The sequence below is a fragment of the Nocardiopsis terrae genome, assembly GCF_014651695.1.
GTDB lineage: Bacteria > Actinomycetota > Actinomycetes > Streptosporangiales > Streptosporangiaceae > Nocardiopsis > Nocardiopsis terrae.
In genome coordinates this window covers 1-115,343 of the sequence record NZ_BMXJ01000010.1, presented here as the reverse complement: position 1 = coordinate 115,343, position 115,343 = coordinate 1, and the positions used below count along the sequence as shown (strand labels likewise).

The 115,343-nt window shown below is 71.7% G+C and carries 92 protein-coding genes and 3 pseudogenes; 46 read left to right on the top strand and 49 right to left on the bottom strand.

What is annotated here, in order from left to right:
* Window positions 1-2 precede the first annotated feature (2 nt).
* Together ald and IE195_RS24795 are read right to left on the bottom strand one after the other, a co-directional pair.
* A complete protein-coding gene (gene ald, locus IE195_RS24800; protein ID WP_191275947.1) occupies window positions 3-1,121 on the bottom strand; it encodes an alanine dehydrogenase in 1,119 nt (372 codons plus the stop codon).
* Between the two features lie 156 nt (window positions 1,122-1,277).
* Window positions 1,278-2,546: a dihydroorotase gene (locus IE195_RS24795; protein ID WP_191275910.1), complete on the bottom strand. Its 1,269-nt coding sequence runs from the start codon at window positions 2,544-2,546 to the stop codon at window positions 1,278-1,280.
* Window positions 2,547-2,955: 409 nt separating this feature from the next.
* Here IE195_RS24795 and IE195_RS24790 point away from each other — a divergent pair, with 409 nt between their 5' ends.
* Complete coding sequence (locus IE195_RS24790) at window positions 2,956-5,148, top strand: bifunctional copper resistance protein CopD/cytochrome c oxidase assembly protein (protein WP_191275908.1); 2,193 nt, start codon at window positions 2,956-2,958, stop codon at window positions 5,146-5,148.
* A gap of 213 nt (window positions 5,149-5,361) precedes the next feature.
* On the opposite strand, the gene IE195_RS24785 is transcribed toward IE195_RS24790, so the two are convergent.
* The 5 genes from IE195_RS24785 to IE195_RS24765 form a co-directional block, all read right to left on the bottom strand.
* Window positions 5,362-5,790, bottom strand: a complete 429-nt coding sequence (locus tag IE195_RS24785; RefSeq protein ID WP_191275906.1) for a hypothetical protein — start codon at window positions 5,788-5,790, stop codon at window positions 5,362-5,364.
* Between the two features lie 78 nt (window positions 5,791-5,868).
* Window positions 5,869-8,859: an AAA family ATPase gene (locus IE195_RS24780; protein WP_191275904.1), complete on the bottom strand. Its 2,991-nt coding sequence runs from the start codon at window positions 8,857-8,859 to the stop codon at window positions 5,869-5,871.
* Window positions 8,859-10,013 (bottom strand): exonuclease SbcCD subunit D, encoded by a 1,155-nt coding sequence (locus IE195_RS24775; RefSeq protein WP_191275902.1) that lies wholly within the window; start codon window positions 10,011-10,013, stop codon window positions 8,859-8,861. The genes IE195_RS24780 and IE195_RS24775 overlap by 1 nt, the downstream gene beginning before the upstream one ends.
* A 99-nt stretch (window positions 10,014-10,112) precedes the next feature.
* A complete protein-coding gene (locus tag IE195_RS24770; protein WP_191275900.1) occupies window positions 10,113-10,772 on the bottom strand; it encodes an O-methyltransferase in 660 nt (219 codons plus the stop codon).
* Window positions 10,773-10,845: 73 nt separating this feature from the next.
* Window positions 10,846-11,559 carry a metal-dependent hydrolase gene (locus tag IE195_RS24765; protein WP_191275944.1) on the bottom strand — a complete coding sequence of 238 codons (714 nt, stop codon included), beginning with the start codon at window positions 11,557-11,559 and terminating at the stop codon, window positions 10,846-10,848.
* Between the two features lie 235 nt (window positions 11,560-11,794).
* On the opposite strand from IE195_RS24765, the gene IE195_RS24760 reads away from it, so the two are divergent.
* The 10 genes from IE195_RS24760 to egtD all read left to right on the top strand — a co-directional run bounded on the left by IE195_RS24760 (window position 11,795) and on the right by egtD (window position 23,771).
* Window positions 11,795-13,645 carry an ABC transporter substrate-binding protein gene (locus IE195_RS24760; protein ID WP_191275898.1) on the top strand — a complete coding sequence of 617 codons (1,851 nt, stop codon included), beginning with the start codon at window positions 11,795-11,797 and terminating at the stop codon, window positions 13,643-13,645.
* Window positions 13,642-14,712: an ABC transporter permease gene (locus IE195_RS24755; RefSeq protein ID WP_191275896.1), complete on the top strand. Its 1,071-nt coding sequence runs from the start codon at window positions 13,642-13,644 to the stop codon at window positions 14,710-14,712. The genes IE195_RS24760 and IE195_RS24755 overlap by 4 nt, the downstream gene beginning before the upstream one ends.
* Window positions 14,709-15,686, top strand: coding sequence for an ABC transporter permease (locus tag IE195_RS24750; protein WP_191275894.1), 978 nt, complete (start codon window positions 14,709-14,711; stop codon window positions 15,684-15,686). The genes IE195_RS24755 and IE195_RS24750 overlap by 4 nt, the downstream gene beginning before the upstream one ends.
* Window positions 15,683-16,774, top strand: coding sequence for an ABC transporter ATP-binding protein (locus tag IE195_RS24745; RefSeq protein ID WP_191275892.1), 1,092 nt, complete (start codon window positions 15,683-15,685; stop codon window positions 16,772-16,774). The genes IE195_RS24750 and IE195_RS24745 overlap by 4 nt, the downstream gene beginning before the upstream one ends.
* Window positions 16,771-17,859: an ABC transporter ATP-binding protein gene (locus IE195_RS24740; protein ID WP_191275890.1), complete on the top strand. Its 1,089-nt coding sequence runs from the start codon at window positions 16,771-16,773 to the stop codon at window positions 17,857-17,859. Before IE195_RS24745 ends, IE195_RS24740 begins: the two co-directional genes overlap by 4 nt.
* A 197-nt stretch (window positions 17,860-18,056) precedes the next feature.
* Window positions 18,057-19,010 (top strand): arylamine N-acetyltransferase family protein, encoded by a 954-nt coding sequence (locus IE195_RS24735; RefSeq protein ID WP_191275888.1) that lies wholly within the window; start codon window positions 18,057-18,059, stop codon window positions 19,008-19,010.
* Window positions 19,011-19,209: 199 nt separating this feature from the next.
* On the top strand, window positions 19,210-20,568 hold the full coding sequence (gene egtA / locus IE195_RS24730; protein WP_191275886.1) for an ergothioneine biosynthesis glutamate--cysteine ligase EgtA: 1,359 nt from the start codon (window positions 19,210-19,212) through the stop codon (window positions 20,566-20,568).
* Window positions 20,565-21,938: an ergothioneine biosynthesis protein EgtB gene (gene egtB, locus IE195_RS24725; protein WP_191275885.1), complete on the top strand. Its 1,374-nt coding sequence runs from the start codon at window positions 20,565-20,567 to the stop codon at window positions 21,936-21,938. The genes egtA and egtB overlap by 4 nt, the downstream gene beginning before the upstream one ends.
* Window positions 21,938-22,729: an ergothioneine biosynthesis protein EgtC gene (egtC, locus tag IE195_RS24720; RefSeq protein ID WP_191275884.1), complete on the top strand. Its 792-nt coding sequence runs from the start codon at window positions 21,938-21,940 to the stop codon at window positions 22,727-22,729. Before egtB ends, egtC begins: the two co-directional genes overlap by 1 nt.
* A 70-nt stretch (window positions 22,730-22,799) precedes the next feature.
* Entirely contained in the window at window positions 22,800-23,771 is a 972-nt protein-coding gene (gene egtD, locus IE195_RS24715; RefSeq protein WP_191275883.1) for an L-histidine N(alpha)-methyltransferase, read from the top strand.
* Window positions 23,772-23,813: 42 nt separating this feature from the next.
* Here egtD and IE195_RS24710 read toward each other — a convergent pair whose 3' ends face one another.
* On the bottom strand, window positions 23,814-24,548 hold the full coding sequence (locus IE195_RS24710; protein WP_191275881.1) for a CPBP family intramembrane glutamic endopeptidase: 735 nt from the start codon (window positions 24,546-24,548) through the stop codon (window positions 23,814-23,816).
* Window positions 24,549-24,832: 284 nt separating this feature from the next.
* Here IE195_RS24710 and dapB point away from each other — a divergent pair, with 284 nt between their 5' ends.
* Entirely contained in the window at window positions 24,833-25,576 is a 744-nt protein-coding gene (dapB, locus tag IE195_RS24705; protein ID WP_191275878.1) for a 4-hydroxy-tetrahydrodipicolinate reductase, read from the top strand.
* Window positions 25,577-25,663: 87 nt separating this feature from the next.
* Here dapB and IE195_RS24700 read toward each other — a convergent pair whose 3' ends face one another.
* The 5 genes from IE195_RS24700 to IE195_RS24680 all read right to left on the bottom strand — a co-directional run bounded on the left by IE195_RS24700 (window position 25,664) and on the right by IE195_RS24680 (window position 30,082).
* Window positions 25,664-26,350: a class I SAM-dependent DNA methyltransferase gene (locus tag IE195_RS24700; protein WP_191275876.1), complete on the bottom strand. Its 687-nt coding sequence runs from the start codon at window positions 26,348-26,350 to the stop codon at window positions 25,664-25,666.
* A 73-nt stretch (window positions 26,351-26,423) separates the two neighbouring features.
* Entirely contained in the window at window positions 26,424-26,918 is a 495-nt protein-coding gene (locus IE195_RS24695; RefSeq protein WP_191275874.1) for an NUDIX domain-containing protein, read from the bottom strand.
* Window positions 26,919-26,942: 24 nt separating this feature from the next.
* Window positions 26,943-28,472: a serine/threonine-protein kinase gene (locus IE195_RS24690; protein ID WP_225942499.1), complete on the bottom strand. Its 1,530-nt coding sequence runs from the start codon at window positions 28,470-28,472 to the stop codon at window positions 26,943-26,945.
* Between the two features lie 54 nt (window positions 28,473-28,526).
* Window positions 28,527-29,399, bottom strand: a complete 873-nt coding sequence (locus IE195_RS24685; protein ID WP_191275942.1) for a 1,4-dihydroxy-2-naphthoate polyprenyltransferase — start codon at window positions 29,397-29,399, stop codon at window positions 28,527-28,529.
* Window positions 29,400-29,527: 128 nt separating this feature from the next.
* Window positions 29,528-30,082 carry a GNAT family N-acetyltransferase gene (locus IE195_RS24680; protein ID WP_191275870.1) on the bottom strand — a complete coding sequence of 185 codons (555 nt, stop codon included), beginning with the start codon at window positions 30,080-30,082 and terminating at the stop codon, window positions 29,528-29,530.
* Between the two features lie 92 nt (window positions 30,083-30,174).
* Here IE195_RS24680 and IE195_RS24675 point away from each other — a divergent pair, with 92 nt between their 5' ends.
* The 9 genes from IE195_RS24675 to IE195_RS24635 all read left to right on the top strand — a co-directional run bounded on the left by IE195_RS24675 (window position 30,175) and on the right by IE195_RS24635 (window position 40,857).
* A complete protein-coding gene (locus IE195_RS24675; protein WP_191275868.1) occupies window positions 30,175-30,555 on the top strand; it encodes a phage holin family protein in 381 nt (126 codons plus the stop codon).
* A 401-nt stretch (window positions 30,556-30,956) separates the two neighbouring features.
* Window positions 30,957-31,928, top strand: a complete 972-nt coding sequence (dapA, locus tag IE195_RS24670; protein WP_191275866.1) for a 4-hydroxy-tetrahydrodipicolinate synthase — start codon at window positions 30,957-30,959, stop codon at window positions 31,926-31,928.
* Complete coding sequence (locus IE195_RS24665; RefSeq protein ID WP_191275864.1) at window positions 31,925-33,610, top strand: ribonuclease J; 1,686 nt, start codon at window positions 31,925-31,927, stop codon at window positions 33,608-33,610. The genes dapA and IE195_RS24665 overlap by 4 nt, the downstream gene beginning before the upstream one ends.
* Window positions 33,611-33,810: 200 nt before the next feature.
* Window positions 33,811-36,303: an FtsK/SpoIIIE family DNA translocase gene (locus IE195_RS24660; RefSeq protein WP_191275862.1), complete on the top strand. Its 2,493-nt coding sequence runs from the start codon at window positions 33,811-33,813 to the stop codon at window positions 36,301-36,303.
* 133 nt (window positions 36,304-36,436) lie between these two features.
* The gene (locus IE195_RS24655; protein ID WP_191275860.1) at window positions 36,437-37,546 is read left to right on the top strand and encodes a RodZ domain-containing protein; all 1,110 of its coding nucleotides are present in this window, start codon (window positions 36,437-36,439) and stop codon (window positions 37,544-37,546) included.
* 209 nt (window positions 37,547-37,755) lie between these two features.
* The gene (gene rimO, locus IE195_RS24650; protein ID WP_191275858.1) at window positions 37,756-39,189 is read left to right on the top strand and encodes a 30S ribosomal protein S12 methylthiotransferase RimO; all 1,434 of its coding nucleotides are present in this window, start codon (window positions 37,756-37,758) and stop codon (window positions 39,187-39,189) included.
* The gene (gene pgsA, locus IE195_RS24645; protein WP_191275856.1) at window positions 39,186-39,806 is read left to right on the top strand and encodes a CDP-diacylglycerol--glycerol-3-phosphate 3-phosphatidyltransferase; all 621 of its coding nucleotides are present in this window, start codon (window positions 39,186-39,188) and stop codon (window positions 39,804-39,806) included. Before rimO ends, pgsA begins: the two co-directional genes overlap by 4 nt.
* Entirely contained in the window at window positions 39,806-40,342 is a 537-nt protein-coding gene (locus IE195_RS24640; RefSeq protein ID WP_191275854.1) for a CinA family protein, read from the top strand. Before pgsA ends, IE195_RS24640 begins: the two co-directional genes overlap by 1 nt.
* A gap of 158 nt (window positions 40,343-40,500) precedes the next feature.
* On the top strand, window positions 40,501-40,857 hold the full coding sequence (locus tag IE195_RS24635) for a helix-turn-helix domain-containing protein (RefSeq protein WP_191275846.1): 357 nt from the start codon (window positions 40,501-40,503) through the stop codon (window positions 40,855-40,857).
* Between the two features lie 119 nt (window positions 40,858-40,976).
* On the opposite strand, the gene IE195_RS24630 is transcribed toward IE195_RS24635, so the two are convergent.
* From IE195_RS24630 to IE195_RS24610, 5 genes are all read right to left on the bottom strand, one after another.
* Entirely contained in the window at window positions 40,977-41,441 is a 465-nt protein-coding gene (locus tag IE195_RS24630; RefSeq protein ID WP_191275843.1) for an RrF2 family transcriptional regulator, read from the bottom strand.
* A 191-nt stretch (window positions 41,442-41,632) separates the two neighbouring features.
* The gene (locus IE195_RS24625; RefSeq protein ID WP_191275841.1) at window positions 41,633-43,111 is read right to left on the bottom strand and encodes a glycoside hydrolase family 3 protein; all 1,479 of its coding nucleotides are present in this window, start codon (window positions 43,109-43,111) and stop codon (window positions 41,633-41,635) included.
* A 140-nt stretch (window positions 43,112-43,251) separates the two neighbouring features.
* Window positions 43,252-44,133, bottom strand: coding sequence for a carbohydrate ABC transporter permease (locus IE195_RS24620; protein WP_191275839.1), 882 nt, complete (start codon window positions 44,131-44,133; stop codon window positions 43,252-43,254).
* Window positions 44,133-45,113 carry a carbohydrate ABC transporter permease gene (locus tag IE195_RS24615; RefSeq protein ID WP_191275837.1) on the bottom strand — a complete coding sequence of 327 codons (981 nt, stop codon included), beginning with the start codon at window positions 45,111-45,113 and terminating at the stop codon, window positions 44,133-44,135. The genes IE195_RS24620 and IE195_RS24615 overlap by 1 nt, the downstream gene beginning before the upstream one ends.
* 129 nt (window positions 45,114-45,242) lie before the next feature.
* Window positions 45,243-46,529 (bottom strand): extracellular solute-binding protein, encoded by a 1,287-nt coding sequence (locus tag IE195_RS24610; RefSeq protein WP_191275835.1) that lies wholly within the window; start codon window positions 46,527-46,529, stop codon window positions 45,243-45,245.
* Window positions 46,530-46,803: 274 nt separating this feature from the next.
* Here IE195_RS24610 and IE195_RS24605 point away from each other — a divergent pair, with 274 nt between their 5' ends.
* The gene (locus tag IE195_RS24605) at window positions 46,804-48,018 is read left to right on the top strand and encodes an ROK family transcriptional regulator (protein WP_191275824.1); all 1,215 of its coding nucleotides are present in this window, start codon (window positions 46,804-46,806) and stop codon (window positions 48,016-48,018) included.
* Window positions 48,019-48,111: 93 nt separating this feature from the next.
* Here the strand turns inward: IE195_RS24605 and IE195_RS24600 are convergent, their stop codons facing one another.
* The 3 genes from IE195_RS24600 to IE195_RS24590 all read right to left on the bottom strand — a co-directional run bounded on the left by IE195_RS24600 (window position 48,112) and on the right by IE195_RS24590 (window position 55,042).
* A complete protein-coding gene (locus IE195_RS24600; protein ID WP_191275822.1) occupies window positions 48,112-49,821 on the bottom strand; it encodes a serine/threonine-protein kinase in 1,710 nt (569 codons plus the stop codon).
* A 51-nt stretch (window positions 49,822-49,872) separates the two neighbouring features.
* Window positions 49,873-50,355, bottom strand: a complete 483-nt coding sequence (locus IE195_RS24595) for a GNAT family N-acetyltransferase (protein WP_191275820.1) — start codon at window positions 50,353-50,355, stop codon at window positions 49,873-49,875.
* A gap of 139 nt (window positions 50,356-50,494) precedes the next feature.
* The gene (locus IE195_RS24590; RefSeq protein WP_191275818.1) at window positions 50,495-55,042 is read right to left on the bottom strand and encodes a DEAD/DEAH box helicase; all 4,548 of its coding nucleotides are present in this window, start codon (window positions 55,040-55,042) and stop codon (window positions 50,495-50,497) included.
* A 143-nt stretch (window positions 55,043-55,185) separates the two neighbouring features.
* On the opposite strand from IE195_RS24590, the gene IE195_RS24585 reads away from it, so the two are divergent.
* The 3 genes from IE195_RS24585 (at window position 55,186) to IE195_RS24575 (ending at window position 57,309) form a co-directional block, all read left to right on the top strand.
* On the top strand, window positions 55,186-55,380 hold the full coding sequence (locus IE195_RS24585) for a DUF3046 domain-containing protein (RefSeq protein ID WP_191275816.1): 195 nt from the start codon (window positions 55,186-55,188) through the stop codon (window positions 55,378-55,380).
* A gap of 182 nt (window positions 55,381-55,562) precedes the next feature.
* Complete coding sequence (gene recA, locus IE195_RS24580) at window positions 55,563-56,696, top strand: recombinase RecA (RefSeq protein ID WP_191275814.1); 1,134 nt, start codon at window positions 55,563-55,565, stop codon at window positions 56,694-56,696.
* Entirely contained in the window at window positions 56,689-57,309 is a 621-nt protein-coding gene (locus IE195_RS24575; RefSeq protein WP_191275812.1) for a regulatory protein RecX, read from the top strand. The genes recA and IE195_RS24575 overlap by 8 nt, the downstream gene beginning before the upstream one ends.
* Before the next feature lie 154 nt (window positions 57,310-57,463).
* On the opposite strand, the gene IE195_RS24570 is transcribed toward IE195_RS24575, so the two are convergent.
* The 5 genes from IE195_RS24570 to IE195_RS24550 form a co-directional block, all read right to left on the bottom strand.
* Window positions 57,464-59,557 (bottom strand): S9 family peptidase, encoded by a 2,094-nt coding sequence (locus tag IE195_RS24570; RefSeq protein WP_191275810.1) that lies wholly within the window; start codon window positions 59,555-59,557, stop codon window positions 57,464-57,466.
* 227 nt (window positions 59,558-59,784) lie between these two features.
* Window positions 59,785-60,870, bottom strand: a complete 1,086-nt coding sequence (locus IE195_RS24565; RefSeq protein WP_191275808.1) for an amino acid ABC transporter permease — start codon at window positions 60,868-60,870, stop codon at window positions 59,785-59,787.
* Window positions 60,867-61,541: an amino acid ABC transporter permease gene (locus IE195_RS24560; RefSeq protein ID WP_191275805.1), complete on the bottom strand. Its 675-nt coding sequence runs from the start codon at window positions 61,539-61,541 to the stop codon at window positions 60,867-60,869. The genes IE195_RS24565 and IE195_RS24560 overlap by 4 nt, the downstream gene beginning before the upstream one ends.
* An 81-nt stretch (window positions 61,542-61,622) precedes the next feature.
* Complete coding sequence (locus IE195_RS24555) at window positions 61,623-62,468, bottom strand: glutamate ABC transporter substrate-binding protein (protein WP_191275803.1); 846 nt, start codon at window positions 62,466-62,468, stop codon at window positions 61,623-61,625.
* 51 nt (window positions 62,469-62,519) lie between these two features.
* A complete protein-coding gene (locus tag IE195_RS24550) occupies window positions 62,520-63,263 on the bottom strand; it encodes an amino acid ABC transporter ATP-binding protein (RefSeq protein ID WP_191275801.1) in 744 nt (247 codons plus the stop codon).
* 268 nt (window positions 63,264-63,531) lie between these two features.
* Between IE195_RS24550 and miaB the strand changes: the two genes are divergently transcribed.
* The gene (miaB, locus tag IE195_RS24545; protein ID WP_268249195.1) at window positions 63,532-64,998 is read left to right on the top strand and encodes a tRNA (N6-isopentenyl adenosine(37)-C2)-methylthiotransferase MiaB; all 1,467 of its coding nucleotides are present in this window, start codon (window positions 63,532-63,534) and stop codon (window positions 64,996-64,998) included.
* 46 nt (window positions 64,999-65,044) lie between these two features.
* Here miaB and IE195_RS24540 read toward each other — a convergent pair whose 3' ends face one another.
* Both IE195_RS24540 and IE195_RS24535 read right to left on the bottom strand, forming a co-directional pair.
* On the bottom strand, window positions 65,045-66,304 hold the full coding sequence (locus IE195_RS24540) for a cytochrome P450 family protein (protein ID WP_191275797.1): 1,260 nt from the start codon (window positions 66,302-66,304) through the stop codon (window positions 65,045-65,047).
* 18 nt (window positions 66,305-66,322) lie between these two features.
* Complete coding sequence (locus tag IE195_RS24535) at window positions 66,323-67,063, bottom strand: TetR/AcrR family transcriptional regulator (protein WP_229826435.1); 741 nt, start codon at window positions 67,061-67,063, stop codon at window positions 66,323-66,325.
* 222 nt (window positions 67,064-67,285) lie between these two features.
* On the opposite strand from IE195_RS24535, the gene IE195_RS24530 reads away from it, so the two are divergent.
* A complete protein-coding gene (locus IE195_RS24530; RefSeq protein WP_191275795.1) occupies window positions 67,286-67,966 on the top strand; it encodes a class III extradiol ring-cleavage dioxygenase family protein in 681 nt (226 codons plus the stop codon).
* 36 nt (window positions 67,967-68,002) lie between these two features.
* On the opposite strand, the gene miaA is transcribed toward IE195_RS24530, so the two are convergent.
* Window positions 68,003-68,995, bottom strand: a complete 993-nt coding sequence (miaA, locus tag IE195_RS24525) for a tRNA (adenosine(37)-N6)-dimethylallyltransferase MiaA (protein ID WP_191275793.1) — start codon at window positions 68,993-68,995, stop codon at window positions 68,003-68,005.
* Window positions 68,996-69,154: 159 nt separating this feature from the next.
* Here miaA and dapF point away from each other — a divergent pair, with 159 nt between their 5' ends.
* Window positions 69,155-69,979: a diaminopimelate epimerase gene (gene dapF / locus IE195_RS24520; protein ID WP_191275790.1), complete on the top strand. Its 825-nt coding sequence runs from the start codon at window positions 69,155-69,157 to the stop codon at window positions 69,977-69,979.
* On the opposite strand, the gene IE195_RS24515 is transcribed toward dapF, so the two are convergent.
* From IE195_RS24515 to aceB, 4 genes are all read right to left on the bottom strand, one after another.
* Window positions 69,976-71,328, bottom strand: a complete 1,353-nt coding sequence (locus IE195_RS24515; protein ID WP_191275788.1) for a (Fe-S)-binding protein — start codon at window positions 71,326-71,328, stop codon at window positions 69,976-69,978. The genes dapF and IE195_RS24515 overlap by 4 nt on opposite strands.
* Window positions 71,329-71,360: 32 nt before the next feature.
* Window positions 71,361-72,581 carry an FAD-binding oxidoreductase gene (locus IE195_RS24510; protein WP_191275785.1) on the bottom strand — a complete coding sequence of 407 codons (1,221 nt, stop codon included), beginning with the start codon at window positions 72,579-72,581 and terminating at the stop codon, window positions 71,361-71,363.
* A gap of 83 nt (window positions 72,582-72,664) precedes the next feature.
* Window positions 72,665-74,170 carry an FAD-linked oxidase C-terminal domain-containing protein gene (locus IE195_RS24505; RefSeq protein ID WP_191275782.1) on the bottom strand — a complete coding sequence of 502 codons (1,506 nt, stop codon included), beginning with the start codon at window positions 74,168-74,170 and terminating at the stop codon, window positions 72,665-72,667.
* 169 nt (window positions 74,171-74,339) lie between these two features.
* On the bottom strand, window positions 74,340-75,944 hold the full coding sequence (aceB, locus tag IE195_RS24500; RefSeq protein ID WP_191275780.1) for a malate synthase A: 1,605 nt from the start codon (window positions 75,942-75,944) through the stop codon (window positions 74,340-74,342).
* A gap of 405 nt (window positions 75,945-76,349) precedes the next feature.
* On the opposite strand from aceB, the gene hflX reads away from it, so the two are divergent.
* Both hflX and IE195_RS24490 read left to right on the top strand, forming a co-directional pair.
* Complete coding sequence (gene hflX, locus IE195_RS24495; RefSeq protein ID WP_191275778.1) at window positions 76,350-77,891, top strand: GTPase HflX; 1,542 nt, start codon at window positions 76,350-76,352, stop codon at window positions 77,889-77,891.
* 545 nt (window positions 77,892-78,436) lie between these two features.
* On the top strand, window positions 78,437-79,645 hold the full coding sequence (locus IE195_RS24490; protein WP_191275776.1) for an amidohydrolase family protein: 1,209 nt from the start codon (window positions 78,437-78,439) through the stop codon (window positions 79,643-79,645).
* Window positions 79,646-79,696: 51 nt separating this feature from the next.
* Here IE195_RS24490 and holA read toward each other — a convergent pair whose 3' ends face one another.
* The 5 genes from holA to IE195_RS24465 all read right to left on the bottom strand — a co-directional run bounded on the left by holA (window position 79,697) and on the right by IE195_RS24465 (window position 86,095).
* Complete coding sequence (holA, locus tag IE195_RS24485) at window positions 79,697-80,659, bottom strand: DNA polymerase III subunit delta (RefSeq protein WP_191275774.1); 963 nt, start codon at window positions 80,657-80,659, stop codon at window positions 79,697-79,699.
* A 157-nt stretch (window positions 80,660-80,816) separates the two neighbouring features.
* Window positions 80,817-83,153, bottom strand: coding sequence for a ComEC/Rec2 family competence protein (locus tag IE195_RS24480; protein WP_191275772.1), 2,337 nt, complete (start codon window positions 83,151-83,153; stop codon window positions 80,817-80,819).
* A 6-nt stretch (window positions 83,154-83,159) separates the two neighbouring features.
* Complete coding sequence (locus tag IE195_RS24475; protein ID WP_229826433.1) at window positions 83,160-84,272, bottom strand: ComEA family DNA-binding protein; 1,113 nt, start codon at window positions 84,270-84,272, stop codon at window positions 83,160-83,162.
* Window positions 84,273-84,516: 244 nt separating this feature from the next.
* Window positions 84,517-84,786 carry a 30S ribosomal protein S20 gene (gene rpsT / locus IE195_RS24470; RefSeq protein WP_191275770.1) on the bottom strand — a complete coding sequence of 90 codons (270 nt, stop codon included), beginning with the start codon at window positions 84,784-84,786 and terminating at the stop codon, window positions 84,517-84,519.
* A gap of 334 nt (window positions 84,787-85,120) precedes the next feature.
* Window positions 85,121-86,095, bottom strand: a complete 975-nt coding sequence (locus tag IE195_RS24465; RefSeq protein ID WP_191275768.1) for a hypothetical protein — start codon at window positions 86,093-86,095, stop codon at window positions 85,121-85,123.
* 237 nt (window positions 86,096-86,332) lie between these two features.
* On the opposite strand from IE195_RS24465, the gene lepA reads away from it, so the two are divergent.
* A complete protein-coding gene (gene lepA, locus IE195_RS24460) occupies window positions 86,333-88,174 on the top strand; it encodes a translation elongation factor 4 (protein WP_191275766.1) in 1,842 nt (613 codons plus the stop codon).
* 127 nt (window positions 88,175-88,301) lie between these two features.
* On the opposite strand, the gene IE195_RS24455 is transcribed toward lepA, so the two are convergent.
* The 5 genes from IE195_RS24455 to IE195_RS24435 all read right to left on the bottom strand — a co-directional run bounded on the left by IE195_RS24455 (window position 88,302) and on the right by IE195_RS24435 (window position 95,381).
* The gene (locus IE195_RS24455; protein ID WP_191275764.1) at window positions 88,302-89,204 is read right to left on the bottom strand and encodes a sugar ABC transporter permease; all 903 of its coding nucleotides are present in this window, start codon (window positions 89,202-89,204) and stop codon (window positions 88,302-88,304) included.
* Window positions 89,201-90,820, bottom strand: coding sequence for an ABC transporter permease subunit (locus tag IE195_RS24450; RefSeq protein ID WP_191275761.1), 1,620 nt, complete (start codon window positions 90,818-90,820; stop codon window positions 89,201-89,203). Before IE195_RS24450 ends, IE195_RS24455 begins: the two co-directional genes overlap by 4 nt.
* 2 nt (window positions 90,821-90,822) lie before the next feature.
* Window positions 90,823-92,070, bottom strand: a complete 1,248-nt coding sequence (locus IE195_RS24445; protein WP_225942495.1) for a sugar ABC transporter substrate-binding protein — start codon at window positions 92,068-92,070, stop codon at window positions 90,823-90,825.
* Window positions 92,071-92,351: 281 nt separating this feature from the next.
* Window positions 92,352-93,596 carry a sugar ABC transporter substrate-binding protein gene (locus IE195_RS24440; protein WP_191275757.1) on the bottom strand — a complete coding sequence of 415 codons (1,245 nt, stop codon included), beginning with the start codon at window positions 93,594-93,596 and terminating at the stop codon, window positions 92,352-92,354.
* Window positions 93,597-93,779: 183 nt separating this feature from the next.
* A complete protein-coding gene (locus IE195_RS24435; RefSeq protein ID WP_191275755.1) occupies window positions 93,780-95,381 on the bottom strand; it encodes a glycoside hydrolase family 13 protein in 1,602 nt (533 codons plus the stop codon).
* Window positions 95,382-95,476: 95 nt separating this feature from the next.
* Here IE195_RS24435 and IE195_RS24430 point away from each other — a divergent pair, with 95 nt between their 5' ends.
* The gene (locus IE195_RS24430; protein WP_191275753.1) at window positions 95,477-96,562 is read left to right on the top strand and encodes a LacI family DNA-binding transcriptional regulator; all 1,086 of its coding nucleotides are present in this window, start codon (window positions 95,477-95,479) and stop codon (window positions 96,560-96,562) included.
* A gap of 48 nt (window positions 96,563-96,610) precedes the next feature.
* Window positions 96,611-97,843, top strand: a complete 1,233-nt coding sequence (gene hemW, locus IE195_RS24425; RefSeq protein WP_191275751.1) for a radical SAM family heme chaperone HemW — start codon at window positions 96,611-96,613, stop codon at window positions 97,841-97,843.
* Window positions 97,844-97,927: 84 nt separating this feature from the next.
* Here the strand turns inward: hemW and IE195_RS24420 are convergent, their stop codons facing one another.
* The 3 genes from IE195_RS24420 to IE195_RS24410 form a co-directional block, all read right to left on the bottom strand.
* Window positions 97,928-98,560, bottom strand: a complete 633-nt coding sequence (locus IE195_RS24420) for a DUF4870 domain-containing protein (protein WP_191275749.1) — start codon at window positions 98,558-98,560, stop codon at window positions 97,928-97,930.
* Window positions 98,561-98,590: 30 nt separating this feature from the next.
* Window positions 98,591-98,920, bottom strand: a complete 330-nt coding sequence (locus tag IE195_RS26635; protein WP_191275936.1) for a DUF4870 domain-containing protein — start codon at window positions 98,918-98,920, stop codon at window positions 98,591-98,593.
* 683 nt (window positions 98,921-99,603) lie between these two features.
* Window positions 99,604-100,443: a DUF3097 domain-containing protein gene (locus IE195_RS24410; protein WP_191275747.1), complete on the bottom strand. Its 840-nt coding sequence runs from the start codon at window positions 100,441-100,443 to the stop codon at window positions 99,604-99,606.
* A gap of 178 nt (window positions 100,444-100,621) precedes the next feature.
* Here IE195_RS24410 and hrcA point away from each other — a divergent pair, with 178 nt between their 5' ends.
* Genes hrcA through IE195_RS24395 form a run of 3 tightly spaced genes read left to right on the top strand, consistent with a single transcriptional unit; the run spans window position 100,622 to window position 103,528 of the window.
* Window positions 100,622-101,635, top strand: coding sequence for a heat-inducible transcriptional repressor HrcA (hrcA, locus tag IE195_RS24405; protein WP_191275934.1), 1,014 nt, complete (start codon window positions 100,622-100,624; stop codon window positions 101,633-101,635).
* Window positions 101,636-101,639: 4 nt separating this feature from the next.
* Window positions 101,640-102,788 (top strand): molecular chaperone DnaJ, encoded by a 1,149-nt coding sequence (gene dnaJ, locus IE195_RS24400; RefSeq protein WP_191275745.1) that lies wholly within the window; start codon window positions 101,640-101,642, stop codon window positions 102,786-102,788.
* The gene (locus IE195_RS24395; RefSeq protein WP_191275742.1) at window positions 102,785-103,528 is read left to right on the top strand and encodes a 16S rRNA (uracil(1498)-N(3))-methyltransferase; all 744 of its coding nucleotides are present in this window, start codon (window positions 102,785-102,787) and stop codon (window positions 103,526-103,528) included. Before dnaJ ends, IE195_RS24395 begins: the two co-directional genes overlap by 4 nt.
* Window positions 103,529-103,707: 179 nt before the next feature.
* On the opposite strand, the gene IE195_RS24390 is transcribed toward IE195_RS24395, so the two are convergent.
* Window positions 103,708-104,430 carry a hypothetical protein gene (locus tag IE195_RS24390; protein ID WP_191275740.1) on the bottom strand — a complete coding sequence of 241 codons (723 nt, stop codon included), beginning with the start codon at window positions 104,428-104,430 and terminating at the stop codon, window positions 103,708-103,710.
* Window positions 104,427-104,957, bottom strand: a complete 531-nt coding sequence (locus tag IE195_RS24385; RefSeq protein WP_191275931.1) for a SigE family RNA polymerase sigma factor — start codon at window positions 104,955-104,957, stop codon at window positions 104,427-104,429. The genes IE195_RS24390 and IE195_RS24385 overlap by 4 nt, the downstream gene beginning before the upstream one ends.
* Before the next feature lie 325 nt (window positions 104,958-105,282).
* Here IE195_RS24385 and IE195_RS24380 point away from each other — a divergent pair, with 325 nt between their 5' ends.
* The 8 genes and pseudogenes from IE195_RS24380 (at window position 105,283) to era (ending at window position 111,399) form a co-directional block, all read left to right on the top strand.
* Window positions 105,283-105,633, top strand: coding sequence for a histidine triad nucleotide-binding protein (locus tag IE195_RS24380; RefSeq protein ID WP_191275739.1), 351 nt, complete (start codon window positions 105,283-105,285; stop codon window positions 105,631-105,633).
* Window positions 105,634-105,883: 250 nt separating this feature from the next.
* Window positions 105,884-106,582, top strand: a pseudogene (locus tag IE195_RS26630) (PhoH family protein); the annotation flags it as partial.
* Window positions 106,571-107,392: pseudogene (locus IE195_RS26385) on the top strand (LAGLIDADG family homing endonuclease); the annotation flags it as partial. The pseudogenes IE195_RS26630 and IE195_RS26385, both read left to right, overlap by 12 nt.
* A 270-nt stretch (window positions 107,393-107,662) precedes the next feature.
* Window positions 107,663-108,067 (top strand): annotated as a pseudogene (locus tag IE195_RS26380) (PhoH family protein); the annotation flags it as partial.
* 136 nt (window positions 108,068-108,203) lie between these two features.
* The gene (gene ybeY, locus IE195_RS24370; protein ID WP_191275734.1) at window positions 108,204-108,701 is read left to right on the top strand and encodes an rRNA maturation RNase YbeY; all 498 of its coding nucleotides are present in this window, start codon (window positions 108,204-108,206) and stop codon (window positions 108,699-108,701) included.
* A complete protein-coding gene (locus IE195_RS24365; RefSeq protein ID WP_191275732.1) occupies window positions 108,698-110,080 on the top strand; it encodes a hemolysin family protein in 1,383 nt (460 codons plus the stop codon). Before ybeY ends, IE195_RS24365 begins: the two co-directional genes overlap by 4 nt.
* On the top strand, window positions 110,077-110,421 hold the full coding sequence (locus IE195_RS24360) for a cytidine deaminase-like protein (protein WP_191275730.1): 345 nt from the start codon (window positions 110,077-110,079) through the stop codon (window positions 110,419-110,421). Before IE195_RS24365 ends, IE195_RS24360 begins: the two co-directional genes overlap by 4 nt.
* A gap of 9 nt (window positions 110,422-110,430) precedes the next feature.
* Window positions 110,431-111,399: a GTPase Era gene (era, locus tag IE195_RS24355; protein ID WP_191275728.1), complete on the top strand. Its 969-nt coding sequence runs from the start codon at window positions 110,431-110,433 to the stop codon at window positions 111,397-111,399.
* Window positions 111,400-111,463: 64 nt separating this feature from the next.
* Here era and IE195_RS24350 read toward each other — a convergent pair whose 3' ends face one another.
* Complete coding sequence (locus tag IE195_RS24350) at window positions 111,464-112,198, bottom strand: IclR family transcriptional regulator (RefSeq protein ID WP_191275929.1); 735 nt, start codon at window positions 112,196-112,198, stop codon at window positions 111,464-111,466.
* Between the two features lie 291 nt (window positions 112,199-112,489).
* Between IE195_RS24350 and IE195_RS24345 the strand changes: the two genes are divergently transcribed.
* The gene (locus IE195_RS24345) at window positions 112,490-113,770 is read left to right on the top strand and encodes a DUF6986 family protein (RefSeq protein ID WP_191275726.1); all 1,281 of its coding nucleotides are present in this window, start codon (window positions 112,490-112,492) and stop codon (window positions 113,768-113,770) included.
* A 1-nt stretch (window position 113,771) separates the two neighbouring features.
* Entirely contained in the window at window positions 113,772-115,121 is a 1,350-nt protein-coding gene (gene allB, locus IE195_RS24340) for an allantoinase AllB (RefSeq protein ID WP_191275724.1), read from the top strand.
* The last annotated feature ends 222 nt before the right edge of the window (window positions 115,122-115,343 follow it).

Here is a 115,343-nt window from a genome sequence, read left to right as displayed (position 1 = left end):
ACCTAGGAGGCGAGCACCTCGGAGAGCTCCCGGTGCTTCATGCCGTGGGCCTCGGCGACCGGGGAGTAGACCAGGTCACCGTCGTGGGTGTTGAGGCCCTCCGCCAGGGAGGCGTCGTCCCGCAGGGCCTGCTTCCAGCCCTTCTCCGCCAGGGCCACCGTGTACCGCAGCGTGTCCTTGGTGAGGGCGTGCGTGGAGGTGTTCGGCACGGCCCCCGGCATGTTGGCGACGCAGTAGAACACCGTGTCGTGCACGGTGAAGGTCGGGTCGTCGTGGGTGGTCGGACGCGAGTCCTCGAAGCAGCCGCCCTGGTCGATCGCGATGTCCACGAGCACCGCGCCCGGGCGCATCCGGGAGACGAGTTCGTTCGAGATGAGCTTGGGGGCCTTGGCGCCGGGGACCAGGACCGCGCCGATCACCATGTCCGACTCCAGGACGGACAGCTCCAGCTCGAAGGCGTTCGACACGACCGTCTTGACCTGGCCCCGGTACAGGGAGTCGACGTGGCGGAGCTTGTTGACGTTCAGGTCGAGCACGGTCACGTCCGCGCCCATGCCCACCGCGATCTGGGTCGCGTTCAGCCCGGACACGCCCGCGCCGACCACGGTGACGCGTGCCGGACGCACCCCCGGGACACCGCCCATCAGCACGCCGCGCCCCCCGTTGGGGCGCTGCAGCGTCACCGAACCGACCTGCGTGGCCAGCCGTCCGGCCACTTCGGACATGGGGGCGAGCAGGGGCAGCGAGCCGTCGGGCAGCTGCACCGTCTCGTAGGCGATGCCGGTGACCTTCCGCTCCAACAGGGCGTCCGTGCACTCGCGGGAGGCCGCCAGGTGCAGGTACGTGAACAGGGTCTGGCCTTCGCGCATGCGGTGGTACTCGTCCGGGACGGGCTCCTTGACTTTGAGGACGAGGTCCCCGGCCGCCCACACCTCGTCGGCGGTGTCCAGGATGCCCGCGCCCGCCGCCTCGTACTCCTCGTTCGTGATGGAGGAGCCCAGGCCCGCGTCGCGTTCGACGAAGACCTCATGACCCCGGCGGGTCAGCTCGTGGACACCCGCAGGGGTGATCGCCACCCGGTACTCGTGGTTCTTGATCTCACGGGGCACGCCGATGCGCACGGTTCCTCCAACTGGTATCGCCATCGATACCTTCCACTGTGACCTGCGAAGGCACATCCGCGCCATCGCCAATGTGCATGGCTGTTCGTTGCCATGTTGACAGGGTGTAAGCCCGCAGTGTGCGGTGTGACACGGGGTTGCCCGGGGGGATCCCGATCAGACCCGCGGTCCCCCCGCACCCGCCTGTTCCGCCGCGCCCGCCCGAGCCGCAGGAGCCACCCGCGTCGGCCGTCCCGCCACCCACACCCGCTCCACCCGCCCGGTCAACCGCATCCCGGCGTAGGGGCTGGGATCGTTCTCCGGGACCGTCTGCGCCGCCTGGTCCCCGAAGGCCACCAGGTCGGCGTCGAAACCCTCCCGGATCCGGCCCCGGCCGCCCAACCCCAACAGGTCCGCGGGGGCCTGGGAGGTCCACCGCGCCAGGTCGGACAGGGACAGACCGCGTTTACGCGCCGCCGTCCACAGCGCGGACAGGCTCCACTCCAGGGTGTACAGGCCGATCGCGGGCAGGTGGCCCGAACCGACGGTCAGGATCGCCGAGTCCGGTTCCAGCAGTGCGCTCCACAGCGCCTTCCGGTTGGCGTCGGAGCGCAGCGGCGGACGGCAGGCCCGCGCCGGCGACCCCGGGCCCGGATACTCGGAGGGCAGGCACAGATAGTGCGGACAGGTGTGCGCGGTCAGACCCACCCCCACCGCGCCGGCCGCGGCCAGCAGGGCGGCGCACTCCGCGGCGGTGAAAGGAGCCACGTGGGTGCGCGCACCCACCACGCGCGCCGCCGCGATCACCCGCTCCAGGCCCCTGCGTTCGGCCCGGGGCGGCCGCTGCTCCGCCGCCACCGGCGGGGCCCCCAGCTCCCGGGCGTCCTCGGCGTGTACCACCAGCAGGGCGTTCAGGGCGGCGATCTCGGCCATGGCCTTGCGTAGCTGGGCGTCCTCCAGCGCCGCCATGTCGGGGGCGCCCCCGTCCGACAGCGACCCCTGGAAGGCCACCACCCCTCCGGCGTGCAGGTCGGCCAGGTCCAGCGGCCCCGTACCCCGCGTCACCCCGCCGAGGAAGGCCACCGGGACCGCGGTGCCCGCCGCCGCGCGCTGGTGGAGCTGGAGGGAGTCGGCGCAGATGATGGCGGGCCGCCCCGGGGCGGGGGAGGCCACCACACAGGTCACCCCGCCGCGCAGCGCGGCCTCACCGGTCCGCAGGTAGGACTCCCGGAGTTCCTGACCGGGCACGTGCACACCGGTGCCCAGGTCGATCGCGCCGGGCAGCAGAGCCGTCTCGCCGAGGTCCACGACCTCACGCGCGCTCAGCTCGGCGGCATAGGGCCGGATCGCCTCGATCCGTCCGTCGCGGATCCCCACACAGGCGGGCCTGGTCCCCTCGGGGACCACGGTCCTGCGTGATCGGATGACACTGTCGAACTCGGGCATCGCCCTCCCCCTTCGTGCGCTGTCGTGCGTTCGTGTTGCTGTGCGGCCGTGCGAGGGGACACGGCGACGAGGGGTGACGGCACGAGAGGGCGGTCCGCGGCCTCGGCCGGGAGGTCGAGCGTATCGCGAAGGCCGCGCCGAGAAGGGGGAAACGTCACTTCCCGTCCGGACCCGCCGGGGATCCCCACGGGGGTACGGGCGGGGTCCGCGTGTCCGGGCACGGTTCCGGGGGAGGGAGGGAGAGTGGTCAGGCCCAAGTCCGACACTGTGTAGTAAACGGTTTAACCTTGGTCCAGGTGTTCCTCCGTGCACGGCCCCTGCCGGACCCCGACCGGACAGCAGCGGGATGGCCACCACGGCCGAGGGCGCTGACCTGCCAGTTGACCGAACCTCGACGACGGAGTGGCGCGTGGCTCCTCCCGCACAGAAAAACGCATCCCCCCTCAAGGAGTACCTGGACAAGGCCCCGGGCACGACCGCCTTCGCCGTGCTGGCGGTACTCGCCGGGCTGTTGTGCGTGATCGCCCTGGGCGCCACACTCATCCTGGGCGGATCAGTCTTCGCCCAGGTCATCCCGGGCCTGCCCGACGCGGGCGAGGCGGTCCGCTGGGGCCTGCCCGTCGCCAAGACGGTGATGGACGCCGCCGCGGTCCTGACCATCGGCCTCCTGCTCATGGCGGTCGTCCTCCTCGCCTCGAAGAAGGGGCACCTGTCCCCGCAGGCCGCCGGTTACGTGCGCGGCGCCACCTGGACCGCCCTGGTCTGGGCCCTCGGCGCCGTGGCCACCCTGTACTTCCAGGCCTCGGAGTTCCTCGCCAAGCCCATGGGCGAGGTGTCGGTCGACGAGGTCACCGCCTACGCCGGGTCGGTGTCCAGCGGCATCTCCCTGATGTTCGTCGTCCTCATCACGACGGGCATCGCGCTGTTCGGCCGTACGGCCACCACCGCGACCGGAGGGCTCTGGCTCCTGGTCGCGTCCCTGGTCGCGGTCACGCCCCCCGCGCTGACCGGTCACTCCGCCTCCTCCGGCGCCCACGAACTGGCCGTCACCGGGCTGGCCCTGCACCTGGTCTCCATCTGCGCGTGGGTGGGCGGTCTGGTGGCGCTCACCTATCACGCCATGCGCGCGGACGCCCAGGAACCGCAGACCGCAGCCCACCGCTTCAGCCGTCTGGCCCTGTGGGCCTACGTCGGTGTGGCGGTCAGCGGCGCGGCCAGCGCCCTGGCCCGCCTGTACTCGTTGGACGACCTGTTCGGTACCGAGTACGGCCTCATCATCGTCGTGAAGATCGTCCTCTTCGGGATCCTCGGCGTCTTCGGCTACGCCCACCGCCGGTGGGTCGTGGCCCGGATCGGGCAGACCCCCCGGGGCAGCGCCGGCCACGCCTTCCGCCGCTGGCTCTTCCTGCTGCTGGCCGGAGCCGAGGTCCTCATCATGGCCGCCGTCATCGGCGTCTCCGTGGGCCTGGGCCGCACCGCGCCGCCTCCGCCGCTGGAGAGCACCGTCGATCCGGCCGCCGCCATCCTGGGCTTCCCGATCCCGCCCGCCATGAGCACGCAGAACCTCCTGACCCTGTGGCGTCCGGACCTGTTCTTCATCATGTTCGTGGCGGTCTCGGGAGCCCTGTACCTGGGCGGCGTGTACCGGCTGGTCAAGCGGGGCGACAGCTGGCCGGTCGGCCGCACCGTCGCCTTCCTGCTGGGTCTGCTCACCATCGTCGCGGTCCAGCTCAGCGGGTTCGCGACCTACGCGATGATCATGTTCTCCACGCACATGATCCAGCACATGGTGCTGGCCATGCTCACCCCGATCCTCCTCGTTCTGGGCGCCCCGGCCACGCTGGCCCTGCGTGCGCTCCGGCCCGCCGAGAAGCGCGGCGACCGGGGTCCCCGCGAATGGCTCAACGCGTTCCTGAACAGCCGGTTCTCCCAGATCGTGACCCATCCGGCGGTGGCCGCCCCGATCTTTGTGTTCAGCCCGTACGCGCTGTACTTCACCCCGCTGTTCCCCACGCTCATGAACGACCACCTCGGTCACCTGTTCATGGGTGTGCACTTCCTGATCTCGGGTTTCCTCTTCTACTGGGTCATCGTCGGGATCGACCCGGCCCCGAGGAAGGTCCCCTTCCTGCTGCGCATCCTGCTGCTGCTGGTGGCGATGGGGTTCCACGCCTTCTTCGGCATCGCGATCATGGAGCAGGCCACACCGATGGCCATGCAGTACTACGGCCAGTTCGACATCCCCTGGATGACCGACCAGGCCGCCGACCAGTACGCGGGCGGTGGTGTCGCCTGGGCGCTGGGCGAGATCCCCACGGTCCTGGTGATGCTGGCGCTGGTGGTGCAGTGGTCGCGTGACGACGAGCGCCAGGAGCGCCGCAGGGAACGGCACAGCCGCCGCGGCGGGTCCGACGACGCCGACATGGACGCCTACAACGCCTACCTGGCCGAACTCGACCGCCGCTCGCGCGAGGGTGCCCCGGCCGGGGCCGGGGGCACCGCGACCGCCACGGTCGAGGTACCCCAGGAGGTCGAGGCCCCCGAGGAGACGGACGCGTCCGAGGGGCCCGGGGGAGTCGGCGACCCGTCCGGCAGGGGCTGACCAGCCACCCGGAAGCGCAGGGGGTGCCCCGCCGGGCACCCCCTGCGCCGTCCTGCGGCGGGTTCGTCCGCTGAGCCGGAGCTCCGGACAACTGCCGATGACCGCCTGTACCACCGCCGACCGCGCAGGGGCACCCGCCACGAAACCACCGAGGGTGCTCCGGCGTCCCGGCGCCCGGGGCCGGAAGCGGTCACGGGGACGGGGAGGACGGGATCAGACGACGAACGCCGTCACACCCGTCACAAGCAGCCCCACACCGAGGCAGACGACCAGTCCGCCGAGCAGAACCGAGGCCGAAGGCCTGAGGTCGGTCAGGCCGGGCCGACCGCTCACCATGGCCTGGCGCCGGGCCAGGACCGGTAGCAGGGCGACGTTGACCGCGTACATGAGGGCGGCGACCACGGTCGCGTTGACCAGACCCGCCCAGAAACCGCCGCCGCCGGCCATCACGTTGAGCGCGGCCAGGGCCGGGAGCACCACCAACAGCACCACCGAAGCGCCCCCGAAGGCGGTGAGCAGCCGGGGCGAGCTCCCGTGGGCACTCCCGGAGACCACGAGGAGTAGACCGATGAGGGCCGCCACCAGGATGGCGCCCCCGATTCCGAACACGGCGATGTTGACCAGCGAATTCACGCTGGTCATTGTCGCACCGCCCCGCCGGTGTACCAATCCGGGGTGTCCTTGGCGCTTTCGGGACCGGAGCACGGCCCGCGGCCGAGGTCAGCCGTGGTGCCTCACCCGGGAGCCACCGGAGTCCTTGACCACCTGCAGACGTGTGGTCACACGTTGACGCAGGTCGGCGACGTGACTGACCACACCGACCGCGCGTCCGCCGTCCCGCAGCCGGTCCAGCACGTCCAGCACCTCCTCCAGGGTGTCCTCGTCCAGCGTCCCGAAACCCTCGTCCACGAACAGGGTGTCGATCTCGGTGCCGCCCGCCTCGGCGGTGGCGACGTCGCCCAGGCCCAGGGCCAGCGCCAGCGAACTGAAGAAGGTCTCCCCGCCCGACAGGGTGGCCGGGTCGCGTTCCACCCCCGTCCAGGCGTCCAGCACCCGCATCCCGAGACCGCCGGCGGAACGGGCCCTGCCGTCCCCGGCGGCTTTGTCCACCGTGTACCGCAGCTCGTACCGGCCGTCCGACATCGTCAGCAGCCGCTGGTTGGCAGCTTCCACCACCTGCTCCAGTCGGGCCGCCAGCACGTAGGCGGACAACCGCACGCTGTCGGTGTTGTCCGCGGACGTCCCCGCCGCCAGGGCGCTCAGACCCTGCGCCACCGCGTAACGCCGCAGCACCGGTTCCGACCCCGACAACTGGTCGCCGAGGTCGCCGCGCAGCGCCGTGAGCCTCCGGGCCCGCTCGGCGAGCAGGCTCTGCCAGGCCACCGCGCGGTCCGCGAAGCCCGCGGCCTCCTCCGCCGCGGCCTCCAGAGCCGCCAGGTCCGGGGCCGGTTCGGCCCCGGCTGCCACCAGCTCGGGGTCGGCCAGCTGCGCCTCGGCCGCGGCCAGCCCGTCGTCGAACTCCCGGGCCCGGTTCCGTTTGGTGCGGCGGTCGCGCTCGTCCAGGTACGCCCCGACCACCTCGGCCTCGTCCTCGAAACGCGCCTCGGCCAACTGCCGTTCCACCTCGGCGGCCGCGGTGCGCAGCTCCTCGGCGGCCCGGTCGCGCTGGTCGACCGCTTCCGCGGCTCCGCGCAGCCCCTCGGCCTCCCCGCGCAGCCGGGCGATGCGCTCGTCCAGCCCGGCGTCCCGGCCCCGGGCCCGGTCCAGCAACTCGGTCAGCCGCCGGTGCTCCTTGGCGCCCTCGTCCCGGCGGGCGACCAGCTCGCTCTCCTCACGCGCCAGCTCCCCCTCCTGGTCACGGGCCCGCTCCAGATCCCCGGTGACCTGGGCCAACTCCTCCTCCAGCCGGGGCACCTCCCTGGCGGCGGCGCGGACCTCGGCGAGTTCGCGCTCGCGGGCGTCCACCTCCGCGGCCGCGGAGGCCACCGTGCGGCCCTCGGCGAGCTCCGCGGCGGCCGTGTGCCGTCCCCGCAGCTCCACCAGGGAGTTCTCCGCCTCGGTGCGTCGTGCGGCAGTGCTCTCCTCGGCGCTTCGGGCGGCCCGTTCCTCCTCGTCCGAGACCAGGCCCCCCGCACTGGGCCGGGCGGGGGAGGGGTGCTCGGCGGCCCCGCACACCGCACAGGGCTCCCCGTCGACCAGCTTGTCGGCGAGCTCGGCCGACATCTGCCTGATCCGGCGCTCCCGCAGCTCCTGGGCCCGGTCCCGGGCGGCCTGGGCGGTGTCGACCGCCCGCCGACACCCCTCCTCGGCCCGCTCCAGTTCGGTACCGAGCTGTTCGTGCTCCACGGCCGCGCCGTGCCGTCGCCTGGCCAGCTCCAGGGCGGCCCCGGCGGCGTCGGCCAGCCCGGACTGCTCGCGTGCCCGGCGCAGTTCCCCGGTGACCTTCTCGACCCGGGCCGGCAGCGCGCCCACGCGTTCGCGCGCCCGGACGGCCCCGGTGCGTACCGAGGCGATCCGCCGGTCCAGCCCGCCCAGTTCCCGGTGCAGGGAGCGGCGGCGTTCGGCGTCACCGCGCAGCAGGTCCAGCCGGGCGAGTTCGTCGCGGCGGGACTGCTCGGCCGAGCGCAGCGCGGCGGGGGAACCGGGCCCGCTCAGGGCGGTGGCGCCGACGTCGGGCAGGTCGCCCACCAGGGACAGCCGGTCGGTGACGGCCAGTTCGGCCTTGTCCAGCTCGGTACGGCGATGGTCGCGGGCGCGCAGGAACGGCAGTACGGGGTCGGCTCGCTCCGCGGCGGCCAACTGCTCGTCGATCCTGGCCCGCCACTCGCGGTCCCCGGTCATCAGTGTGCGGCGTTCCCGGGCGGCGGCCAGGCGTTCCTGGCGGCTCCGCAGGTCACGCCCGGCGGTGAGGGCCTCCTGGGCGCGGTCGCGGGCGCCGGTGAACCCCGCGGTGACCGCCTCGGCGTCGCTGGCGGTGGCGGTGAACACCGAGGCCAGTTCGGCGGCCCAGGCGGTGAGTTCCCCGGGGGCCTCCGGGGCGGTGGTCCGGCTGACCTCCGCGATGCGCCCGGCGACGGCGCGCACCCGCTCGTCGGCGGCGCGCACCTCGCGCTCCAGCTTCCTGGTGTGTCCGCCGAACCACTCCTCCACGTCCCGGAAGACCCGGGTGTTGAAGATCCGTTCCAGGGACTTGCGCCGGTCGTCGGACTTGGCCCGCAGGAACCGGGCGAAGTCCCCCTGGGGCAGCATGACGATCTGGCAGAACTGGGTGAGGGTGAGCCCCAGGAGATCGCCGACGAACTGTCCGGCCTCGTCCGGGCGGGTGGTGACCCCTTCCCAGCGGTCCTCCCGCCAGTCGTAGACGCGTACCTTCTGGTTCTCGGTGACCGTCCCGGACCCGCGCTTCTTGGGGCGCTCCCAGCGCGGGTTGCGTTCGATCCGCACGCGGCGGCCCTGGACGGTGAACTCCAGGGTCACCTCGGGTCTGAGTCCGGGCGGTGCGTGGTCGCTCCTGGGTGAGCGGTCCTTGCCGCGAGCCCCGGGGACGTCGCCGTACAGCGCGAAGCAGACCGCGTCCAGCACGGAGGTCTTACCGGCACCGGTAGGGCCGTGGATCAGGAAGAGCCCGCCGGCACCGAGCCGGTCGAAGTCGACCGTCTCGGTTCCGGCGAAGGGCCCCAGGGCCGTCATGGTGAGGGTGTGCAGCCGCATCAGCGTGTCCCTTCCTGGACGCGTACCTCTTCGACCGCACGGTCCACCAGTTCACGCTCGGCGGGGGTGGCGGCGGTGCCCCGTGCCCACTCGACGAAGTCGGCGACCACCTCGCGTTCGGGGCGTTCGGCGACGGCGACGGTGACCGGCCGCCGGTCGGGGGTCCCCTCGGGGTCGAAGTCCAGCATCAGGGTGTGCGGGAAGCGTTCGCGGAGCCGGTCCATGGGCTGGGCCGGGCGGCGCGGGTCGGTGAGGGTGACCTGGAGCCAGTGGCCGGTGTAGCGCGCCCACTCCGGGCCGGTGAGGAGTTGGTCGATCCGGCCCCGGATCCGGGCGAGCGGCCGGGGGACGGGCGCGTCGGCGAACTCGGCTCCGGCGAACCCGTCGGCGTCCAGGTCCACCACCCAGTAGCCCTTGCGGTGGTGCTCCTCGGAGAAGGAGTAGGCCAGCGGGCTGCCCGGGTAGCGCACCGCGGGAGTGATGGTCTGGCGTCCGTGCAGGTGCCCCAGGGCCACGTAGTCCACGCCGTCGTAGACCGAGGCGGGCACGTGGGAGGCGCCGCCCACGGAGATGTCGCGTTCGCTGTCGGAGGCCTCTCCGCCGGTGACGAAGGCGTGGGAGAGCACCACGGACCGGGTGCCCGGGCGCTGGGCCAGGTCGGTCCGGACCAGGTCCATGGCGTGCCCGACCGCCGCGGGGTGGCCGCGTTCGGGCAGCCCCCAGTGGTGGCGGGCGATCTCGGGTTCCAGGTAGGGGATGCCGTAGAAGGCCACCGGGCCGTGCTCGTCGTCGATGACCACGGGGGTGCCGATCCCGTCCAGGGAGCTGCGCAGGTGTACCCCTGAGGCGTCGATGAGGTCGGTGGCGAAGGCCATCCGGGCCATGGAGTCGTGGTTGCCGCTGATCAGGACCGCCCGGGCGCCGGTGGCCCGGATCCGACCGAGAGCACGGTCGAACAGGCGCACCGCGTCGACCGGCGGCAGGGCGCGGTCGTAGAGGTCGCCGGCGACCACCACCACGTCGATCCGTTCGGCGTGGATGGCGTCGACGAGGTGGTCGAGGAACTCGGCCTGGGCGTCGATGAGGTTCTCCCGGTGGAAGGAACGGCCCAGGTGCCAGTCCGATGTGTGCAGCAGGCGCATGGGACTGGACATTACCGAAGACTGCAGTGTCCGCGCCGGGGGTACCGGTGAACCTGTGGACAACTCGCACCGGACCCGCCCCGGGACCCGGTCGCCCGGGGCGGGCGCGGGTCAGAGCCTGCGGGCCAGGGTGAGTCCGTCACCGATCGGCAGCAGGACCTGGGTGACGCGGTCGTCGGCGACGAGGCGGTCGTTGAAGTCCCGGATGCCCTGCACGGACGGGGAGTCCTCCGCCGGGTCCACCACGCGCCCGTGGGAGAGGGTGTTGTCGGCCAGCAGCAGTCCGCCGGGCCGCATACGGGGTACCAGTTCCTCCCAGTAGTCGAGGTAGCCGGTCTTGTCCGCGTCGAGGAAGGCCAGGTCGAACTGCGGCTCCCCGGGCAGGGCGCGCAGCGAGTCCAGGGCCGGGCCGATCCGCAGCGTGATCCTGTCCGCGACCCCGGCCCGCTCCCAGTACCGCCGGGCCACCGAGGTCCACTCCTCGCTGACGTCCAGTGCCAGGAGGGTGCCGTCCTCGGGCAGCCCGCGGGCGAAGCAGATGGCGGAGTACCCGGTGAAGGTGCCGATCTCCACCGCGTTCCGGGCGCCGGACAACTGGGTGAGCAGGGTGGTGAACGCTCCCTGCTCCGGGCCGATCTGCATCCCCTGGTGGTCGGGGAACAGGCGTGCGGTCTCCTCCGCGAGGTCCGCCAGGACCGGGTCCACGGGCAGGCTGTGGTCGACGACGTAGGCGTGCAGTTGCGGGCTGATGCCCTCTGTTGTTCGTGTCACCCGAGCCAGCCTAGACAGCCGCTGCCGTTCCGGGCCAGGCGGCTCACCCGGGCGGGTGCCCCGCCGTACGCCCCTAGTGCTCGGGGAGGAGGGAGGGCCAGTCGAAGAGGTAGATCGAACCGATGATGACGCCGATGGTGAGCAGGGGGGTGACGACCTTCTGCTCGACCGGGCCGTCGGTGGCGAAACCCTGGTTCTGGCCGATGCGCTTCTTCCAGAACGGCCAGAAGATCGGCACGCCCATCTTCGTGATCATGTCGCCGAAGAAGTGCAGGACGACACCGAAGGCGACCGCCAGGCCCAGCCAGGTGTAGTTCACACCGACGGAGTAGAGGGTGAGGGTGATCGCCGCCGTCCCCAGGGCGTTGATGATCCCCGACGCCGTCCGGTTCTTGTCCATGCCGAAACCCAGGCCCTGGAGCGCGATACCGACCAGCAGGAACACGAAGATCTGCACTGCCAGCTCCGACCACAGCGCCAGCGCCTGGACCAGGGCGCCCATCAGGACGGCGAAGAAGAAGGAGTGCGTCCCCATCCGGTGCCCGCCGAAGGCCCAGCTGAGGATGTCGCTGAGGATCTCGGTGGCCTTGCCGTAGGTCTTGGTCACCGTCGCGCTCTTGTGGTCCACGTCGGGCAGCAGGGCGGCGCCCGCGCAGACCAGCGAACCGGCGATGATCTCGCCCGGGCCCAGCTCGAAGCTGAGTCCGAGGAATTCCTTGCCCTGGACGAACGGTACGACCGCCATCCAGCCGACCACGCCACTGAGTGCGTGCGAGTGCCCCATCATGGCGGGAACCGTAGCGGAGTCCGTCATTCGCCGCGAATCCGGGAGCGGTTTCGGTCGGGGAACAAAAGCCACAAGAAACCCACGAAACACCAGTTTCACCAGGCCAGGAGTCGAATGTGTTGCGATACCGCGCCTCACCCCGAAGATCATTGACGCTTGTCGCGGCGGGTTGGTAGACAACCAACAACCCCCGGGTGGCAAGGCCGCCACCCCACGAAACCCGACAGGGGCCGTCATGCAGACCGACCACCCTCCCACCGGCACCCTCCTCCGGCGGACAGCGGCCTCCGGCGGCGCGCTGCTCCTCCTCGGCAGCCTCACGGCGGTCCCGGCCGCAGCGGACGAGGCCGACAGCAGCACCCTGACCGTCGCGGTCGCCCAGCAGGTCGACTCCTTCAACCCCTTCACGGCCCAGCTCGCCGTCACCACGAACATCCTCCGGCACGTCTACGACAGCCTCACCACGGTGAACCCGCAGACCAACGAACCGGAACCCTCGCTCGCGGAGAGCTGGGAGACCTCCGAGGACGGGTTGACCTGGACGTTCAACCTCCGTGACGACGCCTACTTCACCGACGGCGAGCAGCTCACCGCCGAGGACGTCGCCTGGACGTTCGACACCATGATGGAGAACGAGGCCGCGGCGGTCGCCAACGGCAACTACGTCGCCGGGTTCGAGACCGTCACGGCGCAGGACGAGGCGACCGTCGTCATCGAGCTGGACGAGCCCCAGGCCACCATGGAGTCCCTGCGGGTCCCGATCGTTCCCCGGCACGTGTGGGAGCCGATCATCGAGGCGGAGGGCGACGCCTTCTCCGGCTACACCGCGGACGACCTCCCCACGGTGGGCAGCGGTCCCTTCGTCCTCACCGAGCACTCACGGGGTGAGCACATCCGCCTGGAGGCCAACCCCGACCACTGGCGGGGCGCTCCCGGTTTCGACGAGCTCTACTTCCGCTACTACTCGGAGAAGGACGCCGCCGTGGAGGCGCTCCGCAGCGGAGAGGTCTCCTTCGTCTACGAACTCACCGACGCCCAGGTCACGTCCCTGGAGACCGTTGACGACATCGCCGTCAACATCGCCGACGGCAAGCGCTTCCAGGCCTTCACCATCAACCCGGGGGCCGTGACCCGGGACGGTGAGGAGTTCGGTGACGGGCACCCCGCGCTGAGCGACCTGACCCTGCGCCAGGCCATCGTCATGGGCATCGACAACGAGGAGATCGCCCAGCAGGGCTCCAACGGCCAGGCCGTCGCCGCGGGCGGCTACATCCCGCCGCGCTACACGGACTTCCACTGGGCCCCCGAGGGCGACGAGGCCTTCCTCGACTTCGACCCCGGGGCCGCCAACGAGATGCTCGACGACGCGGGCTACGCCAGAGGCGACGACGGCGTGCGCGTCTCACCCGACGGCGACCGCCTCGAACTGCGCATGCACGTCCACGCGGACCGGCCCGACAACGTCCAGGCCGGGCTGGTGATCGCCGAACGCCTCGCCGACATCGGCATCGAGATCGACAACCGGACCGTCGACCCCGGCATCCTCAGCGACGCCCTCTACGACGCCGAGTACGACCTCATCTTCACCGGATGGACGGTCAACCCCGACCCCGACTACGTGTTCAGCATCCACACCTGCGGCGCGCTGCCCGACGAACCGGGCACCATGCAGGGCGACGCCTACTTCTGCGACGAGGAGTACGACGAGCTGTACGAGGCCCAGCTGGCCGAGTACGACCGCCGGGCCCGCGCCGAGATCGTCCACCAGCTCCAGGAGGTCCTCTACCGGGAGGCCGTGGTCAACGTCCTGACCTACCCGAACATCATGGAGGCCTACCGGACCGACCACATCGCCGACATCCAGTTGGAGCCCGCCGAGGGCGGCAACATCTGGGGCCAGGACGGCTACTGGGCCTGGTGGTCGGCCGAACCCGCGGAGGCGGCCCTCTCCGGGGCGGGCGGTGCCAGAGGAACCGGCGTGTCCGGCGGTGTGCTCATCGGGACCGGTGCCGGTGTGCTCGTCCTGCTGGCCGTGGGGGCCCTCGTCCTCATCCGGCGACGCTCCACCGTGGAGGACCGCGAGTGAGGACCACGCGCCCCGAGACGGGCGGGGCCCCCGAGACGGGCGGCGTCCCCGCCCCCGCTCCGGAGTCCCCCGCCGGGCCCGGCCGGACGGCTCGGGTGGCCGCCTACGTGCTCGGCCGCCTGACCACCGCGGCGGTCTCCCTGTTCGCCGTGATCGTCGCCGGGTTCTTCCTGTTCCGGATCCTGCCCGGCGACCCCGTCCGGGCCATGACCGAGGGGCGCGAGGTCACCGCGCAACAGCGCGAGGAGCTGAGCCGCCAGTTCGGCCTCGACCAGCCGCTGTGGCAGCAGTTCCTCGACTACGCCGGCGGGCTCCTCCGGTTCGACCTGGGGGTCTCCTTCCAGTATCGCGAACCCGTCGTCGCCCTCATCCTCGAACGCCTGGGCCCGACCGTCCTGCTCGCCGGGACCGGGACGGTCGTCGCCGCCCTCCTGGGCCTGCTCCTCGGCGCCCGTGCCGGGTGGCGGCCGGGGGGCCGCGGGGACCGGGTCAGCACCGGGGTGGCGCTGTTCTTCTGGTCGGTGCCCACGTTCTGGCTCGGACTGCTGCTGATCGTGCTGCTCGCCTCCGGGCGCGGCTTCATGCCCAACCTGTTCCCCACCGGCGGCATGGTCGACCCCGGTGTCAGCGGGCCGCTGGAGACCGCCCTGAGCACCGCCCGGCACATGGTGCTGCCGGTGACCACCATGGTCGCGGTCATCTACGCCCAGTACCTGATGATCATGCGCTCCTCGCTGATGGACGAGAAGGGCGCCGACTACCTGACCACGGCGCGCGCCAAGGGGCTGCGCGACGCCCTCGTGCGCCGCAGGCACGCCGTCCCCAACGCCCTGCTGCCCACCGTGACGCTCGTCTTCCTCAACCTGGGGCAGGTCGTGTCCGGGGTCATCCTCGTGGAGACCGTGTTCTCCTGGCCCGGCCTCGGCCAGCTCTTCTACTCCGGCCTGCGCGTACCCGACCTGGGCCTCGTCCAAGGCCTGTTCGTGGTCTTCGCGGCCTCGGTGATCCTCATGAACCTCCTGGCCGACCTGGTGTACCCCCTGCTCGACCCGCGGGTGCGCCCATGAGCGCCCCTACCGGACCGGCCCCCGCCGGACCCGCGACCGGGAGCCGCGCGCGGACCCCGGCGGTCACCGCCCGAGCACTGGCCCGTCGGCGGCGCCGCGAGGCCCTGGGCCGGTTCGTCCGCGAGTACGCCCGCAACCGGGCCGGTCTTCTCGGGCTGGCCTCGCTGCTCACCATCGGCGCGCTCGCCCTGACCGCGCCGCTGTTCGTCGACCAGGCCCACCTGACCGTGACCGGCGCACCCGGGGACTCCTACCAGCCGCCCAGCCGGGAGTACCCCCTGGGGACCGACAACTTCGGCCGTTCGGTCCTGGACCTGATCGTCTGGGGCGCCCGGGTGTCGCTGACCGTCGGCCTGCTGGCCACGTTCGTGTCGGTGACCCTGGGGACCCTGGTCGGCGTCACCGCCGGGCACTTCGGCTCCTCCGGCGGCCTCGGCGGCCGGATCGTGTCGACGCTGCTCATGCGCGTCACCGACTGGTTCCTGGTCCTGCCCACCCTGGTCCTGGCCGTGGCCCTGGCCGCCGTCCTGCCGCGCGGCACCGGAACCATCGTCATCGCGATCGGGCTCACCGTCTGGCCGCCCACCGCACGCCTGGTACGCGCCCAGACCCTGGCCGTGGAGGCCCGGCCCTACGTGGAGCGGGCCCGAGCCCTGGGCGGCGGCCACACACACGTCATGGGCTGGCACGTCCTGCCCAACGTGATGCCGGTCGTGCTCGCCCAGACCACGCTGCTGGTGGCCACCTCCATCATCGCCGAGTCCACACTGGCGTTCCTCGGCATGGGGGACCCCACCACCATCTCCTGGGGCGGCATCCTCGAATCGGCCCGCACCGCCGGGGCGATCAGCGCGGGGATCTGGTGGTACATGATCCCGCCGGGTCTGGCGATCGCCGTGGTCGCGCTGTCCTTCACCCTGTGCGGACGCGCGGTCGAGTCCGTCATCAACCCACGGCTCCGGGGGCAGAGTTGACCAGCCTTCTCGACGTCCGCGACCTGCACGTCACCTACTCCGGCGGCGGTGGCGACGTCCCCGCCGTGCGCGGGGTGCACCTGTCCCTGGACCCCGGAGACACCCTCGGGGTCGCGGGGGAGTCCGGCAGCGGCAAGTCCACCGTCGCCCTGGCGCTCCTGCGGCTGCTCCCCGCAGGGACGCGCATCACCGGCGAGATCCTGCTGGAGGGCGAGGACGTCCTCCGGATGAGGTGGGGCCGCCTGCGCGCCGTCCGCTGGGCAGGCGCCTCGGTGGTGTTCCAGGGTGCCATGCACTCGCTCAACCCGGTCCAGCGGATCGGTGAGCAGATCGCCGAACCCCTCCTCGTCCACGCACTCGTGAAGCCGGACCGGGTCGGGGCCCGCGTGGCCGACCTCCTCGAACAGGTGGGACTGCCCGCCTCCCGGCGCCGTGACTACCCCCACCAGCTGTCCGGAGGGCAGCGGCAGCGGGTGATGATCGCGATGGCGCTGGCCTGCGAGCCGCGTCTGATCATCGCGGACGAGGCGACCACCGCCCTGGACGTGATGATCCAGGCCCAGATCCTCGCCCTGCTGGAACGGCTGGTCGACGAGAGCGGCATCGGCATGCTGATGATCAGCCACGACCTGTCCGTCCTGGCCGCCACCTGTGACCGGGTCGCGGTCATGTACGCGGGCCGGATCGTGGAGCAGGGGCCCGCGGGGGAGGTCGTGCACGAACCCGCCCACCCCTACGCGAGCGCGCTCAGCGCAGCCTTCCCCAGGATCGGTGACCCGGCCTCGCGCCTGGCGCCCCGGGGGCTTCCCGGTGATCCGCCGGATCCGGCGCAGGCGCCCTCGGGCTGTGTGTTCCGGCCGCGCTGCGCCGTCGCCGAGACGGTGTGCGCCACGGTGGACCCGCCCCTGTGGCCGGTCCGGCCCGACCGCGACGGCCGCTCCGCCCGGCACGCCGCCTGCGTGCACGTGGGGCCGGGCGGCGGCCCCGAGCGGACGGACTCCGCACGGGACGGTTCCGCGCGGAGCGGTCCGGATCCCGGCGGTCCGGGCCCCGGCAGCGCGGAGGAAGAAGAGGAGACGAGCCGTTGAGCGCCGACACCGACTCACGACAGCCCTCCTCCGCCCCCGGCTCGGAGGGGGTCGGTCAACCGATCCTCAGCGCCGAGGCGGTCGAGGTGGCCTTCACCGCAGGGTTCGCCCCGGGCGGGGGCCGCGGCACCGCCCGCGCGGTGGACGGGGTCAACCTGGACGTGGCGGCCGGGGAGATCGTCGCCCTGGTCGGGGAGTCCGGCTGCGGGAAGACCACCCTGGCCCGGGCGCTGCTCGGCCTGGAGCGCCCCACCGGCGGCCGGGTCGTGTTCGAGGGCTCCCCGCTGGGCTACCGCTCCCGCGACCTGCGCTCCTACCGGCGCCGGGTCCAGTTGGTACAGCAGGACCCCACGGGTTCGCTCAACCCCCGGCGCACCGTCTACGAGTCGGTCGTGGAGGGGTTGCGGGTCCACGAGGGCACCACGGCCGACGAGTCCGAGCGGGTCGCCGGGGCCCTGTCCCGGGCCGGTCTGCGCCCGCCCGAACGGTTCTTCGCCCGATACCCGCACGAGCTCTCCGGCGGCCAGCGCCAACGGGTGGTGATCGCCGGCGCCCTGATCCTGGACCCCGAGGTGCTGGTGGCCGACGAGCCGGTGGCGTCCCTGGACGCCTCGGTGCGCGGCGAGATCCTGCGGCTGCTGCTGGAGCTGCGCGCCGAGCTTGGCCTGTCGGCCCTGGTCGCCACACACGACCTCGGGCTGGCGTGGAACATCGCCGACCGGGTCGCCGTGATGTACCTGGGCCGTGTGGTGGAGCTGGGGACCGTGGAGGAGGTCCTGTCCGCCCCCGCTCACCCGTACACCCGGGCGCTGTTGTCGGTGTTGCCCGACTCGGAAGCGTCCGAGGGGCCCGTGGTGCTCTCCGGCGAGCCGCCGGACCCCAAACAGGTGCCGAGGGGCTGCCGGTTCCACCCGCGCTGCCCGGTCCTGGCCTCCGGCGAGGCCGAACGGGCCGGGGTCGCCGACCTCTGCACGAGCGCGGACCCCGCGGTCCTGGGCGGCGGCGCGCAGCGCCGGGTCGCCTGCCACTGGTCGGCCGCGGACGGGTCCGGGCGCCTGCGCGCGGACGGTCCGGCCGCTCCCTGACCCCTGACCGCGCCGCCACGGGCGTTCTGTCCTCCCCGGCCCCGCCGGGCTCCCGCGGCGGTGCGGCCGGTTGCGTTCCACCGACCGGGCAAGTCTCCAGGAAGTCCCGCCGTACACCCGCCTCCTCCGGCCGATTGCGGACGGGAGGAAACCGCCCATACCGGAACATGCCAGGCATAACCTTCGTTGCCAGGGACATGTCGACCGACGAACACACCACCGCACCGCCCTTCGCGCCGTTCACCGAGCCCGTTCCGGCCCCGCCCGCCGCCCAGGCCCCGCCTCCGGAACGGGTCTTCACCGACCGCGACTTCTGGGGCGGCGGCGACCTCGACCTGGACGCCTACCTGTCCCGTGTCGGCCTGTCCGGCGAGCTGCCGCCCACCCCGGACACCCTTGCGGTCGTGCACCGCGCGCACTTGGCGGCGATTCCGTTCGAGAACCTCAACCTGGTGCTGGGGCGCTCCGTGCGGCTCGACGTCCCCTCCCTGACCGACAAGATGGTCCACCACCGCAGGGGCGGGTACTGCTACGAGCAGAACCTCCTGCTCGCCGCTGTCCTGGACCGGCTCGGCTTCCCCCTGACCGCCTTCAGCGCCCGGGTACTGATGGGCGGGGACGGGCGCCCCCGTCCCTCCACCCACGCCCTGCTGAGGGTGGCGGCGGAGGGCGGGCCCTGGCTGGCCGACGTCGGGTTCGGCGGCGGGGGCCTGGTGGAGCCGTTCCCGTTCGCGGACGGCCACCAGGTCTCCCAGGGCGGCTGGAACCTGCGGCTGGACCGCATCTCGGAGGTCGGCGACGAGGAGTGGCTGCTGCGCGGGTTCAACGGCAGGCGCTGGCAGAACCTGTACTCCTTCAGCACCGCTGGCAACCTGCCACAGGACTACGGCATCTTTAGCCACTACCTCACCACCCACCCGCGCTCGCCCTTCGGCAACCGCCTCATGGCTGCGCGGACCACGGGCGGAACCAGGTACGCGCTGACCAACACGACCCTGACCGTCGACCGGGTCGACGGCACCGGTGAGGTGCGGGAGTTGGCTCTGGGAGAGGTGGGGCCGGTGTTGCGGGAGGTGTTCGACATCGACCTTGACCAGCAGGAACAGTCGATCGTCCAGGAACGGGTCAGGGGCTTCCTGTCCATGGGTTGAGTGTGATCGTAGTCACGTTTCGCCGGGGTGTGCGGAGCGTGCCGACGAGAACACCGACGCCAGCGGGTGTGCCGCCCGGGCGGTGGTACGCCCGCCCGGGCCGGCGGACCCGGACACGAGGATTTGGGTTGATCACACACGTTCACCGCTGCGGGCCTCGGGGCAGGACCTTGGAGGCGTAACTCCGAGGGAGCAGCCCATGGTGCCCATGACCACCGAAGACGTTCACGAGTACATCAACGGGGTCTGTTTCAAGACCGGACCCCCCGGAAAGGTCGGGGCCGAGACCGAATGGCTCGTCACCGACCCCGAACAACCCACCGCGCCCGTCACCATCGACCGTCTCACGGGACTGCTGGAGGCCTGTGGCCCCCCTCCCGCGGGAAGCCGGATCACCTTCGAACCCGGCGGCCAGATCGAGCTCAGCTCCGCCGCACTGCCGGGCCCCGCACGAGCCCACGAGGCTCTGGCCAGGGACCTGGACCACATCAGCAAGACCCTCGCCGACGCCGGACTGAGCCTGTCCGAGACCGCCCTGGACCCCGTGCGGCCCCCCGTCCGCCAGCTCCGGCTGCCCCGGTACACCGCCATGGAGCGCTTCTTCGCCAACCACCGCCACCCCAGCGGCCACACCATGATGTGCAGCACCGCCTCACTCCAGGTGTGCCTGGACACCGGTGCCGACGACGCCGACCTGCGCTCCCGGTGGGAACTCGTCCACCGTCTCGGCCCCGTCCTGGTGGCGGCCTTCGCCAACTCCGCCGTCTGGCGCGGCCGCCCCACCGGCTGGAAGTCCACCCGTTGGGCGATCTGGGCGGCCACCGACGCCACACGGACCAGACCCGTCCTGGAGCCGCACACCCGCACCGACCCCGCGACCGCCTGGGCCGAGTACGCCCTCGAGGCCCGGGTGATGGCCGTCCCCGAGATCCCCGGCGGCGGGGGCGAGTGGACCGCCGACCCGGGGATCAGCCTGGCCGACTGGGCCGACGGCCGGGGACCGCGTCCGCTGACCCTCGCCGACCTGGAGTTCCACCTGTCCACGCTCTTCCCTCCCGTGCGCCCGCGCGGCTGGTGGGAACTGCGCATGATCGACGCCCTCCCGCTGCGCTGGTGGCCGGTCCCGGTGGCGCTCGCCGCCGCCCTGACCGACGACCCCCGCGCCCGTGCCGTCGCGGAGGAGGCCACCGAGCGGATGTGCCGGGGCACCGCCCCCGAACCCGTGCTGTGGCTGGACTCGGCCCGCCTGGGCCCCGCCGCCCCCGAGGTCGACGCCTGCGCCCGGACCTGCTTCGACGCCGCGGTGGAAGCACTGCCGCGGATGGGGGCGGCCGGGCTGGCGGCCCTCGTCGACGAGTACGCGGACCGCTACGTCCGGCGCGGCCTCTGCCCCGCCGACAGCGGTCCGGACACCGGCCGCGGCAGTGGCTCCCAGGGGACCGCCGGGGGCGGGGCGCGGGTCCCCGAGCCCCGCCCGGCACGGCCGGGAACCGGTCCGGGGCCGACCGTGGACGAGGGGTCCGGGGCCCGTCCCGCGCACAGTGGAGGTTCCTCATGAGCCACGAGCAGGAGCGCGCCAAGGAGCGCATCGCCGCCGAACTGGACCGGAGCAGGCGGCGCAGCAACGGTCTGACCCTGGACGCCCTGGACGAGGAGGACCTGCTCGCCCAGCACTCCCCGCTGATGTCTCCGCTGGTCTGGGACCTGGCGCACGTCGGCAACTACGAGGAGCAGTGGCTGCTGCGGGCCGCCGGGGGACGCGAGGCGCTGCGCCCCGACATCGACGGTCTCTACGACGCCTTCGAGAACCCCAGGGCCGACCGCGTCTCCCTGCCGCTGCTGCGGCCCGAGGAGGCGCGCGAGTACAACGAGCGGGTGCGCCGCGAGGTCCTGGACGCCCTCGACGCCGCCGACCTCTCCGCCGTCCCCGCGCCCCGTCGGGAGCCCGGTGCGGCTTCGGGCGGGGCGACACCGGGGGAACGCTCCCTGCTGGACTCGGGGTTCGTGTTCCACATGGTGATCCAGCACGAGCACATGCACGACGAGACCATGCTCGCCACCCACCAGCTGCGCCGGGGCGCCCCCGTGCTGTTGGAGGAGGAGCCCGCCTTCGCGCGACCGGCCCCGCCCGCCGCCGCCGAGGTCCTGGTCCCGGCGGGCCCCTTCACCATGGGCACCGACGACGACCCCTGGTCCTACGACAACGAACGCCCCGGCCACACCGTCGGCCTGGACGCGTACTGGATCGACACCGACCCGGTCACCAACGCCGCCTACCTGGAGTTCGTCGCCGACGGCGGGTACCTGGACCCGCGCTGGTGGACGGCCGACGGGTGGCGGTGGCGCGAACGGCGCGGAGCCCTCGCCCCCGCCTTCTGGTCCGAGGAGGACGGCGTGTGGGCCCGCCGCCGGTTCGGCCGCCGTGAACGGGTGCCCCTGCACGAACCCGTGCAGCACGTGTGCTTCCACGAGGCACAGGCCTACGCCCGCTGGGCCGGAAAACGGCTGCCCACCGAGGCCGAGTGGGAGAAGGCGGCCCGGTTCGACCCCGCCACCGGGCGCTCGCTGCGCTTTCCCTGGGGCGACGGAGAACCCGAACGCCGCCACGCCAACCTCGGCCAGCGCAGGCTCGGACCGGACCCGGTCGGCAGCCGCCCGGACGGGGCCTCGCCCCTGGGGGTGCGGCAGCTGGTCGGCGACGTGTGGGAGTGGACCTCCACCACCTTCGACGGCTACCCCGGGTTCACCGCCTTCCCGTACCGCGAGTACTCGGAGGTCTTCTTCGAGGACGGCTACAAGGTCCTGCGCGGCGGGTCCTGGGCCACCCACCCCACGGCGGTCCGGTCCACCTTCCGCAACTGGGACCACCCGGTCCGCCGCCAGATCTTCAGCGGGTTCCGCTGCGCACGCGACGCGGACCGCGGCTGATGTGCCGCCACCTCGCCTACCTGGGGCCGCCGCGCACGCTCCACGACCTGCTGTACGCGGCGCCCCACTCGCTGCACGTCCAGTCCTGGGCGCCCCGCCGGCAGAGGTACGGGACCGTGAACGCCGACGGCTTCGGTGCGGGCTGGTATCCGCAGGGACCGGGGCGGCCCCAGCGGGAGCGGATCGAGGGGGACCGGCCCCCCGAGCCGCTCCGGTACCGCCGGGCCATGCCCATCTGGGGCGACGCCTCCTTCGCCGACGCCGCCCGCGCCATCACCTCCGGGTGCGTGGTCGCGGCGGTCCGCGACGCCACCGTCGGTTTCGGCTCGGAGGAGTCCGGAGCCCAGCCCTTCCGTGCCGACCGCCTCCTGTTCAGCCACAACGGGGCGGCTGAGGACGACGAGGCGCTGGCCGCGGCCCTGGGTGCGCCGTTCCCGCCCGGTGCCCTGGACGCGCGGGCACCGGTGGACTCCGCGCCCCTGTTCGCGCACACCGTACGGCTGTGGCGGTCCTCCGGGGACCTGGCCGCGTCCCTGGCCGCGGTGGTCCGACACGCCCGGGAGCACTCCGAGGGCAGGTACAACCTGCTGGCCAGCGACGGAGAGGTGATCGTCGGGACGGCCGCGGGGGACACCCTGTACACCCTGCGGAGGGAGGAGAGCCGGGGGGAGGGCGAGGGGGCGTGGCTGGCCTCCGAGCCCTTCGACGACGGCCGTGACTGGCGGCGGATCCCCGAGGACTCGGTGGTCGTGGCCACCCGCGAACGCACCGACATCCACCCCATCGGCTGAGGACGCCCCCGCAGCACCTCACCGGTATCGCCCCGCCCCGGGTACATCCGTAAGGGACACAGGAGGCACCATGTTCCGGATCGACCGCAACCTGACCGCCGACGAACTCGACAAGGCCCTGCGCACCGACGTGGCCGAAGGGCTCACCGCGAGGCCCAAGCAACTACCGCCCAAGTGGTTCTACGACGAACGCGGCAGCGCACTGTTCGAGGACATCACGCGGCTTCCGGAGTACTACCCGACCCGGGCCGAACGCTCCATCCTGGAACTGCGCGCCGACGAGATCGCCGACGCGGCCGACGCGGCGGCCCTCATCGAACTCGGCTCCGGGGCCGGGGTCAAGACGCGCCTGCTCCTGGACGCCATGCGCCGCCACGGCGGCCTCACCCGCTTCGTCCCGGTCGACGTCAGCGGCGACTTCCTCGCCTCCTCCGCCCGCCCCGTCGCCGACGACTACCCGGGCCTGGACGTCCACGCGGTCGTCGGGGACTTCGAGCACCACCTGGGACTGCTGCCGGTCAGTGAGGGCGGCCGCCAGCTCCTCGCCGTCCTCGGTTCCACCATCGGCAACCAGGAACCGGGTCCGCGCGCGGCCTTCCTCCGGGACATCCACGACGTCCTGCACCCGGGTGACCGCCTCCTCCTCGGCGCCGACCTGGTCAAGGACCCGGACCGGCTCGTCGCCGCCTACGACGACGCCCGGGGGGTGACCGCCGCCTTCAACCGCAACGTGCTCTCGGTGATCAACACCCGGCTGGGCGGCGACTTCGACCCGGAGGCCTTCGACCACCTGGCCGTGTGGAACGCCGACCGCGAGTGGATCGAGATGCGGTTGCGCGCCCGTTCGGCCCAGCAGGTCCGGGTGGCCGACCTGGACCTGGAGGTGGACTTCGCGGAGGGGGAGGAGATGCGCACCGAGGTCTCCGCCAAGTTCCGCAGGCAGGGGCTGAGCGCCGAACTCGACGGGGCAGGGTTCGACCTCACCCACTGGTGGACCGACACGGCGGGGGACTTCGCGCTCACGCTCGCGACGGCCCGCTGAGTCCGGCCCGCCGTGCCCGCACCTCTGGCGGCCGTCCCCGGATCAGCCGGTGCCGGCGGCTCCGGTGAAGAGCACCAGCAGCGGAAGGGCGAGGTTGTTGACCACGTGTACGGCCACCGCGGGCCAGACCGATCCGCTGCGCCGCATCACCTCGGCGGCGACGACGCCCACCACGAACGCCGCGGGCAGGATGATGTTGATGCCGTGGAAGAGGGCGAAGACCGCCGAGCCGCCGAGCACCCCGACGAGGGGCCCGTAGCGCAGCAGGGCGTTGGTGACGACGCCGCGGAAGAGGAACTCCTCACCGACGGGGGTCAGCACGGACAGGAACAGGACGGTCAGGACCAGGGCCACCGGACCTCCGCCCGCCGCCTCGTAGTACATGCCCTGGGGGTTGCTGTCGAATCCGGTCAGGGCGGTGATGGCGAGGGTCAGCGCGCCCTTGGCGACCAGAGCGACCACGCCCCCCGCCGTACCGATGAGCATCCAGCGCCAGGTGGTGCGACGGATGCCGAAGGCGCCGAGCGAGCGGATGCGCACCGCCGCGGCCGCGGCGAAGCCGACGAGTCCTGCCACACCCGACCAGGCGGCCACGACGAGCCCGTACACCACGGGGCCCGCGTCCGGTAGGCCGAGCAGGCCGAAGACCCCGAGCAGGACCACGGCTCCCGTCACGGCGAGCAGCCCGACCGCGATCTCCGGCCAGCCCGGACGTGTCGGGGAGGCGCCGCTGACCGGGTCCGGGCGCCGCGGGTCGTCGGGGCGGGCTGTGCACATGGTGGTGGCCTCCCTGTTCTCTCGGTCTCCTCGGCGGCCACGCGACCGGGCCCGCCGTTCCGCGGAGCCGTGTCCGCGGGGACGTCTCCAAGTACAGTCGCCGCCGCGCCCCTCCGGCAGTGGCGCCGCGTCACCACCGCGCCGTGACGTCTCTCCGGGGGGAGTGGTGACGTGATGTCACTGGTGCCCGGCACCGGCACCGGTGACCGGAGCCGGAGGCCCCGCACGCCGCCGCCCAGCCCCACCACGCCGAACACCCGCCCGGACTCCGGTACGCTCGACGCGTGTTCAAGGTAGGAGTTTTCGGCGCCGATGGGCGCATGGGGTCAGAGGTCGTCAGGGCGGTTCAGGCCGCCGACGACATGGAACTCGTCGCGGGCGTGGACAGCGCCGACGACCGGGACGCGGTGCTGGGGGCGGACTACGTCGTCGACTTCACGCACCCCGACGTGGTGATGGGCAACCTGGAGTGGCTCATCGGCCACGGGATCCACGCCGTCGTGGGGACGAGCGGTTTCGACGAGGCCCGCCTGGCCGAGGTCCGCGCGCTCCAGACGGCCACACCCGGGTCCAAGGTGCTGATCGCGCCCAACTTCGGTATCGCGGCGGTGCTGATGATGCACTTCGCGGCGAAGGCCGCACCGTACTTCGACTCCACGGAGATCATCGAGCTGCACCACCCCAACAAGGCCGACGCCCCGAGCGGAACGGCCTACCGGACCGCCGAGCTGGTCGCCGGGGCCCGCCGCGAGGCCGGAACCGGGGCGATGCCCGACGCCACCACCTCGGAGATCCCGGGCGCCCGCGGTGCGGACGTCGACGGCGTCCGGGTGCACGCGCTCCGGATCCAGGGCCTGATCGCCCACCAGGAGGTCGTGTTCGGTACCGACGGCGAGACGCTCAGGATCCGCCACGACTCCATGAACCGCACGTCCTTCATGCCCGGGGTCCTGCTGGGCATCCGCAGGACCGCCGAGCTCCCCGAGCCGCTCACCCTGGGCCTGGAGCCCCTGCTCGGCCTGGAGTAGGACCGCAAGCCCAGGAGGGGACCGTCCGGGAGGGCGGTCCCCTCCGTCGTGCGCGGTAGCCGCCCGCGCGTACCGTCGCGGCGGAGTCTAGGCGCCCCGGCGGCAGGTGAGGAAGATCTGGACCTCCGGGGGCGCGCCCCCGGGCCCGGGCTCGTAGGCGACCGCACGTTCGTCCTCGACGATCAGGCCCGCCTTCTCCACCACCCGGCGCAGCTCCTCACGGGGATAGCCCGACACCCGGATCTCGGAGCCCAGGAACGGGATCGGGGTGTCGTCCAGGTCCGCCTCCACCATCGACAGGCACAGCAGGCCCCCTGGCAGCAGGGAGGCGCGCACGCGGCCCAGGGCCTCGGGGATCCGCTCCTTGGGCAGGCACAGCAGCGAGAAGAACGCCACGATGGCGTCATATGACCTCTCCACCGGATCCAGGTCGAGGATGTCGGCCCGGCGGAACTCGGCCTCCGGGACGTTGCGGCGGGCGAGTTCGAGCATCCGCTCGGAGATCTCGAACCCGGTCACCCGCGCACCGGCCAGCACCAGTTGGCGGGCGGTGGGCAGGCCGGTGCCCGACCCGAGGTCGAGCACGTGCGCTCCGGGAGGGAGCAGGCTCAGCATGCGCCGGACGCAGTCCTGCTGGCCCTCCTTGTTGGGGAAGGCCTCGTCGTAGTGCTCCCCGATCGCGTCGAAGGCGCCCGCCTGACGGGAGTTGCGTTCGGCCCACGCCACCGGGTCGGGGGCGAGTTCGCGGGGGTCGGGGGTGTTGTCGCTCGGCACGGTGTTCGGCTCTCCCTGGGGTGGACTGCGAGCAGGCATCGTAACTGGTGCGGGCGGCACCACGCACGGTTCCTCAGGCCGGGCCAGGCAGTACGGCGTGTCCGTACTCCAGGTAGACCGGGCCCGAACCCCGCTCGTCCACCGCGACCGCTGCCAGCATCCGCTGTGCGACGCGCTCGGGCAGGTACTCGGGGAGCTTCGCGGGCGGCACCCACTCCCATCCGGACAGCTCCTCGGGCGGCAGCCGGAAGTCCGTCCCGGAGACCTCGACGCGGAACAGCCACTGCAGTGCGGCGGTGCGCGGAGGCCTGGGCGGCACCCAGTCCACCACCAGCAGCGCCCGGACCCGGGCGTCCACCCCCAGCTCCTCGCCGATCTCCCTGCGGCAGGCGGCCAGCGGGGACTCCTCGGCCTCCATGATCCCGCCCGGGACGCCCCAGGGCTGTTCGGGCGCGTACACGCGCCGTACCAGCAGCACCTCGCCCCGCTCCGAACGGATGAGCGCGCCCGCCGCGCCCCGGGTCGCGGGCAGGCTCGCGAAGAACTCCTCGTCGCTCAGGTGGTTCACACCGCCGACCCTAGGGCGTGCGGTTCACTCCCGGGGGGTGAACGAGTTGAAGGTGTCGCGGATGACGGTGTCGTAGGCGCGGAGTTCGCTCTGCGGCCCGTACCAGGCGATCCAGTACGCCGTGGTGCCCTCTGTGCCGCCCACGTGGATCTGGAGGACGGTGCTGAACCGTTCCGGGTCCTCGTCCCAGCCCAGTTCGAGGGCGGTGTTGTCGAAGCCCCTGTAGGTGTCCTCGAACATCACCGCGTCCCAGGACTTCGGGACGTCGATGTAGTCCTCGGGGTCCAGGGACCGCTGGGAGCGGTCCGTCACGTCCAGTTCGTCCATGGCCTCCTCCCACGCCTCCTGGGATTCGGTGGCGGCGTCCTCGTGCTCGGGGGAGGTGTACCAGCCGGCGGACATCAGGGTCTCCGGGAACTCCTCCGCCCCCTCCGGAGGCAGGAACTCCACCGAGCCCCAGGAGCTCTGGTGCGGTTCGTCGCCGTGGACCCGCGGTTCCCAACCCTGCGGGTGGTCGACCAGGAAAGTCTCCGCGGAGTACCTGTCGTACTCGACGGACAGCTCCTCGGGGGAGAGCAGGTACACGCCCAGGGCCGTGACGAGCGTGAGCGCGACCGCGGCGGCCCCGGCCAGCAGCAGGGCGCGGCCGCGCCCGTCGGAGGCTCCGGCGGCCCCCGGGACGGAACCGGGTCCAGTGGGGCCGGTGTGCGGTCCGGGCGGTCCGGCGGGTGCCGCCACGGCTCCGGCGGACGGTCCCCTCGGGGCGGCGGGCGGCCCCAGAGGCGCCGTGCCGCTCCGCAGAGCGGCCAGGGCGGCCTCCGCGGTGGGGCGGCGGTTCGGATCGCGCTCCAACAGGGCCGTGATCAGCGGGGCCAGCGCACCGGACCGCGTCGGCGGCGGGAGGGGCTCCGACAGCACCGCCGCGATGGTCCGGCCCGTCTCGCCCCGCCGGAACGGGTGGCGCCCCTCCACCACCGTGTACAGGGTCGCGCCCAGTGCCCACAGGTCCGACGGGGGATCCGCCGGGCCCTGGCCGCGCAGCCGTTCGGGCGCCATGTACGGGGCCGATCCCATCCGGGCCCCGTCCCTGGTCACCTCGTCCTCGCCCGCGATGGTGGCGATCCCGAAGTCGGTCAGGAGCACCCGGCCGTCCTCGGACAGCATGACGTTTCCGGGCTTGACGTCGCGGTGGACGATCCCCCGGGCGTGCGCGGCCCCCAGCGCCTCCAGCAGCGCCTCCGCGACCCGGGTGGCCTCCGGCACCGGCAGGGGACCGCGCTCGGCGACCTCCTCGCGCAGGGAACGCCCCCGGACCAGCTGCATGACCACCCACGCTCCCCGGAGGTCCCGGCGGGCAGGACCATCTCCTTGAGGGCGACCCCGCGCCCGAGCACACGGTCCCAGGAGCGCCAGACCGCGCCCATACCGCCGCGCCCGAGTTCGCCGCGGATCTCGTAGCGGTCCGCCACGACGCGGGGGACGTCGTCGCCAGTGCTCGTCATGGCCGTCCTTCGGGGATCGGGGGAGGAGCCCAACGGTGGACGAGCCTAGCAACAGGGCTCCGGGACCGGCCCGGTGCGAGGGGCTCCGGACCGGGGGCGCCCTGGGTCAGCCCAGGGCGAGGGTGACGGAGAACAGCAGGCCGAAAGCCATCTGGAGCCTGCCGGTCTCACCCAGGCCCAGGACCAGGTCGCGGCCTTTCTGACCGCCGAGGACCCGGCGCAGCGGGGGCACCGCCAGCGGAGCGGACAGCAGCACCAGCGGCACCCACCAGGACACCGCGGTCAGGATCAGGGCGACCGCGTAGGAGACCGCGACCATGCCCGCGTACAGCCGTCGCGTGCCGGTCTCGCCCAGGCGCACGGCCAGGGTGATCTTGCCGGTCTCCCGGTCCGTGGGGATGTCGCGCAGGTTGTTGATCACCAGCACCGAGCAGGAGAGCAACCCCACCGGGACCGAGGCCGCCCAGGCCTGCCAGGGCAGCGCCTCCAGTTGCACGAACACCGTGCCCACCACGGCCACCACACCGAAGAACACGAACACCGAGACCTCGCCCAGACCCCGGTACCCGTACGGGGTCCGGCCACCGGTGTAGTACCAGGCGGCGGCGATCGCGGCCGCGCCGATCAGCAGCAGCCACCACGAGGTGGTCGCCACCAGCACCAGGCCTACCGCGCCGGCGAAGGCGAAACTCCCCAGTGCCGCGGCCAGCACCTGCCGGGGCGCGGCCAGGCCGCTCGCGGTCAGCCGGGTCGGGCCCGTGCGCTCCTCGGTGTCGGTGCCCTTGACCCCGTCGCTGTAGTCGTTGGCGAAGTTCACACCCACCTGGAGGGCCATCGACACCACCAGCGCCAGCAGCGCCTTCCACCACACGAACCCGTCCAGGGAGAAAGCCAGCGCGGTACCCACCGCCACCGGGACGACCGAGTTCGCAAGCGTGCGGGGGCGCAGCCCCGAGACCCATTCACTGACCGTGGCCACGCGCCGGTCCTCCAGTTCGAGACGGGGCGCGCCGGGGGCACGCCGAGACAACCACCCAACGGTAGTACCTGGCCGGCACCCCGCCCAACCGGCACCGCGCGCCCCGCGGCCGGGCACCGTCCGCGGGGCTACTCCGAGACCGACGCGTGCAGCCGCACCATCGGCAGCAGCCGCCCCATGTCGATCTCCCTCCGCGCACCGTCGGCGCGCCACCCAGACGCCTCGAAGAACGACCGCAGAGCGTTCTCCTCCTCCGGAGTCCACACGTGCACCGTCCTGAACCCGCCCTCGACCAGGTGGTCCACGCACGCGTTCAGCAGACGGCTGCCGTGTCCCTCCCGGACCCGCTCCGGGTCCACGTGCAGCGCGAACACCTCCCCGTCCGTGGCGGGCCACAGGTCCGGGTCCCCGGCCGGGCCGAAGGCCGCGAACCCCACCACCGTCCGCACCCCGCCGACCTCGTCGGTGGCCACCACGAGCCGGTGCCTGGAGGTGGGCGGCGACTCCAGCGCCGCGCTCCACTGCTCGCGGAACTGTTCGCGGGCCTCCCCGCCCGACAACCCCTCCGCCACCTCCGCGGGCAGCAACTCCCCGTACACCGCACGCCACGACGCGACCTGCAGGTCCACCACCGTGTCCACGTCGGCGGAACGGGCGGGGCGGACGAACTGTGCACTGGACACGGGGCCTCCTGAAGGGGCACGAGGGGCGGTAACGGCAAGATCACCCACGCCGGAGTTTCCGGACCTTGCCATGGCATGGGAACATCTACCTTGTGAGCCTCATTATCAGAGTTATCGTGAACGCGCTCGCCCTTTGGGCGGCTGTCCTCCTGGTCGACGGGATCGACGTCGCGGCGCAGGACACCACCGGTCAGATCGTCACCTATCTCGCGGTCGGCGCGATCTTCGGTGTGGTGAACGCGGTCATCAAACCGATCGTCAAAACGGTCGGCTGCCTGTTCTACGCCCTGACCCTCGGCCTCATCGGCCTGGTCGTGAACGCGCTGCTGTTCCTGCTCACGGAGTGGATCTCCGGTTGGTTCGACCTCCCCTTCCACGTGGAGGACTTCTGGGCCGCCTTCTTCGGCGCCATCGTCGTCACCATCGTGAGCTGGGTCGCCAGTATGTTCCTCCCGGACGGGCAGGACGACTGAGCAGCCTCCGGCAACCTCCCGACCACCGTTCTCCGACCGCGGTGACCCCGGGCCCCGCCTGCGTGGCGTGGGCCCGGGGCGGGTAGGTTCACAGGTCAGGACTCTTCCGGCTACCGGTCGGCTCCACCCGGTTCCGGCTGGCTCCCCACCTCGACCAGCGAGGACGGGGGCCGAACCGCAGAACGCCCCCGCGCACTCCCTGCACGGGGCACACAGACTTTCCCGCGTCCGGCTCCGGCTGTTCACCGGTCGCGGCGGCGGACGCACAGCGCCGCCCTCACCCGTGTACGGAAGTACTCGGCACGGGACGTATCAGTTTGTTTCTCACGCACATGGAGAGGAGGAGGGGCACCCCGGACCCTTGAGCTTCCGGCAAAGGGTCCGAAAGCCTTTCACACGCGATGGTAGACACCAAGAACCGTCCGTTCGGCAAGATGCTGACCGCGATGGTCACCCCGATGCTCGAAGACGGGGAACTCGACTACGACGGCGCGGCCAGACTCGCCTCGTACCTGGTCGACGAGCAGCACAACGACGGCCTCATCATCAGCGGGACGACCGGTGAGTCGCCCACGACCAGCGATGACGAGAAGGACCGCCTGCTTCGCGCGGTGGTCGAGGCGGTCGGGGACCGGGCCCAGGTCGTGGCGGGGGTCGGTACCAACGACACGCGCCACAGCGTCCGGCTCGCGAAGGCCGCGGAGGCGGCGGGCGCGCACGGCCTGCTGGCCGTCACGCCCTACTACAACAAGCCCCCGCAGGAGGGGCTGATCCGGCACTTCTCGGAGATCGCCGACACCACCGAGCTGCCGGTCATGCTCTACGACATCCCGCACCGCACCGGGACGCCGATCGCCTCCGAGACCCTGGTCCGGCTGGCCGAGCACCCGCGCATCGTCGCCAACAAGGACGCCAAGGACAACGTCGGCGCCAGCTCCTGGGTCATGGAGCGCACCGACCTGGCGTACTACTGCGGCACCGACATCCTGAACCTGCCGCTGCTGTCCGTCGGCGCGGCCGGTTTCGTCAGTGTCGTCGGCCACATCGTCGGCAGTGACCTCAAGGACATGATCGACGCCTTCGAGGCCGGCGAGGTCGGCCAGGCGCTGGCCATCCACCGCCGCCTCACCCCGGTCTACACCGGCATGTTCCGCACCCAGGGCGTCATCACGACCAAGGCCGTCCTCAACCTCTTCGGGCTCCCCTCCGGCCCGGTCCGCACACCGCTCGCCGACGCGTCCTCCGAGCTCCAGGCACTCCTGCGCGAGGACCTGGCCGCCGCCGGGGTCAAGGGCCCGATCGGGCTCGCCCCGCACCAGGCGGTGCCCGCCAGCGCGGTCCGCGTCGAACGTCTCACGGAGGGTTCCGTATGAGTCACCCGCACCCCGAACTCGGCCCGCCCCCGCCCCTGGGCAAGGGCGCCCTCCGCGTCGTCCCGCTGGGCGGGCTCGGCGAGATCGGCCGCAACATGACGGTCTTCGAGTACGAGGGCCGTCTGCTCATCGTCGACTGCGGTGTGCTCTTCCCCGAGGAGGAGCAGCCCGGCGTCGACCTGATCCTGCCGGACTTCGACTACATCCGGGACCGTCTCGACGACATCGAGGCGATCGTGCTCACCCACGGGCACGAGGACCACATCGGCGGCGTGCCGTTCCTGCTGCGCGAGCGGGCCGACATCCCGATCGTCGGCTCCAAGCTCACCCTCGCGCTGATCAGCGCCAAGCTGGGCGAGCACCGCATCAAGCCGGAGACCGTCCAGGTCGAGGAGGGGGAGCGCCACGACTTCGGCCCCTTCAACCTGGAGTTCTTCGCGGTCAACCACTCCATCCCGGACGCGCTCGCCGTGGGCATCCGCACCTCCGGCGGCTCCGTGCTGCACACCGGTGACTTCAAGATGGACCAGCTGCCGCTGGACGGCCGCCTCACCGACCTGGCCGGGTTCGCCCGGTTCGGCGACGAGGGCGTCGACCTGCTGCTGTCGGACTCCACCAACGCCGAGCAGCCCGGGTTCGTCGTCAACGAGCGCAACCTGACCGAGGCCATCGACAAGGTCTTCCGGCAGTCGGAGAAGCGCGTCGTGGTGGCCTGTTTCGCCTCGCACGTGCACCGCGTCCAGCAGGTGATCGACGCCGCGGTGCGCCACGGCCGCAAGATCGCCTTCGTCGGCCGCTCCATGGTCCGCAACATGAACATCGCGCGGGACCTGGGCTACCTGAGCATCCCCGGCGACACCATCGTCGACGTCAAGCAGCTCGACAAGCTGCCCCCGGACAAGGTGCTCATGGTCTGCACGGGCTCCCAGGGCGAGCCCATGGCGGCGCTCAGCCGGATGGCCAACCGGGACCACCAGATCCGGATCGAGGAGGGCGACACCATCCTGCTCGCCTCCTCGCTCATCCCGGGCAACGAGAACTCGGTCAACCGGGTGATCAACGGCCTGACCCGCTGGGGAGCCAACGTCGTGCACAAGGGCAACGCCCTCGTGCACGTGTCCGGCCACGCCTCCGCCGGAGAGCTGCTCTACGTCCTCAACATGGTGCGTCCGCGCAACTTCATGCCGGTGCACGGTGAGTGGCGGCACATGCGGGCCCACTCCGACCTGGCCAAGCTCACGGGCGTTCCGAACGACCGCATCGTCATCGCCGAGGACGGCGTGGTGGTCGACCTGTACAAGAACCGCGCCAAGATCGTCGGCGCGGTGCAGGCCGGATACGTCTACGTGGACGGCTCCTCGGTCGGCGACGTCACCGACGCCGCGCTCAAGGACCGCCGCATCCTCGGCGAGGAGGGCTTCATCTCCGTCGTCGTCGCGGTGGACTCCAGTACCGGGAAGATGCTCGGCGAGCCCGAGATCCACACCCGGGGCGCGGGCATGGGCGCCGACGCCTACGACGACGTCATCGACAAGCTCCAGGACGCCCTGGACAAGGCGGCCGCCGACGGGGTCAACGACCCGCACCAGCTGCGCCAGCTCATCCGGCGCAGCACCGGGCGCTGGGTCAACGAGACCTACCGTCGCCGTCCCATGATCATTCCCGTCCTGGTCGAGGTCTGATCCGGACCGGACACGACACACCGGACGGCCCGGGAGCGCGCACCGCGCTCCCGGGCCGTCCGGTGTTTCACGGGAGGCCGCCGCGACACGCCGTGCGGCCTTCGTGTCCCGGGCTGGACGTCTTAGTAGGCTTCCCGCCGTGCCGGGTCGCTGTGCCCGCGCCCTGAGAACGACCCCGTCCCCGTGGAGGTGACCCCCCGATGGCCACGCGTGCCTCCTCTGGCGGTTCAGGGCGCAGGAAGCCCGCCGCACGCAAGCCCGCGGCGAAGAAGCGCATGCCCGACGGGCCCATCGCCTACGTCGTCGCCCTCTTCGGCCAGTTCCTGCTCGTGCTGTGGAAACTCATCGCGCACACCGTGGGCGGGGCGGCCCGAGCGGTCGGGCGCAGCGCCCGCGACCTCGACCCGGACCTGCGGCGGGACGGCGCCGGCCTGATCCTGCTGGCCCTGGGCGTCCTGGTGGCCGCGGCCGTGTGGTGGCGGAGCGAGGGACCGCTCCTGGAGGCCACCCGCATGGTGGTCGTCGGCGGTTTCGGAACCTTCTCACCGATCCTGCCGCTACTCTTCCTGCCCGTCGCCGTGAAACTGATGCGCACCCCCAGCACCGGCCGGGAGGGCGACGCGGGGCGCCTGTTCATCGGGGTCACCGCGATCATGCTCGGACTGCTCGGGCTCATCCACATCGCCCACGGCGTCCCCCAGCCCGCGGACGGCGTCGAGGGGCTCCAGAAGGCGGGCGGGCTCATCGGCTTCATCGCCTCGGGACCGCTCAGCGCCGTCGTCACCCCCTGGATCACCGGTCTCCTCCTGGCGCTGGTCCTGGTCTTCGGGATCCTCGTGGTGACCGCCACCCCGATCCGCCGTATCCCCGACCGCCTCCAGACCCTCTTCGGCGCCCTCATGGAGCGCGACGCCGGGCCCGACTCCGGCATCGGCATCCTCGGAGCGGACCCGGAGAGGAAACCCGCCAAACCGCGCAGGCGCAGGCCCAAGGCCGAAACCGCGGGGACCGAGACGGTCGCGGGCGACCACGAGCGCCCCTACGACAGCCCGGTCCTGCCCAGCGGGTCCGAGCCCAAGAAGATCGCCCCCGCCCCTGCCGAGGGGGAGGAGGACGGAGAGGCCCGGGACAAGCCCGCCGCCCGCCGAAGGACCAAGGCGCCGGCCCCCGACCCCACCCCGCCGCCGGCCACCACCGAACAGCTCTCCATCCCCTCCCGTGTGGTCGAGGGCGACTACGAGCTGCCCGCCCCGGTGATGCTCAAGCCCGGCACCCCGTCCAAACCGCGCACCAAGGCCAACGACGAGGTGGTCGCGGCCCTGACCGGGGTCCTGGACCAGTTCAAGATCGACGCCGAGGTCACCGGCTTCACCCGCGGTCCCACGGTCACCCGCTACGAGATCGAGCTCGGCCCGGCGGTGAAGGTCGAGAAGGTCACCGCCCTGTCCAAGAACATCTCCCTGGCGGTCAAGAGCACCGACGTGCGCATCCAGTCGCCCATCCCCGGCAAGTCCGCGATCGGTGTGGAGATCCCCAACACCGACAAGGACATCGTGAGCCTGGGCGACGTGCTCCGCTCCCCGGCGGCCACCTCCGACGACCACCCCATGCTGGTGGGCCTGGGCAAGGACGTCGAGGGCAGCAACGTCGTGGCCAACCTCGCGAAGATGCCGCACGTGCTGGTCGCCGGCGCCACCGGTGCCGGTAAGTCCACCTGCATCAACGGGCTCATCACCTCACTGATGATGCGCGCCACCCCCGACGAGGTGCGGATGATCCTGGTCGACCCCAAGCGGGTCGAGCTGACCATGTACGAGGGCATCCCGCACCTGATCACCCCGATCATCACCAGCCCGAAGAAGGCCGCCGAGGCCCTGCAGTGGGTCGTCGGGGAGATGGACCGCCGCTACGACGACCTCGCCGCCTCCGGGTACCGGCACATCGACGACTTCAACGCCGCCGTGCGCACCGGCGAGCTCACCGCCCCGCCGGGCAGCGAACGCGTCTACGAGCCCTACCCCTACCTGCTGGTGATCGTCGACGAGCTCGCCGACCTGATGATGGTCGCCCCCCGCGACGTCGAGGACGCGGTCGTGCGTATCACCCAGCTGGCCCGCGCGGCCGGGATCCACCTGGTCCTGGCCACCCAGCGGCCCAGCGTCGACGTCGTCACCGGTCTGATCAAGGCCAACGTCCCCTCCCGGCTGGCCTTCGCCACCTCCAGCCTCTCCGACAGCCGCGTCATCCTCGACCAGCCCGGAGCGGAGAAGCTCGTCGGCAAGGGCGACGCGCTCTTCCTCCCGATGGGTGCGGGCAAGCCCATCCGGCTGCAGAACGCCTGGGTGGCCGAGAAGGAGATCCGCGGGATCGTCGACCACTGCAAGAAGCAGTCCGAACCCAGCTACCGCGAGGACGTCGCGGTCGCCAGCACCAAGAAGAAGGAGATCGACGAGGAGGTCGGCGACGACATGGACCTGCTGTTGCAGGCGGTCGAGCTGGTCGTCACCACCCAGTTCGGGTCCACGTCGATGCTCCAGCGCAAGCTCCGCGTCGGTTTCGCGAAGGCGGGCCGTCTGATGGACCTCATGGAGAGCCGTGACGTCGTCGGCCCCAGCGAGGGGTCCAAGGCCCGCGACGTCCTGGTCGCCCCGGACGACCTCGCGTCGGTGCTCACCGACATCAGGGGCGGCTGAGCTCCCCGCCGCGTCCGCCTCGCCCGATTTGGTGCGATCTTGAGGGCCTCATGGGGCGTGGTGACCTGCACCGGAGGGCTCCGGGTAGCAGAGTGGGTCCACGTAGGCACAGAAAGTCGCGGGGGGAGTGCGCATGGCGACGATCGGCCAGACCCTGTCCGCCGCACGGATCGCGGCGGGTTGCTCCTTGGAGAACCTGAGCACACGTACACGTATCCGGACACAGGTCCTGAGAGGCATCGAGAACGAGGACTTCGTCCCCTGCGGAGGGGACTTCTACGCGCGCGGGCACATTCGGAGGATCTGCAAGTTCCTCGGACTGGACCCCGAACCACTCCTGGAGGAATACGACCGCGAACACTCCTCCGGGGACAGGCCCACCTTCATCCCCCCGCCCCGGCACCCGTCCGCGACGCCCAAGGCGGCCCGGGTCGCGGCGGCCGAGGGCGGGCGGGCCCACACCGGGACGAGCGACCACGAGGCACCCCGGGAGGTGCGGCCCGCCCGGATCGGGGACGAGGAGGCAGACCCCGAACAGCGGGCCGAGAGCTGGGGCCACTTCGAACGCAACCAGAGACTCGCCCGGCCGCTCCGGCGCAACCGGCCCAAGGGGGCGGCGGTCCAGGTACCCGGGCCCCGGCGGCCCGGCAGGCACAGCAAGCCCGAGAACCGGCCCCGGGACGACAGGCCCGCCGCCCGGGTCGCCGTCACCCGGACCAGGACGCTCCGTGGGGAGAGGGTTCGGCGGCACTGGCCCTGGGCCGTGGTCGGCCTCATCCTGGTCACCGCGGTGTTCGTGGGGGTCCGGACCTGGCAGGGCTGGGAGGAGGGCGCCCCCGTCCGCACCGCGTTCGGTTCGGCCGGCTCCAACAGCGAGGAGAGCACCGGCTCCTCGGCGGCCCGGGACACCGAGGCGGCCGGGGGCGCGGAGGGGGACGCCACCGGGGACGCGGCCACGGAGGAGACCGGTCCCGCGGCCGGTGAGGCGGACGAGTTCACCGTCGCCCTCACCGCTTCCGAACGCAGTTGGATCAGGGTCAGCGACCCCGCGGGCGAGGACCTGTTCACCGGGTTCCTCACCGAGGGCGAGTCCCAGGACCACCGGACCGAGGTACCGCTGACCCTGTGGGTCGGCAACGCCGGGGCGATCGATGTGTCCGTCGACGGGCGGGAACAGGGGCCCAGCGGAGGGCCCGGCGAGGTGAAGGAGGTCACGGTCGGAGCCGACGGCCTCGTCGACTGACGATCGTCTCCACGGCGGGCGCGGCAGCACGGGTTCCAGAGAGTACGGCCGAGGCCGGGGTACGGGTGGGTTGGTCAACCACGGTAGTGTGGGGGGCTGCGGGCGGCGACAGTCGACGCCTTCGTGCGAGCACGAGCCGACCGGGTACCCCGGCCTTCGACCACGCCGCGCCCCGCAGCACCCGAAGCTCTCCCACACGCTTGGAAGCCATGTCATCGCGCCGTACTGTCTCACTCGTCACCCTGGGGTGTGCGCGTAACGAGGTCGACTCCGAAGAGCTCGCCGGGCGCCTTGCCGCTGGCGGCTGGGACCTCGTCGACGACGACACCAAGGCCGACGTGACCGTCGTCAACACCTGCGGGTTCATCGACGCCGCCAAACAGGACTCCATCGAGACCCTGTTGGAGGCGGCCGAGGGCGGCGGGAAGGTCGTCGCCGCCGGGTGTATGGCCGAGCGCTACGGCTCCGAACTCGCCGGCGCCCTCCCCGAGGCCAACGTCATCGGATTCGATGACTACGCCGCCATCACCGACCGGCTCGACGACGTCGTCGCCGGGCGCGAACTGGTCCCGCACGACCCGCGCGACCGCCGCACCCTGCTGCCGATCAGCCCGGCCGAGCGCGGCGACTCCCAGGTCCACGTGCCCGGGCACGCCGCGTTCGCCGAGTCCGAGGGCGCGGCCGGCACCGAGCTGCCGTACCGCGCCGCGGTCCCGCGCCGTCGGCTGACCGGCGGCCCCGTGGCCAACCTCAAGATCGCCTCCGGCTGCGACAGAAGGTGCACCTTCTGCGCGATCCCGGCCTTCCGCGGCGCCTACATCTCCCGTCAGCCCGACGAGATCGTCCGCGAGGCCGAGTGGCTGGCCGGCGAGGGCGTGCGCGAGGTGTTCCTGGTCAGCGAGAACTCCACCTCCTTCGGCAAGGACCTCGGTGACGTGCGCGCGCTGGAGAAGCTGCTGCCGCGCCTGGCCGCCGTCGAGGGCCTGGAGCGGGTCCGGGTCAGCTACCTCCAGCCCGCCGAGGTCCGCCCCGGCCTGGTGGACGTACTCACCGGCACCCCGGGGGTGGTCCCCTACTTCGACCTGTCCTTCCAGCACGCCAGCGGTCCGCTGCTGCGCCGTATGCGCCGCTTCGGCGACCGCGAGCGCTTCCTCGAACTGCTGGAGACCGCACGCAGGGGCGCGCCGGAAGCCGGAGCCCGCTCCAACTTCATCGTCGGTTTCCCCGGGGAGACGGAGGAGGAGTTCCAGGAGTTGGTGTCCTTCCTCAGTGAGGCCCGCCTGGACGCCATCGGCGTGTTCGGCTACTCCGACGAGGACGGCACCGAGGCGCTCAACCACGGCGACAAGGTGCCCGAGGAGGTCATCCAGGAGCGGGTGGACACGCTCAACCGCCTCTCCGAGGAGCTCATGGCCCAGCGGGCCGAGGAACGCGTCGGTACCGAGGTGACCGTCCTGGTGGAGTCCGTCCTGGAGGACGGCGCCTACGAGGGCCGCTCCGCGCACCAGGCGCCCGAGGTGGACGGCAGCACCATCCTGTACGGCGAGGACCTCGCGGTCGGGGACCTGGTGCGCGCCACCGTCATCCAGTCGGCGGGCGCCGACCTCGTCGCGGAGCAGGACGTGGAAGCCGGAGACAGATGAGCACCAACGACGCCGCGGCCTCGCCCGCCCCCCAAGCCCCGCTGTGGAACATCGCGAACATCCTCACGATGAGCCGCCTGGTGATGGTGCCGGTCTTCGTCTGGTTCATGTTCCTGGACGGGACCGGGTGGCAGCTCGCGGCTTTCGCCGTGTTCGTCCTGGCCGCCATCACCGACCGCGTCGACGGTGAACTGGCCCGTCGGCGGAACCTGGTCACCGACTTCGGCAAGATCGCCGACCCCATCGCGGACAAGGCGCTGACCGGTGCCGCGCTGATCGTGCTGTCCGTCCAGGGAGACCTGTGGTGGTGGGTGACCATCGCCGTCCTGCTGCGCGAGTGGGGCGTCACGGCCCTGCGCTTCGCGGTCCTGCGGTACGGGGTCATCCCGGCGAGCAGCGGCGGCAAGCTCAAGACCGTCCTGCAGATCGTGGCGATCAGCATCTACCTGTTCCCGCTGCACCTGCTGCCGTTCACCGCGGTGTTCACGTGGATCGCCCACGGGGTCATGGCCGCGGCCCTGGCCGTCACCCTCTGGACCGGCCTGACCTACGCGGTCGGCGCCGCCCGCCTGGTACGCGCCAAGGACGCCCCGGGCCCCGACACGGAGTCTGGCTGATGACCGGGGCGCAGGTGGGCATCCCGCTCGGCGACGCGGCGCTGGAAGCCGCGGAGGCCGTCCACCGGGCCCTGCTGGACGACGGGTCCACCTGCGCCACCGCCGAGTCCCTCACCGGAGGGCTCATCGGCGCTCACCTGACGGCGGTCCCCGGCTCCTCGGCCACCTACCGGGGCGGGGCCGTCACCTACGCCACCGACACCAAGGCGTCCGTCCTGGGGGTCCCCCAGGACCTGTTGGACGGGCACGGCGCTGTCCACCCCGACGTCGCCGCCCACATGGCGCGGGGTGTGCGACGCCTCGTCGGAGCCGACTACGGGGTCGCGGTCACCGGTGTGGCGGGGCCCGAACCCCAGGACGGTCAGCCCGTCGGCACCGTCTACGCGGCGGTGGCGGGACCGGACTCACACACGCGGGTCGTCCGCTTCGGTTTCAGCGGGGAGCGCGCGGGTATCCGCTACGACACGGTCGAGGGTGCGCTGGGGCTCCTGAGGGCCGCAGTCCGCGGGGAAGCGGCGGGAGACACCCGGGCCTGATCCCTCCGGTCGGTCCGCCTCCCCCGGAGCACGGGAACAAAAACACCCCCGGCCGCGGTTCCCCCTCCAGCGAACAGGACGGCAAGAGGTGCCCGAATCGGGCGTGGGGCAGGTACGGTGTTGTATATGAAGGTCGCTACCGGTGGGAGGGAGCGCGAATGATGGTCCTGCTTCGTCACCTACTTGGTGACGTGCTCAGGCGGCTGCGGCAGCGCCAGGGCCGCACCCTCCGCGAGGTGTCGGCCGATGCACGGGTTTCCCTCGGCTACCTGTCCGAGGTGGAGCGCGGTCAGAAGGAAGCCTCTTCCGAACTGCTCTCCTCCATCTGCGGGGCCCTCGGGGTCCCGCTCTCACAGGTGCTCAGAGAGGTCTCCGACCAGCTGGCCCTGGCCGAGCTCCAGGAGGCCGCACTGTTGGGCGACGCGGTCACGAACGACCCCGTCCCCGCCCAGGACCTCGGCATCGAGCCCGTACCGGATCGTGTTCCCCAGGTCGCCGACATGGCCGGGGTCTGACACCCCGCCCCCGTGCGGGTACCTCAGCGCACGTCACACGGATCTCGTTCAAGGAGCCGGCCACCCCTCGGGGTGGCCGGCTCCTTGCGTGTGCGGTGGCGTCCGCGGCGGCACGGCGCTCAGCGGTGGGTGTGGTTGACCCAGGCCTCGGGGTCCTCGGCCAGGGAGCGCACCTGATCGGGGAGCTCGTTGCTGACCAGGTGCTGGAGGTTGACCCCCTCCAGGATGGCGCGCTCACTGGCGCGCAGGGCGATCCACACCTGTTGCAGGCTGCGGGCCGCCCCGTCGTAGTCGACGTGCTCGGGACGTTCCCCGCGCACGTTGGCGAGCGGACCGTCGACCGCTCGGATGATGTCCGCGAGGGAGATCTCCCCCGGGGGCCGGGCGAGCCAGTAGCCGCCAACGGGGCCCCGTTGGCTGCGCACCAAACCGGCGCGGCGTAGCTGGGTGAGAATGTTCTCCAGGAATTTTCCGGGGATGGCCTGCGCGCGTGCGAGCTGCTCGGCCGTCACCGGACCGTCACCGGCGACAGCGAGCTCTGCGGCCGCGCGAAGCGCGTAGTCGACCCGGGCTGAAAGGCGCATGCTGTGATTATGCCGTGGTTAGAAGGGCGAATGGGGCACCGGGCGCCGACGGGTGTTGTCGGCGCCCGGGGTGCTACACGCCAAGAGTACTTCTCCTACCGGCTTGCGGGGACATGGGCGGCGTTCTCCGCTCTCGGCTGAGAGAGCGCGCCAGCGCGTGTCCGGTGACCGGAGCCGCCGGGGCGGAGCCCTCAGCGGGCGGTCCTGAGCGCCCCCGCGGAGCCGAGAAGCTCGGCCGCGCTCAGGGCGTTGACGTGGGCGGCGCCGTAGGTGCTCACGTAGGCGCCGCAGTCGGGCCGCCAGATGGGCAGGCCCATCTCCACCACCACGGCCTCGGGGCGGGCGCCGAGCAGGGCGCTCACGAACTCCTGCGCACTCGGGTAGCGGTGCGCGTCCCTCACCACGACGACCAGGTCGCGGCCGGCTGCGGCGGTGAGCTGCTCGGAGGGGTCGTCGGCCTCGGGGGAGACCCGGACGGTGTCGCCGAACCAGGGACCCAGACCCCACGGCACCTCACCGACGGCGATCCCGGCGGGGGCGTCCACCTCCACCACGTAGGGGTTCTCCAGGGCGGGGACGTCCCCGTCCACACGGGTGGCGCGGCGGGCCCCGGCCAGCCCGACCCGTTCGGTGCCGCCGCCGTCGGCTCCGGGGAGCGCCCGCTCCTGCGCGGAACGCTTGATCCAGTCGCGCAGCCGGGCGTTGCGGTCGGCCGCCTCCTCCAGGCGTTCGCCGGACAGACGTCCGTCGCGCACCGCCCCGACCAGCGCGGAGCGGACCCGGGCGACCTGGTCGGCGTAGACGAAGCGGCCCAGGCAGAGCAGGTCGCAACCGGCGGCCACCGCGAGCACGCTGGCCTCGGGGATGCCGATCTCGCCGCTCACGCCCCGCATGTCCATGGCGTCGCTGACCACGACCCCGGTGAAGCCCATCTCGTCGCGCAGCAGGTCGTTGAGCATGGTGCGGTTGAGTGTGGCGGGACCCTCGACGCCCAGACCGGGCAGCTCGATGTGCGCGGTCAGGATGGAGCGGACCCCGGCGTCGACGGCGGCCCGGAACGGGAGGAGCTCCCGGCGGCGCAGCAGCTCGGCGTCGGCCTCGATCTGGGGCAGGGTGTGGTGCGAGTCCTGGGAGGTGGCTCCGTGGCCGGGGAAGTGCTTGGCGCACGCGGCCACCCCGGCTTCCTGGAGGCCCTGGACGGAGGCGGCGGCGTGGCGGGCGACGAGTTCGGCGTCGGACCCGAAGGAGCGGGTGCCGATCACCGGGTTGTCGTCGGCCACGTTGACGTCCACGGAGGGGGCCAGGTCCAGGTTGAAGCCCAGGCCTGAGAGCTGGAGGCCCAGCGAGCGCAGGGTGGCCCGAGTGAGGTCGGTGTCGTCGACGGCGCCCAGCGCGGCGTTGCCGGGGTAGTCGCTGCCCCGGGCCTGGCCGATGCGGGTGACGTCGCCGCCCTCCTCGTCGAGGGAGATCAGGGGCGTGTCGGTGGCCTCGCGCAGGCTCGCGTTGAGCGCGGTGACCTGTTCCGGGCTCTCCAGGTTGTTGTGGAACAGGCAGACGCCGGAGATCCCGTCCGCCAACCCGTCCAGGATCCATCGGGGGGCCTGGAGGGACTCGAAGGGCACCAGCAGCGTGGCGTTGGCCAGACGCTCCAGTGTCGGGTCGTGCGGCATGACGAACTCCGTTCGGTGAGCAAGGGTGCCCGGGCGAGGGCAGACGTGTGGCGGGAAGAGGGGGTGTCGGTGGTGTCAGCGGCCTCGGGGCGGGGCGCGCAGGCTCCGCGGGCCCCGCCCCGAGGCGGTGTCCGGGCGGCTCAGCCCTTGACCGCGCCCATGGTCAGGCCGGAGACCATGCGGCGTTGGACGAAGAGGAAGAAGATCATCACGGGGATGGTCAGCAGGGTGGAGGCGGCCATGATCGAGCCCCACTCGATGGACACGGCGCCGAAGTAGTACTGCAGGGAGATCGGCAGCGTGTAGGCGTCCGTGTTGTTCTGCAGGAAGGTGAAGGCGACCAGGAACTCGTTCCAGGCGGTGATGAAGGCGAAGATGCTCGCGGCGGCCAGCCCGGGGGCGACCAGCGGCATCATGATCCGCCAGAAGATCGTCCAACCGCTGGCGCCGTCGATGGCCGCGGCCTCCTCCAGCTGCTTGGGCACCGCGTTCACGAAGTTGCGGACCATCAGGATCGTGATCGGCAGCGCGACCGCCACGTAGACGATGAACACACCGCTCAGGTTGTTCACCAGCTCCACGTCCAGGGTGTTGCCCAGGTGGAAGAAGTTGATGAAGAGCGAGATGATCAGCGCCTCCACCGGGACCATCTGGATGACCAGCAGCAGGATGATGAACACCGAGCGCAGCTTGAACCGGAAGCGCGCCACGGCAATCGCGGCGAGCAGGGACAGCAGCGCCGCGAAGACGACCGAGCCCACCGTCACGATGAGGCTGTTGGTGAGGAACGACCAGAAGGACGTCCCAGGGATGAGCACCCCGGAGGTGACCCGTTCGAAGTGCTCGAAGGTGATCTCCCGCGGGAACAGCGTGGGTTCACGGGTGAAGATCTCGCCGGTGGGTCGCAGCGCGGTGGCCAGGACCCAGTAGACCGGGAAGATCGCGAAGAGGAAGACCGCCAGGGCGGCCGCGTAGGCTCCGGTCCTTCCGAGTGCCTTGCGCAGGCGGTACACGTTGTTCATCAGGCCTCCTCCTGGCGGATCATCGTGCGCAGGTAGTAGGCGCTGATAACGAGGACCAGGACGGTCATGATCACGGCGATCGCGGAACCCATGCCGTAGTTCGGCGGGGTCGAGGCGAAGCCCAGTTGGTAGATGTAGGTGGGGATCAGGGCCACCTCACGGTTGGTGACACCGCCCGCGAGGATGAACAGCTGCGTGAAGATCCGGAAGTCCCAGATGATCTGGAGGATCAGCAGCAGCGCGAAGAGCGGCCGGAGCATCGGCACGGTGACGTGCCAGAAGCTCTTCCAACCGCTGGCCCCGTCGATGCGGGCGGCCTCGTAGAGCTCTCCCGGGATGCTCTTGAGCCCCGCCAGGACGCTGATCGCGACGAACGGGAACGACTGCCACACCACGGTGACGACGAGGATCGGGAACAGCGTTTCGGGTGAGGCGAACCAGTTGAACTCCTGCCACCCGGAGCCGACGAGCCAGTCGGGGAGGCTGTCCAGGACGGTGTTGACGAAGCCGTACCTGGTGTCGAACAGCCACCGGTAGACAATGGCGGCGCTGATCACCGGGGTGGCCCAGGCGAGCATCAGCCCGATGCCGAGCGTGGTCGACGCCCACTTGGGCAGTCTGTTCATCAGCAGCCCGACGAGGGTCCCCAGGGTCATCGTCAGGGCCACCATGGCCATGCAGACCAGGATGGTGTTGCGGAAGATCGACCAGAAGCGCTCGTCGGTGAGGACGTGCAGGTAGTGCCCGAAGTTGTTCCACTCCGCCTCCTGGCCCTGGAGTTGGCGGAGGCCGTAGTCGTGGAGTGAGATCCACAGCATCTGGCCGATGGGCCACAGCAGGACCACGGCCAGGACGACCAGCGCGGGCAGGATCAGGAAGTAGGGAGCGAACGCGCGGCGAGCCCGGGGCGAAAGGCCCCGGTGGGCCTTTCTGGGCCTGTCGGCCTCGGTCGGGGTGTGGCGTTCCAGCGTTTGTGTCATCAGCCGTCCTGGCGGGTTGGGCGGGGGCGGCCGCCGTCCCCGGTCCCCGCGGCCCTGGGGAGGCCGGGAGGGGACCGGGGGTGGCGGGCGGCCGCCCCGGGCGCGTGCGTGGCTCACACGCGGAGGTGGTTACTCTTCGTCGCGGTTGAGGGCTTCGGTGAGCTCCTGGTTCAGCTCCGGGAGGACGTCGTCGGCGGACTCTCCCTCGGCCATGCGCTGTACCGCGGTCTGGATGGTCGTCAGCTCCCACTGGACGTGGCCCCAGTTGGCGGTGTCCGGGAACAGGCGCAGGTCGCCGGTGGCCTGTTCGGCCGCGCCGGCCAGGACCGGGTCGTCCTGGAAGGCCTCGCTCTCGAGCACGTCGCCGTAGGTCGGGAACATCGACGACACCTCGTTGTACGGGAGAGCGTTCTCCTTGCTGTTCAACGTGGTTATGTAGTCGAAGGCGGCCTCGGGGTGCTCGGAGGTGCCCCACACGGCGAGGTCGGCACCGCCGCCGAAAGCGGGCGCCATGCCGTCCACGCCCGGGATGGGCGCCGTGGCCCAGTGCTCGGCGTGCTCGTCGTTGAGGTCCGCGATCTGGTCCTTGGCCCAGGGGCCGTCGATGAACATGCCGATCTCGCGGTTGGCGAAGTCGGCGTGGGCGCAGTCGACCTCGTTGAGGCCGACGCAGGCGCTCGGGGAGATGCCGTCGACGGTCAGGCCGGCGTAGAACTCCAGGGCCTCGGTGGTCTCCTCGGAGTCGAGCTGGCCGACCCACTCGTCGCCCTCCTGGGTGGCGAACTCGCCGCCGTTGGCCCAGACGAAGCTGGCGATGCCGTTTATGAAGTCCGTCGGGGCGGCGAAACCGGGGACGTCGTACTCGTCCTCGATGGCCTCGGAGACCTCGACCAGCTCGTCCCAGGTTTCCGGGGGCTCGTACCCGAGCTCGCGGAGCCAGTCGGTGTTGTACCAGAGCGCACGGACGCCGCTGTACCAGGGGATGCTGTACTGGGCGTCGCCGAAGGTGCCGTTGGCGTACGCGCCCTCGAGGAGGTCCTCGGACGCCTCCCACTCCTCGGCGTACTCGGAGACGTCGTATAGGGCCTCGGACTCGGCCCAGGTGGCCACCTGGTCGTTGCCGATCTCGACCACGTCGGGGCCGCCGGAGACCAGGGCGGTCTGGAAGCGCTGGCTGAACTCGCCCCACGGGATCCACTGGACGTCGACCTCGGTGTCCGGGTAGAGCTCCTGGTACTGCTCGGACACCGAGTCCATGAAGGCGTTCTGGTCTTCGCTGGCGTCACCCATGCGCCAGACTGTCAGGGTCTCGGGCGCTTCGCCCGATCCGTTGCTGCTGCCGTCGTCGGAGCCGCCGCCGCAGGCGGCCGCAAGCATCACCACGGCCGAGGCCATCGCGATCTTTGGGAACCTCATGTGAATCTATCTCCCTTCGCACGACGCGCTGGGGCGCGGCGCCTGTGCTCGAAACGACCTGGGATCATGAACGGATCCGGGCGCCTCGACATCTTTTGTGGGGGGGCGTGTTGTCGAGTGGTTCGTGCTGGGACAGCACGGTTGGCCGCCCCGCCGGCGCGGGTACCGGTGGTCCGATAACAAGGCGGACCTGCCGGGACGTGACCTCCTGTGAGGTTGTGAGCTAAATTAACAGGAAACTTTCCTAATAAAAACAGGGTGAGGTGTCACGGTTATGTCTCAACGTCCGGGGACTCCCCGGCTGCTGCGCCAGCTCAACGATCGCGCGGCACTGGAACTCCTACTGTCCGGGGGGCCGCTGACCCGGACCCAGCTCGGCACGAGGACGGGCCTGTCCAAGGTGACGGCGTCCCAGCTCCTCGCACGGCTGGAGGAGCGCGACCTCGTCCGGGTGGTCGGCAGCAGGGCGGGCGGGCGCGGACCCAACGCGGCCCTCTACGCGGTCGTTCCCGAGAGCGCCTACGTCGCGGCCCTGGACGTCAGCGCCACCCGGGTCACCGCGACCATCGCCGACATCACCGGCCAGGTCATCAGCGACGTCACGGTCGACCCCAGCGCCTCCGACGACCCCGTCGCCCTCGTGCACACCGCCGTCATGCGCCTGGTCGACACCGCAGGCGTCCCCCTGGACAAGGTCCGGGCCTGCGTCATCGGCACCCCCGGCGTCGTCGACCCCCGCACCGGTGACATCCGCTTCTCCTTCGACCTCATGTCCTGGCACGAGGGCGTCCTGGAAGCCCTGCGCGCCGACCTCGAACGCTCGGTCATCATCGAGAACGACGTGAACCTCGCCGCACTGGCCGAGCACGCCGAGGGCGCCGCCGCGGGCGTCGACGAGTTCGTACTCATCTGGCTCAGCGCGGCCGGCGGCGTCGGTATGTCCACGATGATCGGCGGCCGGATCCACCGCGGCCGCTCCGGCGGCGCGGGCGAGATCGGCTACCTGCCGGTACCCGGTGCGCCCCTGCCGGTCGACGTCGGCCTGTCCGGCGGCTACGAGGCCCACAAGGAACACGGGGACCAGGAACTGCCGCACGGCTTCCAGGCCCTGGTCAAGGCCGGTCAGGTGGTCAGACTCGCCCAGGAGCACGGCATCACCGGCACCGACGTCACCGAGGTCGTGGCCTCCGCCTCCGCCTCCGACAGCCCCGAGAGCGACGCCTTCCTCGACGCCTTCGCCGACCGGCTCGCCCGGGGCGTGGCCGCGGTCAGCGTGATCATCGACCCCGGGCTGGTCGTGTTGGGCGGCGACGTGGCCGAGGCGGGCGGCCCCAGGCTCGCCGAACGGGTCCAGGCCGCCACCGCCCGCATCGCCCCGAACACCACCGAGGTGGCCCTGGGCGCGGTCGAGGGCAACTCACTCGTGCGGGGCGCGCTCCTGCACGCCCTGGAACACGCCCGCGACGACGTCTTCTCCTCCACGGTCTGAACCGCACCCCCTACACCGGACTCCGCGCCCCGGCACCCTCACCCGCCGGGGCGCGGACCAGTGCCGGGGCCCGGGGCGGCACCGGACACCGGCTCAGCTCCCGCCGGCGGCGGGGCCGAAGGAGTCGAGCATGCTCCGGAAGTCGTCCTGGTACTCCTCCCGCAGCTCGGCGGGGAAGTTGAAGCTCAGCCGGTAGGAGATGCCCCGGTCCCCGTCGGTGATCTCCCGGGAGAACATCCACCGCTCCTGGAACTCGCGCTCCTCGTGGTGGAACAGCACCTCGTAGACGGCGCTCTGGAGCCCGCCCTCCATCCGCTCGGTGTCCAGTCGCTGCTGTCGGACGTCGCTGAAGTCCTCGTCCTCCCGGAGCAGCTCCTCCATCCGCAGCATCGCGCTCTCGGCGTCGTGGAGCAGGATGTCGTACCGGGTGGCGACGACCGTCGCCGTGCCGGTCTCCACCCCGGTACCCAGCTCGTACGAGGACAGCCGGGTGGCCGACCCGCCCCCGCTCTGAACGTCCCCGTCCCGGACCTCCCAGTCCTCGGGCAGGATGAGGCCGACCACGCCGTCGTCGAGCCGCACGAACCCCTCGGGCGCGTCGTCGGTGACCGTCTCGGGGAGGTCGGGCCCGGACGGCTCGGGGCTCGGGTCCGGCTCCGGCGCCTCCGAAGCCGCCGCGCCGCCGGCGGCCGCCCCGGCTCCCCCGGCCCCGGTGGGTCCGACAGGCCCACCGGACCAGGGGACCAGGGTCCGCAGGGCCAGGGCGCCCAGCACCAGGACGGCCAGGAGCGCGGCGGCACCGGCGACCCACAGCGGGGCACGTGAGCGCCCGGTCCGGGAACCGGGTACCGGGGCCGCCGCGGCGGTCGGCCCGGCGGGGACCGAGGAGCGCGGGCCCGAGAACGCATGGCCCGCCTCCGTGACCGGACGGTTCGGACCGGGGGCGTCCAGCAGGGACAGCGCCTGCTCCGGGAGCAGGCGCCGCCGGGGGTCCCGCTCCAGGAGCCCGCCGACCACGGCGGCCAGCCGACCCCGGGCGGGCGGCGGCGGAACAGGCTGGGTGAGGACCGCGGTGAGGGTCGCGGTGAGGGTCTCCCTCCTGAAGGGGGACACCCCGGCCAGGGCCTCGAACAGGGTGGTTCCCAGGCTCCACAGGTCCGAGACCGCGCTGGTCCCGTCGTTCTCCAGGCGCTCGGGGGCGGCGTAGGCGGCGGTACCGAGAACGGCCCCGGTGCCGGTCAGGGCCGTCCCCTCGTGGTCGGGGAGATTGGCGATCCCGAAGTCGGTCAGCACCGGGCGGGCGCCGCCCTCGGCCAGCACGATGTTGGCGGGCTTGACGTCCCGGTGGATCACCCCGGCCCGGTGGGCCGCCCACAACGCGCCCAGCAACGGCCGGGCGATCCGTTCCACCTCGGCCTCCGCCAACGGCCCCGAACGCTTCAGCCGCTCGCGCAGCGACTCACCCTCCAACAACTCCATGACGATGAACGGGACCCCGTCCGCCTCCAGCACGTCGTGCACGGTTACCACCGAGGGGTGGGAGACACGGGCCGCCGCCTGCGCCTCGCGCACCATCCTCGTCCGGGCCCGCTCGCGTTCGCGGGGCGGCATGTCGTGCGGCAGATGGACCTCCTTGACCGCCACCTCCCGGTCCAACCGGGTGTCGCGGGCACGCCACACCGTGCCCATCGCACCACTGCCCAGCTCGCCCATGAGCTCGTAGCGGCCGACGCACCTCCACGGGGAGGAAGGGGAGGGGTTCTCCGCGGGCTCTGGGGGTTCCGCGGGATCAGTGGGGACCATGCGCCCATTCTCCCAAACCTTCCGAACCGGGGCGGCCCGGCCGGTGAAAGGTCAGGGGGAGGGCACCAGGTCCCGGACCATCACGACCCGGGGGCGGACCAGGATCCCGGCCCGTTCCTCGTCCTCCCACTGCCGGGCCAGCTCCGGCCCCCACCCCGGCCGGGGGAGCACCGTGAAACCCCTGCGCCCGTACCAGGGAGCGTTCCAGGGCAGGTCACGGAAGGTGGTCAGGCTCACCCGGGTACGCCCGACCCCCGCCGCCCCGACGCAGACCGCCTCCAGCAGCGCCCCGCCGATCCCGCGCCGCCCGTACCGGGGGTGCACGGCGAGCTGCTCCAGATGGACGGCCCCGTCAAGCGTGACCGTCGCGGCCAGGCCGACCACCTCCGTGCCGTCCACCGCCACCAGCACCCGCTCCACCTGGTCGAGCATCTCCCGGGGATCGTCCGGCGGCAGCTCCACCCCCGCCTCGGCGAAGAGCGCGTCCGCGGCCAGGGACACCTCCACCACCCCGTCCACGTCCTCCGCTCTCATTCGGCGGATCCTCGGCACCGCCACTCCCTCCTGCCGCGCACGTCCTGTTCCGGGCCCCATCATGCTGCGGCCGCACCGGACCGGCCAGGGGTTTTCCGACCCCCGGCGGGCCCGCCGGGCCCGCCGGGGCCGCCGGGGGTCAGCGGCGCAGCCGCAACCCCCGCGGTGTCACATGGAAACCGGCGGCGACCAGGGCGGCGTCCACCGGGGTGCCGAAGACCTCCGCGCCGTCGGCGCGCTCCACGGTCAGCGAACCCACCGCCCCGCCCAGGACCAGCCCCGCCACCGCGCGGGCGGCCCGCTCCAGCAGCTCCGGGGACGACCCGAAGGTCAGCACCGACCGACCGCCCCGGCCCAGGTACAGCGTGAGCCGACCGCCGTCGACCACCACCAGTGCACCCGCCACCCGGCCCGGACGGTGCGCCGCACCCGCCCCTTCTACCCCCGCGGGCCAGGCCAGCGCCGCACCGAAGGGGTTCGCGGGGTCCGTCGCGGCCAACACCACCGGGGCCCACGAGCCCTCGGCCCCCTCACCGGTCAGGGACCGGAGCCGGTCCACCGCCCCGGGCAACGCGAACTGCGCCCCGCCGAGCCCCTCCACGAAGTAGCCCCGCCGGACCTGCCCGACCTCCTCCATCGACCGCAGCACCCGGTACTCCTCCTGGGACATCCCCCGCCCCTGCTGACCCCTGAGCAGGATCCCGCCGCGTTCGAGCCCGGCCTCCACCCGGGCCAGCACACGGCGGGTGGGATCCGGATCGGGCCCGGGAAGCACGGACCAGCGGCCCGCCGCCGTGGGCGGACCCGAGCGGGTGGGCAGAACCGGCCGCCGCCGCACCCGGGAGGGGGCCCGCCGCGGAACGCTCCCCGCGCCCAGCACCGCGCGCAGCGGGGCCAGGGTGTCGTTGGTGACACACCCCGCCCACACCAACTCCCACACAGCCGCCACCAGGTCGGCGTCGGAGACCACCGCACCGCCCAGGACACGGGCGACCCGGTCGGCGACGTCCCGGAAGAACAGAGCACCCCCCTCCCGCAGCACCCCCAGAGCGGCGCTCGCGAGCGTGCCCTCCTCGGGGACGAGGGGGACGGGCAGCAACAGGTGCGCCTCCTCCACCGGAACCAGCACCAACCAGCCGTCCCCGCCCGACAGCCCCCCGGTCCCGGCCCACACGACCTCACCGGCCTGGGTGAGCGCGTCCAGGGACGCCGGGGCGTACCCCTCGACCCGGGCCGGCAGCACCAGGGACTCCAGGGAGGAAGCCACCAAGGGGGCGCCCCGCAGCGAGTCCACGGCCCCGAAGACCGCGTCCGGGCCGCTCAGCCGCGCACCGGGGACAGCCCGCTGCCACAACGGCGCGAACCGGGCCAGCGCACGGGGTTCGACCGGCTCCACCTCCCGCCGCAGCCGGGCGACCGACCCCCGCCGCAACCGGCGCAGCACGCCCTCGTCGCACCACTCGGTGCCCGAGCCGCCGGGGCGGAAACCGCCCCGCGCCACCCTGCCCGACCGGGACAGCTCCCGCAGTGAGCCCTCCACCGACTCCGGGGACAGCCCCAGGCGCCCAGCCGCCTCCGCCGAGGTGAACGGCCCGTGCGTACGCGCGTACCGGGACACCAGGTCGAGCACGGGGGAGTCCACCGGCTCCAGGAACACCTCCGGCACCCCGGGCGGCGGCTCGGCGCCCAGGGCGTCCCGCAACCGCGCCGCGTCCTCCACCGCACACCACCGCTCGGCACCGGCGACCCGCATCCGCACCGCGCGCCCCGCCTCCTCCAGCTCCGCCAGCCACGCCGACCCGACCCCCCGTTCGGCCGCCTCCCCCTCGGACAGCGGCCCCACCTCCCGCAGCAGGTCCGCGGTGCCCTCCAGGTCCCGGACCGGGGCGTCCAGACGCTGCAACAGGGCGCCGGTGCGCTCCACCACCCCGGGATCGAGGAGATCCCGCAGGTCCGCGCCGCCCAACAGGTCGGCCAGCAGCGACGGGTCCAGGGTCAGCGCCTGCGCCCGCAGCTCGGCGGCCGGGGCGTCGCCCTCGTACAGGAACGCCGCCGTGTACTCCATCAACAGCGACCGGGCGAACGGCGACGCCTGCCGGGTCTCGACCTCCACCACCCGGATCCGCCGCGCCCGCACGTCGGTGAGCACCCCCGCCAGCGCGGGCACGTCGAACACGTCGCGCAGGCACTCGCGCACCGTCTCCAACACGATCGGGAACGACCCGTACCGGCCCGCCACCGACAACAGGTGCTGGGACCGCAACCGCTGCTGCCACAACGGCATCCGCCGGTCCGGCCGCTGACGGGGCAGCAGCAGCGCCCGCGCCGCGCACTCCCGGAACCGGGACGCGAACAGCGCCGAACCGGTGAGCTCGTCGGTGACCAGCTCCTCCACCGTCTCCGGGTCCAGCGACACCAGACCGGTCAGCTCGCCCGCCCCGCCGAACCCGCCCTCACCCAGATCCGGGAGGCGCAGCACGAGCCCGTCATCACCGTGCACCACCTGCGCGTCCACCCCGAACCGCTCGCGCATCCGCCCCGCGACGGCCAGCGCCCAGGGCGCGTGCACCCGGGCGCCCAGCGGCGAGTGCACCACCGCCCGCCAGTCACCCACCTGGTCACGGAACCGCTCGATCACCACCGTGCGGTCGTCCGGCACACTCCCGGTCGCCTCCCGCTGCTCGGCCACGTACTCCACCAGGTTGTCGGCCGCCCACTCGTCCAACCCCGCCGCGGCGGCCACCTCCCGGGCCCCCTCCCGGTCGCGGGCGGCCAGCTCCCGGGTCATCGCGCCCACGGCCCGGCCCAGCTCGGCGGGCCGGCCGAGCGCGTCCGCCTTCCAGAACGGCATCCGCCCGGGCCGCCCCGGCGCGGGGGAGACCATCACCCGGTCGGCGGTGATCGCCTCGATCCGCCACGAGGACGAACCCAGCACGAACACGTCGCCCACCCGGGACTCGTACACCATCTCCTCATCCAGCTCACCGACCCGGGTGGGGGCCCTGCCGCCCCGGTCCGAGGCCAGGTGCACCCCGTACAGCCCCCGGTCCGGAATGGTGCCCCCACTGATCACCGCCAGCCGCTGGGCACCCGGCCGGGCCCGCAGCACGTCCCCCTCCCGGTCCCACACCAGTCGCGGACGCAGCTCGGCGAACTCGTCCGAGGGGTAGCGCCCCGACAGCATGTCCAGCACCGACTCCAGCACCGGGTCGGCCAGGTCCGCGAACGGCGCCGCCCGCCGCACCAGCGCAGCCAGCTCCGGCACCCGCCAGTCGTCCATCGCCACCATCGCCACGACCTGCTGGGACAGCACGTCCAGAGGGTTGCGCGGCATCTCCAACCGCTCGATCCCGCCCGCGCGCATACGCTCGGTCACCACCGCGGTCGCCAGCAGGTCGCCCCGGTACTGCGGCAGGAAGACCCCGCGCGAGACCTCGCCCACCCGGTGCCCGGCCCGCCCGACCCGCTGCAGGCCGCTGGCCACCGACGGGGGTGCGGCCACCTGCACCACCAGGTCCACCGCACCCATGTCCACACCCAGCTCCAGGCTGGAGGTGGCCACCACGCACCGCAGCCGCCCCGCCTTCAGGTCCTCCTCGATGAGCGCCCGCTCGGCCTTGGACATCGACCCGTGGTGTGCGCGGGCCACCACCGCGGCCGCCCCGCGGCTCTGCTCGGACTGGCCAATGACCTGGGCGGCCCTCTCCTCGGCGGGCAGGACACCGCCGGCGCGCTCGGCGTGCAGGTCGTTGAGGCGGGCGCACAGCTTCTCCGCGGTGCGGCGGCCGTTGGTGAACACGATGGTGGAGCGGTGCCCCTCGACCAGGTCCAGAACCCGGCGCTCCACGTGCGGCCACACCGAACCCCGGCCCATGGTGTTGCCCGCGCGGGGGTCCGGCGGGACCCCCGCGGCGGTGGCGGGCGGACCGCCCGGCTCCTCCAGGTCCGGGACCGGGGCCTGGACCCGCAGCTCCATGCGCGGGGCGTCCGGCGGCGCGACGACCGCGGCACCGCCGCGCGCGCCGCCCAGGTACTCGGCGACGGTCCGCCTGGGGCGCACGGTCGCGGACAGGCCGATCCGCTGGGCCGGGCGCCCCAGCAGGTCGTCCAGGCGTTCCAGGCTCAGGGCCAGGTGCGCGCCGCGTTTGGTCCCGGCCAGGGCGTGCACCTCGTCGACGATGACGGTCTCCACCCCCGACAGGCCCTCCCTGGCCTTGGAGGTCAGGACCAGGAAGAGCGATTCGGGTGTGGTGATGAGGACGTCCGGCGGGTGCGTGGCCGTCCTGCGCCGCTCCCGGGCCGGGGTGTCGCCGGTGCGCACGCCCACGGTGACGGGGCTCAGGTCCTCACCTTGGGCCCGGGCGGCGTCCGCGATCCCCGCCAGCGGCTGGCGGAGGTTGCGCTCCACGTCCACGGCCAGGGCCTTGAGCGGTGACACGTACAGGACGCGGCAGCGCTTCGAACGGTCCTCGGGGACGGGGGCGCGGGTGAGCCGGTCCAGGGACCAGAGGAAGGCCGACAGGGTCTTGCCGGACCCGGTCGGGGCGACGACGAGGGTGTCGAGGCCGGCCGAGACCGCCTGCCAGGCCTCGGCCTGGGCCGTGGTGGGGCCCGCGGGGAAAGCCCGGTCGAACCAGGCCCGGGTCGCCGCTCCGAAGGGTTCGAGGGGGTCGGTCACACCGTTCATCGGGCCAGTCTGCCCAAGGGGCCCGACAGATCGGGGCAGGACACCCGGGGCGGGACGGGCGCGGGGAGGGCGGTTCCGGTCCAGGGGAATCCGTCCTGTGGACAAGTCCGCGGAGGTCGGCCCGGTCGCCCATACTGGGGCCGATGAGACTCACTGCTTTCTGGAACAACATGCACGCCCAGTTCGGCGAGGTCTACACGGCCAGCCTCGCCAAGGACCACGTCATCGAGGGGCTCGGCTCCCGGACGGTCAACCAGGCGCTCGCCGACGGCATCGGGCCCAAGGAGGTGTGGCGGGCGGTGTGTGACGCGTTCGACCTGCCGGCCTCCGCCCGCTGACCTCCGCGGGGCCGTCGGCACGGAAAAACCGACACGGCCGGGGGCCCGTACCGGATTTCGAACATGAGTTCGGGTAGTCTGGGGTTTGAGCAGGCGAACGTCGAGCGTCGCGATTGTCGTACCGACCGCGTAGCGTCGTGCGCACCATGAAGAAAAAGGCATCAACCCAACAGGGGAATCCCGTGGCATCAGGAGACCGAGACAAGGCTCTCGAAACAGCGCTCGCGCAGATCGAGCGGCAGTTCGGCAAGGGCTCCGTCATGCGCCTCGGCGACGACGACCGCCCGCCGATCGAGGCGATCCCCACCGGCGCCATCGCCCTGGACGTCGCCCTGGGTATCGGCGGCCTGCCCAAGGGCCGGGTCGTCGAGGTGTACGGCCCGGAGTCCTCCGGCAAGACGACCGTCGCCCTGCACGCGGTGGCCAGCGCCCAGAAGATGGGCGGCATCGCCGCGTTCGTGGACGCCGAGCACGCGCTCGACCCCGAGTACGCCAAGAAGATCGGCGTCGACACCGACAACCTCCTCCTGTCCCAGCCGGACACCGGTGAGCAGGCGCTGGAGATCGTCGACATGCTCATCCGCTCGGGCGCCGTCTCCATCATCGTGATCGACTCCGTGGCGGCCCTGGTGCCCCGCGCCGAGATCGAGGGCGAGATGGGCGACAGCCACGTCGGCCTCCAGGCCCGGCTCATGTCGCAGGCGCTGCGCAAGATCGCCGGTGCCCTGCACACCACCGGCACCACCGCGATCTTCATCAACCAGCTTCGTGAAAAAGTCGGCGTCATGTTCGGGTCTCCCGAGACCACCACCGGCGGCAAGGCGCTGAAGTTCTACGCCTCGGTCCGGCTGGACGTGCGCCGCATCGAGACGCTCAAGGACGGCACCGACGCGGTCGGCAACCGCACCCGCGTCAAGGTCGTCAAGAACAAGGTCGCGCCGCCCTTCAAGCAGGCCGAGTTCGACATCTTGTACGGCGTCGGCGTCTCCCGCGAGGGCAGCCTCATCGACCTGGGCGTCGAACACGCCATCGTGCGCAAGTCCGGTGCCTGGTACACCTACGACGGCACCCAGCTCGGCCAGGGCAAGGAGAACGCGCGCAACTTCCTGCGCGAGAACGTCGACGTGTCCCAGGAGATCGAGAAGAAGATCAAGGAGAAGCTGGGCATCCCCGGATCGGGTGACGACAGCGCCTCCGGCAGCGCCAAGGACGAGACCGGGGCCGACCCGGCCAAGGGCGCCAAGGCCGAGGAGGCCAAGGCCCCCGCCAAGCGGGCCACCGCCAGGACCACCAAGGCCGCCGACCCGGATGCGTGAGCGGCGCCGGTCTCCTGACCGCACCGGAGAGGCCGAGGCCGCTCCGGTGAGCGCCGACGAGGAAACCCCTCCGGGCGGGCAGGTCCCGCCCGGAGAGGAAGCCCCGCCCAGCGGGGAGAAGCTGGAGAACAAGGCCAGGAACCTGGTGCTGCGGATGCTCACCCACTCTCCGCGCACCCGTGCCCAGCTGGAACGCTCCCTGCACCGCAGGGAGTACCCGGACGAGGTGGTGGACGCGGTCCTCAACGGCCTCGACGAGGTCGGGCTGATCGACGACGCCGCCTTCGCGCGGGGCTGGGTCAGCTCCCGGCAGTACAGCCGCCACCTGTCCCGCCGTGCCCTGACGCAGGAGCTGCGCACCCGCGGGATCGAGGAGGAGACCGTCCGCGAGGCGGTCGCCGGGGTCAGTGACGAGGACGAGCAGGACGCCGCCCGGGCCCTGGCCCGCAAGAGCCTGCGGGGCAGCCGGAACAAGGACAAGGAGGTCCGGATCCGCCGCGCCCTGGGCGTGCTCGGCCGCAAGGGCTACCCCGGCGGGCTCTCCTACCGGATCGTCCGCGAGGAACTCGAACAGGAAGGCCTCGAAGCCGACCTGCCCGACCCCGAACTCTGAGCCGTGGCGGGTCGCCGGTCTCCTCTTCGCTGGCACCCGCACCTCCGCCGCGGACGCGGAGAACGGCGGAACCCGCCCGCGGGGCAGTCCGGGACAGCAGGCCCCGCAGCTCGCACGGCAGCGGCGGGCACTCCGGCCTTCGGGGAGGTAGCGCTCACTCCTGCTCGGCGGGTTTGCGGAGCACCGGTTCGCCGGTACCCGCGGTCACACCGGCCTCCGGGGTGACCTCGGGCAGTTGCTCGGCCACGGGGAGGTCGTCCTCCTCCGCGATGGGACGGGGCTCGGGCGGTGCGGTGGTGAGTTCCAGCGGCGCCACGTCGGGCTCGAAACCGAACACCCCGGCGTAGAAGGCCAGTTCGGCCTCCAGGGAACGCACCCGTGCCTCCTCGCCGCGGAACCCGTGCGCCTCGCCCTCGAACTCCAGCAGCGCGTACGGCACACCCCGCTCACCGAGCGCGGTCGCCATCCGGAAGGCCTGGTCCGGGGTGACCACCTTGTCGTCCGAACCCTGCAGCAGCAGCACCGGCACGTCGATCTCGCCGGTCCGGTTGATCGGGGACCGCTCCCGGTAGGTCTCCACGAAGCCCGGCAGCGAGCCCACCAGGGTGTCCAGGAACCGTGACTCGAAGTCGTGGGTGGTATCGACCAGGCCCAGCATGTCGGCCACCCCGAAGTACGACACTCCGCAGGCGAAGGTGTCTCCGGTGAGCGCCAGCAGCGCGGTGAGGCCGCCCGCGCTCGGGCCGCGGACGGCCAGCCGTTCGGGGTCGGCCAGCCCCTGTTCCACCAGGGCCCGGGCCGCGGCCGTGCAGTCCTCCACGTCCACCGCGCCCCACTCCTTGTGCAGGCGCTTGCGGTAGGAGCGGCCGTACCCCGTGGAGCCGCCGTAGTCGACGTCCACCACGCCGATACCGCGGCTGGTGAAGTAGGCCTTGACCAGGTCCAGTTCGCGCGGGGAGTGGCTCACCGGCCCGCCGTGCGCCCACACCACATACGGTGCGGGACCGGCAGAGGAGACGTCGGGGTTGGTGGGCGGGTACACGTTGGCGTGCACCGTCGCCCCGTAGCGGCCCGGGAGCGTCACCGCCCGGGGCGCGGGCAGGTAGGCGGGGTCCGGCGGCTCCTCCACGGACCGCCGGAGCACCTCGACGGTGCGGCGCAGCGGGTCCAGCCGCACCACGCATCCGGCGGTGCCGGCCGAGGCGGCGATCGCCACCACGCTGGTTCCGTCGGAGTCGAGGTGGGACCAGGAGGTCAGTTCCGTGGAGACCGGTTCCAGGTCCAGGGTGTCGGGGTCGTACACGCTCGGCCGCAACCCGGTGTCACCGTGCAGTGCCACGATCCTGCCCGAGTCCAGCACGCGGAAGCAGCGATCGCCCAGCCGCCACGGTGGACTGTGGAACTCCTCCTCGGCCGGGTACAGGGCGATCGCCGGGCCCCTCAGCCCGACCTGGTAGAGGTTCCAGAAACCGGGCCAGTCCGAGGCCACGTACAGGGTGTCCCCGTCCGCCCAGACAGGGGAGAGCACGGACTCGTCGACCCCGCCCTTGAGTGTGTACTCCCCGGTCAGTCCGGTCGCGGTCAGTTCGCCGACCCGCAGTTCGGTGCCGTCCCAGGGCATCCGCGGGTGGTTCCACCGCACGTACGCCAGGCGGGTCCCGTCGGGGGAGAGGGCCGGTGCGGCGTAGAAGTGGGCGCCCGAGACCAGCTCCTGGACCGCCTCCGGGTCCTCGGCTCCCCGACCGGAGAGGGGGACCGACACGATCGAGCGGCGGACGGTGCCGTCGGCGTGCTGTTCACGCACGCACAACAGCTGTTTGCCGTCGGGGCCCGGTGCCGGGTCGGCGTAGCGCAGCGCCCCCGCCGAAGCGGGCTCCGGAGTCAGCGGAACCGGCTCCCCGGCGCCGCGTTCGAGCAGGTACAGGCGTTGGTCGGTGGAGTTGGCGAAGACCACCCCCACCCGGGGGATGGCCTTGTCATCCCTGCGGGGGACCGGGAGGTGGGAACGGCCGCCGTACTCGTGCACCCTGGTGCCCACGCTCCACGGGGCGGGGAGCAGGTCGTGCACGGTTCCGTCCGCGTCCCGCCGCACGAGCGTGGTCCGGCCCCCTTCGGCCGGTCGGTACTCCTCCCACCAGACCTCCTCACCCAGAACGGACGGGTACGCCATCCGGCGTACTCCTCGGGCGACGTCGCCGGCGCTGATGGGCGATGGCCAGGAGCCGTGGGGGCTCGACAGTTCAGACATGTCCCGCTCAGGATGGGTCGTGGGTGTGATCAGATGACATGTCGACCTTAGTGCTCCCGAGCCCCCGTGTGCAGTCCTGTCCTGCTCACCTGTGGACGTACGGGCCGGTGCGTGCGCAGGAGTGTGACGGCGGGCGGGGCGACGGCGGCCAGCCAGAACGACGGCCCCGCGGAGCGCACTCGGGGTGCGTCCACGGGGCCGTCGTCGGGTGTCCGGGCGGGGCCCGGTCAGGTGCCGGAGCCGCCGGGCCCCTTACCGGGGCCGGGGTCGTCGCCGTCCCCGGGCTCCTCCTCGGTCCGGGACTCGGTGGCCGTGTCGCCGACACCGGGTTCGGCGGCGGTGCCGCTGGGTGTGGGCAGGCCCCCGGCGCCCTCCCGGACCGGGGCGGGCGCACCGTTCGCGGCGGCGGGCCTGGCGGAGGACCTGCCGCGCCCGGAGTTGCGGCGCTCCAACCAGATCGCGACCCTGCTCAGCGAGACGTTGATGACGATGTAGATGAGGGCGCAGATGATCGCCGCCGGAATCACGTTGCTCTCCCGGGTGGCGATCAGCGTGAAACTGCGCAGCAGCTCCGGGAAGGCGATGATGTAACCCAGCGCGGAGTCCTTGAGCAGGACCACCAGCTGGGCCACGATCGCGGGCATCATCGAGGTGACGGCCTGCGGGATCAGGATCGTCCACAGCGTCTGGGTCCGTGTCATGCCGATGGACTGGGCGGCTTCGCCCTGTCCGGGCGGTACGGCGTTGATCCCGGCGCGGAACACCTCGGCCAGCACGGACCCGTTGTACAGGGTCAGGCCGGTCACGACCGCGACGAGCGCGCTCACCTGGAAGGTGCCGGTCGGGATGTCGAAGAGCTGCCAGGCGACGATGGGCAGTGCCATGGTGAAGAAGATCAGCATCAGCAGCGGGATGCCGCGGAAGAACTCAACGATGGCACCGGAGGGGACGCGGATCCACCAGTGCTCGGACAGACGGCCGACACCGAAGACCAGTCCGAACACGACCGCCAGTACCGAAGCCGTCAGCGCCGCGGTCAGCGTGTTCTGCAGACCGGGGATGACGTATCCGGTCCAGGTGTCGGGCCGCAGGAACGGTTCCCACTTGTCGGCCGCCCACTGGCCCTGCGGGTTGACCGCCCAGGTCTGCGCGGAGAACAGCGGTGATTCCCGCTCGCTCAGGGTCCGGTTGAACCCCAGGTACAGGACGGCCGTACCGATCAGCGCGAGGAAGACGGTGAGGACCGTGTAGAGGGTGTTGCGCACCCGGGCCCTGGGGCCGGGTACGTCGAAGAGGACGGTCTGCGCGCTCATCGGACCACCGCCACGCGCTTGGACAGCCAGCCGAAGAAGTAACCCATCGGCAGGGTCAGGATCAGGAACCCGATCGCGAACCCGACGAAGGTCGGCAGGACCGGTGCGACGCCCTGGTCGAACATGAGCTTCATCTCCCGGGAGGCTTCCTGGACGCCCAGCCCCGCGACGGAGGCGACGGTGGTGTTCTTGGTGAGCGCGATGAGCACGCTGCCCAGCGGGCCCACGACGGTGCGAAGGGCCTGCGGGATGACGATCAGCCGCAGGTTCTGGGTGAAGGTCAGGCCCAGGGACCGGGCCGCCTCGACCTGGCCGAGGGGGATGGTGTTGATACCCGAGCGCAGCGATTCGGACACGAAGCAGGCGGTGTAGGCGGACAGGCCGATCACCCCCCACCAGAACACGTCGAGGGCCACACTGTCGGCCAGGCTCAGCCCCAGGGCGCTGTTGAGGCCCAGACCGCAGAACAGCAGCACCAGGGTCAGCGGCGTGTTCCGGACGCCTTCGACGTAGGTGGTGGACAGTCCGCGCAGCAGCGGTACGGGTGAGACCCGCATCGCGGTGAGCAGGATGCCGAGGATGAAGGAGAAGAGGGCGCTGAACAGGGTGAGCCGGACGGTCCATGAGAAACCGTCGACGACCCTGTCGATATTGCTGAGAAAGGCTTCCATGGGTCCCAGCCGGTCAAGGGCCGGAAGGTGGGGCCGGGCTGTGCCGGCCCCACCTTCCGGTCGGGTTCAGGTGACGGGGTTTCAGGCGCAGGCGTCGAGTTCGGGAGTGGACTCCTCGAAGGCGAAGTCGGTCTCACCGAAGGCGGAGTTCAGGTACTCGGTGGCCGAGCCGTCCTCCCACATCTTCGTGATGGCCTCGTTGATCTCCTCGCAGCGCTCGGTGGAGCCGGCGGGCAGGCCGACTCCGTACCTCTCCTCACCGAACGGGTTGTTGACCATCCTGAAGTCGTCCGGGTTCTGGGCGGCGAAACCGGCGAGGATGGTGTTGTCGGTGGTCACCGCGTCGACGGTGCCGTTGTTGAGCAGCTCCAGGCACTCCGAGTAGTTGCCGGCCTCACGCAGTTCGGCGTCGATCCCCATGTCCTCGGTGATGTTGTGCGCCGAGCGGGAGCCGGAGGCCGAGCACAGGACCTTGCCCTCGAGGTCATCGGGGCCGTTGATGTCGGAGTCGCCGGCCTGGGTCAGGATGTCCTGCTGGGCGACGTAGTACGGGCCGGCGAAGTCGACGACGTCGCGGCGCTCGTCGGTGATGGAGTAGGTCGCCGCGATCATGTCCACGGTGCCCTGCTGGAGGAAGGACTCGCGGTTGGCGGAGGCGGCCTCGGTCCACTCGATCTGGTCGGCGGAGTAGCCGAGCTCCTCGGCGATGTAGGTGGCGACGTCGACGTCGAAGCCGACGGGGGTGCCGCCCTCGTCCAGGCCAAGACCAGGCTGGTCGTACTTGACGCCGATGGTGATGGTGTCGCCACCGTCTCCGTTGTCGTCACCGCTTCCGGTGCCGCCGACATCGGCGGTGCCGCAGGCGGTCAGGGCCAGGGCCAGGACGGCGGCGCCGCCCAGGGCGGAGTTGATACGACGGGCTCGCATGTGGGGTACCTCTTCCTTGTACGTGCGAAGAACGCGAAGATCTCGGGAAACCTAGTGGGTCAGGATCTTCGACAGGAAGTCCTTGGCCCGGTCCGACCCGGGGTTGGTGAAGAACTCGTCGGGGGTGTTCTCCTCGACGATCTGCCCGTCCGCCATGAAGACGACCCGGTTCGCGGCGCGGCGGGCGAAGCCCATCTCGTGGGTGACCACGACCATGGTCATGCCCTCGCTGGCGAGGTCGGTCATGACGTCGAGGACCTCCTGGACCATCTCGGGGTCCAGGGCCGAGGTCGGCTCGTCGAAGAGGAGCACCTTCGGGTTCATCGCCAGCGCGCGGGCGATGGCGACGCGCTGTTGCTGTCCGCCCGAGAGCTGCGCGGGGTACTTGTGGGCCTGGTCGCCGATCTGGACGCGGTCGAGCAGTTCCATGCCCCGGGCTTCGGCGTCCGCCTTCGACTTGCGGAGCACCTTGGTCGGACCCAGGGTCACGTTCTGCAGCACGGTCTTGTGCGCGAACAGGTTGAAGGACTGGAACACCATGCCGACGTCGCTGCGCAGCTTGGCGAGGCCGCGCCCCTCGGCCGGCAGCGGCTGGCCGTCCAGGGTGATGGTGCCGGAGTCGATCGTCTCCAGCCGGTTGATCGTGCGGCACAACGTCGACTTACCGGACCCGGACGGGCCGATGACGACTACCACCTCGCCGGAGTTAACCGTCAGATCGATGTCGCGGAGCACGTGCAGGTCGCCGAAGTGCTTGTTGACGTTCTCCAGCACGACGAGAGGAGTTGAGGTCATGCATCGGAACCTAATGGCTCCATGTTGCCGTGTCATCACAAAAACGCTGCCTGGCTCGGGCAGTAGTGGACTTGTTACGGCGTGATCTGCGGAAAAGTTATGTTTCTCGATGCATGGGTTCGCTGTTGTCGCGCTGAGTGGCGGTCCCGTTCTCCAGAGTCTCATGTGCGGTCTTCCGCGGTGGGGTCAGGGGGTGCGGGAACGGGCGTCCTGGACGCGGGCGCGGACGGGATAGCCTGGAACGGTGAGCCAGAGTCGTACCTACCAAGTGCGGACCTACGGCTGCCAGATGAACGTCCACGACTCCGAGCGCCTCTCCGGTCTGCTGGAGGACGCTGGGTACGCGCGCGCAGCCGAGGACACCACCGCAGACATCGTCGTCTTCAACACCTGTGCGGTCCGGGAGAACGCGGACAACCGCCTCTACGGCAACCTGGGGCACCTGCGTCCGGTCAAGGACGCCAACCCCGGTATGCAGATCGCCGTGGGCGGTTGCCTGGCGCAGAAGGACCGCGGGGAGATCGTGCGCCGTGCGCCCTGGGTGGACGTGGTGTTCGGAACCCACAACATCGGCTCCCTGCCGACCCTGCTGGAGCGTTCGCGCGTCCAGCGCGAGGCGCAGGTCGAGATCGCCGAGTCGTTGGAGCACTTCCCGTCCACCCTGCCCAGCCGCCGTGAGTCCGCCTACGCGGCCTGGGTGTCGATCTCGGTCGGCTGCAACAACACCTGCACCTTCTGCATCGTGCCTGCACTGCGCGGCAAGGAGAAGGACCGGCGCCCCGGCGACGTGCTCGCCGAGGTCCGCGCCCTGGTCGAGGAGGGCGTCACCGAGGTGACCCTGCTGGGGCAGAACGTCAACGCCTACGGCAGCGAGTTCGGCGACCGGCAGGCGTTCTCCAAGCTGCTGCGCGCCTGCGGTGAGATCGAGGGGCTGGAGCGGGTCCGTTTCACCTCCCCGCATCCGCGTGACTTCACCGACGACGTCATCGAGGCGATGGCCCAGACCCCCAACGTGATGCCGCAGTTGCACATGCCGCTGCAGTCGGGCTCCAGCAAGGTGCTCAGGGACATGCGCCGCTCCTACCGTCAGGAGCGCTTCCTGGGGATCGTGGAGAAGGTGCGCGCGGCCATGCCGCAGGCCGCGATCACCACGGACATCATCGTGGGCTTCCCCGGTGAGACCGAGGAGGACTTCGCCGAGACCCTGCACGTGGTCCGTGAGTCCCGGTTCGCGATGGCGTTCACCTTCCAGTACTCCAAGCGCCCCGGGACCCCGGCCGCCACCATGGAGGAGCAGGTGCCGCCGGAGGTGGTCAAGGAGCGCTACCAGCGGCTGGTCGCCCTCCAGGACCAGATCTCCTGGGAGGAGAACCAGAAGCTGGTCGGCCGCGAGGTCGAGCTGATGGTCTCCGAGGGCGAGGGGAAGAAGGACGGTGAGCACCGCCGTCTTTCCGGCCGCGCCCCCGACAACCGTCTCGTGCACTTCGCCGTGGGTGACTCCGGGGAGCCGCGGCCGGGCGACATGGTCACCGTCGAGGTCACCTATGCCGCCCCGCACCACCTGGTCGCCGACTCCGGGGTCCGGAATCTGCGCCGTACCCGTGCCGGGGACGCCTGGGACGCCCGTCAGGGGCGGCCGGTCCAGGTGAGCAAACCGGACGTGCTGTTGGGCATGCCCGGGGTCGGGGTTCCCGAGGAGCAGCCGGCCCCCGCGGGCGGTTGCTGCGACGCCTGATCCGCTTGTCCGCCCAGGCCCGATGCCGGGCCTGGGCGTTCGGTGCTCAGGCGCCCAGGCGGACCGGAAGACTGTCCAGGCGCGCGGTACCGGGAACGGAGGAGCGCACCGGCTCCCGTCCGGGGACCAGGGCCAGGTCCGGGTAGGCGGACAGCAGCGCTCCGAGGACGACCTCTCCCTCCTGCCGGGCGAGGGCGGCCCCCAGGCAGTAGTGGAGGCCGTGTCCGAAGCCCACGTGGGCCTCTCCCGGCCGCCCTCGGTGCCGGGTGATGTCGAAGCGGTGCGGCTCGGGGTGCACGGCGGGGTCCCGGTTCGCTCCGGCCAGGGCCACGGCGACCCGCTCACCGGCGCTCACCCTCGCGCTGTCGAGCTGCACGTCCTCCGCCGCGTACCTGGCCCGGGCCACGACGGCCGTCCCGCCGTACCTGAGCATCTCGTGCACCGCTGACGGCAGCAGTTCCGGCGAGGCCTTGAGGAGTTCGAGCTGTTCGCGGTGTTCCAGCAGGGCCAGGGTGCCGTTGCCGAGCAGGTGCGCGGTGGTCTCGTGGCCGGCGAGGACGAGCGTGAACACCAGGGTGACCAGTTCGGTTTCGCTCAGCCGGTCGCCGTCCTCGTCACGGGCCCGGACCAGGACGCCGAGCAGGTCATCGTGCTCGCTCGCCCGGCGCTCACCGATCATCCGCTTGATGTGGTCGATCATCCGGCCGAGCACGTCGTTCATCCGGGCGGGGTTCGCGGGGTCGAAGTTGCTGAGGGCGTGGCTCCACGACCGCCATGCTTCACGGTCCTCGACGGGGACGCCGACAAGGTCGCAGATCACCGTGATGGGCAGCGGGTAGGCGAGGTCTTCCATGAGGTCGACGACCCCGTCGCCGTCGGCACGTGCCGGGAGGCCGGCGAGCAGGTCGGCGGTGATCCGCTCGATGCCCGGGCGCAGGTCGTTGACCCGCCGCGCGGTGAAGGTGCGTGAGACCAGCTTGCGCAGCCGGGTGTGGTCGGAGTGGTCCTTGTCGAGGACGGTTTCGGTGAGATAGGTGATCAGGTCCTGGTGCACCCCCATGGCGCGCATGGCGTCGGAGCGCTTCGCCTGCGTCCTCGCCTGTTTCACGTTGGCGGGGTCGACGACGAACCGCCGGTCGCTGAGGATGGCGCGGACGTCCTCGTCCCCGACGAAGAGGAGTGCCTCCATGGTGTCCAGGAAGAGGACCCGGGCGGCCCCGCCCTCCTGGCGGATCCGTTCGATCACCCCGTAGGGGTCCGTGGCGAACTCCGGCGAGCGCAGGTCGATGGGTGCGTTGGTGCTCATGTGCCCCTCCTCGGAGGTCTACGTGGTGCGCTTGACGCGTTTCTGTTCCTCGACCTCGTCGATGATGCGCCGTTCCAGGCCGGTGAAGATCTCGATGACCCTCGGTCGGGCCGCGTCGAGGGCCTCGGGTGACGCCTCGGCCTCCAGGAGGGGGCGTACGCTCTGGGCGATGAGTTCGGCGCGGGTCGCGAGTGCGGGGACCTCCTGACCCTGTTCTGCCAGGACCTGTTCGGTGGTCATGTGGCCGGTGATGATGGCCGTGTAGGCGTAGAACTGCTCCTCGAAGGGCCGGTCCCGGCGTAGGACCCCGTGTTCGCGCAGGTGGTCCCAGTACGCGCGGATCGTTCTCCACCGGAGCTCGACGATGTCGCCGAGCAGGACGTGGGCGTCGTGGGAGAGCCTCGCCAGCGAGCCGGGGGCGTCCACGAGCATCGACCTCAGGACCGGTTCCCGCGCCTGGAGCAGGTACAGCCTGCGGGCCAGTTCGCTCGGTCGGACGGCCTCGCGGTCCTCGTGCATGGCTCGGACGATCTCGCTGATCACCCCGGTCTGGGCCCGCATCACCACGGTCAGGAAGAGCAGTTCCTTGGTGGTGAAGTGCAGGTAGACGGTGCCCTTGCCGACGCCGGCGCGCCGGGCCACGTCCCCGACGGTGACCTTCCGGGGCCCCAGCGCCACCATGAGCTCCTCCGCGGCGTCCAGGATGTGGTCGGCCCGCGACGCGCGTTCGGCGGCGGACCTGTCGGTGAACGGGGGCACGTACGGCTCCTTCGGTTCGGCTGCGGCCGGCGGTGGCTTCCACCAGCGTTGACGCGAAGACCATATCCACACCTCCGTTCCGGGCCGATCGCCTGACTGTGCGCCTGACCGTGTGACCAGATTTCAAAACTGGTCACACAGTCAAACCTAGGTCAGGGGGTAGCCCCCGGGCAAGGCGGGTAAGGCTGATCTGTCCGGAGGGACAGGTATAGTCTCGCCCCTGTGTTGATCGCTGCCGCTGTGTGTCCCCATCCGCCCGTGCTGTTCCCCGAGGTCGCCCAAGGGGCCGCACCGGACCTGGAGGCCCTGCGCGACGCCTGCGACCGGGCCGTCGGAGGACTCGGTGCCAGCGGGGCCGACCGCCTGTACGTGGTGGGCCCGGGGCCGGGGGAACGCCGCCACGGCCGCGACGCGGGGGGAGGCCTCGACGACTACGGGGTCGCGCTGCGGGTGGGGCCGAGACCGGGTGTCCTGGATCTGGCGGCCACGGCCGGCCGTTGGCTGGCCGAACGCTCGGGTCTGACCCCCGACGGCTACCAGGAGGTCGCACCGGAGACCGCCCCGGAGCGGGCGGCCGAACTCGGAGCCGCACTGGCGGGGGAGGGGGACCGGGTCGCGCTGCTGGTGATGGGGGACGGCAGCGCCCGCCGGGCCGAACGCTCACCCGGTTACGTGGACGAGCGCGCCCTCCCCTACGACGATGCCGTGGCCGAGGCCCTGGCCGAGGCGGACGCCGCGCACCTGGCCGGGCTCGAACCGGCGCTGGCCCGGGAGCTCATGGTCGCCGGGCGCCCCGCCTGGCAGGTCCTGGCGGGTGCGGTGGGGGAGCGCCCACTCACCGGTGACCTGCTCGCCTACGAGGCGCCCTACGGGGTGGGCTACTTCGTGGCCGCCTGGTCCTGAGCCCGTCGGCTCCGGGGCCGCCCGGAGGCCGTCCCCTCAGCGCTGGGAGTCCGGCAGCAGGGTGGCCACGTCCACCAGGGCCTCGCCCGGGTACTCGTTCCTGCCGGCCAGAGCCGACTCCACCTGCGCCATCGCCCGCTCCAGCAGGTTGGGTGCGTCGTAGGGCAGCCACCGCACCCTGGGGTCGCGGCGGAACCACGACTCCTGGCGGCGGGCGAACCGGCGGGTGGCCTGGGCGGTCTGCTCCCTGGCCTCGGCCGGGGTGAGCTCGCCGTCGAGCTGGGCGAGCGCCTGGGCGTATCCGAGGGCCTTCGAGGCGGTGCGCCCCTCGCGCAGCCCCTGTTTGTCCAGGCGGCGGACCTCCTCCAGCAGCCCCTGGTCCCACATGCGCTCGACCCGCAGGTCGATGCGCTCGTCCAGTTCGGGGCGCGGGGCGGTCAGCCCGAGCTGCACACACGGGTAGTAGGAGGTGTGGTCGGGCAGGTTCGCGGTGAACGGCTGCCCGGTCAGCTCGATGACCTCCAGCGCGCGGACGATGCGCCGCCCGTTCCCGGGCAGGATCGTCCGGGCGGCCTCGGGGTCGGACTCGGCCAGCCTGGCGTGCAGCAGTCCGGGGCCGATGTCGGCCAGTTCGGCCTCCAGCCGGGCGCGCACCCGCGGGTCGGTGCCGGGGAACTCCATGTGGTCCAGGACCGCGCGTACGTACAGCCCGGACCCGCCCACCAGGACGGGGATGACGTCGCGGTCGGCGCAGTCCTCCACCCTCTCCCGGGCGAGGGTCTGGTAGCTGGCCACGTCGGCGGGTTCGTGCACGTCCCAGATGTCCAGCAGGTGGTGGGGCACGCCCCGGCGCTCCTCCTCGGAGAGCTTGGCGGTGCCGATGTCCATGCCCCGGTACAGCTGCATGGAATCGGCGTTGATCACCTCGCCGCGACGACCGGTCCGTTCCTCCAGCCACTCCGCGAGGTCGACGGCCAGGTCCGACTTGCCCACAGCGGTCGGGCCCACGACCGCGATCACCTTGATCATCCCTCCAGCGTAACCACGTCGCGGCCCGGTCGGGCCCGTACCGGGTGAGAAACGGGTGGGAATCGGTCCGCGCGGCCGCAGGGACGCGCGGACCGGGGCCGGGCGGTGGCGGCCGCGGGCGGCGGCACGGGAGAAACGGCCCTGGGAACAGGGCCTAGGATGGTCACCATGCGATTCGCCAAGGGCCACGGAACAGAGAACGACTTCGTGATCCTCCCCGACCCCGAAGGGGAGCTCCAGCTCACGAAGGAGACCGTCCGGCTGCTGTGCGACCGCCGGGCTGGCATCGGCGGCGACGGCATCCTCCGGGTGGTGCGCACGCGCGCGCTCGGCGAGACCCTCGCCCCGGCGGCCCGCACGGCCGAACGCCCCGAGTGGTTCATGGACTACCGCAACTCCGACGGAAGCGTCGCCGAGATGTGCGGCAACGGGGTAAGGGTCTTCGCCCACTACCTGCGGCACGCCGGGCTGGTCGAGGGCGACCGTTTCGAGGTCGGTACCCGGGACGGAGCCAAGGGTGTCGTGGTCGAGGCCGACGGCGACATCACCGTGGACATGGGTCGGGTGGAGATGCAGGGCACCTCCTCCGCGAAGCTCGCCCGGCAGGCCGTGCACGGCTCCCAGATCTCCGTGGGCAACCCGCACCTGGCCTGCGAGGTCCAGGGACCGGTCGCCGACGTCGACCTGAGCGAACCGCCCGAGCTGGACGCCGAGGCCTTCCCCGAGGGAGCCAACGTCGAGGTGTACACCGAGGTCGCCCCCGGTGTACTGGAGATGCGCGTGTACGAGCGCGGCTCCGGCGAGACCCGCTCCTGCGGGACCGGCATCGTCGCGGCCGCCGCCGCGGCCGCCCCCGAGGGGGAGGAGTCCACCTGGCGGGTGCGTGTGCTCGGCGGCGAGTGCACCGTCTACCTGGACGCCTCCGGGGCCCGGCTGAGGGGCCCGGCCACCATCGTCGCCGAGGGCGGGACCTCCCTCCTCTAGAGCCGTCGGGCCCCGCTACCGCCGCCCCGGCCGAGCAGCGGATCCGGGCCCAGGCCGCGCAGGGAGGCGTCCAGGAGTTGCGCGGTGTGGGTCACCGCGACCGGCGAACCCGCACGCTCCATCGCCGAGGCGATCTGCAGCGAGCAGCCGGGGTTGCCCGACACCAGGAGCCGGGCGCCGGTCGAGGCCGCGCCCCGGGCCTTGCTCTCGCCCAGCTCCTCGGCGGCCTCTGGCCTGAACAGGTTGTACACACCCGCTGACCCGCAGCAGACCTCCCTGTCGGGCAGCTCGGCCAGCTCCAGCCCGGGGATCCGCCGGAGGAGCTCCCGGGGCTGACGGGTGACCCCCTGGCCGTGGGACAGGTGGCAGGCGTCGTGGTAGGCCACGCGCAGCGGCACCGGGTGTCGCGCGGCGCGGGGGCCGAGGTCCACCAGGTACTCGGTGAGGTCCACGACCTTGGCCGAGAGCGCCCGGGCCCGGTTCGTCCAGGCACGCCCGGCACCCGCCTCGGCCAGGGTCCGGTCGAAGTGCTTCATGCCGGATCCGCACCCGGCGGAGTTCACCACGATCCGCTCCACCCGGCGGGTCTCGAACACCTCGATCATCCGTTTGGCCAGGTCGGCGGCCTCGGCGATCCTCCCCGAGTGGCCCGAGAGCGCACCGCAGCATCCCTGGGAGCGCGGGACCACCACCTCGCAGCCCTCCAGCGCCAGCACCCGCGCGGTCGCCGTGTTCACCTCGGGGAAGAACGCCCCCTGCACACAGCCCACGAGCAGGCCCACCCGGGCACGCCGTTCGCCGACGGCGGGTACGAGTTCGGGCAGCGGGGGCGGCGGAGCCGACAGCCGCGGGGCGACGCGTTCCATGGCGGCCAGGGCCGGTGAGATCCGCTCCAGCAGACCGGACCTGCGGACCAGCGAGGAGGCCCCGCTGGCCTGGTAGGCGCGCAGCGGCCCGCGGAGCGCCCGCAGCCGGGACCGGTACGGGAAGAGCGAGAACACCGTCGCGCGCAGGGCCCGCTCGCCGAGCGGGCGCCGGTGTTCGGTCTCCACCCGGTGCCTGGTGTGCTCGATCAGCGCGTCGTAGGCCACCCCCGACGGGCACGAGGACACGCAGGCCAGGCAGCCCAGGCAGTTGTCGAAATGGCCCACCGCGGTTTCGGTGAGCACGTCCTCCTCGTGCATCTGCGCCATCAGGTGGATGCGCCCGCGGGGTGAGTCCATCTCCTGGCCCCACAGCACGTTGGTGGGACAGGTCGGTAGGCAGAACCCGCAGTGCACGCAGTCGTCGAGCAGGTCCCCGAAGGGCCGCTCGGGGCCGGGTTCGGGGTCGGTTGGTCGATCGGTCACGGGACCCTCCCTGAGGGCGCTCGGCGGATGGTTCAGATCCCGCCCGCGAAGCGGCCGGGGGACAGGCGGTGCCCTGGGTCGAGGGAGTCCTTGACCGCCCGCATCAGCGACAGCCCGGGCACCTCGCCCCACAGGTCCACACCGGCCGCCAGGACGTGCGGTTCGGCGCGCAGCAGCACCGCTGACCGGCCGGTGCCGGCACGGGCCCGCTCCAGGACCGCGGCCACCGCCCCAGCGGAGGTACCAGGGGGAAAGGCCAGGTACAGGCAGCCCGCGGGCACGGACGCGGTCCCGCGGACGGAAGCCCCGAACCCGTCCCGGGCCAGACGCCCCAGGCCGCTGGCGAGGTCGGGCAGCTCGGCCGGGGGTGCCAGGACCCGGATCAGACAGCCCTCGGCGGGGAGCACGCCCCAGTCCCCGGGCAGCTCCTCGGCCACCTCCGTCTCACCGCCCAGCGCCCGGGAGGTCTCCCCGACCCGGGACACCAGGCCCTCCGGGGTGCCCTCCAACACCACGACCAGCCGCCCCGGTCCCTCGGCGGGCCGGTCCAGTTCCACGGCCGAGGGCACCACCGCGGTTCCGCGCAGCGCGGCCAGGGCCCGCTTCGCCCGGGAGTCGGAGGGCATCTCCGCGCTCACCACACGGACGGCCGCCGGGAGCGGGTGCAGGCGGAACGCGGCCGCCGTGATCACCCCGAGCGTGCCGTACCCGCCGGTGTGCAGCTTGGCCAGGTCGTACCCGGCCACGTTCTTGACCACTCGGCCGCCGCTGCGGGCCACCGCCCCGTCGGCGCGCACCACCGACATCCCGATCACCAGGTCGCGCAGTGCTCCGGCGAGCAGCCGACGCGGGCCGCTCGCCCCTGTCGCCAGGGCTCCGCCCACCGTGCCGCCGAGACGGACCGGGTCGTAGGACAGGCGTTGTCCGGCGGCGGCCAGGACCCGCCCGAGTTCGGCCAGCGGGGTGCCCGCGCCGGCCTCCACCACCAGGTCACCGGCGTCGTGGTCGATCCAGGACAGCGCGGAGGTGTCCACCAGCAGGTCCAGGGAACGGGGCGGCGCGCCCCAGGCCAGACCGGTTCCGCCCCCGCGTGCGGTCACCGAGAGTCCGTTCCGGTGCGCGGCGGTCATCAGCGACGCGAGCGCCCCGGTGCCGGCCGGGCACGCCACGTGCGCCGGCACGACCCCGCACACGGCGTCATCGGGGGTCCCCTCCCGCAGAGTGTGTTCCTTGGCGTCCAGGTCCCGTCTCACCCTCGGCCCTCCCGGCCCGCTTGCGGTCGTACTCCTGTGTCGGCGGTGTCGGCCACGGTGTCCTCCTGGGCGGAGCCGTCCGGTCAGAACTGTTCGGCATCGCCGGAGGCCACCAGCGGGTGTACCCCCGTGCGTACCTCGGGCCGTTCCCCGCACAGGCGCGGGGTGGGCAGCAGTTTGTCCGGGTTGGCGATCCCCTCGGGGTCGAAGGCCCGCCTGAACAGGTCGAAGGTCTCCAGGGAGGTGTCGTCGTACATGCGCGGCATCTTGCACGCCTTGTCCACCCCCACCCCGTGCTCGCCGGTGATCGACCCGCCGTGTTCGATGCACAGGTCCAGGATCGCCCCGGAGACCTCCTCGGCGCGCTCGGCCGCGCCGGGTTCGGCGTCGTCGAACAGGACGAGCGGGTGCAGGTTTCCGTCACCCGCGTGGAAGACGTTGGCGACCCGGATGCCGCTTTCGGCGGACAGGGAGGCGATCCGGCCCAGCATCTCGGCCAGGGCCGTGCGCGGCACGACCCCGTCCTGGACGATGTAGGCGGGGCTGATCCGGCCCACCGCGGCGAAGGCCGACTTGCGTCCCTTCCAGATCAGCGCGCGCTCCTCGGCGCCGCTGGCGGTACGCGTCCCGAAGGAACCGCTGGCCGCGCAGAGTTCGGTGACCCGCCGGACCTGGGCGTCGACCTCCGCGGCCGGTCCGTCCAGTTCCACCACCAGCACCGCCTCCGCCCCCGCCGGGTAGTCGCAGGCCACCGCGGCCTCCGCGGCCTCGACGGCCAGCGCGTCCATCATCTCGACCGCCGACGGCAGTACCCCGGCGGCGATGATCGCGCCCACCGCCTCACCGCCGGCGTCCAGGGAGGTGAACGCCGACAGCAGGGTGACGGTCCTCTGCGGGGACCGGGTCAGGGAGACGGTGACGCGTGTGGCCACGCCCAGGGTGCCCTCGGACCCGACGAACGCTCCGAGCAGGTCGTAGCCGTGTGCGCCCGGGGCCTTGCCGCCGAGTTCGACCACCTCGCCCGAGGGGGTGACGATCTCCAGTCCGCGCACGTGGCCCGCGGTGAACCCGTACTTGAGGCAGTGCGCACCGCCGGAGTTCTCCGCGACGTTGCCGCCCACCGAGCACACCTGTTGGCTGGAGGGGTCGGGTGCGTAGTGGTAGCCGTACGGTTCGGCGGCGCGGGTGATGTCGAGGTTGGCCACGCCCGGTTCGACCACCGCGCACTCGTTCTCCGGGTCGATCTCCAGGATCCGGCGCATGCGCGAGGTGACGAGGAGGACGCCTTCGGCGTGGGGGAGCGCCCCGGCTGACAGGCCGGTGCCGGCGCCGCGCGGGACGTAGGGGACGCCGTGTTCAGCGCACAGCGAGATGACGTCGCGGACCTGGGCGGTGGTGGTCGGCATGGCCACGACGCCCGGGGTGGACCGGTGGCGGGTGAGGCCGTCGCTCTCGTACGTGCGCCGTTGGGAGAGGTCGGTCAGGACGCCGTCCTCACCGCAGATCCGGCGCAGTCGGGGGACCAGCGCGGCCAGGGCCGCGGGCGTGCGCACGAGATCGTCGGGTGTGCGGCGTGCGGTCGTGGCCATGGGTGCCTCCCTGGTTCGGCCGGGGAGCGGCACCGGGTCCGTTCTCCGGTTGCGACCTCGCACAGGGACCGTACGACCGCGCCCCCTGCCGAAGCAAGGGGCGCGGTGAAAGCAGGCTTCCGTTTCGTGAAATCGTCCGGGTTGGCCGCCGGACGCTTCCCCGGTTCGGCTACGGCATGCGCTCGTAGGCGGGCAGGGTCAGGAAGTCGACGTAGTCGTCGTCCAGGGCGACCTCGGTGAAGAGCTCGCTGGCCTGCTTGTAGAGGTCCTCGTTGAAGTTGTCGCCGAGGTCCTGCCGGATGGCGGCCAGCTCCTCGCCGATGATCTGCTTGACCAGTTCGGCGGTGACCTTCTCGCCGCCGTCCAGGGTGACGTCGTTGTGCAGCCACTGCCAGATCTGGGAGCGGGAGATCTCGGCGGTCGCGGCGTCCTCCATGAGGTTGTGGATCGCCACCGCGCCGTTGCCGCCCATCCACGCCGCCAGGTACTGGAGGGCGACGTTGATGTTGCCGCGCAGGCCGGCGAGGGTGACGCCGCCCGGGGTCCGGTCCACGGAGAGCAGGTCGGCGGCGCTCACCTCGACGTCGGGGCGCTGCTTGTCGATCTGGTTGGGCCGCTCGCCCAGCACGCCGTCGAAGATCTCCTTGGCGATCGGCACCAGGTCGGGGTGGGCGACCCAGGAGCCGTCGAAGCCGTCGCCGGACTCGCGGGACTTGTCGTCGCGCACCTTGGCGAAGGCGTTCCGGTTGACCTCCTCGTCCCTGCGGGACGGGATGAAGGCGGCCATGCCGCCGATGGCGTGGGCGCCGCGCTTGTGGCAGGTCTTGACCAGCAGCTCGGTGTAGGCACGCATCATCGGGGCGGTCATCGTGACGGCGTTGCGCTCGGGCAGCAGGAACTTGCGGCCGCGGGTGCGGTGGGTCTTGATGAGGCTGAAGAGGTAGTCCCAACGGCCCGCGTTGAGGCCGGCCGAGTGCTCGCGCAGCTCGTAGAGGATCTCCTCCATCTCGAACGCGGCCGGGATGGTCTCGATCAGGCAGGTGGCGCGGATGGTGCCGCGGGGGATCTCCAGGCGCTCCTGGGCCAGCACGAAGATGTCGTTCCAGAGGCGGGCCTCGAGGTGGCTCTGCATCTTCGGCAGGTAGAAGTACGGGCCCTTGCCCTTGGCGATCTGACGCCTGGCGCTGTGGAAGAAGTACAGGGCGAAGTCGACGATGCCGCCGCTGGTGCGCTCGCCGTCGACGAGGACGTGCTTCTCGTCCAGGTGCCAGCCGCGCGGGCGGACGACGATGGTGGCCAGCTCGGAGTCCTCCTTGAGGGCGTAGGTCTTGCCCTGGGGGGAGGTGAAGTCGATCTCGCGGTCCAGGGCGTCGCGCAGGTTGAGCTGCCCCTGGATCATGTTCTCCCACAGCGGGGTGTTGGCGTCCTCGAAGTCGGCCAGCCACACCTTCGCGCCGGAGTTGAGGGCGTTGATCGTCATCTTGCGGTCGGTGGGACCGGTGATCTCGACGCGGCGGTCGGTGATGCCCGGGGCGGGCGGCGCGACCTTCCAGCTGTCGTCCTCGCGGATGTGCCTGGTCTCGGGGAGGAAGTCGAGGTCCTCGCCGGCCGCGATCTGGGCCTCCCGGGTCCGTCGGGCGGCCAGCAGCTCCTGGCGGCGCGGCTCGAAGGTGCGGTGCAGTTCGGCGACGAGCGCGAGGGCGTCCTCGGTGAGGATCTCGTCGAATCGTTCGTTGAGGGGGCCGGTGATCTCAACCCCGTGCTTGGCGCCCATGGAAAACCTTCCGCGATACGAAACAAGCTTCTGGTATGTGGAAGTGAAACTACTATCTTGATGTCGAGCGGTCAACGTCACTCGTGGTGTCAGTGACGTGCAATTTTTCCACAGGGGCAAGCCCAGGAAAAGTTCTTCTGGAAATATCGAGATTCTTTGGCCTTGGTGCTGATTTGTGCGTAACCATGCGATGCTCCGGGTGGTGGCCTGTGTCACGCCCCCTGCGATAATTAACGTGCCTTCACCCGGGCGAGGTGCCACCATCGACCCCAGGGGCTCCCTCCGCGGCCGCACGCCCTGCCGTGCGGCGGCCGGCGGCCACAGAGGACGGGTGCCGGACCGCCGCCGCACGCGGTGGACGGGGAAGAATCACGACCGCGACAGCGTTGACCCACCTGGAGGGATATGAATACAGCTGACACCCACGGAAGCGACCGCGCGGGCCACGTGGCCCGCGGGCAGGACGCGTTCCGTGAGGCGAACACCGTCGGGGACGGGGTCCACGCCGACGACGCGTCCCGCGAGGCCGCGGCTACCGACGGCGACCGCTACGAGGACCCGGGCAACGCCCCCGACCAGGGTGAGATGGAGCTGGCCGAACGGCACGCGCTCCGTCGCGTCCAGGGCCTTTCCACCGAACTCACCGACGTCACCGAGGTCGAGTACCGGAAGCTGCGCCTGGAGCGGGTCGTCCTCATCGGCGTCTGGACCCGGGGGACCCAGTCCGAGGCCGACAACTCACTGACCGAGCTGGCCGCCCTCGCCGAGACGGCGGGAGCCCTGGTCCTGGAGGGACTCACCCAGCGCCGCGCCAAGCCGGACCCCGCCACCTACGTCGGCAAGGGCAAGGCCTCGGAACTGCACGACATCGTCGAGGCCACCGGTGCCGACACCGTCATCTGCGACGGCGAGCTCACCCCGGGCCAGCTGCGCCAGCTGGAGGACGTCGTCAAGGTCAAGGTGGTCGACCGGACCGCCCTGATCCTCGACATCTTCGCCCAGCACGCCCGCAGCAGCGAGGGCAAGGCCCAGGTCGAACTCGCCCAGCTCAACTACCTGCTGCCCCGACTGCGCGGCTGGGGCGACTCCCTGTCCCGGCAGGCGGGCGGCTCCGGCGGCGGTTCCGGCGGCGGCGTGGGTCTGCGCGGCCCCGGTGAGACCAAGATCGAGACCGACCGCCGACGCATCAACGACAAGATGGCCAAGCTGCGCCGTCAGCTCGCCCACATGCGTACCGCGCGCGAGGTCAAGAAGGACGTCCGCCGCACCCGCGAGGTGCCCTCGGTGGCGATCGCCGGGTACACCAACGCGGGCAAGTCGAGCCTGCTCAACCGGCTCACCGGAGCCGGGGTGCTGGTGGAGAACGCACTGTTCGCCACCCTGGACCCGACGGTCCGCCAGGCCCGCACGCCCGACGGCCGCGGCTTCACCCTGAGCGACACCGTCGGTTTCGTCCGACACCTGCCGCACCAGCTGGTGGAGGCGTTCCGCTCCACCCTGGAGGAGGTCGCCGACTCCGACCTGATCCTGCACGTGGTCGACGGTTCGCACCCCGACCCCGAGCAGCAGATCAGCGCGGTCCGTGAGGTGTTCGCCGAGATCGAGGCCGTCGACGTGCCCGAGCTCGTCGTGGTCAACAAGGTCGACGCCGCCGACCCGGACACGCTTCGCGCGCTGCGCACCCGCTACCCCGACCTGGTCGAGGTCTCGGCCCGTACCGGCCAGGGTGTCTCCGAACTGGTCACGGCGTTGGCGGAGGCGCTGCCCGAGCTCGCCAAGGAGGTGCACGCCCTCGTCCCGTACTCGCGGGGCGACCTCGTCGCCAAGGTGCACGAGGACGGCCGCATCCTCAGCGAGGAGCACACCGGGGAGGGCACGGCCCTGCACGCCTTCGTCCCGGCGCTGCTCGCCGCCAAGCTCGACGAGTACACGCCCAGCGGCGTCTGAGCCGGGGCGGCGGCCCGGAGGCCTGACGACGGTTCCGGGCCCGGTCCCCACAGGGAGGACGGTCCGCCCGTGCGCGGTCCGTGACGGTACACGGCCGGGGCACCCGCGGGTGCCCCGGCCGTGTCGTGTTCGGGCAGGGTCCGCGGGCCCCGCCCCGGGTGGGACCGACCCGGTTTCATGTTCTGGGGATCCACTCCGATCTGCGGTTCGGAGTCCGAAGGAACAGCTCAGCGCGGGTCAGGGTGGCCTTCATCACTCTGCGGCTCTGTGAATTTCGGCTGGGAACGCTCGCATTCGTCCCCTCGGGGAGGTGTACACGGAGTCTGCGAATGGACTACGGTTTTGGAGCACTGGCCGACAGTGACCGCTGTCCCCCTGAGGCTGACGCGAACCCCCACTGTCACGGCACCGCGAGGCGACCCCGGGTCGCTCACGGCCCTGTCGGAATCGCATCCAGATACGAGGTCGCCATGCCCGCCCGTGCACGCCACGCCGCTGCCCCGCACGTGTCGCAGCGGAACTGACCGGCGAGGGCGGACCACCCCATGACGGTAGTACTCCTCACCAACATCGGTCGGCTGTGGACCGGGAACGAGCTGCTCACCAAGGCCGCCCTCCTGATCGACAACGACCGCGTCGCCTGGGTCGGCCCCGCGGCGGAGCTTCCCCAGCGCATCCCCGGTGTGATGGAGGACCTCACCGAGGTGGACGAGGTCGTCAACATCGGGGGCGGCCTGCTCACCCCCGGTCTCGTCGACGCCCACTGCCACCCCGTCTACGCGGGCGACCGGTACGCGGAGGTCAACATGTGGGCCCAGGGAGCCACCCGGGCCGACATCTTCGCCGCGGGCGGGGGCGTGTCCACGACCGTCACCATCACCAGGGGGACCGACCCCTGGACCCTGTGCAACGCCGTCCGTGAACGGCTGCGGCACTGGGTGCTGTCCGGCAGCACCACGGTGGAGGCCAAGACCGGTTACCACCTCACCCGGGACGGCGAGCTCGCCGACGTACGCCTGCTCCGTTCCCTGGAGGAGGAACCGGGCATGCCGCGCCTGCACGTCACCTTCTTCCCCGCACACGGGGTCCCGCCCGAGTTCTTCGGTCGTCCCAAGGAGTACGTGAGCACCGCGGCCTCCTGGCTCAGCGACGCCGCCATGGCCGGCGCCGACGGGGTGGACGTCTACTGCGACAACCAGCAGTTCACCACCGAGGACGCCCACATGCTCCTGGGGGTGGGCCAGTCCGTGGGGTTGCGCACCACCATGCACGCCTGCTCCCGGCCCCGGCACGGGGCCGTCCGGATGGCCGCGGAACTGGGCTGCTCCTCGGTCGACCTCGTGCACGAGGTCGACGACGAGGACCTGCTGGCCCTGGCCGCCACCCGGACCCCGGTGGTCGCCTGCCCCACCACCGCCCTGCACGAACGCCGCACCCCGCCGGTGCGCGCGCTGCTCGACCACGGCGTGCCGGTGGGCCTGGGCACCGACCACAACCCGGGCCAGTCCGGCACCACGTCCATGCCGCTGGTCATCTCCCTGGCCGTCTCGATGTTCGAGATGACCGTCCAGGAGGCACTCAACGCCGCCACGGCGGGCAGTGCACACGCCCTGGGCCTCAGTGACCGGGGCATGATCACCCCGGGCAGCCTGGCCGACCTGGTGCAGTGGGACGCCGACCACGAAGGCGCCTTCGCCTGGTCCATGGGCCTGAACGCCCTGCGGGTATGGCAGGGCGGCCGCACGATCCGCTGAGGAACGGCGACGGCCGCACCGCCGCCCGGTGACCGGAGCGGCCCGGAACAGTCAGCGGGTGCCGCGGGCCCGGGCGATCTCGATCACCGCGCGCTCCAACGCGTATTCGGGGTCGCGTCCGGCGCCCTTGATCAGCGCGTCGGTCTCGGCGATCACCTCCATCGCCCGTCGCACCCCGGCAGCGTTCCAGCCCCGGGCCTGCTGGCGCAGAGTACGCAGCTTCCACGGCGGAACCTTGGCGCGTTTGGCCAGCTCCGCCTCGCTCATCCCCCGCGGCGGCTGGGCGGCCACCGCGATCCCGCGCACGGCGCCGGCCAGCGCGCTGTTGACCAGTACCGGGGCGGTACCCACCGCCAGTGACCAGCGCAGTTGCTCCAGGGCCTCGGGCAGGCGTCCCTCCACCGCCCGGTCGGCCACGCTGAACCCCGAGGCCTCCGCCTTGCCGGAGTGGTACCTGGCCACCGCGGCCGCGTCCACCCGGCCCTCGGTGTCCGCGATCAACTGGGTACAGGCGGCGGCGATCTCGCGCAGTTCGGTACCGACCGCGTCCACCAGCGCCTGGGCGGCGTCGGGGGTGATCTGTCGTCCGGCCGAGGAGAACTCGCCCTTGACGAAGGCGACCCGCTCGGGGCCCTTGGTGGGTCCCTTGCAGTCCACCCGCCGGGCGCCCGCCTTCACCGCGGCCTGGAGCAGCGCCTTGCCCTTGGCGCCCCCCGCGTGGGTGAGCACCATGTACACGTCGTCGGCGGGGTCCTTGAGGTAGTCGGTGACCGTCGCCGCCAGGTCCTTGACCAGGTCCTGGGAGGAGCGGAGTACCACCACCCGGCGGTCGCCGAAGAGCGAGGGCGAGGTGACCTCCACCAGGGTGGACAGGCCTACCTGGGAGGGGACCAGGTCGTGGACGTCCACCTCGGGTTCGGTCTCGCGGGCCGAGGCGACGACGGCGGCCACGGCCCGGTCGACGAGGAGTTCCTCGTCGCCGACGATGAGCGTGATGAGGGCGGGTGCAGGCATACAACGAGGATGCCACGCCCCACCGACCGGGCGGTGCCCGAACAGCGGGCCGGGGCGCCGGACCCTCCGGCGCCTTCCCCGGGCCCACCGGTCCGCAGACCGGCGTCCGGTGCCCGCCCGGTGTCCGGTGTCCCGGGAACGCTCCCCGACCGGGTGTTCAGCGGTCCGGTTCCGCTTCCGCGCCGCGGACCGCCACCCGGACCGGGCCGCCCAGGACGGCGACGTCACCGTCGCGGTCGGTGCGGGCGTTCACCCGGGCGGTCCGCTCCAACAGGTCCCAGGTGGAGGGGGCGGGGTGGCCGTGGCGGTTGTCCCTGCCCACGGACGTCACCGACACCGCCGCCCCGGTCGCGGAGAGGAAGTCCGGGTCCTGGTCGCCGGCGCCGTGGTGGGGTGTGGTCAGCACCGTCACCGACAACAGGTCCGGCTCCGGTCCGTGCAGCAGCCTCCCCTGCGCCTCCTGCTCGATGTCACCGGTCAACAGCACCGACATCTCCGGGCCGTCGGCCCGGACCACCACGGACGTGTCGTTGACCGAACCGGTGAACCCCGCCTCCGGCCAGAGCACCCGCAGCAGCCACGGTCCCACCCGGAACCGCTGGCCGCGCTCGGCGGCCGTCAGCGCCACCCCCTCCTCGGCGAGCAGGCGGCCCACCGGGCTCCGCCCGAACCCCTCCGGTGCCAGCGCGGCGGACACCGTCCGGTGCCTCAGCACCCCGGGCGCACCGTCGACGTGGTCGGCGTGGTCGTGGCTGAGCACCAGCAACGGGATCTCGCGCACCCCCAGGCGTTCCAGGCAGCCGTCCACCGGTTCCGGCTCCTGGCCGACGTCGAACACCACCGCCTCACCGGGCCCGGAGGACAGCACGAGCGCGTTCCCCTGCCCCACGTCACAGGCGAGCAGAACCCACCCCGGCGGCGGCCACCCGCCCGGCACGCACCGGGCGGCCAGACCGAGCACCAGAACCGCCACGGCCGCGGCGGCGACCACCCGGCGCAACACCCCACGGGTCAGCAGGAACACCGCCACCACCGCGGCCAACAGCAGGGCGCCCGCCACGTCCGAACGCCAGGGCAGCGCTCCGTACGGGACCCGCGCCCCGGTCTCGGCCACCACGGCGATCCAGGACACCCCCAGCCCGGGTAGGTGCACCAGGGCCGCGGCCCCCTCCGGCCACACCGCGGCCAGTGCCGCCAGCGCGGACCCCGCAACGGTGACCGCCGCCACCACGGGCGCCGCCAGCACGTTGGCCGGGACCGACACCCAGGACACCTCTCCGGAGAGCAGCACCAGGACCGGGGCGACCGCCACGTGCGCGGCCACCGCGACCGCGAAGGCCTCGGCCACCGGTGCGGGGCAGCGCGAGGACCACGCCCGGGTCCAACCGGGCACGAGCAACAGGATCCCCGCGGTGGCCAGAACGGAAAGCGCGAAACCGTAGGAGGCGGCCAACCCCGGCGCCACGAACAGCACCCCGACCACCGTGGCGCACAGGGCGCCCAATCCTGCGTGCGCCCGACCGCTCGCCAGCGCCAGCAACCCCAGAGACCCCATGAACGCCGCCCGCACCACGCTCGGCTCCGGTCGGCACACCAGGACGAACACCCAGATCATCAGCGCACCGCCCAGGACCGCGCACCAGGTGGGCGCGCGCGTCCACCGTGCCGCACCCAGCACGAACCCGGTCAGGATCGCCAGGTTGGCTCCGGAGACCGTCAACAGGTGTGTCATCCCGGTGGCCCGGAAGTCCTCGGCCGTGCTTTCCGGCAGCGCCGACACGTCACCGAGGACCAATGCGGGGAGCAGTCCGCGTGCGGGCTGCGGGAGTTCCGCCGTCGCCTCGCGCAGACCGGACCGCACTCCGGCGGCGAAAACCTGGAGCCGACCGGGGCCGCGGACCTTCTCGGGAGGCCCCCGGACCGGGACCAGAGCGGCGGTCAGGCGGTCGCCGTCCGCTTCCAGGAAGGCCCCGCGCGCCTCGAAGGACTGACCGGGCAGCAGGTCGGCCCAGCCCTCCCCGGAAGCCAGGACCACCACCGGCGCCCGCGAGGCGTCCGCCCGGCCGTCCAGCCGGACCCACTCGGTCCGGGCGGGGACCACCCACTCGGCCCGGCCCGGGCGCGGCATCCCGGCCCTGGGCCGCGGGTCGGCCGACACCACCGCACGGAAGAGCGCGTCACCGCCCCGGCCCGCTGCCTCCGCCGCGGCACTCGACACGGTCCGGTGCACATGGGCCCCGGCCACCGCGGCCACCGTGGCGCAGCACGCCAGCGTCGCCGCCAGTGCCAGCGCGGGGACCTCCCACGGAGGGCGTGCCGCGAAGAACGCCGCCAGCGCGCCGCAGGCCGCCAGCCCGGCGCACAGCCACGCCAGCCACGGTGGTGCGGCGAGCGCACCGAGCGCGGCCAGCCAGGCAGCGGCGGCCGGCAGGAGCAGTCTCAGATCGGGCGGCCGTTCCAGGCCGTGGGCGTCGGTTCCCAACCAGGCCACCACGGCGGCTCACCCCACCGTCACGTGCGGTTCGAGCGTCCTGAACGTCTTCTCCCCGATCCCGTCCACTCCGAGGAGGTCCTCGACGCTGGAGAAGGAACCGCCGAGCGACTCCCGGTGGGTGAGGATCTGCTGTGCTCTCTTCTCCCCGATGCCGGGAAGCGTCTCCAGATCGTTCTGTCCGGCCAGGTTGAGGTTGACCGGTGGGCCGGCGCCCGGCGGGCCGCCGCCCGGACCGCCCTCCGGCTGGGGGACGCCCACCAGGATCCGCTCGCCGTCGGTCAGTGATCGGGCCAGGTTGACCAGGTCCAGGTCGGCGTCGGGCAGCGGTCCGCCCGCCTCCTGGACCGCGTCAGCCACCCTCGAACCGGAGGGCAGCGTGTACAGCCCGGGTTCGGCCACTTCGCCGCCGACGTGCACCACCACCTCCCCGCCGGTGTCCCCGCCGGTGCCGCCACCGGTTCCGGGCCCGGTCGGCGCGGGCTGGCCCGCCCCCTCACCCTCGTCGGCCGGTCCGTCCGTGCTCTGGTCGGCCGGGGCGGACCGGGTGACCGGTTCGGGGACCGTCACCTCCTCGGGGCGCTCACGCAGCGCCCAGAAGGCGACCGCCGCGGCGAGCAGGCCCAGCACCAGCAGGGTCACCACCGACCGCCGGGACAGGGAGGCGCGGGCACCCCACCCGCGGGCCACCCGCTCCAGGAGGGGGACGGCTGCCTCCGGACCCAGCTCCGTGTACCCGGAGGGCGGCCGCACCGGTTCGCGAGCGCGCCGGTGCCGTTCTCCCGAACCCTCTTCCGGGGTCTGCGCCTCGGCCGTCCCGGGTGTGGTTCCGTTCCCCTCCCGGACCGGCGGGGCCTGCCCCGTCCTCTGGTCCTTCTCCGCCTTCCGGACGTCCCCGCTCCCGGGCGGTTCCCGCCAGGGGCTCCGCACCGGAACCGTCTCGTCCCGGGGTTCTTCGAGGCGGTAGGGGGCGGCGGCCTCTTCGGCAGCGTAGGGCGCGCGGGGGACGGGGACCACGGGGCCGGGTTCGCAGCGGGGGCGGGTGACACGGGCACGCAGCCGTCCGGCGGCGGGGGAGGAGTCCAGGCCGAGCGAGCGGAGCCGTTCTTCGGGGGCTGACACGGGAGGGTGGCGCCGTGACCGGCGCGAAGCGGTCATGACACCAACGCTAGAGAGCCGACGACGCTCTGTCACCGGCTGTTTCCGTACCTGTGGACAACTCGCGGCGAGGACCGACGGGCCGGGGCTCGCGGGTGTGCGGGGCCGGTACGCGGGTCCGGCGCGCACCCGCGGAGACCGACCCCGGACACACGGAAGGGTCCGGTCCCCGCGGGACCGGACCCTCTGAGCCGTGTGCTCGGCGCCCCTAGGCGGCCTGAAGCTCCTGCAGGCGCTTGGCGATCGCGCTCTTGCGGTTCGCGGCCTGGTTCTTGTGGATGACGCCCTTGCTGCTGGCCTTGTCCAGGGCGCGAGCGGCCTCACGCTGCGCGACGGTGGCCTGCTCGACGTTCCCGGCCTCGGCGGCCGCGCGGAACTTCCGGATGGCCGTCTTCAGGGAAGAGCGCACCGCCTGGTTGCGGACACGAGCCTTCTCGTTCTGCCGAATGCGCTTCTTCTGCGACTTGATGTTCGCCATGCGAAAACGTGCTCCAGTTACTGTGATCATCGCGTCGGTCGGACAGGCGGCTCATCTCATGGGCAGCCGTTCCATGAGAGGCCTGCGTGGGCGCCGACGCAGGGTGTGTGTGAGTCCACAGGGCTCAAATTCGAACGTGGAAGTCCGAGACACGGACTTCTCAGTATGCCGTACCGATCGGACTGCTCGGGCCCCGGGCACCACGTCCGGCCCCTCCGGGCCACACGCCTTCGCGTGCGGGCCGGGCGCTACCGTACTCCGCGCCTCCGTCGCCCCGGGCCCGAAGGGCGCGGCACCCGTCCCTGCGGCCCGGACGCGTCGGCCGTCCGTGCACCTACGGCGCCAGCCAGGCTGTCCGGTAGGCGGTCAGGTCCTCCGGCTCCGCCTCGTCCACCAGGTACAACGCCACACCCAGGGTCATCGTGTCGGGCACCTGCGCACGGGACACACCCAGCCGTACCGCGGCGATCGCGGTGAGCGCGGTCTCGTGACCGGTCGCCGGCCCCCACCGCTCGCTGCTGTAGGCCGGGACCCCGAACCGCACCGTCACGTCCTCACGGGTGCGCAGCGCCGTCACAGACTCGGTCACCTGCCGCACCATGAACCCGCCGTACATCCCCGCCACGGGCATGCCCGCGTCCACCCCGGGCAGCACGACCTCGTCCGCGTACTCGGTCACCCGCTCCAGGTACCCCTTGGACCAGTACTTCTCCTCGCCGCCGACGACGAAGGAGGGCACCCGCCCGCCCGGCACCAGTTCCACGTGGTGGGCCCGGACCGACAGCACCGGCTCCGCGCCCAGTTCCTCCCGCACCGTCTCCATGAGAGCGGGCAGCGAGGGGTCGTTCACCGTCACCGGGCGGATGTCCAGGTGCACCCCGGCGAACCCGTCCGCCCCCACCTCGGCGATCCGGGGGGCCAGGGCCGCCCGCGCGTCCGCGTCGAACCGGTCCCGGACCAGCGAGGAACCCGACTCCACGTGCCGCAGCCACGCCAGCGCCCGCACCTCGGGAAACTCCGTTCCCAACCACGCCAGCAGGTCACCGGTGCCCGGTACCCGTTCGACGCCGCCGTTCCCGGCCACCTCGCCCGCGTACACGTACAGGGTGTTCACCCCGCCGGTACCCAGCAGCTCCTCCAGCGCCTCCGTGTCCTCCCACGAACCCACCCACGCCGCGTCCGACCCCTGGGAGGCTGCCCCTTCCCCGGGGGTTCCCGAGTACTGGTAGGTCAGTAGCGCGCCCGCGCCCACCAGTACGACCAGGATCGCCGCCAGACCGGCCAACAACCGCTTCAGAAGCCACTTCACCTGTACGCCACCCGTCCTCGTCCGGCACCCGCACAACCCGTTCCCGGCCCCGGGTCGCATAATCTGGACACGAGTCCCGCGCGTTCGCGCCCATACTGCCGTATCCGCACCGGCCCCAGCCGGTGAGGACGGTGTCGGCGCCGTGGGATGATGGACGATGCCGTGGGCGGACCCCCGGCAGGGCGGCGCCGCCACAGGCGCATCACGACCCGGACCCAACCCTGTGAACGGAGCACGGTGGCACAGCCGAACTGGACCGATCCTGCGCTGATCCGCAACTTCTGCATCATCGCGCACATCGACCATGGCAAGTCGACGCTGGCCGACCGGATGCTCCAGATCACCGGGGTCGTCGAGGACCGCCAGATGCGCGCCCAGTACCTGGACCGCATGGACATCGAGCGCGAGCGCGGCATCACGATCAAGTCGCAGGCCGTGCGGATCCCGTTCACCGCGCTGGACGACAGGACCTACACGCTCGACCTCATCGACACCCCCGGCCACGTCGACTTCACCTACGAGGTGTCGCGCTCCCTGGCCGCCTGCGAGGGCGCGATCCTGCTGGTCGACGCCGCGCAGGGGATCGAGGCCCAGACCCTCGCCAACCTCTACATGGCGCTGGAGAACGACCTCACGATCATCCCGGTGCTCAACAAGATCGACCTCCCCGCGGCCCAGCCCGAGAAGTACGCCGAGGAACTCGCCGGGATCATCGGCTGCGAGCCCTCCGACGTGCTCAAGGTCAGCGCCAAGACGGGCGAGGGCGTCGAGGAGCTCCTCAACGAGATCGTCAACCAGATCCCCCCGCCCGTCGGCGAGGCCGACGCCCCGGCCCGCGCGATGATCTTCGACTCGGTCTACGACACCTACCGCGGCGTGGTCACCTACGTGCGGGTCGTCGACGGCCACCTCAGCCCGCGTGAGCGCATCCAGATGATGTCCACCAGGGCCTCCCACGAGATCCTGGAGATCGGGGTCAGCTCGCCCGAGCCGACCAAGAGCAAGGGCCTGGCCGTGGGCGAGGTCGGCTACATCATCACCGGTGTGAAGGACGTGCGCCAGTCCAAGGTCGGTGACACGATCACCACCCTGAACAAGCCCGCCGGGGAGATGCTCGCCGGGTACCAGGAACCCAAGCCGATGGTGTTCTCGGGCCTGTACCCGATCGACGGCACCGACTACCCGGTGCTGCGCGACGCCCTGGAGAAACTCCAGCTCAACGACGCCGCGCTGGCGTTCGAGCCGGAGACCTCCGCCGCCCTGGGCTTCGGTTTCCGCTGCGGTTTCCTCGGCCTGCTCCACCTGGAGATCACCAGGGCCCGCCTGGAGCGCGAGTTCAACCTCGACCTCATCTCCACCGCGCCCAACGTGATCTACCGGGTGGACATGGAGGACGGCGCCGAGCACGTGGTGACCAACCCCAGCGAGTTCCCGGCCGGCAAGATCGAGGCGATCTACGAGCCGATGGTCAAGGCCACCCTGCTCAGCCCCTCCGACCACATCGGCCAGATCATGGAGCTGTGCCAGGACCGCCGCGGCGAGCTCCAGGGCATGGACTACCTCTCCGAGGACCGCGTCGAGATGCGGTACACGCTCCCGATGGCCGAGATCGTCTTCGACTTCTTCGACGCCCTCAAGTCCCGGACCAAGGGTTACGCCTCCCTGGACTACGAGCCCATCGGTGAGCAGCAGGCCGACCTGGTCAAGGTCGACATCCTCCTCCAGGGTGAGCCGGTCGACGCGTTCTCCGCGATCGTGCACAAGGAGAAGGCCTACGCCTACGGGGTCGAGATGACCAAGAAGCTGCGCGAGCTCATTCCGCGGCAGCAGTTCGAGGTGCCCGTCCAGGCCGCCATCGGTGCCCGGGTCATCGCCCGTGAGAACATCCGCGCCATCCGCAAGGACGTGCTCTCCAAGTGCTACGGCGGTGACATCAGCCGTAAGCGCAAGCTGCTGGAGAAGCAGAAGGAGGGCAAGAAGCGGATGAAGATGGTCGGTCGGGTCGAGGTGCCCCAGGAGGCCTTCATCTCCGCACTGTCCACGGACAGCAGCATCTCCGAGGACAAGAAGAAGAAGTAGTGCCCGGTCCCGGGAGGCGATGCCTTCCGGGACCGTGACCGCACACGAGGAGGGGCGCCCCGCAGGGGAGCGCCCCTCCTCGTCGTTTCCGGTGCGGGCCCCGGTTCAGGTCGGGCCCCGCCCCCGGCTATCCCTTGACCGCTCCGGAGGTCAGGCCCTCGCTGATGTAGCGCTGGAGGAACCAGAACACGATCAGGGTGGGCAGGGACAGCATCAGCGCGCCCACCGCGAACATCCCGAAGTTGGCGTTGCGCTGGGAGTCCACCAGTTGGTAGAGGCCCAGGCCCAGGGTCTGGGACGCGGTGTCCCGCAGGAACACGCTGGCCATCAGGAACTCGTTGATGGTGTTGATGAACACCAGCAGCGCCACGATCGCCAGCACCGGGGTGACCAGCGGCAGCATGATCCGGAAGAACACCTGGGCGTGTGTGGCCCCGTCCATCTGGGCCGACTCGTCCAGCTCCCGGGGCACCGTGTCGAAGAAGCCCTTCATCAACCAGGTGTTGATGCTCAGGGCGCCGCCGAGGTAGACCAGCAGCAGGCCCCACCGGGTGTCGAAGCCGATCACCGGGTAGACCTCACCGATGTTGGAGAACATCAGGTAGATCGCGACGATCGCCAGGAACTGCGGGAACATCTGGATGACCAGGAGGCCGATCAGACCCACCCTGCGGCCCTTGAAGCGCATCCGGCTGAACGCGTACGCGGCCAGTGCCGACAACAGCACGGTGACGGCCGCGTTGGTCAGGGCGAAGAACAGCGAGTTGGCGTACCAGGTGGTGAAGGGCGTGTTCTGGAACAGTTCGCGGGCGTTGGCCAGGCTGGCGCCGGTCGGCCACAGCTGTGAGCTGCTCAGGGTGCCGACGGGGTTGAGCGCCGCGGAGACCACGAACAGCACGGGGAAGACCGCGAAGGCCGCGACCACCCACATGACGGCGTGCCGCCAGCCCAGGCGGCTCAGCCACAGGGTCAGCCGGGTGCCGGTCGAACGCTGGTAGACGGGCCTGACGGCGACGTCGGGAGCGGTCATCGGTCCACCTCCTGGAGGGCTTTGGTCCGGCTCAGGCTGATCACCGAGGTGACCGAGACGATGAGGAAGATCATCACCGACAGCGCCGCCGCGTACCCGTACTGGGCGGTGGCCTCACTGAACGCCAACCTGTAGGTGTAGGTGATGAGCAGGTCCGTGGCACCGCCCGAGGCCGTCCCCTCCGCGCCGAACGGTCCGCCCCGGGTGAGCAGCCACACCGCGTTGAAGTTGTTGAAGTTGAACGCGAACGTGGCGATGAGGATCGGTGCCATGGCGACCATCAGCAGGGGCAGGGTGACGTGCCGGAACGCCTGCCAGGGCCCTGCGCCGTCCAGCTGTGCGGCCTGTCCCAGTTCCCGGGGGATGGCCTGGAGCGCCCCGGTGGCCACCAGGAACATGTACGGGTAGCCCAGCCACACGTTGGCCAGGATGACCGCGGCCCGGGCCGCCCACGCGTCCCCCAACCAGTCCACCTGGAGGCCGAGCATCCGGTTGAACAGGCCGAAGTCCGCGTTGAACATGTCCCGCCACAGCAGGTACATGGCCAGGGAGCTCATGGCGTACGGCAGGACGACGAGGATCCGGTAGACCACCTTGCCGCGCATCCTCGGCACGTGCAGGGTCAGGGCGACCGCGAGGCCGAGCACGAACACCAGGAACGTGACCGACGCGGCGAAGGCGATGTTCCAGACCAGGGTGCTGAAGAACGACGCGGCGAAGGTGGGGTTGAGCAGGAAACGGGCGAAGTTGTCGAACCCGACGCCCACCTGCCAGCCCTGGGCCAGGCGCTCGCCGTCCTCGCCGTAGAAGGCGCCGCGCTCGTCGTCGGCCGTGTAGACCTTCCCGGTCTCGCTGTCGGTGACGCAGTCGCAGGCCTCGTCGTAGGCGCGCTGGGCGTTGCCCTCGAAGGCGCTGGACAGGCCGCTGGAGCGGATACCCGAACCGTCGCCGGTGGGGACCGCGAAGTCCTGGAGGTCGTCGCTGCGCGCGTTGACCTGGCTGGGCGTGAGGAGGGTGTAGCCGAAGGCGTCGGTGACCTTGCCGGACGGGCCGACCTCGGCCCGTTCGAGTTCGCTGAGCCCCTCCTCGGTACCCGCGTAGGCGTCGCCCTCGGAGTCGGTGAGCAGGAACACCAGCTCGCCCGACTCGGGGTCGCCGGTGGTGGCCACGGTGAGCACGTACTCCTCGGAGTCCTCGCCGCGGACCACCGAGTACGCCTCGATGGAGGAGATGGCCTGTTCCTTGGAGCCCCGGTGGCCGTCGCTCATGTTGGTCAGCGAGGTGCTCATCGTGTAGAGCACCGGGAAGATCTGGAAGGCCATCAGGAACAGCACGCCGGGGACCAGGTACTTGGCCGGGACGGTGCGTTTGGACAGGTAGACCCAGTAGACGAGGGCCACCACGGCCACGGCCAGACCGATGCCCCACCAGTTCCCCGCGGTGTAGAGGGGGAGGACGGCCCAGACGCCGAGGGCGGTGAACAGTCCGAGGAGGGCGATCTTGACCAGTTGGCCGGTGAGCGACCCGTTTCCGGAGAAACGGCCGCCGGGCAGCGCTGGGCGGGCGGGCGCCCCCTTCCCGGGGGCGCCCGCTGTGCCGGATCGGTTGGTGGCCACTACTACTGGCCGATCCGCTCGGCGATGGTGTCGTGGGCGGTCTCCAGCGCCTCACGGGCGTCCGCGCCGCCGATGATCTGGGCCTGGGCGATGCCCAGCGGTTCCCAGGTCTCACCCATCTCGGGGATGTTCGGCATCGGGACGCCGTTCTCCCCGGTCTCGGCCATCACGGCGATGTTGGGGTCGTCGGCGGAGACGCTCTCCAGGGCCTCGGTCTGCACCGGGGTGCGGGGGTCGGCCTCGTACAGGCTCAGGACGAAGTCGGAGTCGGTGACGTGGTTGACCACGAACTCCTCGGCGAGGGCGCTGTTGGCGCTGCCCTCGGTGACGAAGAAGGCCTGGTAGCCGATGTAGGGGGAGGCCGGGTCCATGCCCTCGAAGCCGGGGATGGCGCTGATCTCGTAGTCGATGTCGGAGGCGTTGGCGTCACCGATGGTCCAGGGGCCGGCGACGAAGAAGGGGGCGTCGCCCTCGAAGAAGAGCGAGGCCTCGTTCTCGAGTTCGATGGAGCGGCGCAGCACGCCCTCGCCCTCCTCGCCGTACTCGGCGATCTTCTCCATGGCCGCGATGGTCTCGTCGGTGCCGACCCCGAGGTCGTCGGGGTTCCAGTCGCCGTTCCCGTCCTGGCCGAAGAGGTAGCCGCCCGCGGAGGACATCAGGGCGTTCATCCGGTAGGGGTCGCCCTCCTGGCCCACGGCCATGGCCAGGACCTCGTCGACCTCACCGTCGTCCTTGAGCCGGGTGCCGACCTCGACGAGCTCCTCGAAGGTCTCGGGGGCGTCGGGCGCCAGCTCGGTGTTGCGCATCAGGAAGATGTTCTCCTGGGTGTAGGGGACACCCAGGAGCTGGCCCTCCAGCGACACCGCTTCGAGGGCGGTCGGGTCGATCGCGTCCGCACGGTCCGAGGGGAGCTCGATGGGCTGGACGGCGCCGTTGCGCATGAGGTTGCCGGTCCAGTCGTGCGCACCGATGAAGACGTCCGGGGCGTTGCCGGCCTGGTGGGCGTTGACCACGTCGCCCTGGATGTCGTCGAAGGAGACGTTCTGGACGTCCACCTCGATGCCGTTGGCCTCGGCGAACTCGGCGGCCGCGCTCTGGATGGCCTCGGCGCGCTCGGGGTCGGACCAGATGACGAGCGTGCTCTGCTCGGCGCCCTCGTCGCCTCCGTCCGAACCGTCGTTGCTGCACGCTGTCGCCATAAGTGCGATCGCGGCGATACCGGCGACCGCTGACGCGCTGCGGGATCTCATGGTGTCTTCCTTCCGGGAGGACTGTCGGAGGTCGTGCATGCGGTTCACCGGAGGAACCGGGTCCGTTACGGGCATGCTCGGTGATGTGACGTTAGCAATAACTTGCAGGCTTTGAAAGGCTTTGCAGTCGCTGTGGATAAAGATGTGGAAACACCCCGGAAACGGAAGGGTGATGGTTGTCCGAAGGTGCCGCGGCGGTTGCTCTGTGTGAGGGGAGTGCCTGCGCGCTCACGTTCTGGGGCCGGGACGCGGGGCGCCCCCGGGCCGCGGGCGCTCCGGGGTCAGGCTCCGGAGTCCTGCTCGTCGAAGCCCTCGATGATGATCCGCTCGGCCTCGGCCAGCGCCTCAGCGGGCTCAGCGCCACCGATGATATCCGCGCTGGCCTGCGAGAACGGACTCCAGACCGCCTCCATCTCGGGGATCGCGGGCATCGGCAGGCCGCCCTCGCCCGCGCGCTGGAAGGCCTCCAGGTTCGGGTCCTGCTCGGTGAGCATCTCCAGGGCCTCGTCCAGCGCGGGCACACGCGGATCGGCCTCGTACAGGATCACCGACAGTTCGGGGTCGTCCAGGAACACCCGGGCCAGCTTCTCGGCCAGATCCGGATCACTGGCCCCGGAGGCCACGAAGAACGACTGCACACCGATCAGCGGCCGGGCCGGGTCCCCCTCGGCGAACGAGGGCACCGGGTCCACCGCGAACGGCAGACCCGCCTCCTGGACCGCGGCCACACTCCACGGGCCGCTCACCAGGAACGGGGCGGCACCGGAGGCGAACAGGGAGGTCGCGTTGGTCGCGTCGGTGGACCGGCTCAGCACCCCCGAACCGTCCTCCCCGAGCTCCGCCAGCAGCTCGAAGGCAGCGATCGACTCCGGGGCGGCCACCCCCAGGTCCGCGGGGTCGGGGTCGCCCGAGGGGTCCTCGCCGAACAGGTAACCGCCGGCCGAGGTGAAGAACGGATGGATGTGGTAGGCGTCGCCCTCCTCGCCCACCTGGAGGCTCAGCGCCTGGTCCACGGCTCCCGAGTCCACCAGCTCCGTGCCGGTCGCCACCATGGCCTCCAGCGAGTCCGGCGTCTGCGGAACCAGGTCCGTGTTGCGCAACAGCGCCAGGTTCTCGGTGGCGTAGGGCACCCCGTGGACCCGGCCGTCGTAGCTGACCGCCGCCAGGGCTCCGGGGGAGAACAGTTCGGCGTCGTCCTCCTCCAGCCCGACCGGGACGATGGCTCCGGCCGACGCCAGTTCACCGGTCCAGTCGTGCGGCCCCACGAGCAGGTCCGGACCCAGGCCGGTGGAGTGCGCACTCAGGAAGCTGGCCCGCAGCTCCTCGTTGTCGACCACGATCACCTCCACCCGCCGGTTGACGTCGCGGGCGAACGCCTCGGCGAAGGTGCGCATGGCCTGGGCGCGCTCCTCGTCGGCCCAGATGGTCAGTGGAACGGAGGAGTAGTCGTCGGTTGCCTCGGTGGTCGAGCAGGCGGTCAGTGCGAGCACCAGCCCCACTGAGCACAGGGGGAGAAGTGACCTCATGGTTGGTCTCCAGGGGTGACTGGCGGGGCCCGGGGTCGCCGGGCGGGGAGGTGCCCCGCGGGTGGGTGGGGGAGTCGTGGTTCGTGCGGTCGGCAACGGCACGTTCGTCCGTGGCGGGCGCGGGCGGGTGCCGGACGCGAAGCAGGCCGGTCCGGCACCCGCGCGGGGGCGGGCGCCCCTAGGTCACACGCGCAGCCACACCGAGGTCTCGGCGGGCAGGGACAGCGTCCCCCCGGCCAGTTCGGCGCCGGGGCCGCTGGAGACCAGCACCTCCCCGGAGGCGGCCAGTTCGACCGCTGCCCCGGTCATGTTCACCGCGACCCGCACGCCCGGCTCGCGCTCGAAGTACAGAACCCCCTCCGGGGACTCCAGCCAGCTCATCGACCCGTCACCCAGGGCGTCCAGCTCGCGGCGCAGGCCGAGCGCGGTGGTGTACAGGTCCAGCGTCGAGCCCGGCACCCCGCGCTGGGCCGCGCGGGACAGGTCACCCCAGTACCCGGGGACCGGCAGCCACGGCTCGGTGCCCTCCGGGCCGAAGCCGAAGGGCGCGCTCCGGCCCTCCCACGGCAGCGGGACGCGGCAGCCGTCGCGGCCCCGCTCGGTACGGCCCGAACGTTCCCAGGTGGGGTCCTGGAGGGACTCCTCGGGCAGGTCGGTGACCTCCGGCAGGCCCAGCTCCTCGCCCTGGTACAGGTAGACCGAGCCGGGCAGGCCCAGCATCAGCAGGGTGGCCGCGCGGGCCCGGCGCAGCCCCTGCTCGCCGCCGCCGAAGCGGGTGACGTGCCGGGTGACGTCGTGGTTGGACAGCACCCACGTGGTGGTCGCGCCCACGGCGCCGTTGGCGGCCAGGGAGCCGTCGATCACCTCGCGCAGGCGTCCGGCGTCCCACGGTGCGGTGAGGTACTCGAAGTTGAACGCCTGGTGCAGCTCGTCCGGGCGCAGGTAGCGGGCCACCCGTTCGGCGTCCTCCACCCAGGCCTCGGCGACCAGGGTCCGCTCGCCCGGGTAGGAGGCGGCGATGCGCGACCAGCGGCGGTAGATCTCGTGTACGCCCTCCTGGTCGAAGTAGGGCAGCGAGGTGCTGCCGTCGAGCAGGTCGGCCTTGGCGCCCTCGTCGATGTCCGGCAGGGCCGGGTCCTTGACCATGCCGTGCGCGACGTCGATCCGGAACCCGTCCACGCCCCGGTCCAGCCAGAAGCGCAGGACGTCGTCGAACTCGTCGTGCACCTCCTGGTTGCTCCAGTCGAAGTCGGGCTGCTCGGCGTCGAACAGGTGCAGGTACCACTGTTCGGGGGTGCCGTCCTCGGTCTTGAGGCGGGTCCAGGCCGGGCCGCCGAAGATCGACTGCCAGTTGTTGGGCGGCTCGTCGCCGTCCGGACCCCGGCCGTCGCGGAAGACGTAGCGCGCGCGGGCGGCGCTGCCGGGCTCGGCGGCCACGGCCTCGCGGAACCAGCGGTGCGCGGAGGAGGAGTGGTTGGGGACCACGTCGATGATCATGCGGATGCCCAGGTCGTGGGCGGCGGTGAGGAGGGCGTCGAAGTCCTCCAGGGTGCCGAAGCGCGGGTCGACGTCACGGTAGTCGGCGACGTCGTAACCGCCGTCGGCGAGCGGCGAGACGTAGAAGGGCGTGAGCCAGATAGCGTCCACGCCGAGCTCCGCGAGGTGGGGGAGGCGCTCGCGGATCCCCGCCAGATCGCCCTCCCCGTCCCCGTTGGAGTCGGCGAAGCTGCGCACGTAGATCTGGTAGATGGCGGCCTCGCGCCACCAGTGCGACTGGTGCTTCATCTGCGGGGTCCTTCCCTGTCGCGTCTGCAAGTTCTTGCGCAAGATTACCGCCAACTTTCATCCCTGTGACGGTAATCTCGACTAGAGTTGCCCACATGGGTCCACGACTTGCCGACATCGCGCGGCACGCAGGCGTCAGCGAGGCGACGGTCTCGCGAGTGCTCAACGACAAGCCCGGCGTCGGCAGCGACACCCGCAAGGCCGTCCTGACCGCGCTCGACGTGCTCGGATACGAACGCCCCGCCAGACTGCGACAACGCTCCGCCGGCCTGGTCGGCATGGTGATCCCCGAACTGGAGAACCCGGTCTTCCCGATGTTCGCCCAGGCGGCCGAGGGCGCCCTGGCCCAGCGCGGGTACACCCCGGTGCTGTGCACCCAGACCCCGGGCGGGATATCGGAGGACGAGTACGTCGAACTGCTCCTGGAGCGCAACGTCTCCGGCATCATGTTCGTCTCCGGCAAACACGCCGACACCACGGCCTCACACGAGCGCTACCAGGCCCTGGTCTCCCGCCGCCTGCCGATCGTGCTGGTCAACGGCTACGCCGACTCCATCCCCGCGGCGTTCATCTCCGCCGACGACCGCGAGGCCGGGCACCTGGCCGTCAACCATCTGGTCGCCCTCGGCCACACCCGCATCGGATTCACCAGCGGCCCCGAACGCTACGTTCCGGTCCGCCGCAAGCTCCAGGGCTTCCACCAGGCCCTCGCCGAGCACGGCCTCGACGGCGACGGGCTCGTGGAACTCTCCCTGTTCGGGGTCGAGGGCGGCCACGCCGCCGCGAGCCGCCTCATCGAACGCGGCGTCACCGCCATGGTCTGCGGCTCCGACATCATGGCCCTGGGCGCCATCCGCGCCGCCCGCCAGCGCGGCCTGCGCGTCCCCCAGGACTTCTCCGTGGTCGGCTACGACGACTCCCAGCTGATCGCCTTCACCGACCCGCCCCTGACCACCGTCCGCCAGCCCGTGAACGCGATGGCCATGGCCGCCGTGCGCGCACTGTGCGACGAGATCGCCGGGCACCCCGTCTCGCACGCCGAGTACGTCTTCGACCCCGAACTGGTCGTCCGCGGCTCCACCGCCGCCGCCCCGGCGGCCCCCGTACCCGAACCCGCCCCCGAGGCCCGGGTGGACGCCCCCCCGCGCCGCGACCCCCAGAACGTCACCCCCGGACTCTGATCCCCGCTCCGGTCCGGGGCACGCCGTCGGGTCGGCGACACTGGAGGCATGCCATCCGTAGCCCTTGACGGTGAACCCGTGCCCCGGACCGGGGACCTCCCCGAACCCTCGCTCGCCCAGCTCGGGGAGCGGCCGCTCGGGTTCTACGTCCACGTGCCCTTCTGCGTCACCCGCTGCGGCTACTGCGACTTCAACACCTACACCGCCGACGAACTCGTCTCCCGGGACGGCACCGCCACGGCCTCACGTGAGACCTACGCGGGCCAGGCGGCGGCCGAGGTCGAGCTGGCCGACCGGGTCCTGACCGGCGACCGCCCCCGGGTCAGCACCGTCTTCGTCGGCGGCGGCACACCCACCCTCCTCTCACCCGAGGACCTCGGCCGGGTCGTCGGCGAGATCCGCGACCGCTTCGGCCTCACACCCGACGCCGAACTCACCACCGAGGCCAACCCCGAAACGGTCGACCCCGACTACCTGGCCCGTCTGCGCGCGGCCGGGTTCACCAGGGTGTCCTTCGGTATGCAGAGCGCACGGCCCCACGTCCTGCGGATCCTGGAACGCGGACACACCCCGGGGCGCCCCGAACAGTGCGTGAGGTGGGCGCGCCAGGCAGGGTTCGAGCACGTCAACCTCGACCTCATCTACGGGACCCCCGGGGAGAGCGACGAGGACTGGGCGGCCTCCCTGGAGGCCGCGATCGGAGCCGGGCCCGACCACGTCTCCGCCTACTCCCTGATCGTGGAGGAGGGGACCCGGCTGGCGGCCCGCGTCCGACGGGGCGAACTCACCGAACCCGACGACGACACCATGGCCGACCGCTACCTCATGGCCGACGAGGCCCTCGCCGGGGCCGGCTACACCCCCTACGAGGTGTCCAACTGGGCCCGCAGCCCCGAGGGGCGCAGCGCGCACAACATGCTCTACTGGACCGGCGGTCACTGGTGGGGCGTCGGCCCGGGCGCGCACAGCCACGTCGGCGGGACCCGCTGGTGGAACGTCAAGCACCCGGCCGCCTACGCCGCCCGCCTGGCCGCCGGGGACAGCCCGGCCCAGGCCCGCGAGGTGCTCACCGCGGCCGAGCGCCGCTTCGAGCGCGTCCTGCTGGAACTGCGCGTGGACGGGGGCTGCCCGCTGGACCTGTTGGACGCCCGGGGGCTCGCCGCCGCCGAACGCCTGGTCGGTGAGGGCCTCCTGGACGCCGGGGCGCACGCCGGGGGGCGCGCGGCGCTGACCCGGCGCGGCCGCCTGCTCGCCGACGCCGTGGTCCGCGACCTCACCTGAACGCCGGGACACGGACGAGGCCCTGGACACGGCGAAGGGGCCCGGCAGCATGCCGGGCCCCTCCGTTCCGTCACGCGCTGAGGCCTACTTGACCCAGCTGACGTTGAACGGGTAGCGGTACCACTCGCCCTTGTTGGCCGCGACCGCACCCAGGATGCCGAAGACGACCGCGCACACCCAGACCGCCAACTGCAGGAGCGCGCCGATGAGCACGATGTACAGCACGATCGAGACGATGTAGCCGATCAGCAGCAGGAGCTGGAAGTTCAGCGCCTGCGCGGCCTGGTCGCGGATGAACGGCGACTCGTCCTTCTTGATCAGGTACAGCACCAGCGGGCCGATGAAGCCGATGAGGATGCCGCTCAGGTGGCTGAGCAGACCCATCGTCCGCTCGTCCTGGTTCGGCTGCCCCGTGACGGCGGAGGATTCGCCGAAGCCGGGGCCGGGTGCGTAGCCGCCGTGCTGGCCGGGGTAACCGCCCTGGCCGGGAGGAACGCCGTAGCCGCCGGGCTGCCCGGGCTGCGGCTGCCCGTAGCCGCCCTGGCCGGGGTAGCCGCCCTGCTGCGGGCCTCCCGGGGGCGGCGGGTAGCCGCCGGGCTGCTGGCCGGAGTCGTACGGGCCGGGCTGGCCGCCTGCCGGGGGCGGGTAACCGCCGGACTGGCCCTGGCCGCCCTGACCGTAGGGATCCTCCGGGTTTGGACTGTTCGGATAGGACATGACGCTTCCTCGGTGTTGGGGGACTTGGTTCTACTTCAGGAGCCGGATACTCGCCGGATAGCGGTACCACGTTCCCTTGTTCGCTCCTGATGCTCCTATGACGCCGAAGACGATGGAAAGGATCCATACGAGGGCGATGAGCAGGTAACCGATCCAGGAGAGGTTAGGGAAGAAGATACCCAGACCGAAGAAGACCACGCCAGCGAACACGTAGGGGATCAGCATCGTGATCTGGAAGTTCGCCGCCTCGGAGGCGTGGTGGCGGACGAACGGGGACTGGTTGCGCTTGGCGAGGTAGATCGCGAGCGGCGGGAGCCAGCCGAAGCAGGCGATGACGAAACCGGACAGGTGGGCCAGCATCGCGACCAGAACGTCGTTGCCTCCGCCCCGGGCCGCCTGCTGGGGCTGCGGCTGTCCGTAGGCCCCGGGCTGTCCGTAGGGCTGCTGCGGGGGCTGGCCGGGCTGTCCTGGCTGCTGCCCGTAACCCGGCTGTCCGTAGGGCTGCTGCCCGTAGGGCGGCTGGCCGCCGGTGGGCTGTCCGTAGGCCGGTTGCTGCTGTCCCGGCTGCGGGGGCTGCTGTTGGCCGTAGCCGGGCTGCGCACCGCCGGGCTGTCCGTAGGGCTGCTGCGGGGGCTGGCCGGGCTGTCCCGGCTGCTGCCCGTAACCCGGCTGTCCGTACCCCTGCTGGGGCTGCTGCCCGTAGGGCGGCTGCCCCCAACCGGGCCGGCCGCCGCCGGGCTGTCCGTAGGGCTGCTGCGGAGGCTGAGCGGGTCGTCCCGGCTGCTGGGGGTGCTGCCCGTAACCCGGCTGGGGCTGTGGCCCCGGCTCCTGCGGCGGTTGCTGCCCCTGATCGTCGTCGGGGGACGGGGGGTTGGGCGGGGTCTCGCTCATGCTCTTCTCGGCTCCGCTGTTGATGGGCGTGTGCTTGTGCTGCCCGGTCCACCGGGCTGTACCGACGACCGCGGAGGGCCGGAGGCTGTTGCCGTCCGGCGGAACCGGACCACTGATCCGAGGCCCCGGCAGACGAAGCGGCGGGGCCAATCCTAGTGTTGCGGAGGGTGGGGGCCCGTGACGAAGTCGATGAGCTCCTCGACGCGCCCCAGCAACGACGGTTCGAGGTCTCCGTAGCCGCGGACCGAACCCAGGATCCGGCGCCAGGCCTCTCCCGTCTCCATCCGCCAACCGAGGGCGTCCACGACCCCCTCCTTCCAGGGGAGGCCGCGCGGTACCTCGGGCCACGCCGTGATCCCCACCGCACTCGGACGCACCGCCTGCCACACGTCCACGAAGGGGTGCCCGACCACGAGCACGTCCCCGCCCCGGACCCGGTCCGCGATCCGGCTCTCCTTGGAACCCGGCACCAGGTGGTCCACCAGGACCCCCAGCCGGCGCCCCGGACCCGGGGAGAACTCCGCCACCACCGCGGGAAGGTCGTCGACCCCCTCCAGGAACTCGACCGCCACACCCTCCACACGCAGATCGTGGCCCCAGACCTTCTCGACCAGTTCGGCGTCGTGCGCGCCCTCCACGTAGATCCGGCTCTCCCGGGCCGTGCGCGCCCGCGCACCGGTCACCGCGATCGAGCCGGAGGCGCTGCGCAGCGGGCCCCCGGGCGCGGCGGCCGGGCGCACCAGCGTCACCGGCTCCCCGTCCACCAGGAAGGCGGCCGGGCCCAGGTCGAACACGCGGCGGCGGCCGCCCCGGTCCTCCAGGGTCACCGCGGCCTTGTCCCAGGACACCACGGCCCCGCAGAAACTCTCGTCGGCGTCCTCCACGACGAGGTCGCGGCTGAGGGGTATCTCGCGTACCGCGCCCTTCCTCGGCCGTCGCCAGTCTCCCGCCAGAACGTCGCGGCCGTAGCGGCCGCTTCCCTTGGTAGCCACGGTGGTGCAGTCTACTGGCGGAGGGGTGCGAACCCCCGTGAACGGGTGGCGCACGTCGCCGCCCCGTCAGGGAAGAGGAACCGGCCCCCGGCGCGTTACTACCGACGGGTAGCAGTACGGGTTTGCGGTCGGGCATAGAATTAGCACTAAAGACCTTGGAGTGCCAGGAGGTGGCGAGTTGCTGGACGAGCGCAAGCTCGCGGTCCTGCGTGCCGTCGTAGAGGACTTCGTCAACACCAACGAACCGGTGGGTTCCCGTGCGCTGGCGGACCGGCACCCCCTCGGGGTCTCCCCGGCGACCATCCGCAACGACATGGTCGCCCTGGAGGAGGACGGGTACATCGCCCAGCCGCACACCAGCGCGGGGCGGGTGCCCACGGACAAGGGGTACCGGCTCTTCGTCGACCGGCTCTCCTCGGTCAAACCGCTCTCGGCGGCCGAACGGCGAGCCATCGAGTCCTTCCTCGGCGGTGCCGTGGACCTCGATGAGATCGTCGCCCGCACGGTGCGGCTGCTCGCGCAGCTCACCCGGCAGGTGGCGATCGTCCAGTACCCGTCGCTGACCCGGTCCTCGGTTCAGCACGTGGAACTCGTACCGCTCGGCGGCCAGCGCATCATGATGGTCGTCATCACCAACACCGGACGGGTCGAACAGCGCGTCATCGACGGGCTGGGATCGGCCAGCGAGAGCGTCGTCGACGACCTGCGCGCCATGCTCAACCGCGCCATCGCCGGAAAGCACCTCGGCGACGTACCGGACGCGGTTGAGGACCTGCCCGCGCAGGTGGCCCCGGAGGACCGCCCGGTCGCGGTCGCGGTCCTGTCGGTCCTGCTGGAGAGCCTCGTCGAACGCCGCGAGGAGAAGATCGTCCTGGCGGGCACCGCCAACCTCGCGGCCGTCGACTTCGCGGCCAGCCTGCGTGACGTGCTCGAAGCACTGGAAGAGAACATGGTCCTCATCCGTTTGCTGGGTGAGGCGAAGGATCCCTCTATGCTCACCGTGCGCATCGGCGCGGAGAACTTCCACGAGGGTCTTCGGTCCACCTCCATCGTGTCGGCCGACTACGGTGTGGGAAACCAGTCGCTGGCCAAGATCGGTGTGGTGGGACCCACCCGTATGGACTACCCAGGGACAATGGGCGCCGTCCGTGCGGTGGCTCGGTATGTCGGACAGATTTTGGCAGGACAGTAACTCAGTGGCCAGAGACTATTACCAGGTTCTCGGGGTGCGTCGCGACGCGTCCAAGGACGAGATCAAAAAGGCGTACCGGCGGCTCGCGCGCGAGCTCCACCCGGACATCAACCCGGACCCCGCCACCCAGGATCGCTTCAAGGAGGTGACCCAGGCCTACGAGGTCCTCTCCGACGAGAGCAAGCGTCGGATGTTCGACATGGGTCACGACCCCTTCGCCCCCGGTGGCGGAGGAGGCGGCGGCGCCGGAGGGTTCGGCGGCGCGGGCGGATTCGCCTTCGACGACATCATGAACGCCTTCTTCGGCGGTGGTCAGCCCGGCGGCCGGGGGCCCCGGGAGAGGGTTCGGCGCGGACGCAGCATCAAGATCCGCATCGAACTCGACCTCGTCGAGACCGCCTTCGGCGTCAGCAAGGAGATCACCTTCCCGACCGCCATCCTGTGCGAGACCTGCCAGGGTGAGGGCACGGCGGCCGGTTCGCACCGGACCACCTGCGAGATGTGCCACGGCCAGGGCGAGGTGTCCCAGGTCACGCGTTCCTTCCTGGGGCAGGTCATGACCTCGCGCCCCTGCCCGCAGTGCTCGGGCCAGGGCTCGGTCATCACCAACCCCTGCGGTGACTGCGCGGGCGAGGGCCGGGTGCGCGAGAAGGTCACCCGCACCGTCAAGATCCCCGCCGGGGTCGACGACGGCACCCGCATCCAGCTCGCGGGAGAGGGCGAGGTCGGCCCCAACGGCGGACCGCGCGGCGACATCATTCTCGAAGTCGTACAGAAGGCCCACCCGACCTTCGAGCGCCGCGGCGACGACCTGCACTGCACCATCACCGTGCCGATGACGGCGGCGGCGCTCGGCGCCTCCTTCTCCTTCGACACCCTTGACGGCACCGAGAACATCGACCTGCGTCCGGGTACCAACTCGGGCCACGTCATCACGCTGCCGGGCAAGGGCGTCACCCACCTCGACGGCGGCGGCCGGGGCGACCTGCGCATCCGTGTGGACGTGGAGACCCCGAGCAGGCTGGACGAGGAGCAGGAGGCCCTGCTGCGCAAGTTCGCGGAGTTGCGCGGAGAGGACCAGAACCCGGGCCGGTTCAGCCCCGGGCACGGCGGTTTCTTCTCCAAGATCCGTGATGCCTTCGGAGCCAAGTGACCCCGCCGGTCTTCCTGGCCGACACCGCGGCCCTGGCGGGTGACCGGATCCGGTTGGCGGGCCCCGAGGGCCGTCACGCCGTGGCGGTCCGGCGCATCCAGGCGGGCGAGACCGTCGACCTGTCCGACGGTCTCGGCCTGCGGGTGCGCTGCGAGGTGGCCGAGGTCGTCGGCAGGGACACCCTCGTGTGCCGTGTCGTCCAGCGCCGCAGCGACCCCGAGCCGCGGCCGCGGCTCACCGTGGTGCAGGCCCTGCCCAAGCGGGACAGGGGTGAACTCGCGGTCGAGATGATGACCGAGGCCGGGGTCGACGCCGTCGTCCCCTGGGCGGCCGAGCGCTGTGTCACCCAGTGGAGGGGCGAACGGGGGGCCAAGGCCCTGGCCAAGTGGCGGGCGAGCGCCCGGGAGGCGGCCAAACAGGCCCGCCGCGCGCGGATGCCCGAGGTCGCCGAACCGGCGGACCGCAAGGGTGTGGCCGCACTGCTCGCCGGGGCCGACCTGGCGGTGGTCCTGCACGAGGAGGGCGCTCGGCGCCTGTCCGATCTGCCCCTCCCGGAGGCTGCCGACGGGGCGGGGATCGTCCTGGTCGTCGGTCCCGAGGGCGGAATCTCCGACGCCGAACTGGCCGCCTTCGACGAGGCCGGGGCGGTCCGGTCCCTGCTGGGGCCGTCGGTTCTGCGCACCTCCACCGCCGGGGTGGCCGCCCTGTCGGTGCTCCAGGCGAGGACCGGACGCTGGTGAGTCGGGATCCGGCCGTTCCGGGCCCGGCACCCCGGTACCGGTTACCGCTCCAGGACCGGTAACGAGTTTCACCCTGACGTCGAAGAGCCCGCGGGATACTCTCCCGCGGGCTCTTCGACGTCGTTCCGTGTCGCCTCGGCGGACCGGGTCAGGGCCGACCGGCGCCGGGGCGACGCGGGTCAGTCGGAGCTGACGCTGCTCTCCTCCGACTCACCGCTGTCGTTGGATCCCCCGCCGTTGCCGCTGCCGGAGCCGCTGTCGGGCTCCTCCTCACCGCTGCCGGGGTCCTCCTCGCCCTCGTCGGGCTCCTCAGGAGTCTCGGTGGGTTCCTCGGTCGGCTCCCCGGTGGGATCGCAGTCCGCGTCCTCGGTCTGCTTCCCGTCCCGCTCGTCCCCGCTCTCGCTGTCGGTGGCGGTCGGGGCGACCTCGTCCTCGGGCGGGCAGGAGGAAGTCGACTCCTGGCCCTCCTCCTCGGCCGAAGCCTCGTCCTCGGGGCTCGGGGAGTTCTCGGCGGGCTGCCCGGGCTCCTTCTCCGGCTTGCTGGTACCGCTGGCGGAGTCCGTCGTCGGGGTGGGGGGCGTGGTGCTGCCGGCGTCCTCCTGGCTGGGCTCCGGCGGGGTTCCCGCGCGGTCTGCGCCGGCCGGGACGATCTCCAGGACCTGGTCGCGTACCTGGGGGTTCGCGATGACCACCGAGGCGGCGATCAGAGTCGCCGCCGCCACCGCCGCCGCGGGACGGAGCCACGGCAGCCTGAACCAGGCCGCGCCGCGTTGGCGCTCGGTTCGTTCGCGAATGAGGTGGAGACCCTCACCGGAGGGTGCGACCTCGTCGGCCTCGGCTCTGAGTATCTGACGGAGCTGGTCCTCGAACTCCGTCTCGTTCCGGTCGTTGGGGCTGCTCATGACGTCTGCTCCAGTACAGAGCGGAGGGCGGAGATGCCGCGTGACGTGTGGCTTTTGACCGCGCCTCGGCTGATGCCCATGGCGTCCGCGATCTGTGCCTCGGACAGGTCACCGTAGTACCGGAGCACGATTGCCTCTCGCTGACGGGTGGGTAGCTTACGCAGGGCCGCGATGACGGCCTCGCGTTCCAGAAGGTTCATGGCCCCGTGCTCGGCGCTGGGCGCGTCGGGCAGGGCCTTGGGGGCGTGCTTCTCCACGACCGCCCTGTGGCGCAGTACCGACCTGGCCTTGTTCACCACGGCCTGCCGGAGGTAGGAGAGGGCTTTGTTCGGGTCCCGGAGGCGACGCCAGGCGCCGTGCATGGCCACAAAGGCGTCCTGGACGACTTCCTCGGCGGTCGCGTGGTCCCGGACCAGTAGGGCGGCAAGCCGAACAAGTGGACGGTAGTGCTCCCGGTAGAGCTCCGTCACCGCGTGGTCAGCGTCCCACTCGACCGAGAGCGGCGCCGTGGTGGCACCAGCCACCAAGGTTTCTGTGGTCACATCAGTTCGACGCACACCCTTGTCGCGGGGTTTACGAAAGGGCATACCTCTTCTTTTCCAACTAGACGTGCGTTTGGATCCGAACACGCCGGACACGGCCACACGGCGGACGGCGCCGAAAATCTGGCGCGCACAGACGCAAACCCTACCGTGTCGGAACTCTCGGTCGTCAGGGAACGTGGATCAGAACGGTTGCGGAAAGGTTGAGGCTTCATCTCCTCGCCCGTCGACCACCTGCGGCATCATGGTCCCGGACAAGCCCGAGAAGCGGTGCCGCCAGGGTCGCGGCCCGTGCGACGGAAGGTGAGCGATGGTCGATCCCGACTGCCTTTTCTGCAAGATCGTCAAGGGGGAGGTGCCCGCGGAGATCGTCCGAGAGGGGGAGCGCACGGTCGCCTTCCGCGACATCAACCCCCAGGCGCCCACCCACGTCCTGGTCATCCCGCGCGAGCACCACGCTGACGCGGCGACTGCGGCGGCAGCCGACACCGGACTGCTGGACGCTCTGGTCCGGGAGGCCCACGAGGTCGCCAGGGCCGAGGGCGTGGTGGACTCCGGCTACCGGCTGGTCTTCAACACCGGGACCGGGGCGGGGCAGACCGTGTTCCACCTCCACGGGCACGTCCTCGGCGGGCGCGGACTGAACTGGCCCCCCGGATAGGGGGAGCGCGGGCCCCGGACCGGGCGGGCGCGCCCGGAAGGGGCGCGGAGTTTCGGGCGCGAAATAACGGATCGAGCCCGCCGGGCCCCCGTTGGTAGACTCGGGGACGGGCCCCACCGGCCACTTCGGTTGTCCCACACACCTGTGGTTACCGTGCACGACACCGGCGAGGGCCCGTCCGCGAGAAGCCCCGGGAACCGACCCCGGGGCCGTGACCGAAGGGCAGGGACAGCGGCCGCGAGGCCACACCATGGTCGAGTCAACTCACACGCACCCGGACCAGGAGACCCAGGTCAAGGTCGTGGTACCGGACGAACACACGATGATCAGCCTGCTGGGCTCGGGGGACGAGCTCCTCCGGACGCTGGAGCGGTCCTTCAGGAGCGACATCCACGTCCGCGGCAACGAGTTCACGATCAGTGGGACCCCCGAGGAGACGGCCGTGGTGGTCCGTCTCGTGGAGGAGCTGATCGAGCTCGCCAAGAGCGGAGCCCACGTCACCCCCGACACCATCGAGCGCATGGTCCACATGCTGCGCTCACCGGGCAAAGAGCGCCCCGCGGACGTGCTGACCACCAACATCCTGTCCAACCGGGGCAAGACCATCCGCCCCAAGACGCTGAACCAGAAGCGCTACGTCGACATCATCGACCAGCGCACCGTGGTCTTCGGCATCGGGCCGGCGGGCACCGGAAAGACCTATCTGGCGATGGCCAAGGCGGTCAAGGCGCTCCAGGACAAGGAGGTCAACCGGATCATCCTCACCCGCCCCGCGGTCGAGGCCGGTGAGCGCCTGGGCTTCCTGCCCGGCACCCTCTACGACAAGATCGACCCCTACCTGCGCCCGCTCTACGACGCCCTGCACGACATGCTCGACCCGGACTCCATCCCCAAGCTGATGGCCGCCGGGACCATCGAGGTCGCGCCCCTGGCGTACATGCGTGGGCGAGCCCAACCGCTGCACACCAAGGTGCTGACCCCGGAGGGTTTCCGGCCGATCGGCGAGCTCTCGGTCGGTGACCTGGTGGTGGGCTCCGATGGGAGGCCGACCCCGGTGATCGGGGTCTACCCGCAGGGCGAGAAGGCGACCTACCGGTTCTCCTCCCAGGACGGCGCCTCGACGCTGTGCTCCGAGGACCACCTGTGGACCGTCCGGACCAGGGACGACGCCCGCCGGGGCAAGCCGCCCCGGGTGCTCACGGCCAAGGAGATCGTCGAGAGCGGACTGCGCAGCTCCCACTACCCCAAGTACGAGCTCCCACTGCTCAGCGAGCCGGTGGCCTTCCCCGAGCGTGAGGTGCCCATGGACGCCTACGCGATGGGCCTGCTCCTCGGGGACGGCTGCCTCACCGGTTCCACCACGCCGAGCTTCGCCACCGTGGATCCGGAGCTGGCCGAGGCGCTTGACGAACTGCTGCCGGGTATTCGCGTTCGGCACGAGTCCGGTCCGGACTACGTGCTCAACCGGGAGAGCCGGACCGGCGACGTGATCACCATCGCCAACCCGGTGACGGCGATCATGCGTGACCTGGGCCTGTGCGGGGCCACATCCGGGACGAAGTTCGTTCCGGACGACTACCTGTACAACACGGTCGAGGTCCGGCTGGCCCTGCTTCAGGGACTGCTCGACTCCGACGGCGGTCCGGTCACGCAGTCGGGACGCGCCTGCCGGGTCCAGTACGGCACGGCGTCCCCGAAGTTGCGCGACGCGGTGACGTTCCTGGCTCAGTCGCTCGGCGGCGTGGTCTACGAACGTTCCCGTCCCGCGAAGGAACGTACTCCCGGTCTGGCCAGGGGGCGCGAAGTCTTCCACCGCCAGGACGCGTACGTCCTTGACCTGCGTCTGCCAGAGGGCGTCCAGCCCTTCCGGCTCCAGCGCAAGCGCGACAAGTACGAGGTGACCGGAGGCGGACGCCCGATGCGCTTCGTCGACTCCGTCGAGCCCGCGGGGAACGAGGAGTGCGTGTGCATCCAGGTGGCTGCGGAGGACTCCCTCTACGTCACCGAGGACTTCCTGCTCACGCACAACACGCTCAACGACTCCTTCATCATCCTGGACGAGGCGCAGAACACCTCGCCGGAGCAGATGAAGATGTTCCTGACCAGGCTCGGGTTCGGCTCCAAGATCGTGGTCACCGGTGACGTCACCCAGGTGGACCTGCCGGGCGGGCAGACCAGCGGCCTGCGGACCATCGAGAACATTCTGCGTGATATCGACGACATCGCCTTCTGTCGACTGACCAGCGAGGACGTGGTCCGGCACAAGCTGGTGGGGCAGATCGTCGACGCCTACGGCCGTCACGACGACGCTGAGGCCCGCCGCGGCGACGGGGATCGCGGCCGATCGGCCCCCCGCGGGGGGCGGCGTCAGGGCGGCGGCGCCCCGAAGGGCGGCGACGGAGGCGCCGAGGGCCCCGAACAGCGGGCAGACTGAGGGGAAGTACGTAAGTGACACCGGCCGGTGGGCCCGCCTCGTGCGGGCCCACCGCTGTCGGTAGGGCGCCCGCGGGCGCCCGGCGGGGAACACCGCCGACCACCACACCGACATCCAAGTGAGGCAGCAGCTACCGATGAGTATCGACGTCGCCAACGAGTCCGGCGTCACCACCGTGGACGAGGAACGGCTCTCCCGTCTGGCCCGGCACGTGCTCGACGCCATGCGAGTCCACCCGTTGGCCGAACTGTCCGTGGTGCTGGTGGACGAAGGACCCATGACCGACCTGCACGTGCGCTGGATGGACGAGCCCGGCCCCACCGACGTGCTCTCGTTCCCGATGGACGAGCTGCGCCCCGGCGGGCCCGGCCGCACCAGCGACCCCGGGGTGCTCGGTGACGTGGTCATCTGCCCCCAGGTGGCCGAGCGCCAGGGCAGCACCGCCGGCCACGGCACCGAGGCCGAGATCGACCTGCTGTGCACGCACGGCATCCTGCACCTGCTGGGCTACGACCACGCCGAGCCCGAGGAACACAAGGAGATGTTCGGCCTCCAGGGTGAGATCCTCGCCGCCTGGCGTGAGCGGGAGGCCGCCGGCGGGGCCGGGCCCGAAGGGGACGAGAACGCCCGATGAGCGCATCGCTCTGGCCGAATCTGGCACCGCCGACCGCTGAGCCCTCCGAGTGGGTGCTGGCGTTCGCGGTGGCCCTGGCCCTGACCGCCGTGGCCGGGTTCCTGGTCGCCGCCGAAGTCGCCGTCACCCGCGTCCTGTCGCTGGGAATGGAAGCTGCTCAGGGGGAGCGCACCGCCAGGACGGGGCCCGCCTGGGACCGGGTCGCCGCCGACCCCACCGCACACCTGAACATGCTGCTGTTCCTGCGCGTGGTGTGCGAGGTCTGCGCGGTTCTGGCCGCCGTCGTGGGCATGGTCCTGCTGATGGGGCCGGGCTGGCCCGCCCTGGTGCTGACCGCCGTGGCGATGATCGTGGTGGAGTGCGTGCTGATCGCCGTGACCCCGCGCATCCTCGGCCGCCAGTTCGCGGCTCCCACGGCCCGGGCCAGCGCGGTGGTCGTGTACCCGCTCCAGGTGGCGCTGGGCCCGCTCGCCCGGCTCCTTGTCGGGGCGGGCCGGGCGCTCACCCCGCGCGGCAAGGGCGACCGGGACGGTCCCTTCAGCACCGAGGTGGAACTGCGCCAGCTCGTGGACCTGGCCGAGCAGGGGGACGTCATCGACTCCGAGGAGCGCGAGATGATCCACTCGGTGTTCAAGCTCGACGACACCTCCGTGCGCGAGGTGATGGTGCCGCGGCCCGACATCGTCTTCACCAGCCGCGAGGCCGACGCCGACGCGGTCCTCACGCTCGCCATGGGCAGCGGGTACTCGCGTATCCCGGTGACCGGTGAGGACGAGGACGACGTGGTCGGCATCGTCTACCTCAAGGACCTGGTGGAGCGGCTGCGCGACCGCTGGGCCGCCACCGCGGGCGGGGCGGAGGAGGTCGGGCTGACCGCCGGTGACGTGATGCGCAAGGCCACCTACGTGCCGGACACCAAGCCCATCGACGAGCTGTTGCGCGAGATGCAGCGGCAGCGCAACCACGTGGCGGTGGCGATCGACGAGTACGGCGGTACCGCCGGCCTGGTCACCCTGGAGGACATCGTGGAGGAGATCGTCGGTGAGATCACCGACGAGTACGACCACGAGATCCCGCCGGTGGAGTGGTTGGACGAGGACCGGGTGCGGGTGACCGCCCGGCTGCCGCTGGGAGAGCTCGCGGAGCTCTTCCCCGACCGCGACGTCGAGGTGCCCGACGTGGAGACGGTCGGCGGTCTGGTGGCGTTCGTGCTGGGGCGGGTACCGGCCGGAGGGGCCCAGGCCCAATACGCTGGACTCAGGCTCACCCTGGAGGGCAAGAGCAGCCGCCGCAACCGGATGACCACGGCACTGGTGGAGCGCCTGCCCGACCAACAGGACCAGGGTTCGGACGAACACACGAGGAGTACGGACCAGTGACGGACACGACGGGACTCGGCCCGGAGGACACCAAACTCATCACGCTCGCGCGGGCCTCCCGGGCCAGGAACGCGACCGCCGAGGGCGCGGCGGTCCGCGACGAGACCGGGCGCACGTACGTGGCCACCTCGGTGTCGCTGCCCTCGCTCCGCCTCACCGCGCTCCAGGCCGCCGCGGCCGCTGCGGTGTCGGGTGAGGCCTCCGCCCTGGAGGCGGCGGTGGTCGTCACCGAGGCCAAGGAACTGACCGAGGACGACCGCGCGGTGGCGGACGACCTGAAGACCCAGGTGGTGGTGATCGCGGCGCCCGACGGGGTGCCCGCGAGCATCACCCGGCGCTGAGAAGGATCAATGAACGACCTCGACCTCGAGAAGCTCCGCGTGCCGCTTGAGCTGCCCTCCTACCCGGAGGGTTTCCGGAGCGGCTTCGCCTGCTTCGTGGGCCGCCCGAACGTGGGCAAGTCCACCCTGATGAACGCTCTGGTCGGGCAGAAGGTGGCGATCACCAGCAACCGTCCCCAGACCACGCGTCGGACGGTGCGCGGGATCGTGCACCGTCCGGACGCGCAGCTGATCATCGTGGACACGCCCGGTCTGCACAAACCCCGCACGCTCCTGGGGGAGCGGCTGGACTCGCTGGTGCGCTCCACGTTGGTCGAGGTGGACGTGATCGCGTTCTGTCTGCCCGCCAACGAGCCGATCGGGCGCGGTGACACCTACATCGCCAGGGAGCTCGCGGAGCAGACCAACACGCCCGTGGTCGCGTTGGTGACCAAGACCGACCTGGTGGACAGGGCGGCCGTGGGTGAGCACCTGATGGCCGTGGACGCGCTGGGCGACTGGGCTGACATCGTCCCGGTGTCCGCGCGCGGCGACTACCAGTTGGACACCGTCACCGAGGTGCTCTGCTCGCACCTGCCGGAGGGGCCGCCGCTGTACCCGGACGGCGACCTCACCGACGAACCGGACGAGATGCTCGTCGCCGAGCTGGTCCGGGAGGCCGCACTGGAGGGGGTCCGGGACGAGCTCCCGCACTCCATCGCGGTGGTCGTGGACGAGATGAACGAGCGTGAGAACACCAGGCCGGGCAAGGAGCTGGTGGACATCTACGCGTCGCTGTACGTGGAGCGTCCCAGCCAGAAGGCGATCGTGATCGGCTCCAAGGGGTCGCGTCTGCGCGACGTGGGGTCCCGGGCCCGCAAGCAGATCGAGGGCCTGCTGGGCCGGCGGGTCTTCCTGGACCTGCGGGTGCGGGTGGCCAAGGACTGGCAGCGCGACCCCAAGCAGCTTCGCAAGCTCGGTTTCGACCAGCAGACGTAGTGCGCCGGAGGGCTCGGAGGGGCTGTGGCCGCATGTGGCCACAGCCCCTCCTCGTGCGCGGGTGTCAGTTCTGGTTGTTGAGGTCGGTGGCCAGGACGTGGGCGCACCTGCGCACGATGGGGGCGGCCCGGTCGACGAAGTCCCAGCTCACCCGGGCCTCCGGGCCCGACACCGACACGGCCATGCCCGAGGGGGCGTCCTTGACCGGGACGGCCACGCAGCGCACGCCGATCTCCTGCTCGCCGTCGTCGATGGCGTAGCCGGCCTCCCGGATGCGCCGGAGTTCGTCGAGGAAGGCGTCGGGGTCGGTGATGGTGCGCTCCGTCGCCGCGGGCATACCGGTGCGGCGCACGGTCGCGAGCGCCTCCTCGTCGCCGAGCTGGGACAGCAGGGCCTTGCCGACGCCCGCCGAGTGCGGCAGTACGCGGCGGCCGACCTCGGTGAACATGCGCATGGCGTGCGGTGAGGGGACCTGGGCGACGTAGATGACCTTGTCTCCGTCGAGCATCGCGAGGTTGGCGGTCTCGCCGAGGTCCTCCACGAGTTGTGCCAGGTGGGGGCGGGCCCAGGTGCCGAGCATCTGCGCGGCCTTGTCGCCGAGGCCGATCAGGCGCGGTCCCAGGGCGTAGCGCCTGGAGGGCAGTTGGCGCACGTAGCCGTTGCCGACCAGGGTGCGGATGATGCGGTGGATGGTGGGCAGGGGCAGCCCGGAGGAGTCGGCGAGTTGGCTCAGGGAGGTCTCGCCGCCCGCCTCGGCCATGATCTCCAACAGGGAGAAGGCTCGGTCGAGGGACTGCACGCCACCGGTGCGCCGGGCCGCCTCCTCGGGCGGTCGGGGCTGGTCCGTGTGGGGGGTCTGTGAGGCTGACAAGGGTCGTGCTCCCATGCTGAGGGCCGCTGCGGTCACGCTCATCATTCTGCAATACGAAAGCTGTCTTTCGCTCTCCGCTGTGTATTGCGGGCTCCGGATCCGGATCACGAAGCCTCTGGCACCCTTGTTCTTCCGAATCGCAGAAGTTATTATCCGCATATAGAAATTAGTGACCGGCCTCTCAGAGGTCGGCACCGATGACGGAGGAGGACACCACACGTGGTGAGGGACAGCCTTCAGGGCTTGACCGATCTGGTCACCGAACTCGACGCCCGGCTCGCGGAGGCCGACGCGCGACTGGACCGGGAGTACCCCGGGGCGAACGGCGGCCGCCAGCCGGTGCACAGCGTCTACGTGCCCGCCGACCGGATCCGCCCCGGCCTCGCCGCGGACTGGGGCGCGCAGGCGCTCGCCGCCCTCGACGAGTACGCGCCCGAGGCGTCGGACCTCGCCGGGGCCACCGGGCTGAGCGAGGCCGCCGTCGCGGACGCGCTCCCGCTGGTCCGGGCCAAGCTCACCCGCGAACCCGTCGAGGACCTGCGGGCCGACTTCGAGGACGGCTACGGCGCTCCCGGGGACGATGCCGAGGACGCCGACGTGCTCGCGACCGCGAACGCCTTCGTCGCGGACCTGAAGCAGGGGACGGCCACCCCCTACTTCGGCATCCGGATGAAGGGCATGGAGGCCGCCGGGCGCCACCGCGGCGTGCGCACCCTGACGCTCTTCCTCCAGACCCTGCTGGAGGGGCACGGTTCGCTGCCCGACAACCTCGTGCTCACCCTGCCCAAGATCACCTCGGTGGAGCAGGTCGAGGCGATGGTCTGGGTCACCGAGCGGCTGGAGGAGCGCTTCGGTCTGCCCGCCGGCCGCCTCCGGTTCGAGCTCCAGATCGAGACCCCCCAGTCGATCCTGCTCACCGACGGCACGGTCGCGGTCTCCCGGATGATCCAGGCGGGCCGGGGCCGGGTCACCGCCCTGCACTACGGTACCTACGACTACAGCGCCGCCTGCGGGATCACCGCCGCCCACCAGAGCCTGGCCCACCCGGTCGCCGACCACGCCAAGTCGGTCATGCAGGTGGCCGCGGCCGGTACCGGGGTGTGGCTCTCGGACGGCGGCAGCAACATCCTGCCGACCGGAGCCCCCGAGGACGTACGCTCCGCGTGGGGCCTGCACGCGGGCCTGGTCCGGCGTTCCCTGGAGCGCGGTTTCTACCAGGGCTGGGACCTGCACCCGAACCAGCTCCCCATCCGCTACCTGGCCACCTACGCCTTCTACCGGGAGGCCTTCGCACCCGCCGCCGCGCGCCTGAGGGCCTACCTCGGCAACGCCTCGGGAAACGTCATGGACGAGCCCGCCACCGCCCAGGCCCTGGCCTCGGTGCTGGCCAGCGGCCTGCGCTGCGGCGCCCTGGAGGAGTCCGAGGTGGTCGGGGCCTGCGGGACCGACGCCGGTACCATCGTCGGCCTGGCCACCCGCCGTGTCGGACAGGAGCAGTGAGTTGACCGAGCACGCACTCGTCGTACGCGCCCGCAGGGCCCTCACCCCGGAGGGGGAGCGCCCCGTCAGCGTGGCGGTGGACGACGGACGCATCACCGAGGTCCTGTCCGGGGACGACGCCCCGCTGACGGCCGGGCGTGAGCTGCGCCTGGCCGAGGACGAGGTACTGCTGCCCGGACTCGTCGACAGTCACGTACACGTCAACGAGCCCGGCCGCACCGAGTGGGAGGGTTTCGCCAGCGCGACCCGGGCCGCCGCCCTGGGCGGGGTGACCACCCTCGTGGACATGCCGCTGAACAGCGTTCCGCCCACCACCACCCTCGACGGCCTCAGGGCCAAGCGTGCGGCGGCCGAGGGCAAGCTCGCGGTGGACGTGGGCTTCTGGGGCGGAGCCGTCCCGGAGAACAGCGGTCCCGACACCACCGAGACCCTGGCCGAGCTGTGGGACGAGGGGGTGTTCGGCTTCAAGTCCTTCCTGTCGCCCTCGGGCGTGGACGAGTTCGGACACCTGTCCCCGGAACAGCTGCACACGGCCGCCACGGCCATCCAGGCCTTCGGCGGCAGGCTGATCGTGCACGCCGAGGACCCCGGCGTCCTGGCGGCGGCGCCCCCGGCCGCCGGGCGCGAGTACGCGGACTTCCTCGCCTCCCGCCCCGACGCAGCCGAGCACGCGGCGATCTCCCTGGTGATCGACACCGCCCGCCGCACCGGTGTGCGGGCGCACATCCTGCACCTGTCCAGCGCCTCCGCCCTGCCGCTCATCGCGCAGGCCAGGGCGGAGGGCGTGCCGCTCACGGTGGAGAGCTGTCCGCACTACCTCACCCTGGCGGCGGAGGAGGTCCCGGCGGGGGACACCAGCTACAAGTGCTGCCCGCCGATCCGGGGCGCGGCCAACCGCGACCTGTTGTGGCGGGCGCTGCGCGACGGCCTGATCGACTGTGTGGTCAGTGACCATTCGCCCAGCACCCCCGACCTCAAGGATCTGGACACCGGTGACTTCGGCACCGCGTGGGGCGGGGTGTCCGGCCTGCAGGTGGGGCTGTCGGCCATGTGGACCGAGGCGCGCGGGCGCGGGGTCGGGCTGGCCGAGGTCGTGCGCTGGATGTCCGCTGAGCCCGCCCGGGTCTCCGGGGTCCGGGGCAAGGGGTCGATCGCCCCGGGCCTGGACGCCGACCTGGCCGTGTTCGCCCCGGAGGAGGCCGTCCGGGTGCGGGCGGGCGCCCTGGCGCACCGCAACCCGTTGAGCGCCTACGACGGCGCCGAGTTGCGGGGCCGGGTGCGGCGCACGCTCCTGCGCGGCCGAGAGGTCGGCCCGGACAGCGTCGAGGGGCGGATGATCACCCGGACCTAGGGTTCGGTGAGGTCCGTTTCCGGGCGTCCCGCCGTCGGTGGGGCGCCCGTTCGCGTGCGTGGGGTCCGGGGCCGCTGGCGGCCCCCTTTCCGCGGTGATCTTGCTACCAGGGGCGATCTCGGCGCCTTGGGGTCAAGTGGTTGTTGCAACGAGGAACTCGTTGAGGACCTCGGCCGGGGTAGCCCAGCCCAGGGTCTGACGAGGACGGCCGTTGAGCTCAGC

What these genes read in the sequence shown, in the direction of transcription:
- IE195_RS24785 (WP_191275906.1), bottom strand. Translation starts at nt 5,790, where the DNA reads ATGACCAGCGTGAATTCGCTGGTCAACATCGCCGTGTTCGGAATCGGG.
- IE195_RS24795 (WP_191275910.1), bottom strand. Translation starts at nt 2,546, where the DNA reads ATGCCCGAGTTCGACAGTGTCATCCGATCACGCAGGACCGTGGTCCCC.
- rpsT (WP_191275770.1), bottom strand. Translation starts at nt 84,786, where the DNA reads ATGGCGAACATCAAGTCGCAGAAGAAGCGCATTCGGCAGAACGAGAAG.
- holA (WP_191275774.1), bottom strand. Translation starts at nt 80,659, where the DNA reads ATGCCTGCACCCGCCCTCATCACGCTCATCGTCGGCGACGAGGAACTC.
- rimO (WP_191275858.1), top strand. Translation starts at nt 37,756, where the DNA reads ATGTCATCGCGCCGTACTGTCTCACTCGTCACCCTGGGGTGTGCGCGT.
- aceB (WP_191275780.1), bottom strand. Translation starts at nt 75,944, where the DNA reads ATGGGCGCCAAGCACGGGGTTGAGATCACCGGCCCCCTCAACGAACGA.
- IE195_RS24600 (WP_191275822.1), bottom strand. Translation starts at nt 49,821, where the DNA reads ATGGTCCCCACTGATCCCGCGGAACCCCCAGAGCCCGCGGAGAACCCC.
- miaA (WP_191275793.1), bottom strand. Translation starts at nt 68,995, where the DNA reads ATGATCAAGGTGATCGCGGTCGTGGGCCCGACCGCTGTGGGCAAGTCG.
- IE195_RS24505 (WP_191275782.1), bottom strand. Translation starts at nt 74,170, where the DNA reads ATGGCCACGACCGCACGCCGCACACCCGACGATCTCGTGCGCACGCCC.
- egtC (WP_191275884.1), top strand. Translation starts at nt 21,938, where the DNA reads ATGTGCCGCCACCTCGCCTACCTGGGGCCGCCGCGCACGCTCCACGAC.
- IE195_RS24625 (WP_191275841.1), bottom strand. Translation starts at nt 43,111, where the DNA reads ATGCCGCACGACCCGACACTGGAGCGTCTGGCCAACGCCACGCTGCTG.
- IE195_RS24635 (WP_191275846.1), top strand. Translation starts at nt 40,501, where the DNA reads ATGATGGTCCTGCTTCGTCACCTACTTGGTGACGTGCTCAGGCGGCTG.
- pgsA (WP_191275856.1), top strand. Translation starts at nt 39,186, where the DNA reads ATGAGCACCAACGACGCCGCGGCCTCGCCCGCCCCCCAAGCCCCGCTG.
- IE195_RS24380 (WP_191275739.1), top strand. Translation starts at nt 105,283, where the DNA reads ATGGTCGATCCCGACTGCCTTTTCTGCAAGATCGTCAAGGGGGAGGTG.
- IE195_RS26635 (WP_191275936.1), bottom strand. Translation starts at nt 98,920, where the DNA reads ATGCTGGCCCACCTGTCCGGTTTCGTCATCGCCTGCTTCGGCTGGCTC.
- IE195_RS24540 (WP_191275797.1), bottom strand. Translation starts at nt 66,304, where the DNA reads ATGAGCACCAACGCACCCATCGACCTGCGCTCGCCGGAGTTCGCCACG.
- IE195_RS24570 (WP_191275810.1), bottom strand. Translation starts at nt 59,557, where the DNA reads ATGTCTGAACTGTCGAGCCCCCACGGCTCCTGGCCATCGCCCATCAGC.
- era (WP_191275728.1), top strand. Translation starts at nt 110,431, where the DNA reads ATGAACGACCTCGACCTCGAGAAGCTCCGCGTGCCGCTTGAGCTGCCC.
- IE195_RS24560 (WP_191275805.1), bottom strand. Translation starts at nt 61,541, where the DNA reads ATGGAAGCCTTTCTCAGCAATATCGACAGGGTCGTCGACGGTTTCTCA.
- IE195_RS24430 (WP_191275753.1), top strand. Translation starts at nt 95,477, where the DNA reads ATGGGTCCACGACTTGCCGACATCGCGCGGCACGCAGGCGTCAGCGAG.
- IE195_RS24710 (WP_191275881.1), bottom strand. Translation starts at nt 24,548, where the DNA reads ATGTGCACAGCCCGCCCCGACGACCCGCGGCGCCCGGACCCGGTCAGC.
- IE195_RS24780 (WP_191275904.1), bottom strand. Translation starts at nt 8,859, where the DNA reads ATGCGGCTGCACACCCTCACCATGACGGCCCTGGGGCCCTTCGCCGGA.
- IE195_RS24775 (WP_191275902.1), bottom strand. Translation starts at nt 10,013, where the DNA reads ATGTCCAGTCCCATGCGCCTGCTGCACACATCGGACTGGCACCTGGGC.
- IE195_RS24555 (WP_191275803.1), bottom strand. Translation starts at nt 62,468, where the DNA reads ATGCGAGCCCGTCGTATCAACTCCGCCCTGGGCGGCGCCGCCGTCCTG.
- IE195_RS24565 (WP_191275808.1), bottom strand. Translation starts at nt 60,870, where the DNA reads ATGAGCGCGCAGACCGTCCTCTTCGACGTACCCGGCCCCAGGGCCCGG.
- IE195_RS24630 (WP_191275843.1), bottom strand. Translation starts at nt 41,441, where the DNA reads ATGCGCCTTTCAGCCCGGGTCGACTACGCGCTTCGCGCGGCCGCAGAG.
- IE195_RS24365 (WP_191275732.1), top strand. Translation starts at nt 108,698, where the DNA reads ATGAGCGCATCGCTCTGGCCGAATCTGGCACCGCCGACCGCTGAGCCC.
- IE195_RS24620 (WP_191275839.1), bottom strand. Translation starts at nt 44,133, where the DNA reads ATGAACAACGTGTACCGCCTGCGCAAGGCACTCGGAAGGACCGGAGCC.
- IE195_RS24440 (WP_191275757.1), bottom strand. Translation starts at nt 93,596, where the DNA reads ATGAGGTCACTTCTCCCCCTGTGCTCAGTGGGGCTGGTGCTCGCACTG.
- dapF (WP_191275790.1), top strand. Translation starts at nt 69,155, where the DNA reads ATGGTCACCATGCGATTCGCCAAGGGCCACGGAACAGAGAACGACTTC.
- IE195_RS24735 (WP_191275888.1), top strand. Translation starts at nt 18,057, where the DNA reads ATGTCGACCGACGAACACACCACCGCACCGCCCTTCGCGCCGTTCACC.
- dapA (WP_191275866.1), top strand. Translation starts at nt 30,957, where the DNA reads ATGGTAGACACCAAGAACCGTCCGTTCGGCAAGATGCTGACCGCGATG.
- IE195_RS24445 (WP_225942495.1), bottom strand. Translation starts at nt 92,070, where the DNA reads ATGAGATCCCGCAGCGCGTCAGCGGTCGCCGGTATCGCCGCGATCGCA.
- IE195_RS24605 (WP_191275824.1), top strand. Translation starts at nt 46,804, where the DNA reads ATGTCTCAACGTCCGGGGACTCCCCGGCTGCTGCGCCAGCTCAACGAT.
- IE195_RS24765 (WP_191275944.1), bottom strand. Translation starts at nt 11,559, where the DNA reads ATGATGGGGCACTCGCACGCACTCAGTGGCGTGGTCGGCTGGATGGCG.
- egtB (WP_191275885.1), top strand. Translation starts at nt 20,565, where the DNA reads ATGAGCCACGAGCAGGAGCGCGCCAAGGAGCGCATCGCCGCCGAACTG.
- ybeY (WP_191275734.1), top strand. Translation starts at nt 108,204, where the DNA reads ATGAGTATCGACGTCGCCAACGAGTCCGGCGTCACCACCGTGGACGAG.
- IE195_RS24760 (WP_191275898.1), top strand. Translation starts at nt 11,795, where the DNA reads ATGCAGACCGACCACCCTCCCACCGGCACCCTCCTCCGGCGGACAGCG.
- IE195_RS24610 (WP_191275835.1), bottom strand. Translation starts at nt 46,529, where the DNA reads ATGAGGTTCCCAAAGATCGCGATGGCCTCGGCCGTGGTGATGCTTGCG.
- IE195_RS24660 (WP_191275862.1), top strand. Translation starts at nt 33,811, where the DNA reads ATGGCCACGCGTGCCTCCTCTGGCGGTTCAGGGCGCAGGAAGCCCGCC.
- IE195_RS24640 (WP_191275854.1), top strand. Translation starts at nt 39,806, where the DNA reads ATGACCGGGGCGCAGGTGGGCATCCCGCTCGGCGACGCGGCGCTGGAA.
- IE195_RS24390 (WP_191275740.1), bottom strand. Translation starts at nt 104,430, where the DNA reads ATGAGCAGCCCCAACGACCGGAACGAGACGGAGTTCGAGGACCAGCTC.
- IE195_RS24615 (WP_191275837.1), bottom strand. Translation starts at nt 45,113, where the DNA reads ATGACACAAACGCTGGAACGCCACACCCCGACCGAGGCCGACAGGCCC.
- IE195_RS24575 (WP_191275812.1), top strand. Translation starts at nt 56,689, where the DNA reads ATGCGTGAGCGGCGCCGGTCTCCTGACCGCACCGGAGAGGCCGAGGCC.
- IE195_RS24655 (WP_191275860.1), top strand. Translation starts at nt 36,437, where the DNA reads ATGGCGACGATCGGCCAGACCCTGTCCGCCGCACGGATCGCGGCGGGT.
- hemW (WP_191275751.1), top strand. Translation starts at nt 96,611, where the DNA reads ATGCCATCCGTAGCCCTTGACGGTGAACCCGTGCCCCGGACCGGGGAC.
- IE195_RS24585 (WP_191275816.1), top strand. Translation starts at nt 55,186, where the DNA reads ATGAGACTCACTGCTTTCTGGAACAACATGCACGCCCAGTTCGGCGAG.
- IE195_RS24550 (WP_191275801.1), bottom strand. Translation starts at nt 63,263, where the DNA reads ATGACCTCAACTCCTCTCGTCGTGCTGGAGAACGTCAACAAGCACTTC.
- IE195_RS24595 (WP_191275820.1), bottom strand. Translation starts at nt 50,355, where the DNA reads ATGAGAGCGGAGGACGTGGACGGGGTGGTGGAGGTGTCCCTGGCCGCG.
- IE195_RS24665 (WP_191275864.1), top strand. Translation starts at nt 31,925, where the DNA reads ATGAGTCACCCGCACCCCGAACTCGGCCCGCCCCCGCCCCTGGGCAAG.
- IE195_RS24420 (WP_191275749.1), bottom strand. Translation starts at nt 98,560, where the DNA reads ATGTCCTATCCGAACAGTCCAAACCCGGAGGATCCCTACGGTCAGGGC.
- hflX (WP_191275778.1), top strand. Translation starts at nt 76,350, where the DNA reads ATGAATACAGCTGACACCCACGGAAGCGACCGCGCGGGCCACGTGGCC.
- egtA (WP_191275886.1), top strand. Translation starts at nt 19,210, where the DNA reads ATGGTGCCCATGACCACCGAAGACGTTCACGAGTACATCAACGGGGTC.
- IE195_RS24435 (WP_191275755.1), bottom strand. Translation starts at nt 95,381, where the DNA reads ATGAAGCACCAGTCGCACTGGTGGCGCGAGGCCGCCATCTACCAGATC.
- IE195_RS24490 (WP_191275776.1), top strand. Translation starts at nt 78,437, where the DNA reads ATGACGGTAGTACTCCTCACCAACATCGGTCGGCTGTGGACCGGGAAC.
- egtD (WP_191275883.1), top strand. Translation starts at nt 22,800, where the DNA reads ATGTTCCGGATCGACCGCAACCTGACCGCCGACGAACTCGACAAGGCC.
- IE195_RS24750 (WP_191275894.1), top strand. Translation starts at nt 14,709, where the DNA reads ATGAGCGCCCCTACCGGACCGGCCCCCGCCGGACCCGCGACCGGGAGC.
- IE195_RS24590 (WP_191275818.1), bottom strand. Translation starts at nt 55,042, where the DNA reads ATGAACGGTGTGACCGACCCCCTCGAACCCTTCGGAGCGGCGACCCGG.
- IE195_RS24455 (WP_191275764.1), bottom strand. Translation starts at nt 89,204, where the DNA reads ATGACCGCTCCCGACGTCGCCGTCAGGCCCGTCTACCAGCGTTCGACC.